The sequence below is a fragment of the Rhizobium sp. TAL182 genome, assembly GCF_002117725.1.
Classification (GTDB): domain Bacteria; phylum Pseudomonadota; class Alphaproteobacteria; order Rhizobiales; family Rhizobiaceae; genus Rhizobium; species Rhizobium esperanzae.
This window is the reverse complement of the sequence record NZ_CP021026.1, coordinates 1-113,892: the sequence shown is the minus strand read 5'-3', so window position 1 is coordinate 113,892 and position 113,892 is coordinate 1. Positions and strand designations below refer to the sequence as shown.

Genomic DNA, 113,892 nt, shown 5'->3' with positions numbered 1-113,892 from the left:
CAGCCGCGATAGATAAGGCGACGAGCCAGTACCGCGCCAATGCCGGCGATCTCGGCCATCGAACGGCAGTCGAACACGAGGACGTGGCCCTCCGGTATCGTGTCGATCGCCTTGCGCTGCTGGTTGGACGGATCGGAACTGTAGGTCGAACCGTCGATATCCTCGCGGGCCGGAATATAACGGACGGTGACGGCCGGACCGATCATCGGTTTTTCGGCCGCCGCGAGCGGCCGCACGCCACGAACAGCGGTGTTCCTAAGCCCCCGCTTCAGCAGCAAACTGCTGAGACTCGCCGAATTCGTCTGCAAAAGTTTGGCATAAACCGATGGGTCCAAAGCGGTCATAAGATCCCTCCCCTTGTCGGCGACAAGATCTACCATATCAAAGTAATTGTTCAATAGTGAATTTAGAGTTTCTTATTTGGACAACGGATGGAGCCCATTGATGGTTTTCGTCAGCGTAGCAGCCGCCTCCAGAACCTCGCGCCGGATCGACCGAGCCCGATCCGGTGTTGCCTCTCCAATGAACGGCACGCTGACGGTGGCGATCAGACGACCTTGATCATCGAATACCGGCGCGGCGAAGGCGCGCAAGCCGAGGTTGGATTCCTGATTGTCTTCAGCGTATCCGTTGCGGCGAATTTCCACCAGCGCCTCTTTCAGCGCCTCCGGATCGGTGATCGTATAGGGCGTCTTGGCCTCCAGCCCGCCGGCGCAGTAGGCTTCGGTTTCACTATAGTCCGAATAGGCCAGAGCAAGCTTGCCTGCGGCTCCGACGTGCTTGCGCGAGCGCGCGCCGACCTTGATAAACAAAGCATAATCGCCGGGACTCGAAGCGGCAAATATCGTCATCATCTCACGTCCCTCGGGCACGGCCAGCTTGAAGGATTCCATTACCCGCTCCGCTGCCGCCGCCAGAATTGGCCTTGCCGCCTCAATCAGCGTCACCCGATCGGCACCGGGCGAGATCCGCCGGGCAAGCTCGACGAATTTCGGCCCGAGCTCGTAGGAGGCTCCGCCATTGACCCGCGCGACCAGACCGTGCGCGGTGAGCGAGTTGAGAATGCGATAGACCGTCGAACGGGGCACGCGCAATTGATCGACCAAAGCGCCAAGCGAGATGCCCGTTTTCGCATCGGCCACCGCCTCAAGAAGATGGGCCGTCTTTTCCACCACCGGAGAACCATGTTTCGGTTCAATCATGAAATTCATATTCCATTAGAGAATTAATCTTCTTGACTTGCCCGGCGTCGACAACCATCTTGTCTACCGCAAGTGTCGTATTTGACACTACGTGCTTGCGGGAGGAAGTAAAGTCGATAGAGCGCCAAATAGCTCCTGCGCAGCCGACGGCTGCCACGAAGCGCATGCCGGCGTGGAACGGGAGGAGGATTTCATGACGACAAGGAATATTCACGCATTACGCATCGGGCTTGCGATCTCCCTGGCGGCGGGTATCGGAATGCCCACCTACGCCGCAGGGGACAAGCTGACGGTTGTGGTGACGGACGAGCCGAAGTCGCTGGATCCCTGCGACACCGATCTTTCGGGAAACTCCCGTATCCTGCACAACAATATCACCGAAGCGCTGGTCAACCTCAGCCCGCAGGACGGCTCGGTCGTTCCAAGCCTGGCCACCAGCTGGCGACAGGTCGATGGCCTGACCTGGGAATTCAAGCTGCGCGAGGGCGTAACGTTCCATGACGGCAAACCGTTCGATGCCAACGCGGTCGTCGCAGCCGTTAAACGGGCGCAAGACCCCGCCCTGGTCTGTGAAGTCGGGCTGGCCACCTTGAAGGGCGTCAAACTCAACGCACAGGCCGCCGATCCGACGACCGTCCTCATCAAAACCGACGTCGTCGAACCGATCCTGCCGAACAAGATGTCTGCCGTCGACATTGGTTCACCGGCGACCCCGGATGACGGCAAGACGCGCAGCCCGGCCGGAACGGGGCCTTACAAGCTGGAAGCATGGACGCCCGGGCAGTCCGTCACGCTGGCGGCCTATGACGGTTATTGGGGCGATAAGCCGGCCGTCAAAAATGCGACGATTATCTGGCGTACCGAATCCGCCGTTCGTGCGGCAATGGTGGAGACCGGCGAAGCGCAGATCGCCTACGAGATCGCGCCGCAGGATGGCACGACCGAACAGGACCAGGCCTTTCCGAACGCTGAAACTTCGCTGTTGCGGATCGATGCCCAAGTCCCGCCGCTCAACGACAAGCGCGTGCGCGAAGCGCTCAATCTCGCCATTGACCGGGACGGCCTTGTCGGAACCATTTTCCATGGGGACGCCCAGAAGGCGATGCAGGTCGTGCCGCCTTCGGTGTTCGGCTTCAATCCCGACATTCCCGTCTGGACCTATGATCCGGAAAAGGCGAAGTCGCTGCTTGCTGCTGCAAAGGCCGATGGCGTGCCAGTCGATAAGGAGATCGTCGTCTATGGCCGCATCGGCATCTATCCCAACTCCTCCGAAAGCCTGGAGGCCATTCAGGCGATGCTGGCGGATGCCGGTTTCAATGCGCGGCTTGAAATGCTCGAGACCAGCCCGTGGCTGAAACGGCTCCTGAAGCCGTGGGACAAGGATCGCCAGCCGTCGATCCTGCAGACGCAGATCGACAATGCCGAGGGAGATGCCGTCTTCACCCTGCCGAACCGCTTCACCACCGACGGCAATCAGGCGACAATCGCAGACCCCAAGCTCGACAAGCTGATCGCCGATGGTTCGAAGGCAACCGGCGACGAGCGCAAGAAGCTGTTCCAGGAAGCATTCCGATACATCGCCGTCGATGCGATCAATATCGCGCCGCTCTTCCATATGGTCTCGATTGCCCGGGTCGCAAAGGACGTGAACTACACCCCCGATGTGCAGGCTGGCAACGAGATCAAGCTGAAGTCGATCAGCTATCGCTGATCGATGAGCCTTAACCATTGTCGCCTGAGGAGAGCGGATGTCCCTCACCTATTTCCTGAGACGCGCCGCCTTCGCAGCGCTCGCGCTTGCGGCGCTGATGACGGCAGCCTTTTTTCTCGTGCGGCTGACGGGTGATCCCGTCAATCTCTATCTGCCTGTGGACGCCTCGGATGCGGCGCGCGAAGCCATGCGCGTCCGCCTTGGGCTCGATCGTTCCCTTCTCGCCCAGTTCTTCGATTGGGCCTGGGATATGCTCAGCCTCGATTTCGGCATGTCTCTCTGGCACCATCGCCCCGCGATGAACGTCGTGCTGGAAGCGCTGCCGAACACCTTGGCGCTCGGCGCCATTGCCTTGGCGCTCGCCTTCGCCGCCGCGATCGTCGTCGGCTCGATTGCGGCGGTCAATGCCGGTGGCTGGGTCGACCGGGGCATCAATCTCCTGTCGCAGGCGGCCGCCAGCGTACCCGATTTCTGGCTCGGCCTGATGGGTGTCCTTCTGTTTGCGGTCACGTTCCGAATTCTGCCGACCTCAGGCTTTGGTGGTCCCGTCTACTGGGTATTGCCGGTCGCCTGCCTGTTTGCCCGACCTTTCGGAACTCTGGTGCAGATCGTCCGTGGCTCGATGATCGAAGCTCTGAACGCGACATTCGTCCGCACGGCCCGCGCCAAGGGTGCCCGCGGCGGACGCGTCACCTTCGTGCATGCGCTCCGCAACGCTCTCCTTCCGGCAGTCACGGTGACGGGCGATCTCGCCGCGCAATTTGCCGGCGGCGGTGGTGTGGTCGAAGTGGTTTTCGGCTTTCCAGGCATCGGCAAACTGCTGATCGACGGCATCCTGAAACGCGACTTCGCGATCGTTCAGGCATCGATCTTTGCCGTCGCCGTCGTCATTTTCTTCATCAATATCCTGGTCGACATGCTCTACGCCTCGATCGATCCGCGCGTGAGGGTCGAATGACCGACACATCCGCTGAGCTCCTCCCCGCCCGCCCGCGCCGCGACCGGCGCATCCTCTGGCTCATGCGAGCGCTTTCGGGTGACCCGATGGCAGTGGCGGCAACGATCTGGCTGATGATTGTCATCCTTGCCATTGCCGCTGACAGCCTTTCGCTCCTCGGCGAGAACCGCATCTCGCTCAAGGCGCGCAACCTGCCGCCGTTCAGCTTCGGGCAGTCCTGGACCTTGTGGCTGGGCGCCGATGCGCTCGGACGCCCTCTCCTCGTCCGTCTTATCGAGGCGGCATCGACGACGATCGGCATCGCTCTCGTCACGGTATTGACGAGCCTGGCCGGCGGGACGCTGCTCGGCGTCGTCGCCGGCTATTTCGGCGGCTTCGTCGGCAGCCTTATCATGCGGATCTGCGACATTATCCTCGGCTTCCCGACGCTGCTGGTGGCCTTGTTCGGCCTCTATCTATTCGGCCCGAGCATCAGCAACCTCGTGATCGTGCTCGCGGTGACCCGCATGCCGGCCTATATCCGCGTTGCAAGAGCCGAAACGCTGGAGGTCCGCGAAAGGCTTTTCGTCGATGCGGCGCGCGTCTTCGGCGGTGGACCAGCCTGGATCCTGCGCACGCACATTCTCCCGAGCGTCGCGCCGACAATGCTGACGCTCGCCTCCGTCAATCTTGCCATGGTCATGCTGTTCGAATCCGGGCTCAGCTATCTCGGACTTGGCATCCAGCCGCCTTCGGTCAGCTGGGGCCTGATGGTCGCACAGGGCCAGGGCTACCTGTCCTCCGCCTGGTGGCTCAGCTTCTTCCCTGGCCTCGCCGTCATGTTCACCACCATGTCCTTCAACCTTCTCGCCAACTGGTTCCGGATCGTCAATGACCCGTCGCAGCACTGGCGGCTTGTAAGCCGGAGGCGCTGATGGCCCTTCTCGACGTCAAGGATCTTCAGGTCAGCTTCGACACGGCTGCCGGCCGCATCCTCGCCCTCAACGGCGTTTCCTTCTCACTCGAGCGCGGCGAGGTCCTGGCGCTTCTGGGAGAAAGCGGCTCTGGAAAGTCGGTGACCGCCTCGGCCATCATGGACCTCGTTCCCGATCCGCCCGGCGCGATCGACCACGGATCGATCCGCTTCGAGGGAACCGAGTTGCTGCAACTTCCGCGCAACGAACGGCGTGATCTCTGCGGCGACCGGATCGCTCTGATCTTCCAGGACGCGCTGGCCTCGCTCAACCCGGTCTATCCCGTCGGCTGGCAGATTGCCGAGATGTTCCGCATCCACCGCCGCAACCCGGAAGGTGGTGTGGAAAATGCGGTAATCGACCTCCTGACGGCAATCGGCATTCCCGACCCTGAACGTCGCGCCCGGCACTATCCGCACGAATTTTCCGGCGGCATGCGCCAGCGCATCATGATCGCGATGGCGGTGGCGCTCGAACCTGATATCATCATCGCCGACGAGCCGACGACGGCGCTCGACGTGACGATCCAGGCACAGGTGGTCGATCTGCTCCGCACCATCCGCGAACGCAGCAATGCCGGCATGATCTTCATCACCCACGATCTTGGCGTGGTGGCCGAGCTCGCAGACCGTGTCGCGGTCATGTATGCCGGCCGCATCGTCGAAACCGCGAGCGTCTTCGAACTCTTCGACGATGCCCGGCATCCTTACAGCGTCGGACTGCTTGCCTCGCAGCCGCGCATCGACACCGACGAGGACGAACTGGTCCCGATCCCCGGCTCTGCCCCCAATCCTGTCGCCCTGCCGTCCGGCTGTGCGTTCCGAACGCGCTGTCCGCGCGCCGCGGCTGTCTGCGCCGAGCTCGCGCCTCACCTTGAAACCGTTGGTCCAGGCCGCCAGGCCGCCTGCCACTTCCCGGTACTGCCAGCATGACCGAACCTCTTCTCAAAGTGCAAAACCTCTCCCGGCACTTCGGCAGTGGCGCAACAGCAGTTCGCGCCGTCGACGACGTCAGCTTCGAGATCGCCAGGGGCGAAACGGTCGGCCTCGTCGGCGAAAGCGGATGCGGCAAGACTTCGCTGGTGCGTACGCTCCTGAAGCTCGGGCCGGCAACGAGCGGAAGCGTCCGGCTCGACGGCGTCGAGATCACTGAGGCAGGCGGCCGCCAATTGCATGATTTGCGCCGAAAGATGCAGGTCGTCTTCCAGGACCCCTACCAGTCGCTCAATCCGCGCCTGCGGGTCGACCGACTGATCGCCGAACCCTGGGCGCTGCATCCCGGTGTGCTGCCGAAGTCCCGGTGGCGGGAGGAGACGATTAGGCTGCTCGAATCCGTCGGATTGCGCGCCGAACATGCGGAACGCTATCCATCGGAATTTTCAGGCGGCCAACGTCAGCGGCTCGGCATTGCGCGCGCTCTGACGCTTGATCCGACACTCCTCGTCTGCGACGAGCCGGTCTCGGCCCTCGATGTGTCGGTCCAGGCGCAGGTCGTCAACCTGCTCGCCAGGCTGGGGCGCGAGCGCAATCTGGCGATGCTCTTCGTCGCCCATGATCTGGCCGTCGTGCGGCATGTCTCGGACCGGGTGATGGTCATGTATCTCGGCAAGATCATTGAAACAGGACCGAAACACTCGATCTTCAGCGCGCCGGCCCATCCCTACACCCAAGCCCTGATGTCGGCCGTGCCGACACCGGATCCGCGGCTTCGCGGACACCGCAGGCGCATCATCCTGAAAGGCGATCTGCCAAGCCCGGTCGATCCGCCGAGCGGATGCCGTTTTCGAACACGCTGCTGGAAGGCGACATCGATCTGCGCCGAACAGGAACCGGCCTTGAAGAACAGGACGGCAGCTGCCGGACTGCTGACCGCCTGCCACCACGCCGATCCGAATCTTTCCACGGCCGCCGCCTGAGCCTTGTCGGAGCGGCGAATACCTCGCCGCTGCTATCCGAGGAGACGCGGTTCCTCCTGCGGTCGGTCGGCCTTCTCCGTAACGCTGGTTTTCCGCGCACACAGGTATTCGCCAACACGTTCGCGGCCCATAGGTTTGGCGAACAAATACCCCTGCAGCGTGTTGCAGCCCATTTCCAGCAAACACATCGCCTGCCGATGGCTCTCTACGCCTTCCGCCGTGACTTTCATATCAAGCTTCCGCGCCAGATTGAGCACTAGTTCAACGATTGCGAGGCTCGATTCATCCACGAGCATCGTGTCGATAAAGCTCTTGTCGATCTTGATGATATCGACCGGCAGACTTCGCAGGTGCGTCAGCGATGCATAGCCTGTCCCGAAGTCATCGAGCGCCACTGTCAGGCCTTTTTTGCGCAAACGTTGCAGGGTTGTCGCAACGGTATCTTCCAGGCCCTGCAGGAACACCGTTTCCGTCACCTCCAGCACAAGCTTGTCCAGCGGAATGCCTCTGGACGCAAAGGCGGCAACGATCCGGGTTTCCAAGTCGCCCCTCATGAAATCGGAGGCGCTTATATTGAGACCGACCCGCCCGAATTCCAGCCCTCGGTCGATCCACCTTCGAATGTCGACCGCGACCTGTTCAAGCATGCGGGTCGTAATGTGGTGGGTAACGCTTGGATCTGTGAACGCCTCGTGAAGTTGCGCCGCCGACACGATTGAACCATCCGGACGCTGCATTCGCACAAGCGCTTCAAACGCCCAGACCTGACCGTCGGCACTACCAACGATCGGCTGATAGTGGGGCACCATCCGATGTTCGGTAAGAGCCGCTTCCACCTCCCGGACGATCTGAATGCGTCGCGCGATCCTCGAACGCAGGCTCGGCTCGTAGTGTACATAGCTGCCGCGCCGCGTTTCTTTGGCATGATAGAGGGCGAAATCCGCGTTTTGGGAAAGCGTTGCGGCATCCATCATGCCCTCCGAAATTGCCCCACCCACAGTTATCGTCGGATTTATCGTCGATCCCGCAACCTGCAGCGGGCGACCGATATATTCGATCAGGTGGCGCGCGAGCGAACCCATGCGGCGTACGCTTGCGGGCGCGTCCAGGACAACGGAGAACTCATCGCCGCCAAGGCGAAAGACCTTTCCTCGCTTTCCCAAACGTTCATCCAGACGTGAGGCCACGCCTTTCAGCAGCAGGTCACCTGTCGCATGGCCAAGGATATCGTTCACTTGCTTCAGGCGGTCGACGTCGATCAGCAGCAAGCCGATGGAAGGAGCGTCGGCCGCTGTGAGCCGCTCCATATGAGCATTGTAGGCTGCCCGGTTGGCAAGTCCGGTCAGAGAATCGACATTAGCCGCCTGGAGCAGACGCTGCTCGTAGCGCACTTTTTCGGAAACATCCTGAACGATGCCGAACAAACGACTGGGCTCGCCGTTCAAGCGTTCGATATCGCTGACCACGCGAATCCAGCGTTCCTCGCCTTCCGGCGTCACGATGCGATATTCCCTGTCGATTCCGGCCCCGGAGCCATTGAGGACATCGCCAATCCTGCGTCTGACGCTTTCACGCTCTTCGGGAGCATAGCAGCCGATCACCTCCTCCGAGGTCATGCGTTTGCCGACCGGCAATCCGACGGTGCGGTAAATCTGGTCCGACCAGATGATCGTGCCGGTGCTGAGATCCATCTCGAAGCCGCCGACCTTGGCAGAGCGTTCAGTCTGCTCGAAGCGAGCCTGCTTCAGTTCCAATTCGCGTTGCTGCTCTCTCAACAGGCTTTGCTGACGATGTTCTCGGATCAGGCCGACGACCACGCGTGCCAAACTGCGAAGTTGTTCGATATCCCGATCGCCGAAGCGGCGGTTCTTCGTGTCGAGGACGCAAAAGCTGCCGTAGCAGGTCTCCCCTTCCGAAAGCGGCACTCCCGCATAGAACCGGACTGAACGCTCTCTAACAAAGGTGTTTCCGGAAAAGCGAGAATCCTTGTCGGCGTTTTCGACAACGAGCGGTGACTTCGTTTGTACGATATGGCTGCAGAAGGAATGCTCGCGAGGCGTCTCTTTCAAAAAGAGACCGTGCTCGGCCTTGAACCACTGCCGATCCCCGTCGACGAACGAAACCAACGCCATCGGCATGTCGAACACACTGCAAGCCAGCCGCACGATAGCATCGAACTCTTCCGTCGGCGGCGTATCGAGAATGCTGGCCTGGTGGAGGAGATTCAATCTCTCATCTTCTGAAAGTGACATGCGACCTTGGGCTCCTCGCAGCGCTTGATGACGCGGAGTGAAACCCTTCATGGGTCGTAGAAGCGGAAGAACTAGCCGCTGACGCTCTATAGAATTGCATAATCTGGTTGCCAAATATTGAAGCTGTTGACATATGGTTTGGTCGTAAGGCGTCCTGCCGAACGAGATATTCTCGTCTGGCGATAAGATCCTGAAGTATCTGATTGGCCGCCAGCGACCTTCAAAAAACATAGGCCACGCGGCTCGCATCCGTGCAATGCGCTTAGCCAACCTCGCCTTACGAGCGCATAAGACGGCTTGAACATGAGCCTTTGATGCCTCCGCCTTTTTCTTTGTAATTTCCGACATACATTAAATACTATGTACGTTCCGCCGATTGGCACGCGGGGATTGAGGTGTTGGCGATGGCAACCGCCAATCTTCACTTTGTTGTTTTTGCTGCTTTCAGCTTGGGGCTTAGGCATACCGTCGGCGTCTGACCGCGCGTCTGTCGTCCTCAAGGTGAATGGCGCCATTGGGCCTGCTATAGCTGACTACGTGGTACGAGGCATTCAGCGTGCTGGCGAACGTGAAGCGGTCTTGATCGTCCTGCAAATGGATACACCAGGCGGTCTTGACACCTCCATGCGGGAAATCATCCGCGCGATCCTTGCCTCGCCGGTGCCTGTCGCGAGTTTCGTCGCGCCAAGCGGGGCACGGGCTGCCAGCGCCGGCACCTATATTCTCTACGCAAGCCACATTGCGGTAATGGCCCCTGGGACCAATTTGGGTGCAGCGACACCAATCGCGCTCAGCGTGAAGCCTTTCGGCGGTGATGAGGAACCCGAAAAGAAGCCGAGCGAACCTAGCGGCAAGCAACCGGAAGCTCCAGGCAATGCCCACGAAGCAAAAGCCGTTAACGACGCAGTCGCTTACATCCGTGGGCTTGCGGAATTGCGCAATCGCAACGCCGACTGGGCAGAGCGTGCTGTCCGCGAAGCTGCTAGCCTTTCATCCACAGCGGCAGTGCGCGAACATGCCATCGATTTCACGGCAGCTGATGTCAACGATCTCCTTGCAAAGGCGCAGGGCCGCATGGTGCGGGTCGGTCAAACGGAGGTCCGGCTCGATACCGCCGGTTTGGCCGTGCAGGAATTCGAGCCGGACTGGCGCACGCGCCTGCTTTCCGTCATTACCGATCCGAACATCGCAATCATCCTGATGATGGTTGGTATCTATGGCCTGATCTTCGAATTTCTCGCACCCGGGACAATGCTTCCTGGCACGATCGGCGGCATCTGCCTCCTCCTCGGTCTCTATGCCCTGGCATTGCTGCCGGTGAGTTTTGCCGGCCTTGGGCTTATTTTGCTCGGCGTAGGATTGACTGTGGCTGAGGCGCATTCGCCAAGTTTCGGCGCATTTGGCATTGGCGGCGGGGTAGCCGTGATCCTGGGAGCAACCATCTTGTTTGATACCGATATACCCGGCTTGGAGGTGTCGCGCCCCCTACTGGGCGCAATTGCAGTTGCGACTCTTGCCTTCAGCCTTGTCGTTGCTCGCCTGGCATTCACCTCGCGCTTTCGCCAAGTTGCCACCGGTGCAGAGGAGATGATTGGCATTTCCGGTAAAGTTGAGAGTTGGACGGGGCTCACGGGGTACGTCATCGCGCATGGCGAACGCTGGAAGGCCGTTTCCGCCGAACCCCTTGTCGCTGGTGACCCTGTCAGGGTAACCGGCCGCAACGGGCTGGCGCTCGAGGTCACCAGCCGTCCTAAGGACACCTAGCGGCACTCAAGAACGCAGGAGGAGAAGCCATGGATATGTTTGCAGATCTTGCCTTCTATTTGGTGGCCATTGTCATTGCGGTCGCCATCCTCGCATCCGCGGTTAAGATCCTGAGGGAATATGAACGCGGCGTCGTGTTCACACTTGGCCGCTTTACCGGAGTCAAGGGACCCGGCTTGATTCTGCTCATTCCCTATGTCCAGCAGATGATCCGGGTCGACTTGCGCACGCGCGTACTCGATGTCCCCAGCCAGGACGTCATCTCACATGACAATGTCTCGGTTCGTGTCAGCGCGGTGATCTACTTCAGGGTCATTGACCCCGAGAAATCGACAATACAGGTCGAGGATTTCATGATGGCAACAAGCCAGCTTGCTCAGACGACGTTGCGCTCCGTGCTCGGCAAGCACGACCTCGATGAAATGCTGGCAGAACGCGACAGGCTCAACTCCGATATTCAGGAAATCCTCGACGCTCAAACGGACGCTTGGGGAATTAAAGTAGCCACTGTCGAGATCAAACATGTCGATATCAACGAGTCGATGATACGCGCGATTGCCCGCCAAGCGGAAGCCGAACGCGAACGCCGCGCGAAGGTCATCAATGCCGAGGGCGAACAGCAAGCCGCAGCGAAGCTACTGGAAGCGGCGGAAATTCTGGCCAAACAGCCGGAGGCGATGCAACTTCGTTACTTGAGCACTTTGAACGTCATCGCCAGCGAGAAGACTTCGACGATTTTATTCCCCTTCCCGATGGAGCTGGGCAATCTAATGGCCATTAAGCCGAAGTGATCGAACGGCACTGGCGTTGATGATTGATCCAGCTCGATGTCAACCTCGGAGCAAAATGAGGCCACGCCCCAGAGAACCGGCGCAACTCCGCCACCCCGTGATCTTTGCAGCCCGGCTCAGATGTGCAAAGCGTTTCCCAAAGCTTTCAGCGCCGCTTCCATGAGCGCTTCGCTGCGGGTCGGATGGACGTGAATGGTGCCGGCGATGTCTTCCAGGCGCGCTCCCATCTCGATCGCCAGCGCAAAAGCCGCCGAGGCGATGTCACGTTGTTTCATCAGTGATCGAAGAGGCTGTGGATCTGCGAAATCGGGCAGGTGCGCCGGTCACGGCCCTCCACTGCGCCATGGCGCGGATTCGATGGATGTGGGTGGCAAGAGCTGAACATTTTTGAGGTGGTGCGACGAAGAGATTTCTGACTGCCGAAAAGATCGATACGAAGCGCTGCACGCCGCCGGCCGATCGAAATCCCTGCATCATTCGTTCTCGTTTTCGCAGCGGTAGGTGAGAGTTCTCCGCCCGGTTGTTGAGACCCTTGTGAGCTCGATGTTCGACATCTGGCATGACTTCCCGCTTTGCCGCGCCGTACGAGCGCAGTTTGTCGGTGACGATGCGCTTCGGCCTGAGATCTTGCTTCCTTAGCAGCCTGATCAGCAATCGCTTGGCGGCCTTGGTATCGCGGCGGGTCTGGACGATCTCATCGAGAACATAGCCGTCCTGATCGACGGCGCGCCACAGCCAGTGCTTTCGTCCGGCGATGCAAATCACCACTTCGTCCAGATGCCAGATGTCTGCTCGCGAAGGCTTCTTGCGGCGCAGTTGCTTTGCATAGGTCGGACCGAATTTGCGGCCCCATCGCCGGATCGTTTCATAAGACACAACAACCCCGCGCTCCAACAGCATCTCCTCAACCAGCCGCAGGCTCAAAGGGAACCGGAAATACAGCCAGACCGCGCGGGCGATGATCTGCGGCGGAAAGCGGTGGTTCTTGTAGCTGATGGTACGTTCGCTCATCCCCGCCCAGTTATCCGCGAACCGTTAGGCCACAGACAACGTCACATCGCCGTCGAAGACGGGGACGCCCACATTATCCTGGTTCAACAGCATCCCTACTTCGGTGCAACCAAGGATAAGACAGTCGCAGCCCTTATCGATCAGGCGCTGCGCAATGGGTTCGCAGTTCAAGCGGCTATCCTGGCGAACAACGTCGCGACACAGCTCGTTATAGATAATCCGATGCGCTTCCGCAGCGAGTTTGTGCTTGCATAATCAGCAAGCGTCTCTATATTTGCTAGCATGAACAGCAAGCAGAGAAAGACTCTCGCGGCGGTCTTCAAGGACCCGGTCTCGGGAACCATTGAATGGGCCGCTATAGAGAATCTGCTTGTGGCTGCCGGAGCCGACCTCATTGAGGGGAACGGTTCCCGCGTTAAGTTTGAAAAAGACGGGATCATTGCGAGCTTCCATAGACCACATCCGGCCAAGGAAGCAAAGCGTTATCAGGTGCGCGATGCTCGCGAGTTCCTGATCCAGATTGGAGTAACGCCATGAACATCATGACCTACAACGGATATCACGCTCGCATCGAATTCGACGCTGAGGACGATGTGTTTTTCGGCAGGATTGCAGGTATCTCCGATGTAATCGGCTTTCACGGTGACAGTGTCGCTGAACTCAAGAAAGCTTTCCGTGAGGCAGTCGATGACTACCTGGAGACCTGCAGGAAAATCGGCAAAGAGCCTCAGCGACCCTATTCTGGGAAGATGATGTTTCGTGTCGCTCCCGAAGTCCATCGCCGAGCAGCTCTTGCTGCTGAGCTTTCGGGAAAGAGTCTGAACCAGTGGGCAGAAGAGGTGCTGGAAGAGGCCGCCGACCACTATGCCGACGCGCGCCTGCCGGCGTAGTTCCGTCGAGGCCACCGTAGTCCCTTCACCGCACCGCCAATCGGCGTGTCTGATGAATTGGCGTTCCCTTCGATCCATTATGCGATCTTTTTGGCCTAGAGCGTTTCCGTTTTTTATTGAATCCCGTGGGATTCCCAAGGCTTCGGATTTGTGATTCAAGATGCTGGCTGGAAAAGGAGGCCAGCATCGGATGACAGCACCTCTTTCGAATGATCTGCGCGAGCGCGTTGTGATGGCAATTGTCGCCGGTGAGAGCTGCCGATCCGTCGCTGCGCGGTTCGGGATTGCCGTGTCTTCGGCTGTGAAATGGTCGCAACGCTATCGGTCGAGCGGCTCGGTTGCGCCCTCAAAGATGGGCGGTCATCGCAAGTTCGTTCTTGCGCCACATCGCGCTTTCATCCTCGAGCGGCTCCACCAGACCCCGAATCTGTCGCTGCATGGACTGAAGGCGGAGTTGGCATCGAAGGGTGTAAAGGTCTCCCACGACACGATCTGGAAGTATCTACGCCGCGAAGGACTGCGCTTCAAAAAAAACGCTGTTTGCCCTTGAGCAGGCCCGCGCTGACATCGCTCGCCGCAGGCAACGCTGGCGCGGCTTGCAAGATCGTCTCGATCCCAAACGATTGGTCTTCATCGATGAAACCTGGATCAAGACCAATATGGCACCACTCTATGGCTGGGGAGAGAAAGGAAAGCGCTTGCGTGGCTTTGCCCCTCACGGCCATTGGCGCACTCTAACCTTCCTCGGGGCTCTCAGGTACGATCGTTTGACCGCCCCTTGCGTCTTCGACGGGCCGATCAACGGGCAATGCTTCCGCGCCTATGTCGAACAACTGCTTGTGCCGGTCCTCAAGCCTGGCGATATCGTCATCATGGACAACCTTGGCTCCCACAAGTCCGACGCTATCCGACAGATGATCCGAGCCGCCGGTGCGCGCCTCTGGTATCTGCCGCCATATTCTCCGGACCTCAATCCGATCGAGCAGGCCTTCTCAAAGGTAAAGCACTGGATGCGCCACGCCCAAAAGCGAACAATCGAGGACACCTGGAGGCACATCGGATTCCTCACCAGAGCCATTGCACCAGACGAATGCTCAAACTACTTCCGAAACGCAGGCTATGCTTCCGTTAAAAGCTGAAATGCTCTAGAACGTGAACTCCATAGGAACAAGCCGGACTCTGGCCTGCACAGCTCTCGCCGTGCCAGAACCGTTGATCGCGCTCTTCCAGTGTGTGGCGGGGAAGTTGGAATGTCCGCCGTTGTGCAAAGTAGAAATGTCCGCGAGGTTGCTACGCGGCACACCGATCAGCGCCGAGGAAGCCGGATGGCGGCCGCCCTTTGGCTAATTGCGCTCCCCCCGCAATTACATAGCCGGCAGCAGCATAACTTTATTTCGCTCAAGATCGACCTGAACAATAAATTCTGGTGGGTCGATTAAGGTATTTGGATCGGATGCTCCCTCAACAGCGAACGTCACAAGATACCGGCCCCAGCAAGATGATTAGCGGAGACGGGTTCCTCAAATCGAAGTTCTCTTTCGATCGCGAAGGCCTCTGCCGCGGAGATTGCATGATTCTCGGACATGATGTTCAATTTACTGTTGCCCCCTCAATCTGTTCACATAATCGAGAATTGGCGCTCTGCATCCGTATATGTCTTCCAAGATCTGTTAGTTTGGCGCCGTTCTGGCACTGAATCCTCGCGCCGATCCCATAGAACCCACCAATTCCAACTATGTAGTCGAGACTGACCTCGCACAGCGGATTTGCTGGTTAGCCAGTGCGTCTGGGCATCTATGATGTTCGGTAATTTTGAAGTAATTTTTCTTGCCACGCATGTGTTAAGCGATCAAAAGGGAAAGTCCCGGATCGAATTTTTAACTCTATCGGCTGAGCTGAAAATCGCTGCAACTGATCACGATCGTTGGCGATAAGGTTCTGGTCGAGGCCAATAACGGCAATTTCGTTGTGCCGCTCGCAATAGACGCACCAGGCGTCGGAGTTGGAGATGATTGCATAAGTTCCCATATCGTAGAACCAGCCACATTCCGGCCCGCCCGCTTGCAGCATTGCTACATGAAACATGTGCGTCCATACCGCTTCGAGGCAATCTACCGGGGATTTTCAAGCTTAGACGATCAAACGCGACGGATCGCGTGTCATCAAGCGATCGGTCGCGAGATACATTGCGGCTATAGAAGATCAAACCACACGACAGGATTGATCCTTTACACCGAGGGCTGCCAAATTGGGAAAGGCCGCTCCATTCCTGCCGGTGGAAGTCGAGTGTCGCCGCGTTGTGGCGAATGTCACGACATGCTCGTCAGCTAACGGATAACCCTTGCTGCCGCATCAACTCATTTCTGATTCGATCAGCTCTCTCTGGATAGACCGCCATTATTCGACGGCTTATCCAAAAGAACTTTGAGTTTTTCTTCGACAATGCGCTGCAACTCGCGGGCATACGCCTCGTATTCGCTTTTGTCTGCTCCCATATCTATACATCCATCCCTCCACCACAACATCAAGATTGGAAGGTCCCAAATCAACAGAGCCACTTCCAATTTTTCGCGATCACTGTACGCACCTGCATCAAGATGGCGTATCTTCTCAATGGCTCTCACGGCTTCGATCTTTATGAAAGTCATCTTCCGGATGTTATAGAAGAAGCCCTCGCGACTGAATTCCTGTCGAATTTCCTCAGCAAATTTCATCGTTTGCCTCGCATTGTCCAGCCATTGGCACCTCTCATAATCCCGACAATCGCCGCTGCAGGCACGTATCTCTCGATCAGGACTTCCTGATCTGCGATAGCAAGGCTGTCAGCTTTTAGATTCCCAGTACCACCTTGGGAATAATCAAAGTGTTTGCTCGGAACCCGGTTGAGGTCAATAGCAACAACAGTATCTGATGGCGCTCTTCCGCTGGTCGCATATTCTTGCGCTACGGCGAGGGATTTAGAGGTCGAGATATACTGACTGCGCTCCTGGCCGTCATCAGCAATATGATAGCTCGGGTCGAGTTGGGCAAGGGGATCTTTCGCCATCAAACCTGTTGGGAGATAAGGGACTTCATCTTGTCGAAGCCCTCGATAGACAAGGCGCTTGTTAGCCTCTTCTTGTTCCTTGGTGGCGGTCGAAGTTGTAGTTGCGAGAAGCGCCGCCGTGGTAGTTGCTGCGACAGCCATTGCTGGTGAGCCCGATGGTCCCGCCGCTGTAAAGGTCCTAGCGCCTGCGGCTGACCGAGCTGCAGATTGACCTGTCGCTCCACCAAAAAAACTCTCCAGTGCACGTAAAGCATTTCCAAATGTTTCGGCAAGCGTTTTCATCCCAGCGTTCCCGACCGTGCCTCCGATGTGCCCGTTCGGATCACTCTTATTGACCGGATCATTTTCGGAGTAGCTGTAACGGTTTGTGCCGACGCCTTCTTTGGTCGTATCCCAGTCATCCGGTGAGATAAACCGCCCGAATGCCGGATCGTAGTACCGGGCATTGAGATACATCAGCCCGGTTTCGGGATCGAAGCGTTCGCCGATATAGCTCTTCTTCGTCTGGAAGCTGGTGTTGGTGGCCTCGCCATAGGCGGCATAGCCGGTCTGCTCGACAGGGATGCCGCTTTCGTCGGTCACCTGCCGCACCGAGGCCAGATGATCGCGATGCAGGAAGAACTTGTCCTGTACCGTGCTGCCATCGGTGACGACGATCTTGGCGTCGGGATGCGGATAAAGCGTGTAGATATCCGTGCCCGGCGTCGTCCGGTCGATCTCGACATTGGCGTCGGGATAGAGAATGGTGCCGAAGGCCCAGCTCTTCTTCACCCGCGCGCCATCCGGTCCGTAAGACAGCGTCACCGTGGCGCCGTTCTGGGTCACCGTCGACAGCCGGTTGGCGCCGTCCCAGGCAAGCGTGCGGGTTCCGTCCGAGATCATGTTGCCGTTGGCGTCATAGTCGATCGCCTTGGCGCCGATCTGCGTTGCCGCATGCGGACGGATCGCCGTTGGCGCCGGATAGGTATAGGCGCCGATCCGGCTGCGCGACAGAAGGTTGTGATTGGTGTCGTAGCTGTAGGTCTCGTCGAGGCTGTTGTCGCCGCCGTTGTCGGCGCCGGTCAGACGAGAGAGATCGTCATAGCTGTAGGTCCAGTTGTCGTTGGCCGTCAGCCCGGTGATCGTCTTGATGCGGCCTAGTTTGTCGCGGCCGTACTGATTGTCCATCAGCACCGTCGTGCTCTTCGCTGTTGTCACCCGGTCCAGCCAGCGCCGCATCGGCGAATAGCTGAAGCTGGTCGTCACGCCATTGATGTAGGTGATCGATGTCGTCTGGCCGTCGGCCTCGTAGCTGGTCGCATCGATCAGCCCGGGAATGCTCGAAAGCAGATCGGCCTCGTTATAGAGCCAGGGCGTGGTCGCCTCACCGACGGCGACGGTCGTCGGCAAATAGCTCATCGCCGTCGTCTTGCCGCTCGGTCCATGCTCGACCGTGGTCGTGTTCGTCACCCCGTCGATCGTCGTGCTGGTGATGCTCTTGTCGCCGGCGCCGTTATAGAAGCGGCTGTAGGTCACCGTCGCATTGGCATTCTCGGCCTTGGTCAGCATGCCGGCGTTGTGGGACTGGCCGCTGGCGGCGGGCTCGTCATAGCTGTTCTCAGCCAGCAGTGTCGGCACCGTCGCACCCGGCTCGGTCACCTCCTTGCGGAGGACCCGGCCCATCTGGTCGTAGGCCATCGTCGTTACCGCGCCGCGGGCATCCGTCTGGCGGATCAGCCGGCCGGCATCGTCATATTCATAGGTCCAGTTGCCGAGATCCGGATCGCTTGCCGTCAACCGGTTGCCAAGCAGATCGTAGCTGTAGCTCCATTGCGCCCCCTTGGGATCGCGGACCCCCAGCAGACGGCCGAGCGGGTCGTAGCTGCGGTTTTCCGTCACCCATGCCGTGCCGAGCTGCGACTGCAGGGCAATGACATTGCCGTAGGCATCAGCATAGCTGCGGTGCGGATGGTTCTCCTCGTCGGTCATGACCGTCAGCGACACCGGCAGCCTGGTGACGTCGGCAACAAGTGCCGACTGCGCCGCATATTGGTAGAGCCTCTGGCTGCTGTCCGGATTGACCGTCTTGATCACCCGGTCCTGCCAGTCATAGCTGTTGACCGTCCATTGCGGCGTCTCGGTGGCGGCATTGAACCGCACAAGCGAGGTCTGCCTCACGTTTCCGCGTGCGTCATAGACCGTGTCGGTGATCCGGGTCGGGCCGGTGGCGGAGGCGCCGGGTGTCTCCACCCGCCAGGGCCGGCCGAGACCGTCATAATAGGTGCGGCTGAACACCTCGCCGGTGCCGTTGGTGCGTGGCGACGAGGTTACCACCGCCTGCGTCGTCGGGCTGCCTTCATTCTCGTAGCGGGTGTTGACGTAATTGCCCGTTCCGGCATTCACATAACCATAAGGCCGGCAATAGGCATCATAGGTGAAGGTCTCGACAATGCCGTTCCAGTCGGTCTTCGTCGCCGGCAGGCCGCAGACCAGATCGTAGGTCGTCGCGCTGACGAAGTGGCTGTCGCCAGGCAACGTGCCGTTGGCGAAGTAGCGCGGGCTGCGTTCCGCCACCGGATAGAGATGGTAGCTGGCGTCGTAGTCCCATTCACTGCGGTTGCCGAGCGCATCGGTCTCGGAGACCCGGTTGCCGTATGTATCGTAGCCATAGCTGGTCGGCGACACCCGCGGCGTGCTGCTGACGCTCATAGAGGCGAGCTTCTGCGTCAGGTTGCCCTTGACCGGCGGCGTCGCGACCGCCGTCGCGTCGTCATAGAGGTATTCTTCTTTACTGCCGACCGGTGACGCCGCGTCCAGGCCGAAGCGGAGCGTCTTCGAAGTCGGCAGCGAGACGATGTAGGCAGTGGTGTTCGGCGCAAAGGTGAAGGTCGTCGTCTTCTCGTCGCCGGTAGTGTTCACATTCTCGGTGCCGGCAGCGTCCACCGTGCGGCCGCGATCCTTGATCTCGGTCACATTGCCATAGGCGTCGAAACTGCGCTCCGTCCGGAGATAAGCCGTCGTGCCGCCTTCCGTCAGCTTCGTGGTCGTCGCGATGTTGCGGGCCTTATACGGCTTCGAGGCTATGCTGGCGTCGTAGGTTTCGGTGATCGTCTTAGATGCCGTGTTCGCCGAGTTGCGCAAAACCGTTGTTTCCGGCAGTCCGTAACTTGCCAAATCCTGACGGTACGTCGTCACAACGAGGGGAGAGGCGGTGTCTCCGGCTAGGATTGGTTTAGTGGCTGTAATAGTGCGATAACCAAGGAACTTGCGGGCTGCGGGATTGTATAGCCCTCCGGAATAGGAATAGCTGGTAGCGGCAGAGGTTCCGCGTCCGTCATTGACCGTCACTCTCGTCACGGGGTGCATGACAATCGGCATGAAGCTGTTGGTAAAGCTTGTCGAAGGGGCGTAGTTGACCGAAATCGTCCCACCCGTTTCCAAGGTGACGGTCCGCAATAGATTGGGATTGCCCGAACCGGCATTGGAGATCACCGTATCCGTCTGAGAGGCGACGAAGTCGGGAAGGCCATCGCCGTTGAAATCGCCCGACAGACCGGAACCGCGTTGCAGGAAAGGCGAAACGACCAGTCTGTTGCCGGAGCTTGCGAACCAGAGGCCATAGGCTCTGAGGTCCTTGAAGGGATCGGTATCCCTGCGATCCTTTGCGGCGACGACATCAACCTTGCCGTCATTGTCCATGTCGCGCAGGATCGGCGTGCCCTCAAGGGCCAGGCCGCTTGCGACCTGGATGAAACTGCTGCCGGTCCCAAGCCAGACCGTTGCCACGTAAGTCCCCGACCCGGACGGCGTTGCCTTGACGACATCCGTCGTGCCATCGCCATTCATATCGGCAAGGGCACAGTAATACGCGGCGGAACTGCAATCGATGCCCATCGCCTGCGAGGGCCACGAACCGCCGGCATATTTTAACGAGAAGAGGTCTTTGCCCCTGACCACGCCTTGACGGCCACCGCCGAGAAAATCCGCGACACCGCGAATGTAGTCGCCGACGTTGAAGAGCTGATCGTACCCATCGCCTTCCGGATCCGCCGCAACGTTCTTGACAGTATTGGCGCTGTCGTAATTCGTGGGAATTGCACCACAGACAGTGGTATTGGCGTCCGGGCAAAGCGAAGCCGATACATTCAGCGATAAGTCTGTCGTAATAATGCCACTGGTGCGCGTCTTGGTGACATTATCATTACTACCGGTAAAGGTAGTATTGTAAGTGAACGCGAAATCCTTGGTGGCCTTGCCCCCTGTGAAACGGCCGGCGAAGTAATTGGGAACCGGCAAGTTGTCATATGTTAGATTTGCCCTCGGCACCATTACTGAGGCGGTCCGAGAGACCGCGCCACTTCCCGTGCTGAAGTTCGTGACCGTAAATTTGAGCGGGTCAGGCCTGTATGTGCGCAGGGTCGAATCGTAGTGATAGGCGAGAAAAGTCCCATAAAACTCATCCCTGCCATCGAAGTTGAGATCGCCGACCTGCCGGGAGAGGAAATAGGAAAGCTGCTTTGCAGGATCTCCAGATGTCGGTGCCGGGAATTGGTTGCTCAGCTTCGTATAGCTGTAGTTGATATTGTCATAGACCATCGACCGCAGGGTCTTGTGGGTCCCGCCGGTGATGTTGTCATTGGCGTCAACCACCGCATCGCGACCATACCGATCGACCCGCACCAGGCGGGATGCGTTGGAAAACGGCGCCTGGTCGTAGGACAGGACGTAGCCGCCGCTGATACCGGCCTCGGCAGCCACGCTGTAAGAGACCGATTTGAGCCGGAAGCGGTTCCATGTAATGCCGGAGCCGTTCGCCATCGGCTGATAGTCGGGCCGCTATTCGTAGCCGAAAGCCACATAGGAGTGGCTGTCGTAGTCGATCCGCTTGGGATGACACACCGGGAGATCGGGGCAGGTATAAAGGAAGGTCACCCGATTGCCGTTCGGATCCACCACCGAGGTCGGCAGATAGCGCAAGATCCGATTTGGATAAGCGGCAGGCGTGCCGGCAATTTCCGCCACAGATTGGAACGTGGTCACGACCCCTTTACTGTCGGTGACCGTCCACCGATTTGTGGTCGAGTCCAAAATGATCCGCTGCGACGACTCATGTTCGGTCGTGTGCGTCGACCCGGGCTGACAGCTGGATGCAGCCGAACAGGCAACCAGAGCTTCGCCGTTCAGCACATAGACGTCAACGGAGTTACTCAATGCCGGCACGCCACCGCCAGCACTTTCCCGTTCGATGACGTCAAGGCCGTCGAGACCCCAGCCATATCCCAGCCAGCCTTGATACAGGCCGCCGAGACGGGACTTGCGGGCGGAATCATAATGAAGCGCCAGCTTGGGGGCGATGTCGCGATATTCCGGCGTGCCCAGTTCGATGAGGTGTGTCAGCGAGCCATTGCTGGAGATCTGCGGCACCGATGCTTTCTCCGGCGCATTGACCGCAGCCGCATCCGGCACGACGGCCGTGGCCGCCGCTGCAAGCGTGGCGGCACTCTTCGTCGTCGTTGCAGGGTCCTTGTCGGCAGACGTTGTTGTACCTTCCTCGACGCCATCGACTGGCGCACTGCTCTCGCCCGTGTCGCCGGCGAGCCCGCCGGCCGGCGCCTTGCCGCCGTTGGCAGGCGTGGTTCGATCAACCGTTTTATCGGGACTGGAAGAATTGACCGCCGGCTCGGATGACGAACCGGAAGTGGACAGTTCGGACGAAGAGCCGCCCCCAAGTCCGGAGCTTCCTTTGCCGAAACCGCTGCCGGCAGCAGTGCCGCTCTCTGCCGCCCAGGCGATGCCAGCAAACGGGCGCGCCCACTCCGCGACAGTAAAAAGGCCGAGCGATACCACCGCGGTCAAAACCGCGCCACGAATAGTCAAATTGCGCATGAACCCCTCAAGCGAATTAAGACGTGATAAAAATTTCCGCAGTCTTAAGCTGCTTATAATGCTAGATGCAAGTGCAGTTTTACGTTGAAAATTGATTTCAGAAAAATTTAGGCCTTCGCCCGGTGTCCTGCCGGCAAGAACTCTATCGGGAAAACATCCCGCCCACAGACCCAGCCAATCTGTCTAGTTTCCCAACCGCCGCCAATTGGTAGAGAAACTCTGTGGACAGTGTTTTGCGCAGCCGCCTGACGCTGCCGGATACATCAGGAGGCATTATGATAGCAGTACGATTCGCTGACCCGAAGTGAAAATAGACGATGATTACTGCGAGCCTTCGCGATTTTTGGGACTGGTGGTCTGCCGAGATCCAGCGCCTGCTGCCCCGTCGGCCGTTGTTAAACGATCAACCCTGCGTCGAAATAACTCGCGCCGAAGCTGCTATTTCTTGGCCGAATGGCTCACGCACTGAATCTCTCGCAATTGATGACTTGGCGAATGCACTTTCGCAGTCCCCCGTCTGCACCTTGCTGATTGCGGAGGGACGCTACATCCTTCGTCGGATGGCAGATTCCGCGCTACCGTACAGCAGGGCTAAAGACATCAGCGCAGTCGACCTTATAGCCCAAACCCCGTTTCGGCCGGATGAGGTATATTTTATGCCGATCACATGTTTTGACGGCTCGCCAAGCTCGTATGCCGTCATCAAAAGAACGGTTCTAGACCCCTATGTGTCGGCACTGGCAACAGCCGGGATCAGAATCAAAAGGATTTCCCTTGCACGCTCCGGCGATGTCGTCGCGCGTATACCTCGGCGAGCCCTGAGGGAAATCGTGCCGAGATCCGCTCGCGTTTTCCACAGATCACATATAGCCGCGACGGCTTTGTGTGCGTCGGTTCTCGCGATCGCCCTCACTTTCGGGCATGCATTTCTCCGTTACGACAGCGCTTTGTCGGCGCTCGATAGCGACATTGCCGTCAAAAGACAGCAAGCTGTTTCGGTGCGCGCAGCTCTCAATCAGCGCGCGAAGACAGCATCAGCTCTGGAGATCGCGCATCGTCGAAAAGTGGAGGAGATACCGGTCACAGCCGTCTGGGAGGAGATAAGCCGTCGCTTCCCCGACGGCTCTTGGCTGACCGATCTCTCGATTGACCGTGGAATATTGACAATATCGGGTTTCGCCCAATCGGCCGCCGGCCTGATCGGACCTCTGGAAGAATCGGCGCTATTTAGCGAACCCAGTTTTACCTCGCCGATTGCCCGGGTGCCCGGCCAGAGTGGCGAGCATTTCGAGATGCGTCTGAAGGTCGTGCGGGAATGACCGATTTGCTGATCGGCCTCATGAACGCACCGCGCCGCGTCCAGCGGTTGACGGCGCTGGCTATGCTTGGCCTCGGGTTCTTTTTTGCAATCTGGTTGGTGATGCTGGCGATCTTTCATCTTCGCGAACAGGCAAATGAGATCGACGAAAGACGCTTTGAGCTTGGCCGATTGAACGCGCTGCTGGAGCGGAAACCGGCGGATGTAGGCGCAGTATCGGCAGGCCTTCCACCCCCGACAGATCTTTACCTCGACGGAGAGACGATGCCGGTGACAAAGGCGCGGCTTCAGCAGCGTATCAACGAACTCTCCGCGCAGACCGGAGCAGTTGTTGCGTCAATCAACAATGTTCCGGATGCCACGCCGGACGCCGTTCCACTGATTGGCGTCGTGGCGGATATCCAGGGAAGCCTGAAGGCCATTCATGACATGATCCGCCAGATCGAGACGTCGACGCCGCCTCTCGTGATTCGGAAGGCCCTGTTCAGAATGACCACCCCTGTTCAAGAAGGGCAACTGCGAGCGCCGCTTCAGCTGGCGGTAACGATGGAAATTTACGGTTCAGCCGACCCGGCCTTGATCGCTCCAGCAAAAGCGACGCAGCCGCGATGAAATTTCTGCACATCAATTCTGCCCCGGTTGGCTATGTAAGCGTCCTTGCCCTTGTCATTGGGTTCGTTCTTTTCAACCTCGCCCTGAGCCGAATCCCGGTCGACATATCGCCAACGGAAATTGCCAGAGAACTGCCGAAGCCCTCCTCCGCGGAAAAGCTAGCCAGTACCCGGCGTACCGACATTGATTTCGATGTGCAGGATACACTCTCACGCCCTGTTTTCAGTCCAACGCGCCGCGAATTCGAACAGGTCGCCGCACCTATTGCGCCTCAACCGGAAAGCATTGCGCCAGCACCGCCCGTAGCAGTTTCGATCCCAGCATTTCGGCTTCAAGGAATTCGGAAGATCGGTGCCGATCTATCGGCCTTGCTGTCAATCAGCGAGGGAGAACAACCGCGCTGGTTGGCGGTCGGCGATGCGCTCGAGGGATGGACCCTGGAGCACATCGATATCCATGACGTTGCGCTCCGCTCCGGAGATCAGTTTGCCGTTGTCGACCTCTACCCGGCGGAAAACCAAGATGTTCCACAGAACTAGGATTGGGGATGTCAACTATTCTGCGGAGGGAGGTTTTGCCCTCCTGGCCGTTCTTGCCTTCCTATTGCTCTTTGCGGCATTGCTCCTGCCGTTTTCATCCGCCGCGCGGCTCGGCGCGCTGACATCAAGCCATAATTTTGAGCGCAGCCGGCTTTCCTATGCCGCAGAATCCGTGAATGCCTATGCGGCAGTAAAGCTGACATCGGATCTCTTTTGGGCAAACTCCATGACACGCGATGATGGAAAATCGTGCCGAATAAAGGATCTCACCTTGACGCTCCGTATCGTCAATCATGCTGGCCTGATCGATCTCAATGTCGCCGGCGTGACCACCATTGCTGCGGGATTGAAGGCATTAGCGATGAGCGATGAGCAAGCAGCCGCCGTTGCCGGCTCTATCGTTGCGTTCCGTTCGCTGCAGGCTGGGTCGGCGCCCGCGAGCGGACCGCAACCGGATTTCGGATTCAAGCATGCGCCATTCGAAGATGTGGTCGAACTGCTTGATTTTGCCGAAATGAGACGTTTCACGCCCGAGCAGCTCAGTGAGATATTCACCGTCGACAGCCACAGCGCCTTTATTGCTCGCGACTTTGCGCCAAAGCCGCTGCAGCCAATTCTGGCAAAGCTGGATGGCTCCGCGCGGGAGGGTTCAAACGCGTTTCCCGCCTATACCCTGGTGACGAAAATCAGCCGACGTGGCGAATCCGCGATCGATGCCAGGATCGTCACCACTGGCGACATGCGAGGGAGTGGCCGACGCACGCCGTCGTTGCCGCTTTCACCGAGCGCGAATGCCGCATTTCCCGAATGCGGAAGCCTGCTTGGCGCGGATATGACCGCCTGGCTTGCGGAGGCTTTTTCATGATCGATGCAACGGAGCTAGCTGATCGCTTTCTTTCTCACCTTGCCGCTAACGGAACGACAACCTCCGAGGCGGTTCAAAGAATAAGATCCGCTCGCCGACAGACCGGTCAGCCGCTGGACATGGTGATCCGGGAATTGGGAGTGCTTCCGGAGTTGACGATTGCAAGTGAAATGGCGAGATTCCTCGATCTGGATGTCATTCAAGACTGCGGCGTCAGCGATGGAATCGAATGGCTGGAAAAACTTGGCTGGGACTATGCCGCCGAGAAGGCGATCTTCCCGATGGGATCAAAGGATTCCAATCTTCACCTTGCGATCGCTGATCCGTTTGATCACGAAACAATCGAGGCGGTCTCCTACTTCTTCGATCTGCCAATCCAAATCGGCCTTTCACCCAGGAGCGTTATCGAAGAGCAGATCACCCGTTTTCGGCGGGCGTCGGCTTCGCCAGTCGATGAGGCTATCCTGGAAGAGAGCGCTTCCGATGTCGATTTGGAGCGCCTTCTTGATGTCGCGCGCGATGCACCTGTCGTGAAGTTCGTATCAAAGATCGTTCAGCGGGCGATCGACGACAAGGCGACCGACATTCACCTGGAACCGCAGGCCGACATCATGCGTGTCCGGCTTCGCCGCGACGGTCTGCTTCTCGAAACAGAAACAGCGCCCAGATCACTTCATACCGGCGTGATCAGCCGCTTGAAAATTCTCGCGCGCCTCAACATCGCCGAGCGGCGGCTGCCTCAGGATGGAAGATTGCGGCTGCCCGTCAGAGGCCAGGAAGTGGATTTTCGTCTTTCGGTCGTACCCTCGGTCCACGGGGAAACCGCAGCGCTCCGCATTCTCGATCGCGAGAGCATCAGACTGGACCTTCAGTCACTGGGTTATGATGCGGCGTCCGCCAGAAGGATCGATACTCTGACGCGGCGCCCCAATGGTCTTATTCTCGTGACCGGCCCGACGGGGTCCGGAAAGACGACAACACTTTATTCGATACTTGCCGGTCTCAATCGGCCGAGTGTCAAGATCTTCACAGTGGAAGATCCCGTCGAATACCGTATTGCCGGGATCACCCAATTGCAGATCGATCCGGCGATCGGGCTGTCATTTGCCACTGCACTCCGGTCCGTCCTGCGCCAGGATCCCGATATTGTCCTTGTCGGCGAAATCCGCGATCGGGAGACCGCGGAGATTGCGATCCAGGCGGCCCTTACAGGGCGCCTTGTCCTTTCGACGCTGCATACGAATAGCGCAATCGGCGCGTTCAACCGGCTCAGAGACATGGGAGTTGAGCCGTTTCTGCTGGCGGCAACCATCAGAGGCGTGATCGGGCAGCGCCTGCTACGGCAATGTTGTGGAGCTTGCCGGGACCTGCCGACGAAGGTCGGCTGCACGGTTTGTGAAGGAACCGAGTTCAAGGGACGCACGGCAACCTACGAGATTCTGGAGGTTTCCGAACGCTTCCGTGAGGCAATGCGATCAAGCAACACCGAGGAGGATCTCGAAGCGGTAGCGATCGCACACGGCCTGCTGCCGTTGCGCGAGCACGGGCGAACTCTCGTGGCCAAGGGCGTGACCACTATGGATGAGGTCTTGCGTGTCATCGATGCGGACTAGTCGCAATGGCTAAATTCGAATACTCCCTCTATAAGGCAGATGGTCGAAAGCGCACGGGTATCGTTGAAGCCTCGGACCTTGACGATGCACGACGGAAGCTCCGAGGCCCGGGTGTCACGGTATCCGACGTTCGATCTTTCACAGATGCAGGCCGCCTCCGATCGCGATGGACGCTCAAAATCGAGACGCGTTTCGACCACGTCAGGTTCATCGGCAGCCTCGCAGTTCTCGTTGCGGCAGGTCTCACCTTGGACCAGTCACTGCGCGCGCTCCGTGCTTCCGCCACCAGTCAAATCGAGCGTGACCGTCTTGATGCAATGCTCGAGCGATTATCCGCGGGCGCCACCGCCTCGTCAGCATTCGCGCTGCTCGACGAATTGCCGGGCGATGCTCTCGCTTTGATAGCGAGCGGCGAAAAAACTGCGCGGCTCGCCGATGTCCTTTCGGTCATCGCTGCCGATCTGGAGCGCCGGAAGGCCCATCGCAAGCAACTTATGGACGCGCTGCTCTATCCGGCTTTTCTCCTGCTTATGATGTTGCTTGCTCTCGGCGTCGTCACATTCGTGCTGGTTCCGGCTCTCGAACCCATCTTTCAGAGTTCTGACCGCGAAACTCCTGTGCTTATCGCATTCTTGTCGATGGCCGGGCAGCTTCTCTCAGACCCGGTTTTCGCGCTTTTCGGGCTGGCACTCTTGGCGACCGCGGCGATGGTCTATGCTTGGAGAGCGGAAGCACTCTCGCTTTGGGCGACGGCAGCCATTGTCAAGATGCCTGTCCTCGGGCCGCTGATCATCAAGATGGCTTTGTCGCGTTACCTGCAGACGCTTTCGCTGCTGCTCGAAAACGCCGTGGCGATGCCGGAGGCTCTGGCGCTTGCTGCCGAGGCATGCACAGTTTCGGCCTACCGCTCCAGACTATCCGCGATGCGCGAAACCGTCATTTCGGGAAAACGCCTTGCTGAAGCCTTTTCGGAAAGCCGCCTGTTCCCGGCAAGTATCGTCTCGTTGACCGCAGTCGGCGACGAAGCCAACAAGCTCGCGGCCGTGCTGATCAATGGTTCGAACATCATGAGGCTCGAAGCTCAGAGAACGCTCGACCGGCTTCTGTCCCTTCTCACCCCGACCATCACGATCCTGCTTGGACTGCTCGTTGGGAGCTTGGTTATCTCCGTGATGACCGCGCTTCTCAGCGTGAACGAATTGGGCGCACAATGACCGAGAGAATTTCCGGTCGCCACATCACGAATGCCGGTTTCAGCCTGCTCGAAATGCTGGTCGTGCTTGTTTTGTTGGGGGCCCTGTTCGCGGTCGCCTTGCCGCAGTTCCACCGCTCCACTTCGGGGATGGCGCGGAGCCTCGCATACAGGATTGTCGAGGAGGCGCGTTTTGCGCGATTGGTCGCCATAAAAAGGGGATCGGAGACCGCTCTGGCAATCGATACGACGGCTCGGGTCGTGCGCTCTGACATCGGGCGTGAGGTTATCACTGTTCCTGCTTCGGTTTCGCTGAATGCGACCGTCGGCAAGAACGCCGATACGACGATTTCCAGAGGCGACATCCGCTTCTTCGCCGACGGGAGTTCAACGGGCGGCGAAATCAGGCTCCATCGCGATGCCGAAAAGGATATCGCTATCCGAATCAATTGGCTGACAGGCGCTGCCAGGATAATTTCCGATGATTGACCATCAACACGCGAAGGATGCCGGCTTCACGCTTCTGGAAATGATCATCGCCTTTCTCATCCTGTCGATCTCGATGGCGATAGCCTCTCAGACATTGGCGATCGCTGTGCGAAGCTACCGGCTTGCAAGCGAGCGGGAGGAACTGCTCAACCTCATGCAGACCTTACAGGCAGAGGCTCTGCCCAAATTAGCGATGTCCGATGCGATGCAGCAGGAAGGAGAGCTGGGAGTATTTCATTGGCGCATTCGCATGCTTGCACCGAGCCTGATGCAAGCGGGACCAAGCCGGGCCTCCTTTGCAATTATTTCGGCCGGCAAGAAGAATGAGACATTCCGCCAGAATTTTCTCGTGACATTGCCTTCCGGATTCGAACGAAAATGACATCGATACGCCAACTTCCGAAGCAAAACGAGGACGGTTTTACCCTTGTCGAGATGCTGGTTACACTCGCGTTGCTTGCCGCGCTGAGTGCAATTTTTCTCGGCGCCGTAGCGCAATTTCGGCCGCTGCGAAATCTGGCGCAAGGTGCGGATGGTCAGATGGAGTTGGCCACGGCAGCAACCTTTCTGGAAACAGCAATTACCGATGCCCGAAGCCTTTATCTCGTCAACGCTGCCCCGCAGAAAAGGCTCGTCTTCGAGGGAACGGAACATTCGCTGCATTTCCCGGCGGTGTTGAGAGTGGGAAGCAACCAGATCGCTCTACGCGATATCTCGATCGAGCGGGCTGAGGTCAATGGATTTGTTTCCATCGTTCTGCGGAACACCCCTCGCCGCCTCACGACGGCGCCGGCCACTGAAGTATTTACCGTCCTAGAGGATATTGTTGACGTCAACTTCCAGTTCCTCGACGGAACGGACATAGCGGGCTCCGAAGCCCCGCAATGGTTATCCCAATGGAACCATCCCGAGCGATTGCCCTACGCGGTCAAGATAACCGTCAAGGCGAAGCGCGGCCTTGCAAACCTTACTGCCAGCAGAATAGCGTTCCTGCAGCCCAAATAGCTAGTCTAGTCGCTCTGAAGGTCGGCATCCTGCCCATCTCCCCCAACCTTGCGGTCTCGTCCGAGGGAAATTACCTGATACGGCTTTTCCTCTGCCGGGCTTTTATATTGGTAAGCGGTGCCCCAGGCATCAAGGAAAGCCCCTGACTTCTTGAGATATGGTCCGTTCCAGGGACTTCCATCCGCCGGCGCTCGAGCAAGGGCTTCAAGTCCCTGTTCGGTCGATGGATAATGCCCGACGTCGATGTAATATAGTTCAAGCGCATTTTCGATATTCTTGATCTGGGCCTTGGTCGTGTCGACCTTTGCAGATCCCAGATATTTCAACACCTGCGGGGCGACCAGCGCGGCGATCAGACCGATAATGGCGAGCACGACCAAGAGTTCGACGAGGGTAAACCCTTCGGTCGCCTGAATACGCGCATACGCGCGATCTCCATTGCGCAACATATGTTTCTTCATCTATCCAATTGCCTGACTGTAAAAGGTGTTGAAATTCCACGTTGCGAACAATGCGGTTGCCAAGAATGGGCCGAAGGGAACTCGAAGGGACGCGATGCCGTTGAAGCGTCTGGCGACGGCGCAGAAATAGAGCAAGGCGAGAGCTGAGGCGATGAACAGGAAGGCGGGAAAGATCAAGGGGTCCAACCAGATCGCGGCTGCGCCTGCGAATTTCACATCACCCAGTCCGAGGCCGACGATACCTCTCAGGCGCCAATGAACATATCTGAGCCCCCAGAACAACAACAGAACAAGGACACCGAACAGCAATGCCGCCACTGCTGTCGGATATCCAAGCTGCAATTTGAAGATGATCCCGGCAACGGCAACGCTCGCATTTAACCCATCGGGGATCACCAGCCGTTTGAAATCAATGTAGCCGATTGCGAGCGTGCATATGGCGAGGATAAGAGCGAACGAAACTAGCATTGGTCAATAGGCCAGCCGCTTGAGATTCTGTTGAACCGCATTTTTCCCGCCGCGCCTTTTCTGAATGTCCGACCGGAAATCCAATTGTTTGCGGAACTCGTCTGTTACATCTCGGGCTTCACTCACGTCACGGACAATCCGGGGCTTGATGAAAATCAGCAGTTCTGTTTTCTTGATGGAGTCCGTCTTGTTCTTGAACGCATTGCCGAATAGCGGAATGTCGCCCAGAAGCGGCACTTGGCTGCGGCTCACGCTGTTTTTCTGCTGGATCAAGCCACCGAGGGCCAGGCTCTCATTGTCGTTCACGACGACGCGTGTCGAAACCTTGCGCTGTTGAATGGTAGGCGAGTCAATGCCTGACGAGGTCGTTTTGACGACGTCGCTGACCTCCTGCTGAATATCGAGCATGACCCGCCCCGAACTGTTCACCCGCGGTATGACCGACAGAATGATACCGGTGTCCTTCAACTCGATGGAATTGATGACAGGTGAATCCCCGTTCACGCTAGCCGCTTGCTGCGTCACGATTGGAACCTGGTCGCCGACTTGCAATGTGGCCTTTTGATTGTTCAACGCCATGAGCGTCGGCGCCGAAACGACGTTGACATCGGTAATGCTCGAAAGCGCATTCAGTGTTACGCGGATGTCGTTGGTCGCATAGCTCCAGCCAAAGCCGGGAAACGCCATGCCGGTGCCCCCGCTTGCAAGATCCGAAAGTGAAACGCCGAAATTGCCATTTTCGAAAAACCAGCGCAGGCCGAATTTCAACTCATTATTCAGCGTGACTTCAGCGATGACGGCTTCGAGTAGAACCTGCGTCGGGACGACATCCAATTGGCGTAGAAGCTGCTGTATATGCTCATATTCCCGCGCTGTCGTGGAAATCAGCAGCGCGTTGTTTTCAACATCGGCCACAATCGATGTTTTGACCTTTGCCGGCTCTGCGCTGTAGCCTGCGAGCTCGGCCGACGCCTCTGATTCAGGAACTTCAGCCGTCTGCGACTGATCGTCAGCGGTCGAAAGGTTCGCTTGCTCAAGATTGGGGGCCACCGCGTTTTTGGGCGACTGACTAACTGCGTCGGAGGACGACTGTCCGTTGACGACGGCCTGTAGCACCTTAGCCAGTTCCTTTGCCGGCCGATTCTGGATGTCGTAGACAAAGAGCTGTTCTTCATTCGTGCTTGCAAGCCTGTCGAGCTTCTGAATCCAACCCGCTGCGCGCTGCAAGTAAGCCGGGCGCGATGTGATCACCAGTACGGAATTCAGGCGCTCGTTCGGGATGAAGCGGATGATTTTGCCGCCGCCGCTGTCGTTTGCGAAAATCGTATCGAGCTCTTTGGCCACGGCAGATGGCTGAGACGCCTTCAACGGGTGAAGAGCCACGGACATGCCCTCCATCCAATCGACGTCAAAAACACCGATCGCCTCGCGCATGGCGGAGAGGTCACTATTGGTCCCGGCAAGCATGAGCAGATTGCGTGTCGCATCCACTCGGAGGATCGAGCCCTGCCTGCTGATCGGCTCGAGGATTCCCTTCATCTCCTCAGCCGAGACATATTTCAGTTCGACCACCTGAACTTTGATGCCAGGCCCCTTCGGCGACATCGAAGGCACGCTGACCTGCGGCGTCGAGGAAAATGCCTCGGAAGAGGGAACGACTTGGTAGCTATCGTTCCGCTTCACGACGACCGCACCATTGACCGATAGCGCCGCCTCAAAAATATCAAGGAGAGCCTCGCGTGAAACCGGGCTCGTCGTCTGCAGTGTTACGGTGCCGGAGACGCGCGGATCGACGACATAGTTCAGGCCGAGCGTATCTCCAAGCACGCTCTTTGCAGCAGCGGCAATGGAAGCCCCGACTAAATTGAGACTGTAGCCATCCCCGCCTTTGGACAGTTGCCCGACGGACACCGGAGGAGCACCATAAGAGACGAACTGGCCGCTTCCCGGATGCATGGCACCATTGAAGTTCTGATCCGACTGCGCTCCGCCAATTGCACGTGAAGAAAAACGAGTCGTCGGGAGAGGTTTGCCGGTGGAATCAAGCTCGTTTAACTTTACCGCCAGTACGTCTTCTACTGAATCCGTGGAGCTACAGGCGGCAAGCAACAGCAAGCCGAGCATACAAACAGGCACCACAGATTTCATGAAAGGACTCGCGCGCTTCTAATGAAACGACAATAAGCACGAGATGATCGGCCTGCATCCGACAATGCAAAAAGCGGTATTAATTTCCACAATTTTTAGATGATATTTGCGGAAACCGAAAAGCGAGCGGCTCCTGATGGGCTTCAAATGCGTCCGCCCTTCAGTAGGCCGAATTCTAACAATCTTCAAAAAACTATCCGCGGCAGGTCGCAGGATACACAAGTCTCTGGTGGTGCAAATTTAGAGTAATAAGACTTCAGGCATGGCCAATGCCACGCTGGACCGGCACCAAATGAGGACGGCGGCGTCCTGAGCGGTATTCTCGAGATAGGCGTTGCGGTCGATGCCAGCGCCGTCCTGCGTCGGCCGCCAGCCATAACGCGACACAAGCGGACCGGGCGCCGGATCACAATAGCTGGCATCGAAATACATGAGGCTGATCTCGGCGTCCAGGCGTTCGCCGATATAGCTCTGCCTCGTCTTGAAGCTACTGTTGGGTGTGCCACAGGCCGCATAGCCGTCCCACACGGCGGTCCCCTCGATTATCAAGCTCATCGAGGGGACCGCCGTGGGCGGCTTGGTAAGGCCCCTCGCGGTGGTCGTGCTGGCATCGGCTGCCAGCGCAGTCCCGACAAAGGCGTGGTCCAAGTTCGGCGCAACAAGCAGGAAAAATGAGACCGCTGCAGCAAAATCTGCAACGCTGGATAGAACTTTACGCATGAATCCCTGCTGAATTCCGTATTTTAAAGTCGAGAATGATATTAATTGCAAGTAATACTGTCTTAAAGAAACCAAATTTGGGGTACGATGCTGGAGCGGAACAGCCGATAGCGTCGCCTGGGACTGTGAGACGGCTAGGTCGCGAGCCACAAGATTAACTATTCTGTTGAGCGCCGCCACCGGTGGTCTTGGCCAGATCGGCTCAGATGTGCAAAGCGCTTCCCAAAGCCTTCAGCGCCGCTTCCATGAGCGCTTCGCTGCGGGTCGGATGGGCGTGGATCGTGCCGGCGATGTCTTCCAGGCGCGCGCCCATCTCGATCGCCAGTGCAAAAGCCGCGGAGAGTTCGGAGACCCCTGCCCCCACGGCCTGTAGGCCGAGAATCAGATTGGTGTCGGCACGGGCGACGACGCGCACGAAGCCCTCATCAGACAGCATCGTCATCGCCCGCCCATTGGCGCTGAACGGAAACTGGGCGGTGCGGATCTCATATCCTTGCGCGCGCGCCTCCGCCGGCGACAGGCCGGCGCTGACGATCTCAGGATCGGTAAAGCAGATGGCGGGAATGCATCTTTTGTCCCAACCCCGCTTCCTGCCCGCAACGATCTCCGCCACCATCTCCCCTTGCGCCATCGCCCGATGCGCCAGCATCGGCTCGCCGGTCACATCGCCGATCGCATAGATGCCGCGCATCGAGGTGCGGCATTGATCGTCGATCCTCAGATACGGACCGGCGCGGTCGAGATCGAGCTCCTCGAGACCGGACCCTGCCGTTCGGGGGCGGCGGCCGACAGTGACAAGCATGCGATCCGCCGACAGTGTCTCACGCCGGCCATCCGACGTTTCAACGATCAATGCCTCGCCATTATCGGCAAGACCCATCGCCTTCGCACCCGTCAGCACCCGGATGCCGCTCTCGGTCAGCTTGCGCATGACGGGACGCATCAATTCCGCATCATAGAGCGGCAGCACCTGCGGCGTCGCCTCGACGACGCTCACCTCCGAGCCCATCTTCGAAAAGGCCATCCCGAGTTCCAGGCCGATATAACCGCCGCCGACCACGACGAGCTTTTTCGGCAGTTCCCTCAGCGACAGCGCCTCGGTCGAGGAAATGACGCGGCCGCCGAAAGGCAGATCGGCAAGCTCCACCGGATCGGAACCGGTCGCGATTACCACGGTCTCGGCGCGGATGACCTGCTGGCCGGTTTCGGTCTCCACCTCCACCGTCTTGCCGTCACGGAAGTGGGCCCGGCCATGGACGATCTTTACCCGCGCCTTCTGCAACAGACCCGAGACGCCGCCGGTGAGCCGGCCGACAATGCCGTCCTTCCAGGCGATTGTCTTTGCGAGATCGATCGAGGCGCCTTCGACGCGGATGCCCATCGGGTTCTTGCCGGCCAGCATTTTTTGCGTGGCGTCGAATTCCTCGGCCGCGTGGATCAACGCCTTGGAGGGAATGCAGCCGACCGTCAGGCAGGTGCCGCCCGGCTTGCCGGCTTCGACGATGACGGTATCGATGCCGAGCTGTCCGGCGCGGATGGCGCAGATATAACCGCCCGGGCCGGCGCCGATGACGAGGAGCTTGCAGACAATTTCTTTCATGGCTCAGCCTTCGATGAAAATGAGCGCCGGCGTTTCGAGGAGCGTGCGGATGCGCTGGACGAAGGTCGCCGCATCCCAGCCGTCGATGATGCGATGATCGAAACTCGAGGAGAGGTTCATCATCTTGCGCGGCACGAACTGGGTCCCGTCCCAGACGGGCCGTGTGGCAATCTTGTTGACGCCGATGATCGCCACCTCGGGATGGTTGATGACGGGTGTCGAGACGATGCCGCCGAGCGCGCCGAGCGAGCTGATGGTGATGGTGGAGCCGGAAAGCTCATCGCGCGTCGCAGTGCCCGACCGCGCCGCCTCCGCCAGCCGGGCCATCTCGGCGGCGCAGTCCCGGATGCCGCGCGCTTCCGCATGCCGCACCACCGGCACGGTCAGGCCGGCCGGCGTCTGCGTGGCGATGCCGATATGCACGGCGCTATGGCGTGTGATGATGCCGGCATCGTCGTCGAAAGTTGCGTTGACCTCAGGCTGCACGGCAATGGCCTTGACCAGCGCCCGCATCAGGAAGGGCAAGACCGTCAGCTTCGGGTGCCCTTCCCTGCGGTCGCCGTTCATGGTGGCGCGCAACTCCTCGAGCGCGGTCATGTCGACTTCCTCCACATAAGTGATGTGGGGAATGCGCGAGGTGGACAGCACCATCTTCTCGGCGATGCGGCGGCGCAGGCCGGTCAGCTTGATCTCCTCGGTCGCGGTCTTTCTGGCGAGACCATTCTTTACCGTTGCTGGCGCTGCTCCCTGAGACAGAAACTGCTCGACATCCTCGCGCAGGATGCGTCCGGCAGGTCCAGTGCCCTGCACTTGCCGGAGATCGACGCCGCTTTCCCTGGCGAAAAGCCGCACATAGGGGGCTGCCAGCGGCTTTTCGGCCGGAGGCGACGCGAGAGCCGGCGGGGCCGCAGCAGCCGGAGCCGGCCGTGCAGCTTCGACCTTGACCGTTTCCGCAACCGGCGCCTGCGAGATCTGTACAGGCGAAGCCTCGCCGGCATCGCCTGCCGTTTCGATCCGCACCAGCGGCGCCTTGACGGCGATACGATCTCCGATCTCGCCGGCGAGCCAGATGACGGTGCCATTGACGGGTGATGGAATTTCGACCGTCGCCTTGTCGGTCATGACGGCGGCGATCACCATGTCCTCGCGGACCGGATCTCCTGCCTTGACGTGCCATTCCACCAGCTCGGCCTCGGCCACTCCTTCCCCGACATCGGGCATCTTGATGATGAATTCGCCCATGGCTCAGGCCTCCATGACTTCGGCAAGCGCCCGCCCGACCCGGCCGGGGCCGGGGAAATAGTCCCATTCCTGCGCATGCGGATAGGGCGTGTCCCAGCCCGCGACGCGCACGACCGGCGCTTCCAGATGATAGAAGCAATGTTCCTGTACCAGCGACACGACCTCGGCGCCGAAGCCCGACGTCAAGGTCGCCTCGTGCACGACGACGCAGCGCCCGGTTTTGGTGACCGATTTGACGATCGTATCGAGATCGAGCGGCAGCAGGCTTCTCAAATCGATCACCTCGGCATCGATGCCGGCATCCTCGGCCGCGGCGAGCGCCACATGCACCATCGTGCCGTAGGCAACGACTGTTACCGCCGACCCCACGCGCCGCACCTCGGCCTTGCCGATCGGGATGGTGTAATGGCCGTCGGGAACCTCGCCGAGATCGTGTTTCGACCAGGGCGTCACCGGCCGCTCATGATGACCGTCGAAGGGACCGTTATAGAGCCGCTTCGGCTCGAGGAACATGACCGGATCGGGATCCTCGATCGCCGCGATCAGCAGGCCCTTGGCATCATAGGGATTGGACGGCACGATCACCTTCAGCCCGCAGACATGGGTGAAGAGCGCTTCCGGGCTCTGGCTGTGGGTCTGGCCGCCGAAGATGCCGCCGCCAGTCGGCATACGCACGACGATCGGGCAGGTGAAATCGCCGTTCGATCGATAGCGGATTCGCGCCGCCTCCTGCGTCAGCTGGTCATAGGCGGGATACACATAGTCCGCAAATTGGATCTCGACGCATGGCTTCAGCCCATAGGCCGCCATACCGATCGCCGTGCCGACGATGCCGGATTCACTGATCGGCGTATCGAAGCAGCGCGTCCTGCCATATTTTGCCTGCAGGCCTTGGGTGCAGCGGAAGACGCCGCCGAAATAGCCGACATCCTCACCGAAGACCACGACATTGTCGTCCTTCGCCATCGAGACGTCCATGGCGCTGCGCACGGCCTCGATCATCGTCATCCTGGCCATGTCAGTACCCTGCCTTCTGCCGCTGGCGACGGATATGCGCCGGCATCTCGGCATAGACGCCCTCGAAAATATCGCGCACCGAAGGCCTGCCGCCGGCATGCAGCGTGCCATGCGCCTCGGCCTGGCGCTGCGCCTCGATCACTTCATCCATGATTTCGGCTTCCGCCTGCACATGCCGTTCCTCCGACCATGCGCCCTTGACGATCAGATGTTTCTTCAGCCGCAGCACGGGATCGCCGAGCGGCCAGGCTTCCGATTCCGTCTTCGGCCGATAGGCGCTCGGATCGTCGGAGGTCGAATGCGCGCCGACCCGATAGGTGACATGTTCGATCAGCGTCGGCCCGAGATTGCGCCGGGCGCGTTCGGCAGCCCAGCGGGCGACCGCATGGACGGCGAGATAATCGTTGCCGTCGACCCGCAGCGCCGGAATGCCGAAGCCGAGGCCGCGGGCGGCAAAGGTGCCGGAGCCGCCGCGGGCAATGCCCTGGAAGGTGGAGATCGCCCACTGATTGTTGACGATGTTGAGGATGACGGGCGCCTTGTAGGTCGAGGCGAAGACGAGCGCCGAATGGAAGTCGGATTCCGCCGTCGATCCGTCGCCGATCCAGGCCGCGGCAATGCGGCTGTCGTTCTTGATCGCCGAAGCCATCGCCCAGCCGACGGCCTGCACATATTGTGTGGCGAGATTGCCCGAGATGGTGAAGAAGCCGTGTTCCTTGGAGGAATACATGATCGGCAGCTGCCGGCCGTGCAGCGGGTCGCTCTCGTTCGAATAGATCTGGTTCATCATCTCGACCATCGGGTAGTCGTCGGCGATCAAGAGGCCCGCCTGACGATAGGTCGGGAAATTCATATCGCCCTTAGCAAGCGCCTTGCGGAAGGCGCAGCTGACGGCCTCTTCGCCGAGATGCTGCATGTAGAAGGAGGTCTTGCCCTGGCGCTGCGCCATCAGCATGCGGGCATCGAAGGCGCGCAGCTTCATCATGTTGCGAAGGCCGGTCAGCAGCTCCTCGTCGGAGAGCGATCCGGCCCAGGGACCGACCGCCTCGCCGTCACGGTTCAAGACGCGGATGATCGAATAGGCGAGATCGCGGATATCCTCGGATGCGACATCGACCTCCGGCCGCGGCACGGAGCCGGCCTTGGCGATCTTGACATTGGAAAAATCAGGCTGGCCGCCCGGGCGGACGGCGGGTTCGGGGACGTGCAGGCTCAAACGAGCGGAATCCACCATGGTTTTTTCTTTCCTCCCTTTGCCGGCCCTGCCCTTCTCCCCGGAAGCGGGACCGGATGTCATTCCTATAGATTGCGGGCAATCACCATGCGCTGGACGTCGCTCGTTCCCTCGTAGATCTGGCAGATGCGCACATCGCGGTAGATGCGCTCGACAGGATAATCGGCCATGTAGCCATAGCCGCCATGGATCTGGATCGCGTCGGAGCAGACGCGCTCGGCCATCTCCGAGGCAAAGAGCTTCGCCATCGAGGCTTCAGACAGGCACGGAAGCTCCGCTTCCCTGAGGGAAGCGGCGTGAAAGACGAGCTGCCGCGCCGCCTCGATCCGCACCGCCATGTCGGCAAGGCGGAAGGCAACGGCCTGATGTTCAAAGATCGGCTTGCCGAAGGCGGTACGCTCCTTCGCGTAGTCGCGCGCCGCCTCGAAGGCTGCGCGCGCCATGCCGACGGCCTGCGCGGCAATGCCGATCCGCCCGCCCTCGAGATTGGCGAGCGCGATGCGATAACCTTCGCCTTCCGCACCCAACCTGAAATCCGCAGGAATGCGCATGGCGTTGAAGGCGATCTGGCAGGTATCGGTGGAATGCAGCCCAAGCTTTTCTTCGACCCGGATCACCTCGTAGCCAGGTGTGTCCGTCGGCACGATGAAGGCGGTGATGCCCTTCTTGCCGGCGTCGGGATCGGTGACCGCAAAGACGATGATGACATTGCCGTTCTTTCCCGAGGTGATGAACTGCTTGGCGCCGTCGATCACATAGTGATCGCCGTCGCGCCGGGCTCGGGTCTTCAGGTTCGAGGCATCGGAACCGGCCTGCGGCTCGGTGAGCGCAAAGCCGCCGATCCATTCGCCGCTCGCAAGCTTCGGCAGGAAACGCTGCCGCTGCTCTTCGGTGCCGAATTTGAGGATCGGCACGCAGCCGACGGAGCTGTGCACGCTCATGATCGTCGAGCACGGCCCATCGCCGGCGGCAATCTCCTCGAGTGCGGCGGCATAGGCGATGACACCCGTATCCGAGCCGCCATAGGCCTCCGGCACCAGCATGCCGAGCAGACCGAGTTCGCCCATCTCCTTCAGTTCCTCGCGCGGGAAAAGATGCTCCCGGTCGCGTTTGGCGGCTCCCGGCGCCAGCCGGTCGCGGGCAAAATCACGAGCGAGATCGGAAATCTGCTGTTGGAGGTCGGAAAGGATCATGTGGCTCGCCTCCCCGCTAGTGCCGCTCGATGGCGACGGCCGTCGCTTCGCCGCCACCGATGCAGAGCGCCGCCATACCGCGCTTCAGATCGTAGCGCTCCAGCGCCGCAAGCAGCGTCACCAGGATGCGGGCACCTGATGCGCCGATCGGATGGCCGAGTGCGCAGGCGCCGCCATGCACGTTCACCTTTTCATGCGGCAAGTCGAGATCGCGCATCGCCGCCATGGCGACGACGGCGAAGGCCTCGTTGATCTCGAAGAGATCAACGTCCGAAAGCGCCAGGCCGGTACGATCGGAGAGTTTCTGCAGGGCGCCGATCGGGGCGGTGGCGAACAGATTGGGCGCCTGTGAATGGGTGGCGTGGCCGAGGATTGTGGCGAGCGGCGTCAGACCGCGACGCTCGGCGTCGGAGCGACGCATCAGCACAAGTGCTGCCGCGCCATCGGAGATCGAGCTGGAATTGGCCGCAGTCACCGTGCCGCCGTCGCGGAAGGCGGGCTTCAGCGTCGGGATCTTGTCGAGCTTGGCCTTGCCGGGCTGTTCATCGCGGCTTGCCACCTGCTCGGCTTTACCCGATTTGACGGTGACCGGCACGATCTCGCTTTCGAAACTGCCCTCCGCAATCGCCTTCTGCGCCCGCGTCAGGGACGCGATCGCGTAGTTGTCCTGCGCCTCACGCGTGAACTGATAGGCCTCGGCGCAATCCTCCGCGAAGCTGCCCATCAAGCGCCCCTTGTCATAAGCATCCTCCAGCCCGTCGAGGAACATGTGATCCACGACACGCCCATGGCCGAGCCTGTAGCCGCCGCGGGCCTTGTCAAGGAGATAGGGCGCGTTGGTCATGCTTTCCATGCCGCCGGCGACCGCCACCGAGGCGCTGCCGGCGGCGATCACGTCATGCGCCATCATGACCGCCTTCATGCCCGAGCCGCACATCTTGTTGACGGTGCTGGCTCCCGTCGTGAAGGGTAGACCGGCGCCGATCGCCGCCTGACGCGCCGGCGCCTGGCCAAGGCCCGCCGGCAACACGCAGCCGAAGACGACCTCCTCGACCGCCTCGGCCGAGACCCGGCTGCGCTCCAGTGCAGCGCGGATCGCCGTTGCTCCGAGCTCCGGCGCCGTCACCTCCTTCAGCTCTCCCTGGAAACTGCCGATCGGCGTGCGCGCCGCGCCGACGATGACGATGGGATCCTGCAATGCCATCTTTCCTCCTCGGGCGACGCTCATCGCGCCCCCATCCGCAATGCGCCGTCGAGGCGAATAACCTCGCCGTTCAGCATGGTGTTTTCAAAAATATGGCGCACCAGCCCGGCAAATTCCGCCGGCCGGCCGAGCCGCGGCGGAAAGGGCACGCTCTGGCCGAGTGCCGCCTGAACTTCGGCCGGCATGCCGGCCATCATCGGCGTCTCGAAAATGCCGGGCGCAATCGACACGACACGGATGCCGTGACGGGCAAGCTCGCGGGCGATCGGCAAGGTCATCGCCGCCACCCCGCCTTTGGAAGCGGCATAGGCCGCCTGGCCGATCTGGCCATCGAAGGCGGCGACCGAGGCCGTGTTGACGATCACGCCGCGTTCGCCTTCACCATCCGGCGCCGCAGTCTGGATCGCGGCAGCCGCAAGCCGGATCATGTTGAACGTGCCGATCAGATTGATGCCGATCGTGCGCGCGAAACTCTCCAGGCGGTGCGGCCCGTCACGGCCGATCACCTTTTCGGCCGGCGCCACCCCGGCGCAATTGATCAGACCGCGCAGGCTGCCGAAGGCTTCAACAGCCGCCGCGACCACAGCTGCTCCCGCCTCGCCATCGGTCACATCGGCCTTGACGAAGCGAGCATCGCTGCCGAATTCCCGCGCGAGCGCCTCGCCCGCGTCAACATTGAGATCGGCGATCGTCACATGCCCGCCGGCCTCGAGCAGCATGCGCGCCGTCGCCGCTCCGAGCCCGGAGCCGCCGCCGGTGACGATGAAACTTGCCCCATGGATCAGCATGGATCTCTTCTCCTCGCCGCCGGCCATCTCCTCCAGATGTTCCCGGCAGGCACGATTCTATTCGCTCCAGCTATTGCAAGCGATGACAGAACTGCTCCATTATTTCGGCCATTATTGCCATAGCGAGGTTGGGATGGCCGAGATCGAGCGACGCATGATTGCACCGGGTTTCGTCGAGGAGGCGCTCGACAGCCTGCGGCGGCTCGGCAAGCCAACGGCGCCGATCCTTGCCCGGGTCGGGCTGCCATCGGCCGTCGATCAGCCGGTGTCTGCCGAGACCTATGGCGCGCTCTGGCTGGCAATCGCCGCCGAGCTCGATGACGAATTCTTCGGCATGGGCGGCCGGCCAATGCGCAGCGGCAGCTTCACCCTGCTCTGCCATTGTGTTCTGCATGCGCCGACGCTCGGCCAAGCGCTCCGCCGGGCCCTGCGCTTCCTCGATGTCGTGCTCGACGATCCCCGAGGGCAGCTCGTCATCCGCGACGGCCTCGCCGAGGTCGAACTCAGGGATGCGGGCAGCCCGCGATCGGCCTTCGCCTACCGTACCTACTGGATCATTCTGCACGGCATCACCTGTTGGCTGGTCGGCCGCCGCATCCCCATCCGGCTCGTCGACTTCCGCTGTGCCGAACCGAAACAAGGCGCCGACTACCGGCTGTTCTTCGGCGCGCCGGTGCGCTTCTCGCAACCGATCAGCCGTCTCGGCTTCGACAGCACTCTGCTCGACCTGCCGATTTCACGCAGCGAGCAGGCGTTGAAACAGTTCCTGCGCGGCGCGCCCGCCAATATTCTGGTGCGCTACCGCTACGATGCCGGCATCGCCGCCGCCGTCCGCCGGCGCTTGAACCAGGCAACGCCGGCCACGTGGCGAAGCTTTGCCGAACTCGCCGCCGATATGCGCATGCCGCCCTCGACGCTGCGCCATCGCTTGCACGACGAAGGACAAAGCTATGCCGCCATCAAGGACGAGATCCGCCGCGATCTCGCCGTCGAACTGCTGCCGAATACATCCAAAACGATCGGTGAGATCGCCGTGCAGCTCGGCTATTCCGAACCCAGCGCCTTCTTCCGGGCCTTCCGGAAATGGATGGGCAAGAGCCCGGAGACGTTCCGGCGTGAGGAAGCGGAGAATTCGACGTAAGTCAGTCGAACCGCTTAACCCGACCCGACTGACTTCGCGCTTTCGAGAACATGGCGGCAATCTTCATCACAAAGGATTTGCTGAAGCGACCGAGGACCTCTTGATGAGGCTCAATGTACCAGGAGCGCTCGACGATGTCGTAATTGTATTCGTCTACGACGATCCAGCTCTGCTTGAGATTTCCAAGACCGGCCCGTCGCCGCTCGATATCGGGAATTTCCAGGGCGATCCTGCCCGCCTTCGGCGGTTGGTGGTAATCGCCAGCAGAACGAGGTGTGTATTTCCATCACTGGCACTGCGGATTGCAAGCACGACACAGACGGGCCGCTGTTTTCGTCCCTCGGTCTTGCTACGTTGCTGCTGCCATGCCCAGAGATAAGGGATAGGTTATCAACTCACCAGGACGAAACTCATGGCTCGTCGTCGTAGCCTTCGCCCTGTGCCAATCGCTCAATCGCCGCGCCAAACAATTCGGCATGCTCGTCCGGCATCTGCGAGGTACTATGCGCGCGGCGCGGATCTGTGCCACTGCGCATGCGTTCAAAATGCTCATAGCTCATCAGGACGAAACGGGGCTTGTTGTGGCGAGTGAGAACGACCGGCTCGCGGCTCGCAGCATCGGTGACGTCCCCGACCTGTTTGTTGAGATCACCTGTCGTAAACTGTCGCATCGAATAGCGTCTCCTGTTTGATTTCCATATATTCCATGTTTTCCATATTTTCAAGAAATTGGCGTTCTTATCCGCATCATTCGCAGACACTTTGAACCTGCCGCAACCCGCGCTACATATTTCAGCGGGAGGAGTGCCATGTTTGATTTTTCGCTCGGCGAAACCGCGGATGCGATCCGCGAAGTGACGGCGCGATTTGCCGCCGATCACATTGCTCCGCTCGCCGCGGAGATCGACGAAAGCAACACGTTTCCGCGCCAGCTCTGGCCTCAGATGGGCGCGCTCGGCTTGCATGGCATCACCGTCGAGGAAGAATTCGGTGGCGCCGGTCTCGGTTATCTCGAGCACGTCGTTGCCATGGAGGAGGTCTCGCGCGCCTCGGCTTCCGTTGGCCTCAGCTACGGCGCCCATTCCAATCTCTGCGTCAATCAAATCCGCCGCTGGGCCTCGGCGGAGCAGAAACGCCGCCATCTGCCGAAGCTGATCTCCGGCGAACATGTCGGCTCGCTTGCCATGTCGGAGGTCGGCTCGGGCTCCGATGTCGTCTCGATGCGGTTGCGGGCCGAGAAAAAAGGCGACCGCTATGTCCTCAACGGTACCAAATTCTGGATCACCAATGCACCGCATGCCGACGTGCTCGTCGTCTATGCCAAGACCGATCCGGCCGCCGGCCCGAAGGGCATTTCCGCCTTCATCATCGAAAAAGCCCTGCCCGGCTTCAGCGTCTCCAAGAAGCTCTCCAAGCTCGGCATGCGCGGCAGCGATACGGCCGAACTGGTCTTCCAGGATTGCGAGGTGCCGGCCGAGGCGTTGATGGGCCGGGAGGGAGAAGGCGTGAAGATCCTGATGTCCGGCCTCGATTACGAGCGCGCCGTGCTCGCCGGCGGCCCGCTCGGCATCATGCAGGCCTGTCTCGATGTCGTGCTGCCCTATGTCCGCGATCGCAAGCAGTTCGGCAGGCCGATCGGCGATTTCCAGCTGATGCAGGGTAAGATCGCCGACATGTATGTCGCGCTGAATTCGGCCCGCGCCTATGTCTATTCCGTCGCCCGCGCCTGCGATGCCGGCCGCGCGACGCGCACCGACGCGGCCGCCGCGATCCTCTTTGCCAGCGAGAACGCGGTGAAGGTCTCGCTGGAGGCGATCCAGGCGCTTGGTGGCGCCGGCTATACCAAGGAATGGCCGGTCGAGCGGTTCCTGCGCGACGCCAAGCTCTACGATATCGGCGCCGGCACCAATGAGATTCGCCGGTATCTGATCGGGCGGGAGCTCATCGCATCATGACGGTGATTTCGACTGCGATCGATCGACACAGCGAAAGCTTCAAAGCCAATACCGCCAAGAATCGAGCGCTTATCGACGAACTCTGCGAGCGTTCGGCGAAAGCGCGCGAGGGCGGATCGCAGGCGGCGCGCGCGCGCCATACCGGCAAAGGCAAGCTCCTGCCGCGCGACCGCATTCAGCTCCTGCTCGATGCTGGCAGTCCCTTCCTGGAGATCGGCACGCTGGCTGCCAACGGCATGTATGGCGACGAGGCGCCTGGCGCCGGCATCATATCCGGCGTCGGCCGCGTTTGCGGCCGCGAGGTAATGATCGTCGCCAATGACGCGACGGTGAAGGGCGGCGCCTATTTTCCGATGACGGTGAAGAAACATCTCAGGGCGCAGGAGATCGCCCTGCAGAACCGGCTGCCCTGCCTCTATCTGGTTGATAGCGGCGGCGCCAATCTTCCGCATCAGGCCGAGGTCTTCCCCGACCGCGACCATTTCGGTGCGATCTTCTACAACCAGGCGCAGATGTCGGCCGAAGGCATTCCGCAGATCGCCTGCGTCTTGGGAAGCTGCACCGCCGGCGGCGCCTATGTGCCGGCCATGTCCGACGAAACGGTAATCGTGCGCAATCAGGGCACGATTTTCCTCGCCGGCCCGCCGCTGGTCAAAGCCGCGACCGGCGAAATCATTTCGGCCGAAGAGCTCGGCGGCGCCGAGACCCATGGCCGCCGCTCGGGCGTCGTCGACCATGTCGCCGAAAACGACGAACATGCCCTGCTTCTGGTGCGCGATATCGTCGCCAGCCTCAACAGCGTCAAATCGGTCGATATCGACATTCAGCCTCCACGGCCGCCGAAGCTCGACGTCGAGGACCTTCACGGCATCATTCCTGAGGACGTGCGCTCACCCTATGACGTGCGCGAAGTCATCGGCCGGATTGTCGACGGTTCGGAACTGCACGAGTTCAAACCGCTCTACGGCACCACCCTCGTCTGCGGCTTCGCCCGCATCTGGGGCATGCCTGTCGCCGTCATCGCCAATAACGGCGTGCTCTTTTCCGAAAGCGCGCTGAAGGGCGCGCATTTCATCGAGCTCGCCTGTCAGCGCCGGGTGCCGCTGCTCTTCCTGCAGAATATTTCAGGTTTCATGGTCGGCGGCCGATACGAGGCCGGCGGCATCGCCAAGGACGGGGCAAAGCTGGTGACGGCGGTCGCCACGGCGACCGTGCCCAAGGTCACCGTCATCATCGGCGGCAGTTTCGGCGCCGGCAATTACGGCATGTGCGGCCGCGCCTATCGCCCGCGTTTCCTCTTCACCTGGCCGAACAGCCGCATCAGCGTCATGGGCGGCGAACAGGCGGCTTCCGTGCTCGCCACCATCCGCCGCGACGCGATCGAGGCGCGCGGAGAGAATTGGTCTGCTGACGACGAGGAGGCTTTCAAGGCGCCGATCCGTGCCGACTACGAGGCGGAGGGCAATCCCTATTACGCCACCGCCCGCCTTTGGGACGACGGCATCATCGACCCCAGCCAGACGCGCGACGTCCTGGGTCTTGCGTTCTCCGCCTGCCTAAATGCGCCGATCCCGAAAGGGCCGCGCTTCGGCCTGTTCCGGATGTGAGGCGGCGATGATGGAAAGCCTTCTCATTGCCAATAGGGGCGAGATCGCCCGCCGCATCATCCGGACGGCAAAGATCGCCGGCGTCCGTACGATCGCCGTCTACTCCGAGGCCGATGCCGGCCTGCCCTTCGTGAGAGAAGCCGACGAGGCGATCGCCATCGGCCCGCCGCCCGCCCGCGAAAGCTATCTGTCCGAGGCACGCATCCTCGAAGCAGCCCGCAAAACTCGTGCTGCCGCGATCCATCCGGGCTACGGCTTCCTGTCGGAAAATGCCGAATTTGCCGAAGCGGTCGAGAAGGCCGGCTTCATCTGGGTCGGGGCGCCCCCGGCCGCAATCCGGGCGATGGGACTGAAGGACGCCGCCAAGGAACTGATGCAGGCGGCCGGCGTGCCGGTCACACCAGGTTATCTCGGGCCGGACCAGAGCGAAGCAAGGCTTGCAGCTGAGGCCGATGCCATCGGCTACCCTGTTCTCATCAAGGCTGTCGCCGGCGGCGGCGGCAAGGGCATGCGCCGTGTCGACCGGCGTGAGGATTTCAGCGAGCTCCTCGCCTCCTGCCGCCGTGAGGCCGCCGCCTCCTTCGGCGACGACCGCGTTCTGATCGAACGCTATATCGCCAATCCGCGCCATATCGAGGTGCAGGTCTTCGCCGACAGCTTCGGGAACTGCGTCCATCTCTTCGAACGCGACTGTTCGCTGCAGCGCCGCCACCAGAAGGTCATCGAGGAAGCCCCCGCCCCCGGCCTCGATGCTGCCACCCGCACGGCGATCTGCGATGCGGCGGTGAAGGCCGCAAGAGCGGTGAACTATGTCGGCGCCGGCACGATCGAATTCATCGCCGATGCCTCGCAAGGCCTGCGTCCCGACCGTATCTGGTTCATGGAGATGAACACGCGCCTGCAGGTGGAGCATCCGGTCACTGAAGCAATCACCGGCGAGGATCTGGTGCTCTGGCAGCTGAAGGTGGCAAACGGCGAGCCGCTGCCGAAAAACCAGGACGAGATCGCCATGAACGGCTGGGCCTTCGAAGCCCGGCTCTATGCCGAAAATCCCGCCGCCGGCTATCTGCCCTCGACCGGCCGGCTCGACCATCTGAAACTTCCAGAGGCGGTCCGCGTCGACAGCGGCGTCGAACAGGGGGATGAGATCACCGCCTTCTACGACCCGATGATCGCCAAGATCATTGCGCATGGGCCGAACCGCGAGGGCGCACTGTCGAAGCTCGCAGCCGCCTGTGCCAGCATCGAGGTCTGGCCGGTCAGATCCAATGCCGGTCTTCTTGCCCGCATCGCCGTCGACCCGGATTTTCGCGCCGCCCGAATCGATACCGGCTTTCTCGACCGCCATGGTGAAAGCCTGGTGGCGAAGGAGCCGGATGAGACGACAATCGACAAGGCGGCCACAGCACTTTCGAAGGCCGCGAATGAGGATCCCTGGTCGGCGCTGACCGGTTTTCGCATCGCCGGGCCAGGCGACGGCCGCGTCCGCGTGCGCATCGACGGTCACCTCCGCTGGGGGCGCGTACGACCCGACCTTGAGGCGAATGCCGTTTGGGCCGACGAGAAGACCGTGCTTTTCGAGGCCGGCAATGCCTGGCCGATCGGCCTGCCTCATGCAGGTGAGGTCGAGGCAAGCCAGGGTGCAAGCGACGGCGCCATCCTTTCGCCCATGCCCGGTCTCGTCATATCGGTCGATGTCGCCGAAGGCGACGCTGTTGCAAAGGGGGATCGTCTGCTGACGGTCGAAGCGATGAAGATGGAACATGCTCTACGCGCGCCCTTCGACGGCATCGTTGGGAAATTGCAGGTTTCCACGGGCGTCCGGGTTTCGGAAAACCAGCTGGTCGTCAGCGTCATCAAGGAGGAGGCGTGATGGCCGGCCGCTATTTCGACGAATGGACGGTCGGCGACCGCATCGCCCACGAGATCCGGCGCACCGTCACCGAGACCGACAATCTGCTGTTCACGACGCTGTCCCACAATCCGCAGCCGCTGCATCTCGATGCCGATTATGCCGCCGGCACCGAGTTCGGCCGGATCGTCGTCAACGGCACTTTCACCTTTGCGCTCACCATCGGCCTTTCGGTCGGCGACACCACGCTCGGCACGCTCGTCGCTAATCTCGGCTATGACAAGGTGACGATGCCGAAACCGGTCTTCATCGGAGACACGCTGCGGGTGGAAACCGAAGTGACGGAGCTGCGGCGCTCGAACTCCCGCCCCGATGCCGGCATCGTCACCTTCCGACACTTGACCCTGAACCAGCGTGATGAAATCGTCTGCCAGTGCCTGCGCACGGCGATGCTGAAGGTAAAACCGTCATGAGGCTGCGCTCGCTGCTCTTCGTGCCCGGCGACCGGCCGGAGCGTTTCGACAAAGCGCTCGCCTCCGGCGCCGATGCCGTCATTCTCGATCTGGAAGATTCAGTTGCGCCCGCGAACAAGCCAAAAGCACGGGAGGCCGTGCACGAATTCGTCCTCGGCCATACCGGCGAGACCGCTCTCCTGATCCGCGTCAATCCACTCACCTCCCCTGAATTCGAAGCCGACCTTGCCGCTCTGAACGGTCTTCATCCCTTTGCCATCATGTTGCCGAAGGCCGAGGGGGCCGTTTCCGTGGGCAAACTCGCAGCCTCGTTGACGCCGGCCGTTCCCATTTTGCCGATCGCGACGGAAACGCCGTCCGCGATCTTCGAGATCGGCAGCTACCGCGAGGTCTCGACGAAGCTTTGCGGCCTGACCTGGGGCGCCGAGGATCTGCCCGCCGCAATAGGGGCTGCGACCGCGCGGAGGACGGATGGCCGTTATACGCCGCCTTACGAGCTTGCCCGCTCGCTCACTTTATTCGCAGCCCATGCCGCCGCCGTTCCGGCAATCGATACCGTCTATCCCGATTTTCGCGATCTCAACGGTCTCAGGTCCTATGTCGGCCGTGCCCGGCGCGACGGCTTTTCCGGCATGATGGCCGTTCATCCGAACCAGGTCGAAGCGATCAATCACGCCTTCACACCTGACGCCTCCGAGGTCGCGTGGGCCGAGAAAGTCGCCGCCGCCTTTGCCGCCAGGCCCGACGCCGGCGTCATCCAGCTTGACGGACGCATGCTTGACTTGCCGCATCTCAAACTTGCGCTGCGCATTCTGGAAAGCGCCGGACGATAGGCCCAACCTCCCATCCAATCAGCCCGACTTAGCAGTTTGCTTGGAGGCGGCCTGTTCCGGCTCGAGATAACCGGCGCCGATGGCCACATAGAGGTCGACATAATCCTTCGCGACCTGCTGCACGGCGGCAGCAAGGCTCTCCTGAGCATCTGAGACCGAGCGCTGCGCATCCAGGACGTCGAGCAGCGACGAGGCGCCATCCTTGTAGCTCGTGGTCGAAAGCGCCAGCGATTCCTGCGCCGTCTGCACCTGCCTGCGCAACGGTCCCAGCGCCTGCGTGTCGTGGCGAACGGCCGCAAGCGCGTTCTCGACATCTTCGACCCCGTTCAGCACCGCCGCCTTCCACGCCAGATATTGGGTTCTGGCATCGGATTTCTCGATGTCGACATTGGCCCGCAACTTGCCGCCATCGAAAATCGGCAGGTTGAGCGTCGGGCCGAACGACCAACTGGTCAGGCTTGCGCCGCTGGCGCCCGATGATTTGACCCAGCTCGGCGAAATCGAGCCGGAGAGCGAGATCGACGGGTAAAGCTGGGCTTCGGCTGCACCGATATCGGCCACAGCCGCCGCCAGCTCACGTTCGGCCTTTCTTATATCGGGACGGTTGCGGATAAGATCGGCCGGAATGCCGGCGCGGATGTCGCCGCGGAACACCGGCTGGCCTGTATTCTTGCGCAGCTCGTCCGTCAGCGAAGCCGCCGGCATTCCGAGCAGAGTGGCAATGTGATGGGCCGACTCGGTGAAGCTCTGTTCGAGGCCGGGAATGTCCGACTTTGTCGACTGTACCAAGCCCTCGGCCTGAACGACGTCGAGGCGGGAGGCCGCACCGGCTTTCAGCTGCAGCTGCGTAAGTTCGTAAGTCTGCTGGCGGGATTTCAAATTCGCCTGTGAGAGTGCAATCCGTTCCTGATAGTAGCGGGCGTCGACATAACTCTCGACGAGGTCTTTCAGAAACGTGAGCCTCGCATTGTCGGCCGTCGCATAAGCGGCTCCAAGCGAGGCGATGGCGCTCTCTTTCGAGCGACGGTATTGGCCGAAGACGTCGAGCAGCCAGGACAGGCTGGCATCGCCCCCCGTCGTGTTCGTGGTGCCGACCGTCGTGCGCAGCCGCCCCTTCTCGCCGGATATCGTGTGCGATGCGTCCACGCTCAAGCTCGGCAGAGCGCCTGCCCCAGCAATCGTGACGTTGGCGGAAGCGGAGTTGATGTTCTCGAGCGCCTGCAGCACATCGAGGTTCTCTCTGAGGCCGTGAGTGACCAGCCCGTCGAGCTTCTTGTCGCGATAGGCCGTCCACCATTCAGTCGCCACGACATCGCCGTTGCTCTTGCTGCTCCCCGCTTCGAATTTGGCGGGAAGCGGCATCTCAGGGGGAACGTGATCCGGACCGCTGACGCAGCCGGTCAGCAGCAGTGTGAATGCGGATGCGGCGTAGCGGAGGGATGAGAGTCTTGTGCGAAGCGAGGTACTCACTGGCGAGCCTTCTGAACCGGGATTGGGCGTTCAGGCTTAGCGGTGCCAGCGTTAACAGCAGTTAAGAAACTGTAAAGTTAGGTAAAATCCGGCGCGCCTCAGCGGGCGATCCGGATCAGTTTTCATCGTCGGTTGCACCATAGGACGTTGGCCTCCTGGGAAGCTCCAGCGTGATCGCCAGGCCGCCGGCATCCGGTAGCGACGCATGCACGCGCCCGCCGTGACGCTCGATGGCCTGCCTGGTGATGGCGAGGCCAAGACCGTATCCTCCTTTCGGCACCGCCTCTTTTCCGCGTGAGAACGGCTGAAAGATCCGTTCAAGCTCATCCCGCCCGACGCCTGGCCCCTGATCCGTGACGCAGACCCTGAGGCGCTCGGCAGTCCACTCGCAGGAAACGCTTATGTGCGAATGCTCGGCGGTGTATTTGACGGCATTGCGCACGACGTTTTCGAAGGCACGGTAGATCAGTTCGCCCTCGACCTCGGCCCGAAAGGTGCCGTCGATGCTCGTCGTGATCGAGACCTTCCGCGCCTGGGCTTCGAAGGCCGCATCGCCAAGAATTTCGTTCAGCAGTTCGATGACGTCAAGGGTCTGCGTCTTCAGCGGCCGGCCGGATCCGGCCGTCAGCCTGGCAAGGGTCAATACCTCCCCTACCAGCATGTCTAGGCGTTCGACCTCCCGGTCCATTCGATCCAGCATGGCGGCGAGTTTGGCTGGGCTCTGCCTGAGTACGCCGACGGCGGCCTGCAGGCGGGACAAAGGCGAACGCAGTTCATGAGAGACGTCGTGAAACAGCCTCTGCTGCGCATCCTGAAGTTCCTGAAGCCGTGCGGCGGTCGAATCGAAGTCGTAGGCGAGCGCCGTCACCTCGTCCTTCCGGCCGGCCATCTTGTCGCCAATGCGAAAATCAAAGCGGCCATGCGCAAGCGCGCTCAAGCCATCGCGCAAATGCACGACGGGGCGGATCAAATACCGGGCGAGCGCGCCCGCCGCAATCGTGCTCGCAACCAGGATGGTGAGCCACGGTATGATAGGACCAAGCCTATCGAACGTGAAGCTGGGGGGCGCTGAGAGAGAAAGCCGATAGCAAATCCCATCCCTCAGCACGTCCCGGGTGGTGACCGTGCTCTTCGTGGTACAGGCGCCGGCTTCAGCAGGCTTCGAAAGCGTAAGGCCGAGGGGCTGAGTTCTCTCGCTTGTCCGAACGAAACGCGCGGCGGCGTCTTCGCCGTCGTGGAGCAGGATGTTCTCCGTCAGATTCATGACAATCGCCCGTCGCTCCTGGTCCAGCTGCCGCGCAAACGGAACCGCTTGAAGGAATTTGACGAGCAGGATCACGACTGCGAGGCTTATCGCCAGCGTCAGCCAAATGATCCTGAAGAACTTCCAGAAAAGACGTGGCATTTTCAGTCCATGAGAAGCTGGTAACCCTGGCCACGAACGGACTGGATCCAGGATTGCCCGTCCTCCCTCAGCCCGAGCTTCTGACGGACGCTGCTGATATGGACGTCGATACGCCGGTCGAACGGCGTAAGCGGCTTGCCGAAGGCGCGTTTTGAAATGTCCTGCTTCGACACGAGCTGACCGCCATTGCGGGCAAGAACCTCAAGCAGGCTGAATTCCGTGCCGGTCAGATCAAGGGGTTCTCCGCGCCACTCGGCAATCCTGCTGCCCGGATGGATCACGAGCTGCCCGGCCCTCACCGTGTCGATCGAGACTCCGGCGACCGGCTGACCCGCTCGACGCAGGATAGCGCGAACCCTCGCCGCAAGTTCGCCGGGCGAGCACGGCTTCGGCACATAATCGTCGGCGCCGAGATTGAGACCGGATATCCGATCGACATCATCTCCTCGGGCGGTCAGCATCAGAACGGGGACTTGGCTGAGCTTCCTGATTCTCTGAAGCACTTCGATCCCGTTCATTCGCGGCATCATGATGTCGAGCACAATAATGTCGGCCGTGTTGCCGGCGGCTGCGGCAATCGCCGCACGGCCATCCGTGTCAGTGGCGACGTCATATCCTTCTTCCGTCAGATATTCCTGCAGAAGCGTCGTCAGCTCGACGTCGTCGTCGATGAGGAGAACCTTGTTCATTCGCGTCGTCCGTCATTCATGTCAGCGGTCATACAGCACAAATGGGAACACTCCATCAATTTTACTCAGCTTAACACTAACTTGACCGCACTTTACGTTCGTCCCGCTACTGATCGATATGACGGCATCGATCGGCTCTGACACGACCTGCCGGCGCTTAAAACGGCAAGGAGTGGCATCGTGAGAAAGTCGCTTGGGACAGTTGCCGCCGCATGCATCGCGGCAGCGCTTCTCTTTCTCTTGCGCAATGTCATGCTGGAGCAGGTGGCTGCGCCAGCGCTGACCGTCTCACTTTCGGCGCAGCGGGACGGATCTGAGACCATTCCCGCAGGCGGATGGCTGAAACCGTGGCAGGAAGCGATTGTCGCCTCCGAGGCGAGCGGCCTGCGCATAACCGATGTTCTCGTCGATGTCGGTTCCGTCGTCACCAAGGGACAGACGCTCGTCCGACTGTCGCAGAAAAGCGTGCTGGCCGATATGCGCAAGCAGGAGGCGGCCGTCGCAGCCACCAAGGCAAATCTGTCCAAGGCCAAGCTCAACGCCGACCGGGCACGGCAGTTCTCCCCAGCGGGAGATCTTACCGCCGAAAAGATCGCCGAATATCTGGCCGACGAACGGGCGGCAGAAGCGAGCCTTGCATCTGAAGACGCGGCGCTCGACAGTGAAAAGATCAAGCTTGCGCAGACGACCATCACCGCCGTCGACGACGGCCTCATCATCTCGCGCTCCGCCGAACTGGGAGCTGTCGTCTCGGCCGGTGCGGAGCTGTTTCGCCTTGCGCGCCAACAGCGCGTCGAGTGGCAGGCCGAAGTTCAGGCGCACTACCTCCCGCGCATCGCAGAAGGTCTGAGCGTCGAAATCAACGGACCGGATGATCGGCCAATTCAAGGCAAAGTCAGGCTTGTTGCACCTTCGGTCAGCACCGATACCAGCCGCGCGATCGTCTATGTGGCGCTTCCCGCGGACTTGCGTCCGCGCACCGGCCTTTACGTGACCGGCAATATCGAACTGAAGACCGCTCCAGCCCTGCCACTTCCCGCGAGCCGATCATGTTCGGGGACCGGATAAACTGCGCCGCGACTGCGGCCCAAGGAATCGAGATGGATAATTACGAGATGATCAGCCATGGATAGAACCAAGCCACAGCGTGTTGTCGTCATGACCGGAGTCACCGCGGGGCTTGGCGCACACGCTCTACGGCACATCGCCGCCCAGCCCGACACGCGCGTCATCGTCGGTGCCCGTGGAAATGGACGGAAAATCCCGCGTGGCGTCGAGGTGATACCGCTCGATCTCGCCTCGCTTGCCAGTGTCCGCCAATTCATCAACACGGTAAGGGATCAACTCGGTGATGCCGGCATCGACGTCCTCGTCCTCAACGCTGGCATGCAGTCCTCCACGAGCGAAGGGCGGAGTTCGGACGATTATGAGCTGACATTCGCGGTCAATCACCTCGCACATTATCTGCTGGCAAGACTGCTGCTGCCTGATATGGCCGACCACGGCCGCCTGATCATCACCACCAGCGAAACCCATGATCCCGCCGTTACTCCGATCGCTCCCAAGACTCTTGAGCCGCAGGTGCTGGCGCGCCCGAGCAAGAGTGGCTTCGGCTCGGGAATACGCGCCTATGCCGCCTCCAAGCTGTGCAATCTTTTGACCGCACAATCCTTCGCTGCTCTCGATGACGTCAAGGCACGCGGGATCACCGTCGTCGCCTTCAGCCCCGGCCTCACCGGCGGCACCTCGCTCGGCCGCGACAGTCCGCGCGTCGCACGGGCGCTTGTCATGTTCCTGATGCATACTGTCTTCCGCCTGGTCGGCCTCTTCCGTCCCGAATACGTGGTCGGAACACCTGAGCGCGCCGGCGAAGCACTGGCCGAGGTCTCTCTTGGCGCCGTCACCCTGCCGGCGGGCCGAATTTATCTCTCCCTCGTCAAGGGCAAACCAACATTCCCCGATCCCTCGGCGCTGGCGCAAAGCCCGGACGCCCGGGAACGGTTGTGGCGCGAAAGTGCCGTCATGGTCGGCCTCGGTCAAATGGCAGGCGATATCGGCGAACCGGACGCAGGTGAACACTACCGTGACCGCGGCAATGGGGCCGCTGTCCCTTGATAGCAACGGAAAACAGATGCCGCGACATGCGCAATCTGACGCTCGCTTTCCTGATATCAGAGAAAGAAAGGATACCAGCATGAAACGTCTAACGCTCGCGATGGCGGCCGTCGCGGTTGTTGCCGCAGCACCCGCTTTTGCCGCAGAGGGAAAAGCCTATCTGCCGCCGCAGACAGCGGCCGCTATTATCGCCAATGGAATGCCGTGGTCGGCGGAAGCGCCAAATGGCAGGAACTTCAAACTCACTCTGAACAAGGATGGCACGGGAAACATCAAGGGGCCTCTGCTGTTTCAGCTGACCTTAAACTGGGCCGTCAAAGGTGATGCGATGTGCATCTGCGGCACAATGATGTCGAAGTGCCTCCGGTTCCGCGAGATTCCCGACGGTCTCCAGGCTTGGGATGGGGAGAAGCCTGACCTGAAGCTCACCCACTAGAGCTTTCCGGGTTAGATTGAAGCATTCTGTTGGCTCAAACGGAGTCGGATGGTCGACCGGCCGGCGCGCGTCGTAGCCCAGCTCTACGGCCAAGCCGGCCGGTCGATCAGCCGGCCCGTTTCAGCCAACCCGAAGGGCCGGGCATGTTTCCGCCAGGATCAGAGGCGATCGGCTCGGACGTACCTGGAGGTATGCCCATCGCCAATCGCCTCTGCCCTGACGAAAACCTGCTCCGGCAGAATGCTTCAATCTAACCCGGAAAAGCTCTAGCTTCGCAGGATTTTGGGCCGTCTCGGCCCAAAATCTGTACTTGCGCCCGATTTCCGAGCAGGCACGATCCCGTCCACCGCCCGCCCGTCGGCCATGATATCCCGCGGCTTGACAGCTCCATGGTCGGGCACTCCGCCCAACTTTACCCAGCTTAACACTAACTTGACCGCACTTAACGTTCGTCCCGCTACTGGTAGCAGGGGCGGCATCGGTCGTGCGGCAGGATTTGCCCGCGCCTGTGCCGGAACTGCAAGGATTTGATCGTTGAAAAAGCCGACTATGACATTTGCCGCCTTATGCGTTGCGGCCGCACTTCTGTTTTCCCTTCGCGGCGCCGCGGCCGAGCAAGCCGCCGCACCCGCGCTCACCGTCTCGCTGACGGCGCCGGAGCAACGGGATTGGCCTGAGACAGTGCCTGCCAGCGGATGGCTGAAGCCCTGGCAGGAAGCAGTCATCGCGTCCGAGACGAGCGGTCTGCGGATAACCGATGTTCTCGTCGATGTCGGCTCCGTCGTAACGAAGGGGCAGACGCTCGTCCGGTTGTCACAGGAGAGCGTGCTGGCCGACCTTCGTAAGCAGGAGGCGGCCGTCGAGACCGCCAAGGCAAGCCTTGCGAAGGCCAAGGCCAATGCCGACCGGGCACGACAGCTCCAACCCTCAGGTGCGCTCTCCGACGAGAAAATTGTCGAATATCTCGCGGACGAGCAGACGGCTGAGGCGACTCTTAAGTCCGAAGAAGCGGCGCTCGACAGCGAAAAGATCAAGCTTGCACAGACGACCGTCGCTGCCGTCGACGACGGCCTCATCACGTCGCGCTCCGCCGACCTCGGCGCTGTCGTCTCCGCCGGCACTGAACTCTTCCGCATGGTTCGCCAGCAGCGGATCGAATGGCAGGCCGAGGTTTCAGCACGTTACCTTCCGCGCATTTCAGAAGGTTTGCGCGTCAAGATCAACGGGCCGGACAACGAAGTCATCGAAGGCAAGGTGAGGCTGGTCGGCCCATCGGTCAGCACCGATACCAGCCGGACGATCGTCTATGTCGCGCTTCCCGCAGACGCACGTCCCCGCACCGGACTCTATGTGACCGGCAATATCGAGCTGCAGACCTCCCCGGCGCTGACCGTTCCCGAAACGGCAATCGTGTTCCGGGACGGGATCAGCTACGTCTTTACCGCCGCCGCGGATCAACGGGTGCAAAGGGTCCGGGTCGAAACCGGTCGCCGCAACAATGGCGAAGTGGAAATCGTCTCGGGCATAGAGCGCTCGACCAAAGTGGTGACTTCGGGCGGCGCATTCCTGTCGAATAATGACCTTGTGAAGATTGCGGAGAAAAACTGATGAACTTCTCAGCGTGGTCCATCCGCAACCCCGTACCGGCGATATTGCTGTTTGTGATGCTCACCGTTGGTGGGCTCCTGGCCTTCAAGCAGCTGCCGATCCAAAACTTTCCCGATATGGACCTTCCGACGATCACCGTCAGCGCCACGCTCGAAGGAGCGGCGCCGACGCAGCTTGAAACCGAGGTCGCCCGCCCCATCGAGGATAGTCTCGCCGCGCTCAGCTATCTCGACCATGTCACCACGACGATCACTGATGGCAGCGTCTCGATCAAGGTTTCCTTCAAGCTGGAAAAGGATAGCGAAACAGCGTTGAACGAAGTCCGCAATGCCGTCGACAGCGTCAAGGCCGATCTGCCGGCGCAGATGGAGACGCCGAGCGTCACCAAGGTCACGGTACAGAGCACCGCACTGGTTACCTATGCCGTACGGTCGACCGCTCTCAACGAGACCGAGCTCTCCTGGTTTGTCGATAACGATCTGACGAAAGCGCTGCTGTCCGTCTCCGGCGTCGGGCAGGTCAACCGCATCGGCGGGATCGACCGCGAGGTTCATGTTGATCTCGATCCTTCGACGATGGCCTCGCTCGGAGTTACCGCCGCAACCGTGTCGTCACAGTTGAAGGCCGTGCAGGCGGATACGTCAGGTGGCCTCGGCGAAATCGGCGGCACCCGTCAGACGTTGCGCACACTCGGCGCCCTACCATCGGTCGAAGCGCTGAAGGCGCTCAGAATTCCGCTGGCCAACGGCCAGCAGGTTCGCCTCGATGATGTCGCATCCGTCACGGACAGCTTTGCCGAGCGCTCCTCGCTCGCCTATCTCGACGGCAAACCGGTGATCGCGGTCGAAATCAAGCGTTCGAACGGCTTTTCCGACAGCGGTGTCGCTGCCGACGTCGACAGGACGATCAAACAATTCGCAGCCGCGCATTCCAACGTGCAGATTGATGAGGCCTACAGCACGATCGGGCGGATCCTCGACAATTACGACGGCTCAATGGAAATGCTGTACGAAGGCGCGATCCTCGCGATCGTCGTCGTCTGGCTGTTTCTTCGCGACTGGCGGGCAACGATCCTGTCGGCCGTGGCGCTGCCCTTGTCGCTCATCCCGACCTTCCTCGTCATGTACCTCGCCGATTTCAGCCTGAATATCGTCACGCTGCTTGCGCTGTCGCTGGTGGTCGGCATCCTCGTCGACGATGCCATCGTCGAGATCGAAAACATCGCCCGCCACCTGCAGATGGGCAAGCGGCCTTTCGATGCAGCTCTCGAAGCCGCCAACGAGATCGGGCTTGCCGTCATCGCAACCACCTTCACGCTGGTCGCGGTTTTCCTGCCGACGGCCTTCATGAGCGGCATACCGGGCCTCGTATTCCGTCAGTTCGGCATCACCGCGGCCGTCGCCGTTCTTGCCTCGCTCGTCGTCGCCCGCCTGCTGACGCCAATGATGGCGGCCTATTTCATGAAGGCGCATCCGGCCGAGGCAAGGGATGGACGGGTCATGACCGCCTATATGGCAGTCGTGAAAGCGGCCATGCGCCACCGCAAAACCACGGTGGCCCTGACCGCGGTCGTCGTTGCGCTGTCTCTTTCCACCATCCCCTTGCTCAAATCAGGTTTTCTGCCTGCTTCCGACGATGCGCGAACCCGCATCACGCTCACCATGCAGCCGGGCGCCACCATTGAGCAGACCGATGCCGCCACCAGGAAGGCCGCCGACATCGTCGGCAAGCTCAAGGACGTCACGCGTGTCTTTTCCTCGGTGGGTGTCGCCTCTTCGAACGGCGGCGGGCCTAACGTCACCACCTCGAGCGATCTAGGCTCTGCCACGATCGTCGTCGTGCTCAAACCCATCGATGAGCGCAATCGCAAGCAGTCGGAAATTGAAAACGACATCCGCCAGGCCCTCTCGGCCCTCCCTGGCATGCGGGTGGAGGTCGGCAACGGCTCTAACGGGACGAAGCTCGAGATCACGCTCGCCAGCGACGATGCAAACGCACTCGATACGGCGGGCGCGGCGCTTGAGGAACAGCTCCGCACCATAAAGGGCATTGGAGCCGTGACGTCGACGGCATCCCGTCAGGCTCCGGAAATTCAGATCACCCCCGATTTCACGCGTGCTGCGGCACTTGGGGTAACATCGACTGCCATTGCCAGCGCAGTGCGCGTCGCAACTAACGGCGAATATTCCTCAGATCTGCCCAAGCTCAATCTGCCTCAGCGGCAAGTTCCCATCGTCGTTCGCTTCAGCCCCGAGTCCCGCACGAAACTCGACGACATCAGGAACATGCGGGTGGCGGGCACGAACGGCAATGTCGACCTCGGATCGATTGCCGATATCCGCATCGGCGGCAGCCCCTCCGAAATCGATCGAATCGACCGCATGCGCAATGTGACGGTGTCCGTCGAACTCAACGGCCGCATCCTCGGCGATGTCAACCGCGAGGCACAGGCGCTGTCGGCACTTCGGCATCTGCCGCCGGGCGTCACGCTTGTTGAACAAGGCGAGCTTCAGCGCAGTTCGGAACTCTTCCAAAGCTTCGCGCTCGCAATGGCAATTGGCGTGTTCTGCATCTATGCGGTTCTCGTCGTGCTCTTCCACGATTTCCTGCAGCCGCTCACCCTGCTGATGGCTCTGCCGCTCTCGCTTGGCGGGGCACTGGTACCGCTCGTCGTGACTGGAACCAGCTTCTCCATGCCGGCCGTCATCGGCCTGCTCATGCTGATGGGCGTGGTAACGAAGAATTCTATCCTTCTCATCGAATATGCGATCATGTCGCGCCACCAAGGCATGTCGCGGTTTGACGCCCTGGTGGATGCCTGCCACAAACGCGCTCGGCCGATCGTCATGACCACCATTGCGATGGCCTGCGGCATGCTTCCGGCGGCTCTCAGCCTGATGGGCGGCGATTCCAGCTTCCGACAGCCGATGGCCATCGTGGTGATTGGCGGGGTCATCATGTCGACGCTGCTCAGCCTTATCGTCATCCCCGTCATTTTCACCTTCGTCGACGACCTACATGAGGCATTGAAGCGTCTCGTGCGCCGGTCCGGGCCGCACGATGAAGCCGCGGAAAGGGAGCCGCAGGCCTCCAACGATCGCACCGCGATCGCTTTACTCCCCGAACAATCCAGGCGCGGACAAGGTCAGCGATGACGTGCGGTCCGCAAATGTATCCTCACACGGTTCCACGCCGCCTGACGCTCGGCACTTGTGGCAAACCTCTTCGGTCGCGTTCCTACCCCCAGAGGAACAAGACCGCGGGACGTGTCCCCCCGCAGGCGGTATCATGCCGCCTGCGCGTCCTGCCATCGGATCGGCAAGCATGCAGTCAAGCTCATCGACATGAAGAGAACATAACGTCCTTAGCTGGTCAGCGGCCGTGTTTGGCGCGCCAGGCGGCGAATTCCTCGAGATTGCGCGGCTGCGTCGCCGGATAGAGACCGATGATCGATTGGCCGGTAATGACGTCCGCGCAGGCAAACGGCTCGGTCGGCCCCGCCGCCGGATTAGTGAACCAGCGCGGGCCGTCTGCGGTCATGTAGATATGATCCTCCAGCCGGATCCCGAATGTTTCGGGAAAGACGTCATCGGTTCATTGGAAAAACACATGCCGGCGGCAAGCGGCGTGTCGTTGCCGCGAACAATTAGGGCTCTTCATGGATTTCCAGCCCGAGCCCGTGGCCGGCGCGATGCGGCACCGTTCATCTTCAGTGATGCGGGGTACCGGGTGCGGCCACAACATGTCGCTCTCCTGTTCTTAGCGTTTCTGCTGTCCTCGCGCGACCGGTGCTTCAGGACAGGCCGATCGCCACCGGCCGGTCCAGGTTACGGGCAAGATAGTCCTGGATCTGGCGAACGATCTGGGCGGCGTGGGCAATCGCCAGCCGGTCGGCGCGATCGGCGTCACCGGCCTCGATCGCGGCGATGATTTCCTCGTGTTCATCGACATATTGGCGCGGCAGCCGGTCGTCGAAGGTCGAATAATACAAGCGAAGGATGCGCCGGCCTTCGTCGAGCAGCCTGGCGAAGAAGGCGGTGTAATAGGCGTTGCCGGCAAGCTCGGCGATCGCCACATGGAATTCGCGGTTCGCCTCGATCATCGCATAGGCGTCGCGCGCGGCAACGGCGCCGGCGAAATCCTTCTGGTGCCGGCGGATGGTCTCCATGATCGCGTCATTTCGCCGCCCGGCGGCTCCGCGCGTCGTCACCCGGTACATCAGCGTCAGCGCTTCGAAATAGGTGGGCAGGCTGGCAAAGTCGATCGGCGCGACGATCGTGTTCCGGTTTGGCAGGGTCGTGACCAGCCCATCGGCGGCAAGCCGTAACAGCGCCTCGCGGATGGGTGTCCTTGACATGCCGAAACGCTCCGACAGCCGCACCTCGTCGAGCGGGCTGGCGGGCTCCAGCGCCATCGACAGGATCTCCCGGCGCAGCGCGGCATAGATGCTCTGCGTGCCGGAACCGCGCACCCGCACATTTTCTGCGTCGTTCTGCATGCGTCCCTCCCCTTGATGAGAGCCTTGTAGTGCGTTTTGGCCGATTTCGGCAACGCCCCACGAATTTACAAATCATGGCGATTGAGTCTTGTCGACAGTTTGTATATAACGAACCGACTTTAACGGAGTTTCGATCGATGACAACAGGATGGAAGGGCGTATTTCCCGCCGTAACGACGCAATTCAACGAAGATCTGTCCGTGGATCTCTCCGCGACCCAGCGCGTCCAGGACGCGCTCGTCAACGACGGCGTCAACGGGCTGATCGTCATGGGCACATGTGGTGAGAACAATTCGCTCGATCCCGATGAGAAGCGCACGATCCTGCAAGCCGCCGTCGAGGTCGTCAACGGCCGCGTTCCCGTCGTGACGGGCGTCTCCGAATTCGACACGCGCCGTGCCGTCGCCTATGCCCGCGACGCCGAAAAGCTCGGCGCCGACGGACTGATGCTGCTGCCGGCCATGGTCTACGTGCCGAAGCCGGAAGAGCTGATCGCGCATTTCCGCACCGTGGCCGAGGCGACCTCGCTGCCGATCATGCTCTACAACAATCCGCCCGCCTACCGCGTCAATATCGGCGCCGATGTGCTGAAGGTGCTCGCCGACGTGCCGAACATCAAGGCGGTCAAGGAAAGCGCCCCGGATCCGCGCCGCTTCACCGATCTCATCAACGAATTCGGCGACCGTTTCGATATCTTCGCCGGCCTCGACGACGTCGCGCTCGAAGGCCTGATGCTCGGCGCCAAGGGCTGGGTCTCGGGCCTCACCAGCGCCTTTCCTGAGGAATCCGTGCAGCTCGTTGCTGCTGCCGAACGCGGCGACTGGGAGGAGGCTCGCAGGATCTACCGCTGGTTCATGCCGCTTCTGCATCTCGATGCCGAGCATGACCTCGTGCAATCGATCAAGCTCGCCGAGCAGATCATGGGCCGCGGCTCCGAACGCGTGCGCATGCCGCGCCTGCCGCTTTCAGGGGCACGGCGCACCGAAGTCACCGCCATGGTCGAGAAGGCTGCCGCGACGCGTCCCTCGAAACTCGGCAAGGCCGCCTGAGATTACGAGGCCGGCAGCGCACATGAGCTGCCGGCCCTTCCATCCCTCGCTCTAAGTGACCGGAGCCTTGCCGGATCGGGTCAGGCTGTTGCGGCTGACCAGAGACGGCATCTGGAAAATATGCTCGGCGCCGGTGCGACCCTCTATTCTCGAAATCAACGTCCGGGTGGCGACCTGGCCGAGCTCCCTGCCCGACTGATCGATGCTTGCGAGATTGACGAGGCCGAGCGCTGCGGTCGACGAATTGTCATATCCGACGACGGCAAGATCTTCGGGCACACGCACACCCATTTCCATCGCCAGGCTCAGAAGGGTGATGGCGTCGAGGTCGCTCCAGCAGAACACGGCGCGCGGCCTGTTCTTCCTCGACAGAAACTTTCGCATCGTTTCCTCCCGCTTTGGCGGGGCGATCGGAATTTTAGTGATCGGCGCAGACGATCCCAATCCGGCGCGCTGGATCGCCCGGCGGAAGCCGATCTCGCGCTGGCGAACGACGGAGACCTGGTGCCCCTCACGCTCGCCGAGGCTCAGCATTTCGATGTCGCGATAGCCGCAGGCAAGCAACGCTTCCACCGCAATCTCGGCGCCACGCTGGTCGTCGGCATTGACCGTATCGAAGGCCGTGGCGCCGGCATCGTGATAACCGACCGCGACGATCGGTATCTGAGCCGCGAATTTTGCGATGATGTCGGAAGGCAGGCGCGGCGCAACCAGGATCAGACCATCCATCTTGTAGTCGATCATCGACTCGATCAGCGACGTCTCCAGCTGCACGCGCGCATCGCTGACACCGATCATCGCCTGGTAATGCGAAGGCGCCAGCACGCCGTTCACGCCGGCGATCACCTCCGGAAGGAAGGGATTGCGGATGTCGATCAAAAGCACGCCGATGGTGAAACTGCGGCCCCGCAACCCGCGCGCCGCGCGTGAGGGACGGTATCCAAGCACTTCAATAGCGTCGGTCACCCTCGCCCGCAGCGCTTCACTGACGCCGTAGGCGTTTCGCATTACCTTCGAGACCGCGGCGACCGAGACGCCTGCATGCGTTGCCACTGTCCGGATCGTCACGCGATCATTTCGTTGCAGTCTTTTTTTCTCTTCGATCGACATGAAATCTCTGGGTTACGCTGCGGGCCGTCACAATCGCTCGCAGAACCACCATGGCAGACTGGCGACGAAATTTCTATTGCGCTTCCGAAAAAAATGTAGAACGTTATATGGAGAACGTTCTACAACTCGTCGGGAGGACTTGATGAACTTTCAGCCGGCAGCCATCGACGGCAATCTCGTTTCGCGCGCCTGGTCCGGAGAGATGATCGCACCGCTGTCGGACCGCGGCCAGGGAACGGCCGCAAGCTTCGTCTCCAAGACCTTCGATCATGACGACACCGGCCTTCCGATCGAACTCTTCATCTCGGCGCTCGGCCTCTATCGCTGCTTCATCAACGGCACCCGCGTCGGCAACGATCTGCTGACTCCCGGCTGGACAAATTACGACGACCGCATTGCCTATCAGCGATACGACATCTCGAGATTGCTGAAGTCAGGCTTTAACCGGATAGAAATCTGGCTCGCCGACGGATGGTACCGCTCGCCGATCATGTGGGGCGCCCAGGCTATTCCCAACTGCTGGGGCGACAGGATCGGGGCCATTGCGGATCTGGTCGGCCCCAGCGGCACCATTCTTTCCACCGATACGACCTGGCAAAGCGGGCCTCTGCCGATCCAGAAGTCGGGGATCTATTTCGGCGAGATTTACGACGCACGCCTGGAAAACATCGCCGAAACCCACGGGACCGAGCGATTGCCGTTCGACACGGGGCTGCTCGTCGCGCATGAGACCGCAGCGGTGCGGGAGCTGCGGCCGGTCGCCCCCATCGAAAGCTGGACCGATCATGAAGGCAGGACGATCTATGATTTCGGCCAGAATGTCGGCGGCTACGTCAGATACACGGTCCGTGGCGTCGGCGGCACCGAAGTGCGGGTCGAGCACTCGGAAGTCCTTGGGCCGGAACGCTACTTCGACAATCGCAACTATCGCGCGGCTACCGCGCACACCTTCTATACGCTCAGCGGAGATGGCGACGAGACCTATGCGCCGCATTTCACCTTCCACGGCTTCCGTTATGCCAGGGTGACGATCAAAGGCGATGCGGAGATTGTTGATATCGCCTCGATCCCGATCTCGTCGGTGCCGGAACCGGCCGGCGGCTTCACCTCGGGCAGCCCTCTCGTCAATCGTCTGGTTGAGAATACCATCTGGTCGCAGCGCGCCAATTTCATCGAAGTGCCTACAGATTGCCCGCAACGCGACGAACGGCTTGGCTGGACGGGTGATGCCCAAGTCTTTGCCGCGACGGCCTGCTGGCTGAGCGACAGCCGGTCCTTCCTCAGGAAATATCTGCGCGATGTGATGGCCGATCAGCGCGAGGACGGCGCCGTTTCGCATTTCTCGCCCGACCCGACGCGTCTGCACCCCGGCAATTTCCCGGGCTATGCCGGCTCGACCGGCTGGGGTGACGCGATTGTCGTGATCCCCTGGGTCCTCTATACCCATTACGGCGACCAATCCGTTCTTTCGGAGTGCCTGGGCTCGATGGTGCGCTGGGTCGATTTCGTCTGGTCCATCTCGGATGGCCCGATCGTCCATCCGCCCTCGCATTGGGGCGCCCGCGGCTTCACCTTCGGCGACTGGCTGCAGCCGGTCGGCGATAACAGAAAGCCGCGCCCGACGATTGCCGACGATTGTGCAGCCACCCTTTACCACTTCATCTCGACGGATCTTCTCGCGAAGATCGCAGGCGTACTCGGCGAGCAAGCGCTTGAAGAACAGATGAAGGGCCGCGCTGACAAGATCAGGTTGGCTTTCGCCAACGAGTTCATCACGCCGGCCGGGCGGCTCGCCCATAACGATCAGACATCCTATGCGCTGGCCTTCCTGTATGACCTGATACCGGGTGAGCATCATGAGGCAGCCCGGCGACATTTCAGGCAGGTGGTCGTCGATGCCGACTACAAGATCGGCACCGGCTTCATTGGCACGCCGGCCCTTTTGCCGGCCCTGACGAAACTCGGCATGGACGACCTCGCCGAAAAAGTCTTCCTGCAGGAGGATGTGCCGGGCTGGCTCTACCAGGTCTCGAAGGGAGCAACGACGATCTGGGAGCGTTGGGATTCGATGGCGCCCGACGGCACCATCTACGAACCCGACATGAACAGCTATAACCACTATGCCTATGGCGCGGTCTGCCAATGGCTGTTCGAATGTGTCGCCGGCATTTCGCCGAGCCCGGCCGCACCCGGCTTTGCCGAAGTGATCGTCGATCCGGCACCGATCCCGTCGCTTTCGTCGGTTTCGGCCTATCACGATATCAGCCAAGGGCGCATCGAGGCCGGCTGGCACTGCACCGGCAGCGAGGTCACCTATGTGCTGACGCTTCCGGAGGGGTGCGTCGGCCGCTTCCGGCCCGGCCGGCGGCACCGGAATGCGTCACTCAATGGGGAGCCTGTCATCGAGGAGGCGGCTCTTCCCCCCGGCACGCACCGGCTGGTCTTTTCCCTACCCGATTACTGAGGAGCATACAGTCACACCGTTCAGAGGAGGAACGTCATGACACATCGGATAAAGCTCATTCTTGCCGGCGCATCAGCGCTTCTGGCCTTGGCCGCGGCCAGCCCGTCGCATGCAGAAACCACGCTGTCTTTCCTGATCGACAACAACCCCGACACGGTTGCGGCAGCCGAAGCACTGGTTGCGGCCTACCAGACCAAGGCGCCCGACGTGACGATCGAAATCGAGCCGCGGGCAGGCGGCGGCGAGGGTGACAACATCATCAAGACGCGCCTGGCAACGGGCGAGATGTCCGATGTGTTCCTCTATAATTCCGGCTCTCTCTTACAGGCGCTGAAGCCGGCGCAGACACTTGTCGATCTGAGCGGTCTCGCCTCGCAGGCGAAGGTGGATGAACGCTTCAAATCTGTGGTCAGCGCCGATGGCAAACTCTACGGCGTTCCTTTCGGCACGGCCATGGCGGGCGGGATCCTCTACAACAGGAAGATCTATCAGGATCTCGGCCTCGCCGTTCCGAAGACATGGGCGGATTTCATGGCCAACAATGCCAAGGTCAAGGCTTCGGGCAAGATCGCCGTGGCGCAGACCTATCGCGATACCTGGACATCGCAGCTGTTCGTTCTGGCCGACTATTACAATCTGCACGCCGCAGTGCCGAACTTCGCCGCCGACTATACCGCCAACAAGGCGAAATATGCGGAGACGCCCGCCGCCACACAAGGTTTCGAACGGCTGAAGGATGTTCACGACGCCGGCCTGACGAACGAGGATTTCGGCGCGGCAAGTTATGACGACGGCCTCAGAATGGTGGCGACCGGCGAAGCGGCGCATTATCCGATGCTGAGCTTCGCCATTGGCGCGATCAAGCAGAATTATCCCGAGAATCTTGCAGATGTCGGTTTCTTCGCGCAACCGAGCGACGATGCGGCAACGAACGGACTGACGGTCTGGATGCCGCCCGCCCTCTATATTCCCCTGACCAGCCAGCACGCAGAAGAAGCGAAGAAATTCGTGGATTTCGCCGGCAGCGTCGAAGGCTGCAAGATCATGGTGGAAACCAACACCGTGCAGGGGCCTCCGCTGATCGACGGCTGCGATCTGCCTGCCGACGTACCGCCCGCCGTAAAGGACATGCTCCCCTATTTCGATGCCAAGGGAAAGACGACCCCGGCATTGGAATTCGTATCGCCGGTGAAGGGCCCGGCTCTCGAGCAGATCACCGTCGAAGTCGGTTCCGGCATTCGCCAGCCCGCCGAGGCAGCGAAGCTCTATGACGAGGATGTGCGCAAACAGGCCAAGCAGCTCGGCTTGCCCAACTGGTAGCGGTCGTTCGGGCCAGCTAACCTCGCTCCTGACGGGGCGAGGTTTCCCCGATCGAAGAGGTAGTCATGACCGAGACACGCCCGCACCCGCGCAAATCGCCCTACCCGCTGTGGTTTTTCATTCCCGCCGCCATCATTTACGGCGTGCTGTTCCTTTTTCCGACCATATCGTCTCTCTGGTACAGCCTGACGCGTTGGGATCTCTCGACGGCGCAATTTATCGGGCTTGAAAATTTCCAGCAGTTCTTTTCCGAACCGTTCTTGGTCAAGGGGCTGGTCAACACCCTGATCTATGCCGTGACGACATCCGGCTTAAAGACGGTCTGCGGCCTGCTGCTCGCCGTGCTGCTGACCAGCAATATCTTCGCCCGCGGCTTCCTGCGCACGCTGGTCTTCTTTCCCGTGCTGGTCTCGACCATCGGCATCGGCATCACCTTCACGGTGATGATGCATCCGACCAAGGGCATCATCAATGTTACGCTCGAGACGCTTGGAATGCCTGGGCCGGGATGGCTGACCAATCCGGCGCTCGCGCTTTTTTCGGTGGCCCTGGTCGATGTCTGGAAGGGTGTCGGCCTCGCCACCCTGATTTTCATTGCCGGTCTCGCTGCGATCAGCCCCGATTATTATGAGGCGGCGAGGATCGACGGCGCCACGCGCCTCCAGCAATTTTTCCGCATCACCCTGCCGCTCGTGCGTCCCGCCACGGTCATCGTGGTGACCTTGTCGCTGATCGGTGGACTCCGTTCCTTCGACCTGATCTGGGCTATGACCCGGGGCGGACCCGGTTTCTCCTCCGATGTGATCGCCTCGGTCATCTACAAGCAGTACCAGGCTGGTTTTTATGGGCTGTCGACGGCCGGAAACGTCATTCTGTTCGCGCTGATTGCCGTGATCATCCTGCCCTTCACCCTGTGGTTCAACCGGCGCGAGGTCGAGGAATGAGAAGCGTCCGCCCCTATGTGACAGGCGCGATAGCCCTTGCCGTCGCGGCCGTCATCTTCGTCATGCCTTTCGTTTTCGTCGCCCTGCAGGCGGTGAAATCCAAATCGGAGGCTTCCCGGCTCGATTTCGAACTTCCTGCGCATTGGCTGTTCTGGGACAATCTCGTCGCCGTCTTCAAGGCGCGCGACTATCAGCTCGTGCTTGCCTATTTCAATTCGACGCTGATCACGGTCGTCTCCGTCGCGATCCTGATCCTGCTGTCGGCGATGGTCGGATATGTGATGCAGCGCCGTAAGACGGCGTGGAACCGCGTGGCTTTCGCAGCGCTGTTCATGGGCCTGATGATGCCGCCGGCCGTTGTTCCCACCATCGGTCTTTTGCAGGATATCGGCCTCTTCAAGACCATGACGGGAATGATTCTGATCCAGGTTGCCTATAATCTCTCCTTTTCGGTCCTGCTCTATCGGTCGTTCATCTCGACCATCCCGCGCGATCTCGACGAGGCGGCGCTGATCGACGGCGCCAAGCCCCGGCAGATCTTCTTCCGGGTGGTCCTGCCGCTACTGAAGCCGGTGACCGTGACCAATATTGTCGTCCAGTCGATCGCGATCTTCAACGATTTCACCAATCCGCTCTACTACCTGCCGGGCAAGGAGAATGTGACGGTGCAGCTGACGCTCTATAATTTCCAGAGCATGTATTCGAGCCAGTATAATCTGCTCTTCATGAACATCCTCCTCGTGACGATCCCGCCGCTGATCGTCTTCATTTTCTTCAACCGCCAGATCGTCGCAGGCATGACGTCAGGCGGAGTCAAAGGGTAGCAGAATGGCTGAGCTCACTCTCAAACAGGTTCGCAAGAGCTTTGGCGCTCTCGAGGTCATCAAGGGCGTCGATCTGGAGGTTGCCTCCGGCGAGTTCGTCGTCTTCGTCGGCCCGTCGGGCTGCGGGAAGTCGACGCTGCTGCGCATCATCGCCGGCCTGGAAGAGACGACCTCGGGTAGGCTGACCATCGGCGGCAAGGACGTGACCTATGCGGAACCTTCCGAGCGAGGCATCGCCATGGTGTTCCAGAGCTATGCGCTCTACCCGCATATGACGGTTGCCGAGAATATCGGCTTCGGACTTTCGCTCGCCCGCCGCCCGAAGGCTGAGATCGCCGAGAAGGTCGCGGCGGCAGCCGAAACGCTGCAGCTCACTCATTTGCTGCAGAGAAAGCCGAAAGCGCTTTCCGGCGGCCAGAGGCAGCGCGTCGCCATTGGCCGAGCGATCGTGCGCGATCCCAGGGTCTTCCTGTTCGACGAGCCGCTCTCCAATCTCGATGCCTCACTGCGGGCACAGATGCGCCTGGAGATTTCGGAACTCCACGCCCGTCTGAACTCGACGATGATCTATGTCACCCACGACCAGGTCGAGGCGATGACAATGGCCGACAAGATCGTCGTTTTGAACGGCGGCGCCGTCGAGCAGATCGGCAGCCCGATGGAGCTCTACCGCAATCCCGCCACACCCTTCGTCGCCGGCTTCATCGGCAGCCCGAAAATGAACCTCTATGGCGGCGAGACGGCACGGCGTATGAACTGCACCACCTACGGCGTCCGCCCGGAACATGTCAGACTTTCGGGAGGCACCGGCCAGTGGCAAGGCAGAATCCGCCATGTGGAACGGCTCGGCGCCGACGCGATCCTCTATCTCGATGTCCCCGAACTCGGCGAAATGATCGTGCGCGCCGAAGGCGAAACGCCTTTCGGGCCTGGCATGACGGTCTGGGCAAACCCGCTGGAGGGAGCGGAACACCGGTTCTGAGTCCGGGTTAAAGCCCACATCGAGGAGCAATCCCACCGACCGAAGATCCCGCCCTCACGGCTGTTTGTTTGAGAGAGCCGCCAGATCCTCTTTGAGCCGGACCGGCAGATTCATCCGTTCGTGAAGAATGCTCATGACACCAAGATCGCCGTTCTTAAGCTCGCGAAAGAACACGTAATGATGTTCATAACGACCGAAATAGGCTAACCGCTTGATGTCTGCCGGAACTGCCAGACGTTGCGGAAGCTGTCGCCAGATCGACCGATCCTCGCGCAAACGCTGCAAATAGGCGTGCAGCCCGAGAATGTAGGCATCCGCCTGCTTCTCTCCCCACGCCTCAATCGTGTCGCGCCAAATCTTGTCCTGCGCGTCGTCAGCGCGCGGATAAAATCGATAGGCTGCCATCAGGCTTATTGACGCTTGTTGCGGCGGATGACGTCTTCGGCCGAAACCGCGACGAATTCGCTGTCTTCAGCCCGCATCGCCGGCGCAAGCTCTCTTTGCAGCATGTCCCAAGCCTCGTTACGGGTCTGCAAGTCGCGGCGAATGAGCGCACGAATATACTCGCTGGCGTTTTCATAAAGGCCGTCATCGCCGACCTGCTGCTGGATATGATCCTGCAATTGCCCACTGACCTTCACATGAATGCTACCCGATGCCATCGGCATATCCCTTCGTTTCGTCTATGATGGGTAGCGTAGCACATATTGTCAATATTCATCACGCAGGCCTCCGTAGCTTAATAACTGGTCGGGTTCAGCAGCGCTAAGGCGAGCAGCAACCCTCACGTCGGGGCCGGATGCTTGACGGAAGACCGTTAGTTGCAAAGCCGTGACACTCATTAACAACCATCCGGAGGGATGCCGGGCAACTTGCCTTTGTATCATTTAGTCTTTAAGGACGCCCCAATTTCCAAGGCGTAGGGGTTGAACCAGCATGTCACATGACCAGACCATATCTTCGGACCTTGGCGTGACGGCCGGCGATCTCGATCGCTATTTTACATTTCTCCGCTATGTTCTCGTGAATGCAGCCGCGTCGCGGCCGGGTGACGAAAGCCTCGATTATGCAACTGCGATGAGTGAGGCCATGCGGCTGGCCCGCGCTACCCATGATGCCGGCCGGAAGATCATCTTCATCGGTAACGGCGGCAGCGCCGCAATTGCCAGCCATATGGCGACGGACTACTCCAAAAATGGCGGACTCCGCGCCATGGCGATGAACGACGGGGCGACACTGACCTGCCTCTCGAACGACCTCGGCTATGAGAACGTCTTCGCAAAGCAGATCGAAATGCATGCGAATGAAGGGGATCTGCTGATCGCCATCAGCAGTTCAGGCAGATCGGAAAGCATTACCAAAGCCGTCGGCACCGCCCGCGAAAAAGGTGGCGCCGTTATCACCTTGAGCGGCTTTGCTCCAGGCAATCCGTTGCGCGCGCTCGGCGATCTGAACTTCTACGTTGCTTCCGACCAATATGGCTACGTGGAGATCGCCCATCTGGCGATCTGCCATGCCATATTAGATTTTTCCTGCGGCCTCGTCCCGCCCGTCCTTTCCTAAGAGTCTGATTACGCGCATGAATTTTCCCCACATCCACGATCCGGAATTGATGCTTCTTACGCCCGACGACGACGTTACCGACCCTGAGGTAACCATCCTCGTCCCCTCGCTGAACGAGGAATTGACGATCGGAACCTTCGTCGACTGGTGCCGTCAAGGCATCGCGGCAAGTGGTGCGGCGGTCGAAATCCTCATTGTCGACAGTTCGACCGATCGCACGCCGGAAATCGCCCGTGAACGGGGCGCGCGCGTGTTGCGGACGCCGAAGCGCGGCTTGGGCAGAGCTTACATCGATGCGATTCCTTTCGTCCGCGGCAAGTTCATCATTATGGGCGATGCGGACTGCACCTATGATTTTCGCCAGATCGCACCCTTCATCGAGGCCTTCCGGAAGGGATCTGAGTTCGTCATGGGCTCGCGGTTCAAGGGCACGATCGAAGACAATGCGATGCCGCCGCTGCATCGCTATTTCGGAACGCCGCTGACGACGTGGATTCTCAATCGGATGTTCGGCAGCCGCTTTTCCGACATCCATTGCGGCATGCGGGGCATCAGCGTCGATGCGCTGCTTCGCATGGATCTCCGCTCGCAAGGGTGGGAATACGCCTCGGAAATGGTGCTGAAATCCGTGCATATGGAGCTTGCGACGACCGAGGTGCCGATTCACTTCCTGAAGGATCCGGAAGGACGGCTGAGCCACATGAAGCGCCGAGGCTGGATGGAGCCCTGGCGCGCCGGCTGGCGCAATCTGCAGGCGATGTTTATCTACGGTTTCGACTTCTTTTTGATCTGGCCGGGCTTCCTGCTGCTGGCCCTCGGCTTGATCATAATGTTGCCGCTGCTCACCGGACCTATGTCGATAGCAGGCGTGCGGTTCTCCTCGAATGCCATGCTGTTTGCGATGGCTCTGGCCGTCCTTGGTCAATCAATGCTGATTTCGGCAGCGATCGGTCGGGTGATTTTTGACTATTCGGGACATGTGCAGCCTCGCCTCGAGCGGCTTCTTCCGTACAATGCAACAATATGGGGATCGGTTATCGCCGTTCTGGCAGGCGTTTTGCTGGCGGTTCCGCTCTTCGATTCCTATGTCGGGAACGGCTACGTACTGCCCGAGATCGGCATCGAGACCAACTGGGCCGTCTTCGGGCTGTGGCTTATCATCACGGCGTTCCAGATCTTTATATCAGGGCTCATGATACGAGCACTCGGGGTTATGCTGCCAGTCAAGAAGCCTGCGCCGCCTATCGCGGGATAAAACCACGAAAGGGCTATCATGATCGTAGGCTGGTGTACGGTTCTTTCCATAATATTATGGGGCCTCGTGATCGACAGAGGCATTGTTGCCCGGCTCAACCGACGTTGCGATCAGCCCTTTCGAGACGGCATCGATTTTCTGTTCAGCGGTCTTCTGCCGGCTCTGGCGATCGCCGGTGGCGCGGCCACTATTCTTGGCGCGTTTCATGGATTGAGATGGGAAATCGTTCTTCCCATAGTGGCAGCCTCGATGATCTGGCGGCGGCGCGATCTCGTCGCCGTTCTCTGCGACCTGGCTTCGCTGCTTCGTAAAATCACCGCTGGAACGAAAAGCGGAAATCCGTTGCCGGCGCTTGCCGCCTTCGCATGCATCATACTCGGCTATGTCTCGAGCGTTCTGGCCCAATTTCCGTCCGGTATCGCCGACGTGTGGGTTTTCCACATTCCTCTCGCAAACAGCATCATCGAGCATGCGGGTTTTGTGTCGCCGCAGATCGACCATCCCTTCTACGGCAATATTCCGCTCTTCTTCAATCTGCTGTTTGCGCTCGTCATGATGGTCAGTGGTCACTGGACTGGCGCGTCCGTCATGAACATCGCGATTTTCTTCGGGTTTCTGTTTCTGCTTTCAAGCTGCGCCAGCCGTTGGCGGGCATGCGGCTTTTTCCTAGTGGCCGCTCTGATCCTCAGCATCCCCTTCTTCAGGGGGAGTGTCGGCGAACCGATGACGGATCTGGCCCGGTCGTGTTTCTCGGTTGCCGCCGTGCTTTTCCTGTGGCGTTATCTGGAAACCCGGCGCCCGGCGGAGCTTTTCCATGGTGCGCTCGTGCTTGGGGGTGCGGTCGGAGGAAAATATACGGAACTGCAAATGGTCGGCCTGATAGGGCTGGCATTGCTGCCGACGCTTCTCAGGGGACGGGTGTCGCTGCCGCTCTTTCTGTCATGCCTCTGCGCATTCCTTGCAGTCGCGGGCTACTGGTATGCGAGAAACCTGATCGTCCTCGGCAATCCGATCTACCCCTTCATGTTCGGTCATCCAGGCCTCACCGATGCCTGGATGGCGGATTACATGCTCGAATTGGGCCGGGCTTTCGATCCCGCCAACCGACATTTCGTGACGAACCTCGCAACTCTGCAAGGCTGGCGCGACTTTCTGCATATTCTTTACGAGTGGTTTCTCGAGAGCAAGCCGAATGCTTTCGTCGCGCTCGCTTTGATATTGGCCGGCCTGGCAGTGGCTTTCCGGCGCATCGCATTTCTCGCAGCGATTACCGCTGCCATGTTTGTGATTTGGTACACCGTCATGTTCAATCACATCAGGTGGGCGACGCCAGCCTATCTGCTTTTCTTTTCGACCGGGTTCATCGGCGCTTCGCTGGTTCGCGAACGGCTGGATCAATGGTTCGACCGACGGGTGCTGCCGCAGATAGTCCCCCTGGCAAAAATTGCCTCTTCGCCGGCAAGCTTGATCGCCAGCCCGGTGATGATAGGCCTGCTGGCCGGGGGCATCTGGATTTCTCACTGGCATCGAATGGGCGGCAGCGACATCGATCCCGTCAAGGCGAAAGAGCTCGACGTCGTGTTTGGGCTGATCAGCGTCGACAAATATATGGAGAGTCATCGCGAAGCCTATTTCATGTACCGCTACATCGCAGATCACGACCTGCGAGCCGTATTTCAGCCTTTCGATACCGCAAATACATTACTGTCCACCGCTTATAACGACGGTCGCGACGGCGGCTGGCAGTTGCCCCGCCACGTGCTGCCCGCACCGGGGTCGGATATCGATGCCTTCATCAGGGACAATCGCATCGGCTATTTCATCGTTCCCCCGGATGCCGACGGCGCGTTCCTCGCCGAGCGCATTGGAGCGGACAAAATCGTGATGGCCAATAGCGTCATAGCGCACATGATGCCTCGCTCATCGCTGATCTTGACGGATCGGTTCGGCTGGAAGCTCTACCGTTTTGACGCGGATCGCGCATCGTGACGACACCATCCTCCCGCGCATTGCTTCGCATCGGAATTCCTGTTCTGAAGGTGGCCGTCGCGCTTGGCCTCGTCCTATGGATCGCGCTTAGGGTCGATTTTGCAAAGGGCTGGGCGGCGATTCAGACCCTGTCGGCGACCACCATCTGCATCAGCGTCTTCCTTCTTCTCTTGCAGGCCCTGCTTTCGGCATGGCGGTGGTGTCTTCTATCGGAGATGATCGGGCAGAGGCTGAAAGTATCAGGCGCCATGAAACTCTTCATGCAAAGCCTCTTTTACAATCAGGCTCTTCCAAGTCCCATTCCAGGCGATGCCGCACGCATTTTCGGCGCCCTCAAATATGGCTTGACGATCCAGGAAGCCACGCTCGGCGTCGTCATGGACCGTATCCTCACGCTGTTCGGACTGGCGGTCGTTGCGCTGATCGGCCTGATAATCATGCGGGCGTTTTACGGGCACGACTTCCCAATCCCCTATCTCACCGAACTCACGGCCCTCGGCGTCGCGGGAACCATCGCATCGGCCGTGGTGTTCAGCTGGCGTCGCCATCTCTTCGTTCGGCTTCTTCCGGAAAAACTGCACGCGTTGAACGAGGCGCTGGGGGCTTTTCTCACCCACCGGAGAATGCTCGGAATATTTCTATTGACCCTCGCCATTCACGGCTTGGGTGTCGTCTCGCTTGAGATCCTCGTTCTCGGCCTTGGTCTCCCGCTCGACTGGGGTCAGGCCGCCGCCGCTTTCCCGCCGGTCCTGTTGATCGCCATGGTCCCGATTTCCGTCGGAGGATGGGGCCTGCGCGAAGGCGGCATGATCATTTCACTTGCGGTGTTCGGCATCGGCACGACGGACGCCGCGACGCTGTCGGTGGTTTTCGGCCTGTTGCAGCTTGTGGTCGGCTTGGCCGGTGGTGTATTCGTCCTTTCGCGTCCTCATACGGGAAAGATCAAAGCGCTCTGAAGAGCCTTAACAGATCATATGGAGCTGCCGACATGCATGCCTTGGTAACAGGAGGGGCCGGATTTATCGGCAGCCATCTCTGCGATCGCCTCTTGGACTCGGGTTATCGGGTAACGGCAATCGACAATTTTCATCTTGGTCGGATGCGCAATATAGATCATCTCCAGGGCCGGGCGGATTTTCGCTTCCAGAAGCTGGATATGCTCGATCGGGAGGGCATGGATCAACTCTTTGCGGCGGATCGTCCTGATGCCGTTTTCCATCTCGCCGCCAATTCCGATATTGCCGCGGGCAATACCAATACGGAACTGGACCTGCAGTTGAACCAGCTGACGACGACGACACTGCTTGCCATCATGCGCAAGCATGGTGTCGGCAGGCTCTTCTTTGCCAGCACTTCTGCGGTGTTCGGCGAAGCCGAAGGCAATATTCACGAGGTTCACGGCCCCTTGCAGCCGATCTCGTTCTATGGCGCCAGTAAGCTTGCAGCGGAGGCCTATCTGTCCGTCTATGCTCTGTCATTCGGCATCAAGACGCTGGTGCTGCGCTTTCCCAATGTGGTTGGGGAGCGTTCAACACACGGGGCAATCTACGACTTCATCGACAGGTTGAAAGCGGATCCGACGAAGCTTCAGGTCCTCGGCAACGGAAGGCAGACGAAGCCCTATCTCTATGTCGGCGACCTGGTGGACGCGATTCTCCTGGCCTGGGACAAGGCGCCCGGCGCCTATGAAGTGTTTCATGCCAGCGGCATCGGCGAAACCTCCGTCCGCGATATTGCCGAGATCGTGGTCTCGAAGGTCGCAGCCGGAGCCGCTATCGAATATGGAAGCGAGGATCGCGGCTGGCTGGGCGACGTTCCGCGCTTCAGCTACGACATCAGCAAACTGATAGCGCTGGGCTGGTCGCCGAAGCGAAAGTCGACGGAAGCGGTTGACCTCGCCGTGGAGCGGATTCTGGCGAATGGGTTCTGACACCGCTATCCGCGAGGCAATCATTGTTGCCGGAGGCCTTGGAACGCGCGCGCGCAGCATGACGGGCGATGCCATTCCAAAAGCCCTTCTGCCTATTGACGGCGTGCCGATCATTCTCAGGCAGATCCGCGTCCTCGCCCGCGAAGGCGTTCGGCATGTGCGCGTGCTCGGCGGCCACCTCGGCAGCCAGCTCGAGCCTGCTCTCGGCCCGGAAGCTGAAAAGCTCGGCATTACGATCGAGGTCTTCGTGGAGACGTCGCCGCACGGCACGGCCGGCTGCCTGACGACTTTGGACACGGTCGCCGACGATGTCCTGATCGTCTATGGTGACATGCTCTTCGATCTCGATCTGGCAGCGCTGTCGCGACATCGCCAGCAATTTCCCGCCGCCCTGACGATCATCGCCCATCCCAACGATCATCCGCGCACATCCGATATCGTCGTTCAGAAGAACGGTTATCTCACGCGCCTCCTGGCTCGCAAGGCGCCACGCGATGCGGATTGGCGCAATCTCGTGCCGGCCGGCCTATACGTGGCTTCCGGTCAGTTCTTCGAGACGCTCCTGCCGGGCCAGCAGGCCGACATGATCCACGATGTCATTCCCGATCTTCTCGAGCGCTCGATCCCGGTCGCAATCTACGACACGCCCGAATACATGAAGGATACCGGATCTCCGAGCCGGCATGCCGCCGCGGCCGAGGATCTTCGGCAGGACCGGGTCCACGCGATCCACTTGTCGGTCCGAAGACCCGCGGTGTTCTTCGATTGCGACGGCGTGCTCAACGAAGACGTCGGCGGCCATGGCGTCATTCATCCCGACCAGGTGACCTTGGTTGGCCGCGCCGGCCAGGCGGTGCGGCTCGCCCGCGAGGCAGGCTTTCTCGCGGTCGCGGTAACGAACAGGCCGCAGGTCGCCAAAGGCCTGCTCAACGAAGCCGGCCTGGATCATGTTCTTGGTCGTCTGGAGGCCGAGCTGGCCGAAGACGGCGGCGTCCTGGATCGCATCTATTTTTGTCCGCATCATCCGGACAAAGGGTTCCCCAACGAGGTGCCCGAACTCAAGATCGATTGCGCTTGCCGCAAGCCCGGAGACCTGATGATCCGTCAAGCGATGGCGGAACTGCCGATCGAAAAGGCGAGATCCGTCATCATTGGCGATAGCCTGCGCGATATCGGTGCGGGCCGCAAAGCCGGAATCTGGGCCTACGGCGTCCGGACCGGTTACGGCCTGCGGGACGATAGGAGCTATCCTGCCGCAGAAACAGGAATCCCTCACGCCGATCTGGTCTTCGACACGGTCTATGATGCTGTTCGCTTTCAATGCAGCTACCACGACATTGGGCAAGCTCTCTTCAAAGCGATTGATGAGCGGCTTTCCAATGCGGCAGGCCCGCTGCTCGTAGGCATATGCGGTCGTTCCCGCTCAGGGAAAAGCACATCCGCGCATGCCGTACAACGCCTTCTCTCGGAAGCCGGGCGCAGCGTGCTGCGGCTGGAGCTCGACCGCTGGATATTGCCGCTCGAGCATCGCCGGCCCGATATGACCGCGGAAGAACGCAACAGGGTGGAGCATTATCCCGAGATCGTCAGAATTCTGCGTCAATCCGGACGGGTCGAGGCACCGGGTTACGATGCGGCAAGCCGTGGCCAGCACGCATCTCCGAGCCTCTACGACGCGCGTGATGCCGAGGTGATCCTTCTCGACGGCATCTTTGCCGGTCACGTGTCGATCCGCGAGGATGTCGATATGACCGTCTTCGTCGAAGCCTCACAGCAGGCGTTAGTGGATCGCTTTCACAAGTTTTACGCCTGGAAAGGCCTAACGCCAGCGGCGGCCGAGGAGCTCTGGACGTCGCGAATTCAGGAAGAGTGGCCGAGGATCGATCTGCAGCGCGCATCGGCCGACATCGTCATCAATCTCGAGGAGGCACTCCTTTGATCGTTTCATCCGCACCTTTTCGCGTCAGCTTCGCCGGCGGCGGCTCGGACATAGCGTCCTATTACCGTCGTCAGGCGGGCGCGGTATTGTCCTGCGCGATCGCCAAATACAGCTTCGTGATCGTGCACAGCTATTTCAATGAAAACAAATATCATCTGAAATATACGCGCACCGAGCTTGCCGACACGCTGGAGGACATTGCCCATCCGCTGCTGCGCGAGGCCTTGCGCATGCACCGGGTCGAGCCCGGCATCGAAGTCGCCTCCGTCGCCGACATTCCCTCCGGCACCGGTCTCGGATCATCCAGTTCCTTTTCCGTGGCGCTGATCAACGCGCTTTATGCCCACAGGTCGCGCTTTGCCTCCAAGGATCAGCTGGCGGAAGAAGCCTGCAAGCTCGAAATCGACATCCTGAAGGAGCCGATCGGCAAACAGGATCAGTACGCAGCCGCCCATGGCGGTCTGAACTTCATCGAGTTCAATTCCAATGGCGGCGTCAACGTGCAGCCCGTCGTCCTCAGCTCCGAGAAGATGGCTGAGCTCGAGAGCAATATCCTGCTGTTTTTTACCGGAAGCCAGCGCGATACGCGCTCTGTGCTGTCGACCCAGGTACAGGCGATGGAGACGGACGAAGGCAAGTTCCGGACCGTCGAGCGCATGGTGCAACTGGCCTACGAAATGCGCGACATCCTGATGAGCGGCGATCTCGGCGCCTTCGGCGAAGCGCTGCATCGTGGATGGATGATGAAGCGATCGCTGACATCGCAGATCACCAACAGCGCGATCGATGAGTTTTACGATGCGGCCCGGGCGGCCGGCGCGGTCGGCGGCAAGCTTGCGGGTGCCGGCGGCGGGGGCTTCCTCGTCCTCTATTGCCCGAAAGACCGCCAGGCAAAAGTCCGGCAAGCGCTCTCGCAGCTCAAGGAGATCGAGTTTCGTTTCGACTGGAGCGGCGCGCGCATCGCCTTTGCACAGTAGAGGGTGTTGATGGCACCGCGTCTCATCATCACGGGATCGACCGGCTACATCGGCGCAAGACTCGCGGCGACGGCGCGTGAGCGCGGCTTCGACGTGGTTGAATTCGGTCGGCGATCCGGAGCGAAATGGCGCATTGGGGATGAGCCTGCTGTATCGGATCTGGAGGGGGCGGCCGCAGTCATCCATCTCGCGCATTCTTGGGCGACCGAGCCGCAGGCGGCTGAAGAAAACAACATCAATATATCGGGCACCGTTAAACTGGCCGAAGCGGCAAGAGCGGCCGGCGTGCCGCACTTCGTCTTTTCCTCCTCCACCTCGTCTCGGCAGGAAGCGCTCAACGTTTACGGACGCACCAAGTTCAGGATCGAACAACACCTGACCGCCAGCTCTGCAGCACCGATCGTTCGCATCGCGCGGATCGGGCTTGTCTATGGCGGCCCGCGGGTTGCGATGTACGGCTTGATGGCGAAGCTGGCAGGCTTGAGTCCGCTCCTGCCGATGATAGGGCTCAGCCGAAAGGTCCAGCCAATTCATCTCGACGAAGTTGCTGCAGGCCTTTTGGCGCTGGCGACCCGGGAGGACCTGCAGCCGCAAACATTCGTGCTCGCACATGAAAAACCGATCAGCTTCGCCGCCTGGCTCGGAATTCTTCGCCGCAGCCAGGGCAAGGGCAAGCTTCATTTCATACCGATCCCCCTGGGCTTCGCTCTTTTTGCCTGCCGGATGACCAAGCTTGTGCCGTTGATCCCGACTGTTGATCCGGAGCGCGTCCTGGGACTCGCGGGCGCAGCGCCGATGGAGGGCGCGGAAAGCCTCAGGCTGCTGGGCTTGAATCCGGCCGATCCGACAATGGTGCTGACGCGGGAGTTCGCTCAAACAGACCAGGAAGAGTCGCACGGTGAGGCGAAGGCGCTGCTGCAATATCTCGGCATCACGCCGACGTCGGTACAGTTGCAGCGGCTCGACGAAGGGCTTCGCCGTGAAGGTCTGTCGCCGCTCGGCCTCTCCCCAAGGTTGATCCGGAATCCGCGCCTGCTCGCCTTCTTCGAGCCGCCGGCCAATCACACGCAGCATCGGCTTGCGCGCGCCCTTTATCTCGCAGATCTCGCGAGCGAGCCGGAAAGATATTCCGCCAAAAAGAGCGGACTTTTCGGCGCCGTGCTGGCCATCGCCGGCGATGTCCTGCTCTTCCCGCTTCGCGCACTTTTGGCGGGACGATACCGATGAGGACGCCCGACGCCGACTTCATCATCGTCGGCAGCGGTCCGGCAGGCGTCTCCGCTGCGTTTCCGCTGATAGCGGCCGGCCGTCGCGTCCTGATGCTGGATGCCGGCAATGATGCAGGATGGGAGGACGAAAGCCGCAGCGCCCGTGTCTTGGGAAGCAATCTGGAATCGCTCCGCGCCGACGATGGCAGTTCACCGAAACTGCAGACCCCGGTGGCCCGCGGAATTCTTGAGCGGTTCCGGCGCGAGTCAGGGATCATAGGCGACGGATTCACGCCGGTCGCCAGCCTCGTCCGTGGCGGTCTCTCCAATATATGGGGAGCGCAAATCAGCTACCTCGATGCCGAGGACATCGCGGGCTGGCCTATCGATATCGAGCTGCTGCAGCGATCCTACGAACGTGTGTCGCAACGCATCGGGATCAGCACGAACGCCGATTTGACCGCAGGCGCCAACAGCGCATCCGTCCTGCCGCTTGGCGCCACAGCCGCCCATGTCCTCCATCGGCACGAGATCGCAAAGCCGGCCGATGGGTCGTTTCGGCTTTTTCCCGCCGTCAACGCCATCCTTTCGGAGGCGAGGCCCGGGCGGGCCGCGTGCGATCTGCGCGGCGACTGTCTCTACGGCTGCCCGAGCGGCGCGATCTATAACAGCCGGCAGGATCTGCTTGCGCTGCAGAAGTCGCCGCATTTTCGGTTGCTCGATAACATGCGCGCCATATCTCTGACGTCCAACGCGGGCTGGACGATCGGAACGGCCGACGGATCATCATTCTCTGCGCCGAGGATCATTCTCGCCGCAGGCGTGCTCGGAACCGCCGCCTTGCTGGCGGACCTCCTGCCGATCGGCGGTAAAGGACTGCGCCTTTTGAACAGTCCGACGCTTGCCATTCCTCTGCTCTCTCCGGCAAGATTGCTGCGCTCGGCCACGGCGACCCATAGCCTGGCGCAACTCGGATTGTCGTTGCGTTACGGCGAGCGCGCATCCGAATATGTGACTGGCGCGATCTATGAAGTCGGCTCGCTGCCGGCGCAGAGCTTCGTCAACAGGATGCCGCTCGGCAGAAAGGCCGGGCGCGCCGCGTTCGAGACGATCGCCGGCAGCTTGCTGGTTGCAACGATCTACTATCCCGGCGACCAATGCCGGAGCTACATCCATCGCGAAGCGGCAGGAAAAGGCATGACCGTCCGGGGCGGCTTTGCAGACGGTTTCGATACCCGCGCCAAGGATTTGAAGAGACGGCTTCGCCGCGAGTGGAAACGGTTAGGGCTCGTTCCACTTCCGGGCGCGTCGCTGGCGGAACCCGGGATCGATGCGCATTTTGCCGGCACCCTGCCGATGGGCGCAGCGGGGCCGTTCGGTACCTCTGCGGATGGCGAATTGAACCTCCATCCGGGTCTTCACGTCGTCGACGGCTCGGTTCTCCCCGATCTTTCCTCGAAATACATCACAATGACGATTATGGCGAATGCCGATCGTATTGCCCACCGCCTCGCTGAAACCGAAGCAAACCCGGCGCTCTGACGTCCGTCTGCCTGTTTCAGGCCCTTAATGGCGGCAAAGCATCGCCGGCCAATGATAGCAGCGGCTCGTAATCCGCTTCGGAGAGCAGCGCGATATCAGCGAGTCCCATCGTGGCGCGCACAGCCGCTAATGACGGCTCTCTGATGGCGGCATGCAACGCACCTCGGAGGAGGAGGATTGTTTGGCTCGATGCGTCGCCTGATGTGATGAACGGCAGACCGGGCGCCTTAGGCGTTTCGGCGATGATCCGGATGCCCTCGACCTGGGCGGGATCGAAGCGCCGGATATTCTCAAGCGTGATGCAATCGATGGCCGCGCTTTCCGCCCTGCCCTCGATAACGGCGGCAAGGCTGCCGCCGTGGCTGCCAGTCTCGATAATCCGCCCAAAGAAGCGGCCGTTGTGCGCAAGCGGAGCAACGGCGGCGCGAAAGAGATTGCTGCCGGAATTGCTGTCAGGGCTGTTGATCGCAGCTGTCGTGCCGCGCAGATCCTCCAGCACGCGAAGGGAGGAATTCTCCCGAACGATGATGAAGCTGCGCATCAGCGGCCCATCGCAGCCGGGATGGCTATAGACGGGCGTGGCCACCAGCCGCACCCGGCCGCGCAGGCTCCTGGCAAAAGGATAGCCACATGTCTGCGACAGAAGCAGATCCGGCCTCAGCCAGGCTTCATCATAGGCAACCGTCTGGTCGAGCGTTTCAGGCACCCCCGTGAGGCCGGAATGCAGGAGGTAGTGCCGGAGAAACGACCAGAGTTCGGCCGTCGCCTCCGCGAGCGGCCGGGATGTCAGGTACATGGCAATGCTGACGAGATGCATGCCGATCTTTCATTGCCCCTGCATGAGCGCTACAGCGTCCCGCGTGAAAGACGGGCGGCGCCGGAACGCAAAGGTTGAGGATCAGGCAATGCCGCCCAGGCATACATATTTGAGCTCGGTATATTCGTCCAATCCGTGCCGGGAGCCTTCGCGGCCGAGACCCGACATCTTGACGCCGCCGAACGGCGCCTCGGCGGTGGAGACAAGACCGGTATTAACCCCGACCATTCCATATTCGAGTGCTTCGGCCACGCGGAAGACCCGCGACAGATCGCGCGCGTAAAAATAGGAGGCAAGGCCGAACTCGGTGTCATTGGCCTGCTCGATGACGTCCTGCTCATCGCGGAACCGGAAAAGCGGGGCAAGAGGTCCAAAGGTTTCTTCACGCGCCACCTGCATGCCGGCAGCAACGTCACGCAGAATGGTGGGCTCGAAGAAATGGCCGCCAAGCGCGTGGCGTTTGCCTCCCGTTACGATCCCGGCACCCTTTGCGACGGCATCCTGAATATGGCTTTCGACCTTGGCAACGGCGTTGTCATCGATGAGCGGACCCAGTACGACGTCACGCTCCAGGCCATTGCCGACCTTCAACTTCGAAACCGCCGCGGCGAGCTTAGCGGCAAATGCCTCGTAGACGCCGTCCTGGACATAAAGCCGATTGGCGCAGACGCAGGTCTGACCGTTGTTGCGGAACTTGGCGATGATGGCGCCTTCGACCGCCGCGTCGAGATCGGCGTCGTCGAACACGATGAAGGGTGCATTGCCGCCGAGCTCGAGACCGAGCTTCTTGATCGTCGGCGCGCATTGCCGGTACAGCAGCTCGCCCGTCCGGGTGGAGCCGGTGAAGGTCAGGACCCGAACGTCGCGGCTGGCGGTCAGCGCTCCGCCAATTGCAGCTGCATCACCCGTGACAATGTTAAGGAGCCCCGCCGGCAGGCCGGCGCGCTCTGCGAGGACGGCGATCGCGATTGCGGAGAACGGCGTCTGCAGCGCCGGCTTGAGAACGACGGCACAGCCGGCGGCAAGCGCCGGGCCGATCTTGCGCGTAATCATCGCGTTCGGAAAATTCCAGGGCGTGATCGCCGCCACCACGCCGGCCGGTTGGCGCAGCACGAGGATCCGTTTGTCCGGTTGGTGTCCCGGGACGATCTCGCCGTTGATGCGTCGCGCCTCCTCGGCGAACCATTCGATGAAGCTCGCACCATAGGTGATTTCTCCCTTGGCCTCAGCAAGCGGTTTTCCCTGTTCCAGCGTCAGGATCATCGCCAGATCGTCGCGATTTTCGATCATCAGGCGGTGCCATGTCTTGAGCACGGTTGCGCGCTCACCGGCGGTCTTCTTCGCCCAAAGCTTCTGGGCGAAGACGGCGGCGGCGATGGCTTCTTCCGTTTCGGTTGCACCGAAATCAGGGACCGCGCCCAGCACCTCCCCTGTCGCCGGATTGCGGACCATGGCCGACGCGCGACCTTCCGCTTCGATCCAGCGATCGGCGATGGGGCATGCCTGACGGAAGAGCGAGGGATCATTGAGCTTCATGGGACAACTTTCAACAGAATACGTGAGCGGCGCCGGGATCGAAATCGAGATGGACTATATCTCCACGATTGAGCCCGGCAATAGCCTCATGGCCGAACGGCAAGCGAACCGAAAGCGCCTCGCCTGTCGCAGTCTCCGTGGAGACGTGGATATTGTTGCCGAGAAAGGTAATGTCGCTGACCGTTGCGGCAAGACCTGCGCCGGCGGCTCTTGCGCGCGACAGCCGAATGCGCTCCGGCCTCAGCATCAGCGCCGCCCTTGCGCCGGAGGTCCCTTTTCCATGCACCGGAATCTGGTTGAAGATGGCCCCGCCTCCCAGCGCGATCGTGGCCTGTCCGCCGGAAGACGACACCAGGTCACAGGAAATGAAGTCGCTGTCGCCGATGAATTCGGCGACGAAACGGGTCTTGGGATTGGCGTAGAGCTCCGGGCCGGTCCCGATCTGGTCGATGACGCCCTTGGAGAAGACGGCGATGCGGTCGGAGAGCCGCAGCGCCTCTTCCTGGTCGTGTGTGACGTAGAGGATTGTCACTTCGGTCTGCTGGTGGATGCGGCGGATCTCATGCTGGATTTCCTCGCGCAGCTTCTTGTCGAGCGCCGACAGTGGCTCGTCCATCAGGAGCACCGGCGGATCATAGGCAAGGGCCCTGGCAAGGGCGACACGCTGCTGCTGACCGCCTGACATTTGCGCCGGCTTGCGATCCTCGAAGCCTTCGAGCCGGACGAGGCGCAGCATCTCCTTGACCTTGGTGTCGATCTCGGCCTTCGACTTGCGCCGGACCTTCAGCGGAAAGGCGATGTTCTCGCCCACCGTCAGATGCGGAAACAGCGTATAGCGCTGGAACACCATGCCGATATTGCGCTTGTGCGACGGCGTGGCGAGCAGGGTCTTGCCCTCGAGCGTAATATCGCCCTTGGTTGGGTTTTCGAAGCCCGCCAGGATGTAGAGCGTCGTGCTCTTGCCGGAGCCGGAGGGGCCGAGGAAAGTCAGGAATTCACCGCGCCGGACATCGAGATTGACGTCGTGGACGGCGACGACAGGGCCGTATTCCTTACGAATTCCGCGGATCTGAAGGAATGATTCGTTCATTGTTTCAGTACCTTACGCACGACGGCCACCAGCGCCATCAAGATGATCGTCAAGAGGATGAGAAGGGTCGAGGCTGCTGCGACAACGGGTGTCAGGTCCTGCCGCAGCGTCGCCCATACCTTCACCGGCAGTGTCTGCAGGGTCGGGCTGGACATGAAGATCGCCACCACCACCTCGTCCCAGGATGTCAGAAAAGAGAAGACAGCGGCCGAAAACAGCCCATGGCTGATCGCGGGAAGCGTGACCCTGATCTTTGCCTCCAGGGGCGAAGCGCCGCAGAGCACCGCCGCGTCCTCGATCGACTTGTCGAAACCCTCGAGCGCACTCGATATGGACAGGATCGAGAAGGGCAGCGCCAGCACGAGGTGGGAAATAACAAAACCCGCCAGAGTCCCGCCCAGGCCGATCCGCAAGAAAAAGGCGTAAAGCGCCACTGCAAGAACGACGACCGGAAGGATCATCGGCGTGAGGAACAGCGCCTTCAGCGCATCGCGGAACATGAACGAACCGCGCACCAGCCCGAAGGACGTCACCAGCCCGAGCAGTACCGACAGAACCGTCACGATGACAGCTATTTTGAAGCTAATCAGAGCCGATTCCAGCCAGCGCGGATCGGCGAAGAGTTCATTGTACCACTGGAAGGTCCAGCCCGGCGGCGGAAAGATCAGCCATTGCGATGAGCCGAAAGACAGAGCCGCGATGAAGACGATCGGCAGCAGCAGAAAGGCTGCGGTCAGAAGCGTGATCGCGAGCAGGACGTATTTCCACCAGCCGAGACGGTCGAAATTGAGCAACATATCAACGTCCTCCCGGGTTCTGGTTGCCGAAGAAGCGCAGCTGCACCGCATAAAGCGAGAGAGTCACGACCAGGAGAACCAGCGCTGCGGCGCCACCCATTCCCCAATTGACCAGCGACTGCACGAACTGCGCGATCAGTTCCGCCAGCATCATGTTAGCGGTACCGCCGAGAAGCGACGGCGTAACGAAATAGCCGAGCGACATGACGAAGACCATGAGGGCGCCGGCCGCCATGCCAGGCATCGCCAAGGGCAGCAGAACGCGGGTCAGGCACTGCCAGCGGTTGGCGCCGCAAAGGGCTGCCGCCTGCAGGGTCGACGGGTCGATTTTCTTGATCACACCGTAGAGCGGCAGGATGATGAAGGGCAGCATGATATAGGTCATCCCGATCGTGACGCCTGTGAGATTGTTGACGAGCGCGAGCGGCTGGTCGATCAGGCCCATTCCCATCAGCATCTTGTTGATCAGCCCGGTCCGCTGCAGCAGCACCATCCAAGCATAGGTGCGGGCCAGCAGATTGGTCCACATCGACAAGAGCAGGATCGCAAAGATCACCGACGTCAGCCGACCGGGCATGATCGCCAGCGCCCAGGCGACGGGAAACCCGATGAGCAGCGAAATCACCGTAACGAAACCCGAGACGATGAAGGTATTGGCGAAAATCTTGAGATAGGTGGCCGATCCGATCAGTTGCGCATAATTGCCAAGACCCGGGACGGGTTCCAATACGCTGCGCAGCAGCAGGACCACCACCGGAACGACGAAAAAGATGGCCACAAAGGCAAGAGCCGGAACGACCCCGCCAAAACCTGTTGCCCTGCGTATCTTTGGCAGAGGCTCAATTGCGCCGGAGGCGTCGCTATACGTCGACATGACAGTCCTTCCCACCCGTCAATTTCCGCGAGCGGCGAGGTCCGATGAACGGGTACCGCCGCTGCAGGAGGCACGGCGAATTTTCGCCGTGCCTGTTCATCTCCAGTTTCAGCCTATTTCGCCTGCCAGGCGTACCACTTCTCGCCGATGGCATCGCGATTATCAGCCCAGTAGTTCATGTCGGCATTGACCTGGCTTGCGGTCTGCTGATCCGGCAGGGTCTTGGCGGTTTCCGGGTCCATCAGCTTGGCCGAGTCAAGATTGATCGGCGCGTACCCCGTAGCCTTTGCAAGGGCAGCCTGCGGTTCGGCCGAGGTTGCCAGCGCGATGAACTTCATCGCCGCCTCGGCATTCGGCGCGCCCTTCGGCACGACGAGCGCATCCGCAGCGGTGATGTTCTGCTCCCAGGAGGTTTCAACCTTGATGCCAGTCGCAGCAAGCGCCGTCATGCGCCCGTTCCAGACACTGCCGAACGGCGCTTCGGCGGAAGCCAGCAGCTGCTGCGACTGGGCGCCACCCGACCACCAGATGATATCGGACTTGATCGTATCGAGCTTCTTGAAGGCGCGGTCGAGATCGAGCGGATAAAGCTTGTCTGCAGGCACGCCGTCGGCAAGCAGCGCCGCTTCGATCACGCCGGGAGCCGACCATTTGTAGAAGGTGCGCTTGCCGGGGAACTTGGCCGTGTCGAACAGGTCGGCCCATGTCTTCGGGCAGGCTTTGACGGCATCGGCATTGCAGCCGATGACGAAGGAATAATAGAAGCTGCCGACCGAATAGTCGGTGACGAAGCGCGGATCGAGCTTCGACTTGTCGATGACGGAGAAGTCGAGCTTCTCGAGCTGGCCGTTCTTGCCGGCCTGGGCGGCATAGTCGCCTTCGACATCGACGACATCCCAGTTGACTTCGCCGGCCTCGACCATGGCCTTGAGTTTGCCGTAGTCGGTCGGGCCGTCCTGCACGACGGTGATGCCGGTCTTTTCGGTGAACGGGCTTGCCCATGCCGCCTTCTGCGCATCCTGGGTCGTTCCGCCCCAGCTCGAGAAGACCATGCTGTCAGCGTGCGCCGGCGCGGAGACCGCCACGAATGCGGCAACCGCCGCGAAAGCAAATGTCGTTTTCATGTTCCCTTATCCTGTTCTGGTTTGTCCTGCGGGTATGCCTTATGCCGTCAGCGCGCCTCGCTCCGGGGAGAGAAGTTTGCCGGCTTCATAATCTTGTTTTCCGCCACCTCGATCAGGTCGCGGATCTTGGGCAGGAAGGCCTGCCAGCGGGGATCGGCCAGAAGCCGCTGGCGTCTCGCCTCGCGGTCGTCCAGGCTCGTAAAGGCCCAGATGTGAACGATCTCGTTGATCGTCCCGATCTCCGAGAAGAAGTAGCCGACGAGCGTGCCGAGATGGCTCTTCTGGATTTCGATGCCCTCTTCCTCGACGACCTTGAGATATTGCGGGATCGTCCCGTTCTTCAGCCGATAGGTGCGGATCTCGTAAAACATCGCGTCACCTCATCACGAAAGGATCGGGGATCGGATCGTCGGAGGTCCTCAGCCAGATCGTCTTGGTGCGGGTATAATCGAGCGCCGCGGCCATGCCGCCTTCCCTGCCGTGTCCCGACAGGCCGAAGCCGCCGAAGGGCGCGATCGGCGAGACGGCACGGTAGGTATTGACCCAGACGATCCCGGCGCGGATGCCCTTCATCAGCCGGTGCGCCCGGGTGAGGTTCTGGGTGAAGATGCCGGAGGCCAGGCCGTAGCGGGTGTCGTTGGCAAGCTTCAGCGCCTCGGCCTCGGTCTCGAAGGAGACGACGGAGAGGACCGGCCCGAAGAACTCCTCGATCAGTGAGGGCGAAGCGACATCATCACAATCGAGGATCGTCGGCGGGAAATAATAGCCTTCGCCGTCGATCTTGCGTCCGCCGGTGACGAGGCGGGCGCCGCTTTCGATCGACTTCTCGACGAGAGCGCCGATATTGTCCTGCTGGCGCTTGGTCGCAAGCGGGCCGACTTCGGTCGCCATGTCGAGCGGCGCGCCGATGCGGATCGCCTGCGCCTTCTCGCGCAGCAACGCGACGAACCGGTCCTTGACGCTGCGCTCGACGATCAGGCGCGAGCCGGCAACGCAGCTCTGCCCCGTCGCCGCGAAAATGCCCGCGACCTGGGCGTTGGCGGCGCTTTCGAGGTCGGCGTCGGCAAAGACGATGAAGGGCGACTTCCCGCCGAGTTCAAGCGAGGTAGAGGCGAGATTTTCGGCCGAATTGCGCACGACGTGCCGGGCGGTTTCGGGACCGCCGGTAAAGGCGACATGCGCGACCTTCGGGTGACGGCCGAGGGCCGCACCGCAGGAGGCGCCGAAACCGGTGATGATGTTGACGACGCCGGCGGGAAAGCCTGCCTCATGCACCAGGCGCGCGAATTCAAGCAGCGGCGCCGGCCCGTCTTCCGAGGCTTTGACCACCATGGTGCAGCCGGCCGCGAGCGCCGGGCCGATCTTCACCGCCGACAGGAAGAGCTGGCTGTTCCAGGGCACGACCATGGCGACGACGCCGATCGGCTCGCGGCGAAGCCAGACGTCCATATCGGGCTTGTCGATCGGCAGGTAGGAGCCTTCGATCTTGTCCGATATGCCGGCATAATAACGGTAATATTCGGCGACATAGGCGATCTGCGCTGAGGTTTCGCGGATGATCTTGCCGGTGTCGCGCGTCTCCAATTCAGCGAGGACCTGGGCGTTGGCGGCAACCAGATCGGCGAGCTTGTAAAGCAGCTTGCCGCGTTGGGTGGCCGTCATCTTCGCCCAGGGGCCTTCGTAGAGCGCCTTTTCGGCAGCGTTCACAGCTCGATCGACATCATTCTCGCGCGCCTCGGGCATTTCCGCCCAGACCGTGCCGGAAGCCGGATCGATACTCGGATAGGAAGCTTCGCCATTCGAGAATTCGCCGTCGATATAATGCTGGAAACGCCGCATGGTCCTACTCCTGAAATGCCGGCATGACTTCGGCGATGAAGCGCTCGAGCGACGCCTTCTTGCGCTCGAAACTCATGCCGGTGTCGATCCAGAAGGAATATTCATCGTAGCCGAGCGCTTCATAGGCCTTGAGCCGGTCGATGACGGTCCGGGCGTCTCCAACAACATTGTTGGTGCGCATGACCTGATCCGACAGCATGGCGTTCGCTCGGATCTGTTCGTCCGGAATCCGTTCGATCAGGCCTTGGGTAACCGGCTTCTCATTCTTGAACCAGGCGAAGAAGTAGTTGTAGTAGACGCTGAGTTCATGGGCGGCCTGGGCGACGTCGTCTTCCGACGAGCCGACATAAGTGTGGCGCAGCAGCATGATCTTCGGCCGCTCGATATCGGGGTTCTTGGCGCAGGCATCGTTGAAGCGGTCCATCAGCGACTGGACCTCGTCATCACCCTGCCAGAGCGGCGTGACCTGAACGTTGCAGCCGTTGGCGACGGCAAATTCGTGCGAGTTCGGATCGCGCGCGGCGACCCAGATCGGCGGGTTCGGCTGCTGCAGCGGCTTCGGCGCCGAAGTGGTGGCAGGAAATTTGAAGAACTCCCCGTCATGGGCATAGTCGCCGTTCCAGATGCCCTTGACCGCCGGGATGAGTTCTCGCATGCGCTGGCCGGCGCCCCAGGCGTCGAGGCCGGGCAACAGACGCTCGTATTCGAAGGAATAGGCGCCGCGGGCGATGCCGATGTCGAGCCTTCCGGCGCAGATGATGTCGGTCATCGCCGCTTCGCCGGCAAGCTTGATCGGATGCCAGAAGGGGGCGATCACCGTCCCCGTCCCGAGCCTTGCCCGCGATGTGCGGCGCGCGAGATCGGCAATGGTCACGAAGGGATTGGGGGCAATGGTGAAATCCATGCCGTGATGTTCGCCCGTCCAGATCGCATGCATGCCGCCCTTGTCGGCGATCTCGCAGAGCGCGACGAATTCCTCATAGAGGCTCTTGTGGCTCTGGCTGGCGTCGAGCCGTTCCATATGGACGAAGAGGGAGAACTTCATGCTTTTGCGCCCTTGGCTGGAATAGGATGAATTGTGCCGCCGGTCTCGTCACCGAAATAGACGCCGAAATTGCCGATCGAGCTTTCCATCGCGAAGCGGTTGACGATATCGGCGGTCGAGCTGGTCTTGAATTTTGCCGCAGCTAGGGCGTCAGGTTTTACGAACCTGCCGCCGGCGGGCTCACCGTCTCCGGCAACGGCGTGATAGACGATGTGCTGCTTCCCATCGCTCTTGCCCTCATAGACCGAATAGAGAAAGCCGATGCTGACCTTCAGCCCGGTGAGCTTCTCCAGATATTCCTGCAGCGCCTCGGTCGGGTTGCCGTCATGAGCGTCGACGCTCGGCAGGGAGAGCACATCGTCGCCGAGCAGAAGAACTTCTCCGCGGCGCTCGACGACGGCTGCGAGTTCGATATTGCCTTCGCTTGCCGCGGAAACCGCCTTGCTTGCGAGCGTCGGCGTGAAATAGCCGCCGCGCGCATAGCCGAGACCGTTGCGGCCGCTATTGTCGAAGGATTCGATACGCCCCATCAGGATGACATGGTCGCCGGCCTCGACGACCTGTTCCATGGCGCATTCGAACCAGGCGGCCACATTCGAGAAGATCGGGCAGCCCGCCGATCCCTTGGCCCATTCGACTGCCGCAAATCTGTCTTCGACCGGCCGCGCAAACGTGTTCGACACGTCCTTCTGCGTTTCCGACAGCACGTTGATCGCGAAATGCGGCGTACCGGTCATGGTGGCGAAATTGCGCGACGTCTTGGCAAGGCAGACGAGGAGCAAGGGCGGATTGAGCGAGACCGATGTGAAGGAGTTCGCGGTGAAGCCGATCGGATTTCCTTCCCCATCGCAGGCGGTGACGACGGTCACGCCTGTGGGAAAAGCGCCGAATGCATCTCGCAATGCCCTTGGGTCGACAGTCTGGATTGTCATCGTTCATCCTCCCCGAACGACAGCCACTCGGCGAGCAGCGAATTGACGATATCAGGCGCGGTCAGGTTCACCATATGACGATGGCCTTCGACGATGCGGGCCCAGCCCTTCGGCGCAAGCGCCGCCATCTGTTGCGCCATCAGAGGTGTCGAATTCGGATCATCGGACCCCGTCAGGAACAGGGCCGGCCCAGCCACGTCTTTCCAGCGATCGGCATAGGTCTCGTCTCCGCCGGCAAAAGCGGCATAAGCAACCGCATAGCCGTCCGGATCGACGCGACTGAGCCATTCTCGCGTCAGTTCCCGCGCAACGACGCTGTCTGCATCATCGCCGAACCAGCGCGCCAGCGGGCCTTCCTTGTCGACGCCCGTCAGCGGAATGGCCGCGGCCCGCGCGAGCACAGCGGCCTTTGCTTGCGGATCGCGCCTGTAAACGCCGTTAAGATACGCGACACGGCTGATCCGTTCGCCGAACGTCGCCGCCGCTCCTCCGGATACCAGCGCCCCCATCGAGTGGCCGGCAACATTCACCCCATCGATCGCCATCTCGTCGAGAAAGCGCCCGAACCAGGCGACGAACTCCTCCAGGCGGCTGCCCGCCGGCAGTTTTGCGCTCTCGCCATGCCCCGGCATGTCGACGGCAATGACGCGGTGGTCGGCCGACAGAAAGGTGATCTGCGGCGCCCAGGCTTCGAGCCGCATGCCGACGCCATGAATGAGAACCAGCGGCTCGCCGCTGCCGGCCTCGTGATAGGCCGTTCCGCCTGGCGTCTTCTTTCGGGGCAAGTCACCGGCACCTTTTGCTGCAGCGGCGCCCGAGATCGATCCGGCTGTCAGCATCTCAGCGCCCACCCTTTCAAACGCCCGCCGGGTTGGCGACGTCCTGCCCAAGATCCTTCAGATCCTGGTAGCGGTCACCGATGCGGTGATGAGGACGCCCGCCCACCGACGCGCCAAGAGCCACGACAATCTCATCGGCGGCCGGCGCATCGGGGATCGAAGTCTGGATGGTGAGATAGTGCGAGCGGCGGCCTTCATCGTTCTTGTCCATCAGCGGGATCATGATCGGCGCATTGGCAGGACCGCGCGTATTGCAGAAGGCGAGATAGGATTTGGCGCCGACGGCATGGCGATAAAAATTGCCGAAGCGCAGCGTGTGGATGAGCGCGGAGGCATGTTCGATTTCACCATCCAGGCCGACGACGGCGGCCTTGCCATAGGCTTCGACCGCATCGCCGGAACCGACCGCATCGATGATCATCTTGGTCAGCAACTCACCGAGAACCGGAGCGCCCGCATGGATTTCGGGCTTGAGATCTTCGACAAAGCCGCGGCCCGCCCAGGGGTTCTTCACGACCGCGAAAGCGGAAAACAGTTTTAGCGGCACCGCCGCGGCCTTGCCGCCTTCGATCAGCGTCGTTTCGATCTGCAATCCCGTCTTGCGAATTTGAATGGCCATGGAACACCTCATCTCTCTACTTTATATTATGGTATACCATAATATACCGATGTCAAGTTGATGTTTGCGATGACGCGGATTGAGGTTCGATCCTTGAAAATCTGCGGTTTTCCGCCCGTCAGCAGCGACGCGGCAGGCAGAACAATCCCAGTGCTTACGATGTCACATTATATATTATTGATTATGGCATACCATCACATCGAGCAAAGACAGGTGTCAAGCTCGAAGTGTAGAGCTCCGGGGAACGTGAATCGCGATGCGCAAAGGCATCGACAAATGTCGATGCGACAGCACCTCGTCGGAGATCTGCAGTGGCCCCTAATGCAATGAGACGGGTTTTAAAAAGTTATTCAGCAGGCTTCTGGGCGGATAGCACCGCTTCTGCAATGGCACTTGCCGCCGCGACATGATCCATCGCCGCCCGCTGGGCGCCCTCGCCGTCGCCGCGACGGATGGCATCGACGATCTTCGACATCTGCAGCGGCCCTTCGATGCCGCGTCGTTCCGTCTTGATCGTCATCGAGCGCAGATGGTTGATGCGCACGGTCAGCAGGTTGACGACGCCCCAGGCGACATGCCTGTCGACCATGGTGAACAGCGTCTGATAAAAGGACGAGGTATTGGTCAGCACGCCCGCCATATCGCTGTCGCGATAGCTGTTGCGGATTGCGGTCAGGGATTCCTCGAGCGCGGCGACGATCTCGGGGCTGCCGCGCTCCGCGCAGAGCCGCGCCGCCATGCCTTCAAGCGCACCGCGGATCTCATAGATCTGCTTGGCTTCCTCGATATCCAGCTGGGCGACGATCGGTCCCTTGTTCGGCAGATTGGCGACGAGCCCTTCCGATTCCAGATGCCGCAGAACCTCGCGCACCACCGTGCGGCTGACGCCGAGCTGAGCGCAGAGGTCGCGCTCGACAAGCCGGTCCCCGGGACGGAAGTATCCGTTGACGATGGCCTCGCGGACCTTGTCGAGCGCCAGTTCCCGCAAGGTCTTCGTAGGACGCTCGACCCTGATTGCTGCGTCCTTCAGAGCACCGCTCATGCTGTACCTCGGGGTTGGATTGACTTCGCAGGCTCAAGCTTTGCTGCAGCAGTCGAACTCGGGAATCGTATTATGGCCTACCAAATACTGTAGCTGTCGGCGGCCAGCAATTCAACAGCACCGTGCCGATCCGAGATTATCAGCCTATGCCTCGGACTTCAGCCTCGCCCTGACGATCTCTTCGGCCACGGCCTTCGCCTGCAGCCGAATGTCGGGGACGGCGGTGATCTCCCAGAATTGCCCCGCCGTCAAGGCGCCGACGGCAAACAGCCGCGCGGGCGAGATCCGGGACGGAGCCGTCACTTCGGAAGCCGCATCCACCTGGATGCCGAGGCCAAGCGGATCAGGGACGACCAGCTGAAATCGGCTCATCTCCTTCAGAAGCGGCGAATGGCTGATCCCGGCGCGCTCCATGCCCGTGCAGTTGACCAACCAGTCCGCCTTGATCTCGGCGATCTCGCGCTTGGCTCTGACCCTGTATCCGGCGACCAGCCTGTCATCTTCGGCCTCGAGCGATTTCAGGAAGCCGGCGTGAAAGCGAACGGTTCCATTCGAGACCAGCGTCTCGAAGCCGGCGAATACGTCGGGCGCGACCCGGTGACGGTGGATATTCCACCAGGGAAGCGCATGCCGCAGGAACCGTGCTCGCTCATCGTGCGAAAGCCGCTGCCAGAGAGCCTGCGTGGCCGGCCTCAGGCCGTCCATCACGCTCCGCCAGTCGGCGACCTCCCTGCTCTTTTCCCGCAAGATCTTCAACAGGCCGCTGATCGTAGCCGGAAGCGTGTGCACGTCGATCGGCAGCGGCGCGGGCGGCGTCCTTGCATGGCCGAGCGGTGCCAGGCCGCGCCGCGAAAGCACCTCGATTCTGCCCCTATGACCATGGGCGCGAAGTGCCAGAACCTGATCGATCATCGTCAGGCCAGAGCCGAGAATACAGACCGCATCGGACGGTGCGACACGCCTCAGCCATGAAAGCCGCCATGGGTTCTCGACGATCCGCGATCGCAAAAATGGCGGGACGCCGGCCGGATCGACCGGAAGATTCGCATTTCCGACGCCAAGACAGAGCACCACATTCTTTCCAGCAATCTCGTCGCCATTGCCGAGATGGAAGGCGAGCGTGCTGGTGTAGCGCTCCACGCATCCGGCCGCCTTGGCCTTGATGAAGTCGACCCGGCAACGGCCATCCCGCTTGCGCAGCAACCGCGCAAGCGTATCCCTGACATAAAGGCCGTAATCGCTGCGCGAGGCGAAATCGCCGACCTGCATAGGGCGTCCATGGCTTTTCAGCCAATCGACGAAATCGTCCGGATGATGGGGCAGCAGGCTCATACGGCCGGCGGGAACGTTCAGGCGATGGAGATAGAGCTCCGTCCGGTAAGCCGTCCCGCGCCCGAAACCGGGATCGTCGCCGACGACGGCGATCGTCGCCGCAGTGGGGAGCTGCTCGATGAGATTGCAGGTCACGGCAATCGCTGAAAAACCGGAACCGACGACGATCACATCATATATCAATGCATTCTCCCCGAAGCTGCGGAACGCCGGCTCTTGTCGGACCCCGACCCGGGGATCACTCAAGCGTCAGAATCACGAAAACAATTATCTCTATAGTCTATAAATATAGTTTGTTATTTCTCCCGCCAGCCCCTTCTCGGCGATTACCCTTTGAAGGTGAGATCAAGGGGCCGGGTGGCCCTCGAACAAAGGGGCTCAAGATGAATTTCAGAAATTTGCTTGCCGCAATCGCCGTCGGCGTCGGCACTCTCGCAACGGCGATCGCCGCCGAGGCGGCGGACAAGAAGGTCGTCGTCGGCTATCAAACCGACGCCCTGCCGTCTTCCGTGGCAATCGCCAACGGCGAATTCGCCAAGGACACGGGATATGACATCGACTTCCGCAGGTTCAATTCCGGCGCCGAGATTTTCGCGGCCATTGCGTCGGGCGACGTCCAGGTCGGCTATGTCGGCTCCAGCCCGTTTGCAGCTGCGGTGTCGCGCGGGCTCGAGGTCAAGGCCTTCTACCTTGCCTCCATCTCCGGCGTCGATGAGGCTCTGGTCGTCCGCAACGGCTCGGGCATCGAAAGCCTGAACGATCTGAAGGGCAAGAAGCTTGCCGCCGCGCCTGTCTCCACCGACCACTATCAGCTCCTGGCGCTGATCAAATCGCTTGGCCTGACCGAAAAGGACGTCCAGGTTTTCGCAATTCCGCAGCCGGAGATCGTCGCGAGTTATAATCGCGGCGATATCGACGGCGGTTTCGTCTGGGATCCGGCGCTCACCGAACTCAAAAAGAACGGCAAGGTGCTGGTGACCTCCAAGGATGTGGCGGACAAGGGAGCGCCGACATTCTCCGCCTGGGTCGCCACTTCGAAGTTCGCGACCGATAACCCGGAATTCCTGAAGGGCTTCGCCTCGGTCATCAACAAATACTACGCCTCCTTCGCATTGGATAAGGCCGCCTGGGGGCCTGACAGCGACAATGCCAAGTCGCTCGCCAAGCTTCTCGGCGGCACCGCCGAGCAGCAGGCCTCGGCCCTCAAGAACCTGACGCTGCTGACCCCGGAAGTGCAGGCATCGGAGGCCTGGCTCGGCGGCGGCGAGAAGGCCGGCGCCGGCAAGATCCTCAAGGACACGGCATCGTTCCTGAAAGAGCAAGGCAAGGTCTCCGACGTGCTGGCAAATTACGGCGCCTTCGTCACCGCCGACGCACTTACCAGCGTCAGCAACTGATCCTCCCCGATGCCGGCGCGACCATCGTCGCGCCGGCATCGAACTTGCGAGTCGCACCATGCTTAAAGTCGATCACGCCAGCGTTTTCTTCGCAGCCCGGGACGGGCGGACCGTCCACGCGCTCGATCGCGTTTCCTTCGATATCCCCGAACGGGGTTTCGTCGTCGCGCTCGGCGCCTCGGGATGCGGCAAATCAACCCTTCTCAACGCGATCGCCGGTTTCCTTCCGTTGTCAGATGGCCGGATCACGCTCGATGGCCGCGCCATCGAACGGCCGGGCGCCGATCGCGGCGTCGTCTTTCAGAAAGATGCGCTGCTGCCCTGGAAATCGCTGGCCGACAATGTCGCCCTTGGCCTGAAATTTGCCGGTGTCAGCCGCAAGGAGCGGCAAACGCGCGCGCTCGAACTGCTCCGGCTGGTCGGTCTCGACGAATTTGCCAATGCCTTTCCCTACGAGCTGTCGGGCGGCATGCGCCAGCGGGTCGGCATCGCCCGGGCGCTTGCGACCAATCCCGATATCCTGCTGATGGACGAGCCTTTCGGCGCGCTCGACAGTCTGACCCGCGAGCAGATGCAGGAACTGCTGGTTTCCGTCTGGGACAAGACGGCGAAGAAGATTTTCTTCATCACCCATTCGATCGAAGAGGCGCTGTTTCTCGGCACGCAGGTGCTCGTCATGTCGCCTCGGCCTGGGCGCGTCGTCGCCCGCTTTGATCTCGATTTCATCAGCCGCTTCGCCGAAACCGGCGACGCACGAGCGATCAAGGCCTCGCCGCAATTTGCCGAGCTGCGCGAAGAGATCCGCGCCATTCTCCACAGCAGCGAAGATTTGAGGAGCGCCGCATGAGCGATGTAATACAGGCCTCGCCGGCTGCGGCCCACGTCCAGGATCATCAGGTCAAGCTGGTGAAAATGGGCGGCTTCGGCGCCGGCGAGAGATCAACGGTCGCCATCAGTGTTGCCACCGCGCTGGCAATCCTGCTGCTGTGGTGGCTCGTCGCTGCCCTTGGCATCGTCCCGCACCTTTTCCTGCCGCGTCCCGATGAGGTGCTGACGCAGATCGGCGTCATCTATCGCGATGGTTACGCCGGTGCATCGCTTTCTGAACACGTCGCTGCAAGTCTGTTCCGCATCGTTGTCGCGGCTCTCATCGCCATCTCCGCCGGCATTCCGCTAGGATTGCTCATGGGCCTGAACCGCTGGGCCAAAGGTGTGCTCGATGCGCCGATCGAGTTCTACTGGCCGCTTCCGCCGCTCTCTTACCTGCCGCTGATGATCATCTGGCTCGGCATTGGCGAGACGTCGAAGATCACGCTGCTGGTGCTGGCGATGTTTGCGCCGATCTGCCTTTCAGCCCAGGCCGGCGTTCGTTCGCTGCCGATCGAGCGCGTCAATGCCGCCCGTTCGCTGGGTGCCAACCGGCTGCAGCTCTTCATCGACATCGTCCTGCCGTCGGCCCTGCCCGAAATCCTCACCGGCATCCGCATTGCGCTCGGCGTCGGCTGGAGCACGCTGGTCGCGGCCGAATTGATCGCCTCGACGCGCGGGATCGGTTTCATGATCATGTCGGCGTCGCAATTCCTGGCAACCGACGTCGTCTTTGTCGGCATCGCCATCATCGCGGCCTGCGCCTTCACCTTCTCGGCCGCCATCCGTTTCCTGGAGACCTACCTTGTGCCTTGGAAAGGCAAGCTCTGAGGGAATGCAGGTAATTCAAAACGTCAAAGCGCCGCGGGTCTGAAAAGACGCGCGGCGCTTAACGCCTCTGCGCAACCTCGTTCAGACCATGGATCGATTGAAGTTCGGCGGCGACGAGCTCCTGGAGGCGCCATAAATTGCGATCTCGAATGCCGCGTTCTTCCAGATGCTTCACCGTCAGATAGAGGTATTCGGCGCAGGAGCCCACATGTCCGCAGGCCCTGGCAAGCACGCGCGCCACCGTCTCCAAAGGCAATCTGCGGGAAACGCGCTCGCCTTTCGGGCCGGCCCAAAAGACCAGCGCGCGCACGAAGCCATGTGCGGTCTCGACAGGAATCCAGCGAACCGTCGCCGCATCTTCGATCGTGCCGACCTCACGGCGGATCAAGCGTCGAATCTGGCCGAGGCGATCGTCATCGGCAAGCCTGAAGAGGATGCCATTGCAGCGTCCGCCGCGATCAAGCGCCATCATGAGGCCAGGCTGCGCCCGGCTTCCCCGCCAACGTGTCATCTTCAGGCAGAAGGACCGATGCCAACCCCTGGCTGCGCCGCGCTGCCACTCGACGGCATCGAAGTCCGGCTTCCATATCAATGATCCATAGGCGAAGACCCAGAGCGGCGCGCCGGCGGATTCCTGGAGCAGCCGCCTGGCGAACATCTCCACCTCCATCTCGGTCAGCGGTGTGCGGTGCGGCTCGGGACCGGGATCGAGCTCGGGGCGAAGGCTGAGCGACACGAGCTCGTCCGTAAGAGCCATGCTGGTTGCACTGAGCATCCGAACCTCGCTTCGCCGGATTATCACCTGCCTATGCTCGGCGATATCGGTCACGTTTCAATGCACCGTAAATCTGGCCGCATCGGCCTGGCGCCGCTGCAGGCTGCGGATCCGCATCGCGGCCTCCCTGACGATCGCCGCAAATGTCGTATCGTCGGCCTCGGCGATCCTGCCCGTCATGTCGCGGATGATCGTCGTCAAATGCATGATCGAATGGCGATGTTGCGCCTCGTCAGGCCCGATTTCGGCGTCGGCCATGGCAAGCAGCGTCTTCACCAGGCGCTCCATGGTTTGCCGGCGCCGGCTCCTGGGGTCGGCATTCGGATCTTCGCTGAGGCGCAGGAGATCGTCGATGATATCGGACATTCCGCTTCCATTCACATCGCAAAAGCCGGTCGTGTGAAAACGCTGCGCCTTCGATCGCCGGTGCGCATCTTCAAGGCATCCAGCAGCCGGTAGCCGGTTCGCCAGCGGCCAAAACCACTTGCGATATTGATGTGGCCGGCGAGGCCGATATTCCTGGTCTCCGCCTTCCACAGTCGGCCAAAAAAGGTCAGCCGATCGACCGTCATGTAGGCGTCGTTCATGCTGCCGATGACGATGCTCGGAAATGGCAGAGGCGCCGTCGGCATGCCGCCGAACGCGATATGCCCGGGATGGAGTATTTCCGTGGCCGGCAGATCGCAGGGAGCAACGAGCAATGCTCCCTTCACGCGCCGGGCAGCGCTTCGCCCGGCCAGCCGAGCGGCGAGCAGGCATCCGAGACTATGGGCGACCAGATAGGCTTCGCCAGCCTCTTCAAGCGCTTCTTCCAGTCGCGGCAACCAGCTGTCGAGGCTGGGATGATCCCAATCGTCCTGAGCGACAAAACGGCTACCCGGCTGATCCTGCAGCCAGTGCTGTTGCCAATGCCCCTCTCCCGAGCCGAATAATCCTGGGAGAATGAGGACTTCGCTCATCTGATCAGTCCGATCACCAAGGCGAAGAGGAAGGTGAAGGAACCGGCGACCGTGCAGATCCCGGCCGCATGCCTGAACTGCGACATGAGGCTTCCCGTTGCTCTTCTGGTGTCGTGCCGACGGTCGCCGGTCTCAACAGCAATCGCCATCCCGCCGCCCTCCTCAATACCAAAGTCCCGGCATCGCGCCCCAATAGTGAAGTTCGTATTCGCGCGCCGACCGTTCCTGCTCCTCGTCGCGGGTGACCGCTGCGTTTGCAGGCTTTCGCAGCTGGCGCCGAAAGCGGGCGATCGCAAACTTCAGCCAGAAATTGAAATCAAGCTTCATGCGAACCTCCTGTCAGGAACTGGTCGGTTGGGAAATCAACGAATGACGTTGCGCATTTGCTAGAAGATCGCGCAGCGATGCAGTCGGCCCGTACAGCATCAGCAGGCGGTTTTCCTCGCGCTTGGCCAGCCGATATCGGCGAGCAAATTCAAAGACGCTCCAGATTTGCTCGCTTGATCCCGGCGGGCCTGCATCATCCATCGCTGCCTCCTGAGAACGAAGTTCGTTGAGCGCCTTATTCGGCCGCCGCTACTGCCGGTCTTGCCTCTGGAAAGAAGGCTGACAATTCGCCGACCACTTCACCGATGCGGTTCGAAAGCGCATGGGAAGAGACCGCGTAATCCGCAAAATCACGGTCGGACGCATAGACGGCCGTCGGCAGCGTATGGGCCATGAAGAAACCGAACAGCGGCCGAAGCTGATGCTCGACCATCAAGGCATGCCGGTCGCCGCCGCCGGTTGCCGTAATGATGATCGGCTTCGCGCGAAGCTCCTGTGGATCGATCAGATCGATGAGGTGCTTGAAAAGGCCGGGGTAGGAGCCCTTGTAAGTCGGCGAACCGATAATCAGCACATCGGCCCTTACGATCTCGTCGACGACACGCCTGGCCTGCTCGTCGAGGTCCTTGCGCCACAAGGCGCGACCCAGCGACGGACCTAGATCGTGCAGATCATAGGTTTTGCTCGAAAAGCCGTATCTGATGCTGGCGCGTTCGGCGACATGCCGGACAAGAGCCAGTGTCTTCGATGGGCGGTTGAAGCTGCCGGCAATGCCGACGAGTTTGAAACCTGACATGGTTTTTCCTCTCTGTGGTTGCTTCAAATATTGTCTATAAAATTACTGGATTAAAGGAATGTGCGTCTCTCCTTTGCGGCTCCATTGAAAAAACATTCGTCTTGAAGTTTACGGTTTGTCGCCGCGGAGGTGGCGTTCGAGGAAGGGCAGATTGTCCTGGCCCCAATAGAGCTCGCCATCATAGACATAGCTGGGAAAACCGAAGACGCCGCTGTCGCGCGCGTGCACGCGGTCTGCCGACCATTTGTTCTGGACGTCGTCATCGGCTTGCCGCCGGAGAAGTGCTGCGCCATCGAAACCGGCTGCTGTCACGATCGCCTCGCGCACATCAGCCTTGCCGATATCCCTCGCCTCGCTCCAGAAAGCATGCTGCAGGGCCCTGCTAACGCCAATCCAATCCTGCCCGTCGAGATAGGCGGCGATCACGAAGAGGGATGCCGGGGTCGGATCGCTGAGCTCCGGCCGATGCTCTAGCCGCAATTCCTTGCCACGCACGCGCGCCCAGCGTTTGAGGTCGCGCGTCCAATAAGCGCGGCGGATCTCCGGGCGGTTGCGCGAGAAGACGCCGCCATTCTCCTCGACCACCGTCGTCAGATAGGGCGTGACGACGACGTCGTTCTTCGCCGCCAGTTCGGTAAAGGCGTCGAAGCCGATGTGGGACCAGGGCGAGCCGATCGAAAAGAAATATTCCACCGATTTGGTCACTGACGAATGCTCCTGCTGAGATGATTGTTTGATGGCGAATGGGACGTTGTCTGCCGACGGCCAATCAGGAAGCGGCCCGAATTCCCGGCTGCGCTTTCCATCCGAGCTCCGGGGCGATTCTGGTGGCGAAGTCGTGGAGGATCTGGCGATATTCCTCGTGCTCGAACTCGTAAGGGAGCTCCAGCCGCAACTCGCTGACCTCGGGCAGGATCGGATCGGCGAAAAGCCGCTCCAATATTTCCTCCGATGTGCCGACGATATCGCGGGCGAACAAGGTGCGCCGCTCGCCCTGCGGCGAAAGCGTCCGCTGATGCCGGCCGTCGGCATAATCGCGGTAGCGCCGGCGCGTTGCCGCATCGGCGCTGTCGAACGGCACGATGACGCGACCGAGCGCGACACGGCGCTGCGTTCCAGAGTCGCGATAGGTTTTAATGAGCGTGGATTGGGCGACGAAGAAATCGTCGGTCCCCTCCCCCGTTATCACATTCCCGGTCAACAGGTTGAAGCCGTTGCGGTCGGCCCAGCCGGCCGAGCGCTGCGATCCGCCGCCATACCAGATCCGGTCGATCAGACCTTTGGCATAGGGCTGCAGGCGCGGCCGCTGCGGGCCGAATGGCGTCTTGATGAAGGTCGCGTCGTCGCCGAGATAGGCACCGCGCAGATTGTCGGCAAAGCGCAGCACGCGATCATGCGAGAAATCGTAACGCGTCCAGTCGCCGTCGAAGGCGAGCGGGCCGATCAGCTCGGCATGCAGCGGCCGGCCGGCGCTGACGCCGATATTCAGCCGCCCGCGCGAGAGTACATCGACCATCGCAAGGTCTTCGGCCAGCCGATACGGGCTTTCATACCCGATCGGAATGACCGCCGTTCCGAGCTCGATCCGGCTGGTGCGCTGGGTGGCCGCCGCCAGAAAGGCGCTGGCGGACGAGATCCCCGGCTCCAGGTGACGCTGGCGGACCCAGGCGCTGTCGAAGCCAAGCGCCTCGCCATAGTGCAGTTGCTGGAGCGTCTGCTCCAATCCCGACAAGGGATCATCATCGGAATAGTTGCCGGCCGTGAGGAAGCCGATATGGCTGATGGATATATTGCCGCCGCTCATGACCTGCTTCCCGCAATCAATATTTCGGCAGGCCGGGCGGATTGGTCTCGGATGCCGGGAGAGCTTCCTCGGAAAGATGCCAGTGAGCGAGAATCCTCGCATAGGTGCCATCCTTGATCAGGCCATTGGTGGCGATAGTCAGCGCATCGGCGAGCCCGCTTCCCTTGCGGGTGGCGATGGCGACGTCCGATCGATCCGGCCAGCCGGCGCTCAGCGTGCCCACCCGCTTGATGTTCTTGTCACGCGCCGCGATGAAGACGAGCTGCGCGTGCGGCTGGACGATGACATCGGCCCGACCGGAACGCAGCGCGAGAAGGCTTGCCGCCTCGTCGTCGTAATATTGCAGCTCGATCGGCTTCAGGCCCGCGGCAACATCCTCTTCGCTCCACTTGACCAGGATGCGCTCCTGGTTGGTGCCGGCGCCGACGATGATTCTGAGGCCCGCCGCATCCTTCGGCTCCTTGATCGAGGTGATCGGGCTATCAGCTTTCACGAAAATACCGTGCAGACCCTGGCGATAGGTGGAGAAATCGAACTTCTCCTTGCGCTGCTCGGTCACGCCGACATTGGAGATGACGGCATCATATTTGCCCGATGTGAGCCCGAGCGGCCAGTCGATCCAGGCGACCGGCACGATCTCCAGCGTCAGGCCGAGGCTGTCGGCGATCGCATAGGCATAGTCGGGATCGGCGCCGACCACGGTCTTTGCATCGGTGGCGAAAGTGGAAAGCGGCGGGCCGCCGGGGCTGACGCCGATGGTGAACTTGCCCGGTGTGACGAACTTGAATTCCTTGGGGATTGCGGCGATCGCCGCATGGTTCCTGGCTGCATAAAGCCTGCCCGGCTGCTGCGGGCTCAGGTCGAAATCATCGGCCGCATGAGCTGCACTGAGGCTAGTCAAGGCTGCCGTCAGCGCCGCGAAGAAAAAGCTGCGGATATCAAGAAAACTCCCCACGTTCGATATGTCTCCGTTTGCAGTGAAAGGCAGGGACGGGCCGGCTCAAACGGCCGTCCGTCCCGTAAACATTACGAACCGCTCTTCGGCAAGCCGGGCGGGTTGGTCTGGGCCTTGTCGATCGCCTCGGGACCGAGATTCCAGGCGTCGAGGATCTTCTTGTAGGCGCCGCTGGCAATCAGGTCGTTGACGACATTGGTGACGGGCGCCGCCAGACCACTGCCCTTGCGGGTGGTGACGGCGATCTCGGCCGTGATCGGCCAGCCGCCGCTGACGGTGCCGACGAGTTTGGTCTTGCCGTTGATGCCCGCCGCATAGGCCTGGGTGGCGTTGACGCTGAAGACCGCATCGGCCCTGCCGGACTGCACGGCGAGGTCCTTCACCGCATCGTCGTCGTAATACTGCACCTCGATCGGCTTGAGGCCGGCCGCAACATTCCGCCGGTCCCATTCCAGCAGGATCTTCTCCTGATTGGTGCCGGCATCGGTGATGACCTTCAGGCCGGCAATATCCTTTGGCTCCTTGATCGACCTGATCGGGTTGTCGGCCCTGACGTAGAAACCGAGCTCATCCTTGCGGTAGGTCGAGAAATCGAACTTTTCCTTGCGCTCTTCCGTGACAGTCACGTTCGAGATCACCGCATCGAACTTGCCGGAGGTGAGCCCCAGCGGCCAGTCGGCCCAGGCAACGGAAACGAGGTTGAGCTTCAGGCCCAGACTGTCGGCGATCGCCTGCGCCAGATCGACGTCATAACCGATGACCGTCTTGGAATCGGAGGCATAGTCGTGCAGCGGCAGATTGCCGCTGGAACTGATGCCGACGGTGAAAACACCGTTCTCGACGAACTTGAAGTCCTTGATTTGAGCGATGCACGTCTCGTTCTTTTCCACCCGCAGCCGGTTCGGCTGTTCGGGGCTGAGATCGAACTTCTGCTGCGCCTGAGCGGAACCGAAACCGATTGCACTAATGGCGACGGCTCCCGCTATCAGAAGCCTTACTCTATCTGTAAATGCCATGCCCATTCTCCATTTCATCTTAAAGTTGTGGTTATTGTCATTTGACCGGAGCAGCCCGTCGCGGCCCGGCATTTCGCCAGCGCTGTCAGGCGCTAGAGAACCTTGGCGAGGAATTCGCGTGTTCGCGGGTGCTCTGCTTGCGTGAAAATCCGTGCCGGCGGACCGGCCTCGAGAATGCGGCCGCTTTCCATGAAGACGACGGTGTCGGCGACTTCGCGGGCAAAACCGATTTCATGGGTGACGATCACGAGCGTCGTTCCCGTGCGGGCGAGCTCCTTGATGACGTCGAGCACCTCGCCGACGAGTTCCGGATCGAGTGCGGAGGTCGGCTCATCGAAGAGCAGCACCTTGGGGCGGAGCGCCAGCGCCCGGGCGATCGCGACACGCTGCTGCTGGCCGCCGGAGAGCTGACGCGGATAGGCATTGATCTTGTCGCTGAGACCGACGCGTGCCAGCAGTTCCTGCGCCAGCTGCACGGCTTCCTGGCGGCCGACGCCGCGAACCTCGATCGGCGCCTCGATCAAGTTTTCGAGCACGGTCAGATGCGGAAAGAGATTGAAGCTCTGGAAGACCATACCGATATCGGCGCGGCGTTTGAGGATCTCGTTTTCCTTAAGCTCGTAGAGTGTATTGCCCTTCCTGCTGTAGCCAACAAACTCGCCGTCGACGGAGATGAAGCCGTCGTCGACACGCTCCAGGTGATTGATTGACCGCAGCAGCGTCGACTTCCCCGAACCGGAGGGGCCAAGAATGGCGGTCACGCTGCCGGCCGGCAGGTTGAGCTCGACATCATCGAGCACCTTCAGCGAGCCGAAGCTTTTCGAGATGCCGTGGAGGCGCACCGCACCGCCTGCCCGCAGAGACGTCGCATCATGGAAACCCTGCTTGCGCACTTTGTCGGTCGCGCCATCGAGAACCGGCAGTGGCCGGCGGAAGCGTCCGAAAAATGCTTGAAAAGGCAGCGGTGTCGGATTGCGCACGGCGCCCTTGGAGAAGTAGCGCTCGATATAGTGCTGGGCGACCGACAGCACGGTCATAATGATCAGATACCAGACGGTCGCGACCATCAGCAGCGGAATGACTTCGAGATTACGGCGGTAGATCACTTGGACGGTGTAGAATAGTTCCGGCAGCGCCAGCACATAGACGACAGACGTGCTTTTCGCCAATCCGATGAGCTCGTTGAAACCGGTCGGCAGGATCGAGCGCATCGCCTGCGGCAGCACGATACGGAAGGCCTGGCGACGGCGCGGCAGACCGAGCGCGGCGGCCGCCTCCAGCTGTCCATGATCGACGGAAAGAATGCCGCCGCGGACGATCTCGGCGAAGAAGGCCGATTGGTTGAGCGTGAGGCCGAGATAGGCAGCGGCGAAGGGCGTCAGCAACTGCACGGTGGGATAATCGAACAAGACCGTGTCGGTGAACGGGACGCCGATCCTGATCGTTTCGTAGAGATAGCCGAGATTGTTCAATATCAACAGCAGCACGATCATGGGGATCGAGCGCAGCAGCCAGATATAGCCCCAGGAAAGGCCCGATAGCAGCGGCGACCTGGAGACGCGGGCGAGCGCCAGGGCTGTTCCGAGGATGGAACCCGATATGGCGGCAAGCGCGGTCAGCAGCAGTGTCCGGCCGAGGCCGACGAGCACCGGCTCGGCGAAGAACCATTCGGCAAAAACACCCCAACCCCAGCGCGGATTGGTGAAGGTAGAATAGAGCACGGCGACGATGACGACGGCCGCGAATATCGTGCCTGCCAGCCGCTCGGGATGGCGCGCCGGCACGATGCGGTAGCGGGAATAGTCCTGCTTCGGTTCTGCCGTCCTGCTGCCGGGCTCAATGCCCGCGAAATCCGTCGTCAGTGCCATTCTTGCTTCCCTTTTATGATTATCGTCGTGTCGCTTTCAGAGATTTGCGCCGGCCACGCGCAAGCGCGGTCCGGCCGGCTCGGTTCCGAAGACCGGCGGAACGAGATGGGTGATGTCCTTGTCGAAGGGCAGGCTCTTGTAAATCTCGGGATCGGCTGACGTGTCGAAAAGAGCGGTGTAGCCGTAGTTCAGATACAGGCCGACGGCCTCGGGCTGCCGGAAACCGGTCGTCAGATAGATCCTCGTATAACCTTGGCGGGCCGCCTGAGCTTCAAGCTCCACCAGCACCTTGCGGGCAAGGCCCTGGCGGCGCAGGTCCGAGCGTGTCCAGATGCGTTTGAACTCGGCCGTGCGATCGTCGTAATGCTTGAAAGCGCCGCCGCCGATGGTTTCGCCATTGCGGATCAGCAGCAGAAAATTGCCGTGAGGCGGCGCGAAGGCTTCGGGGGGATAGCGGTTCAATTCGGCTGCAGCGCCTTCGGCATTGAAATAGGTGCCGTAGCGGCTGTCATATTCGTGAATCAGCTCGTCAATCAACGGCTTGGCGCGGGGATCGAGAGGGGTCGTATAGAGAAACGTGTCGCTCATGTCGTTCGTCACCCGTTGTCGTCAGTGAGGAAGGTTTCGGCGAGCCGGACCCAGTAGCGGGCGGCGGGCGCGATGATCGCGTCGTTGAAATCGTAATGGGCGCTGTGGAGAGGCGCGCTGTCGCCGTTTCCGACGAAGAGGTAGCTGCCGGGATTGGCCTGCAGCATGAAGGCGAAATCCTCGCTTGCGGTTCGTGGACGGAAGTCCTTCTCGATCGCCGCGAGACCGAGCGCGTCGTAAGCGACATCGCGGGCAAAGGCCGTTTCCTTGGCGTGGTTGACCAGCGCCGGAAAACCGAGCCGGTAGTTCACGTCCGCCTCGGCGCCGAAGCTTTCGGCCTGGGCGCGGGCAAGGGCTGGAATGCGCTCCTGCAGCAGCCGGCGAACTTCTTCGCTGAAGGCCCGCATGGTCAGTTTCATCTCCACGCTCTCGGGGATGACATTCGAGGCGGAGCCGGCATGGATCGAGCCGACGGTGGCGACCGCCATATCCTGCGGATCGACGTTGCGGGAGACGACGCTCTGCAATGCAGTGATGAAGGAAGCCGAAGCCAGCACCGGATCGACGACGCGGTGCGGCTCGGCGCCGTGGCCGCCTTTTCCGATGATCCTGACGATCGCCTGGTCGACCGAAGCCATGGCCGGACCGGTGACGAAGCCGAACTGGCCCGCCGGCACCCCCGGCCAGTTGTGCAGTCCGAAGACCGCATCGACTGGGAAACGTTCGAACAGTCCTTCCGAGATCATCTTGCGCGCGCCGGCGCCGATTTCCTCGGCGGGCTGGAAGATCAGCCTGAGCGTGCCGCTGAAATTGCCGCTTTCGGCGAGATAGCGGGCGGCGGCAAGCAGGATCGCGGTATGCCCGTCATGGCCGCAGGCATGCATGACGCCGGGATTGCTGCTGGCATAGGCAAGGTCGCTCGCCTCCTCGATCGGCAGCGCGTCTATGTCGGCGCGGATACCGATCCGTTTCCGGCCTTCGCCGCGTCTGAGGGTGGCGACGATGCCGGTGCCGGCAATGCCGGTCGCCACCTCATAGCCCCAGGAGGAAAGGCGGGCCACCACAAGCTTGCTGGTTCTGAGCTCCTGGAAGGCCAGCTCCGGATATTGGTGCAGATCGTGGCGAAGCGTGATCATCTCGTCCAGATAGGTAGCGATGCCCTTCTCGATCGGATCGTTGCTGCGGGTGTTCTGAGCGATAGTGTCCATGGCGGTTCGCTCGGCGCCTCAGGCGCCGACAGCCCTCCCCTGATCGACCTGATCAGCGCCGGCCGCATAGCGGCTTTCCCGGAAGGGCAGGCCCAGATGATCGCGCAGCGTCTCGCCCTTGAGAATCGGATCGAAATAGCCGCGCGCGGTGAGGATCGGCAGAACGTGTTCGGCGAAGTCGGCGAAGCCTTCGGCGATGACGGGGAAGCCGAGAATGAAGCCATCGGCGGCGCCATTATCCACCCAGCGGATGATCTCGTCGGCAATATGCTCCGCCGTCCCGATGAAGGCGGTGCGCGGCGTCGCGGAATCGAGCGCCACCTGGCGGAGCGTCAGTCCCTTCTCGCGCGCCGTCCTCTTGATGCGGTCGGTGGTGGCGCGAAAATTGTTCCTGCCGATATCACCGAGCTCGGGGAACGGCTCATCGAGCGGGTAGACGCTGAAATCGTGATGATCGAAGAAGCGGCCGAGATAGAGCAACGCCTCCTCGATCGTGACGAGATTGCGGATCGCCTGGTACTTGGCTTCCGCTTCCTCGGCTGTCTTGCCGACGATCGGACCGATGCCGGGATAGATGCCGACTTCCGCTGCGGCGCGTCCCTGAGCGATGACGCTATCCTTGAGCTGACGGTAGAAGCCTCGAGCCTCTTCGAGCGGTCCGCCATTGGTGAAGACGGCATCGGCATGCTTGCCGGCAAGCCTGATTCCAGAGTCCGAAGCCCCCGCCTGGAAGACGACGGGCTGACCCTGCTTCGATCGGCCGATATTGAGCGGTCCCTCGATACGGAAGAAGCGGCCTTTATGGTTGAGGCGATGCATCTTCGCTTTGTCGACAAAAACGCCGGTCTCGCGATTGCGCACGAAAGCGTCATCGTCCCAGGAATCCCAGAGACCCTTGATTGCGTCGATATAATCCTCGGCGATCTCGTAGCGCAGCTCGTGCTCGGGATGTTCACGGCTGTAATTTCGCCCCGAACCCTCGAGCGGCGAGGTCACCGCATTCCACCCTGCCCTGCCGCCGCTGATGAGATCGATCGTGGCAAACTGGCGGGCAATGGTGAAAGGATCGCTGTAGGAAGTCGAGACCGTGCCGACGAGGCCGATCTTCGAGGTTGAAGCCGCCAGCGCCGAGAGAATGGCGATCGGCTCGAACCGGTTGAGGAAATGCGGGATCGACTGCTCGTTGATATAAAGCCCGTCCGCGACAAAGGCGAAAGCGATGCCGGCCGCCTCCGCCTTGCGCGCCGTCGTCACGAAGAAATCGAAATTGACGCTGGCATCGGCCGGTCCGCTCGGATGTTTCCAGGCATTCATATGGCCGCCGGGACCTTGCAGCATGATGCCGAATGTGACGTGTTTCTGAGCCATGGGATCGATCCTCCTTGGAAAGGTCAGGCGACGAGGGAAAGGCGCTCGGCGGCGAGCAGCTCGATGGAGGCAAGGCGGTCGGCGGTTGAAAGCGCCGGCGTGTCGAGCACGAATTCCTTGACGCCGTGGCGGCGGTGGAGCTCGTCCAATTCCTTGCGGATCTGCTTTGCAGTGCCGTGCAGCACGCTCGGCACCTTCTCCTCGATGCGGTAATCGGTGACGCCGGCCTGCCGGGCAAATTCGGCTGCCTGCTCTTCGCTGCCGACGTTGACGGTCTGACCGTTCGGCAGGAACACCTTGACGATCCTAAGCTTACCGACACGCTCACGGGCATACTCCTCGCTTTCGGCGGCGAAGGCCGCGAGTGCCAGGCTGGGACGCTTGCCGCCCGAGGCCCGTTCATAGGCTTCGAAGGTCTTGCTCAGATTGTCGGGATCGCCATTCAGATGGCCGGCGAAGACGAGCTCCCACCCCTTCTCGGCCGCCAGTTCGGCGCTCTCGACGCTGGCGCCGAGCAAGAAACGCTCCGGAGCCGTCGGCGGGAAAGGAGTCGCCTGGGCACCGTCGTAATTAGGATCGGCCGCGAGATAGGTGTTGAGATCGGAAAGCTGGCTCGCAAAATCCGGCTTCCTCACCGGATCGACGGCAAGTTGCAAGGCGCGCGTCGACAGCGGAAAGCCGCCCGGCGCCTTGCCGACGCCGAGGTCGACGCGGCCCGGCGCAAGCGATGCCAGGAGATTGAAGGTCTCGGCAACCTTGTAGGCGCTGTAGTGCTGCAGCATGACGCCGCCGGAGCCGACCCGGATCCTCGATGTCTTGGCGAGAAGATAGGCTATCAGCGCCTCCGGCGCGGAACTCGCCAGGTTGGACATGTTATGATGTTCGGCGACCCAGAAACGGTGATAACCGAGTTCCTCGGCCCGGGCGGCAATCTTTACCGTCGCCCGCAACGCGTCGGCGGCGGAGAGGCCCTGTTCGATCGGGCTTTTGTCGAGAAGGCTGAGGAGGTAGGTCATGGCGCCACGATCCGCTCAGTGGTTGCAATATTTAATCTATAAAATCAGTAGACAAATATCATGATAAGAAATGACATTCTCTTTCGCGGACAATGAGAGGAAAAAAGCAGCCGCAGCTGCGACGGAAATTCAGATGCCGGGAATGCGGGCGCGCATGCGCATGGATCTTTCAATCGACCATTTAATGATCTATATTCTGGTCAACATGGAGTAGCCGCATGAAGCTGTCAGAACAGGTCAAGCCGATCAGCTATCTCAAGGCACACGCGCCCGAGATCATCCGGACGCTGAAGGACAATCCGCAGCCCGTCGTCATTACCCTTCACGGCGAGGCAAAGGCGATCCTTCAGGATGTCGGCCAATATGAAGAAACGCAGGAAACGCTGGCGCTGCTGAAGGTGCTGGCGCTCACCAATCGACAGGTCGAGGAAGGCAAGCTGCGTCCTGCATCGGAATCCTTCGCGCGCATCCGCAAACGTCTGGCCGACGACCAGTCCTGATGCGCTATCGTGTTCTTCTTGCCGAGGACGCGGAACGCGACGTCGAGGATCTCTATCGTTTCATTGCCGCCCGCGACGGCGCCGAGACGGCAGAGCGCATCCTGACGGAAATCGAAAGCGCCTGCGCCGATCTCGAAGAATTCCCGGCCCGCGGAAACGTTCCAAAAGAACTGGCCAGCATCGGTATCTCCGAATACCGCGAACTGCACCATAAGCCCTGGCGCATGATCTACCGTATCATCGGCACCGACGTCGTCGTCTACTGCGTGGCGGACGGCCGTCGCGACATGCAGGCCTTCCTGGAACGAAGGCTGATCCGCTAAAGCGCGTCGCGATCTTTCAGATTCGCTCCCTACGCTTTAGCTCTTTGTTTTTACGCATGTCGTTGCCGCAAAACCGCTGCACACTTTTGCGCGACATGCTGTAACATTCGGCATCGTCGCCGGCGATCATCCGAGCATGGATGACCCGGACGAGCGCCGAAAAC

Annotated in this window: 106 protein-coding genes and 5 pseudogenes (1 of these 111 only partly in view); 50 read left to right on the top strand and 61 right to left on the bottom strand. The window is 60.8% G+C overall.

All coding sequences use genetic code 11. The features are described from left to right. Nucleotides 1–344 carry the 5' end (the start) of a hypothetical protein gene (locus Tal182_RS23535; RefSeq protein WP_064807177.1) on the bottom strand. It extends 379 nt beyond the left edge of the window, so 344 of the gene's 723 nt are visible here — the first part of the coding sequence; the start codon lies at nt 342–344; the stop codon falls past the left edge of the window. A 72-nt stretch (nt 345–416) separates the two neighbouring features. Further along, nucleotides 417–1,202, bottom strand: coding sequence for an IclR family transcriptional regulator (locus Tal182_RS23530; RefSeq protein WP_085861337.1), 786 nt, complete (start codon nt 1,200–1,202; stop codon nt 417–419). 193 nt (nt 1,203–1,395) lie between these two features. On the opposite strand from Tal182_RS23530, the gene Tal182_RS23525 reads away from it, so the two are divergent. The 5 genes from Tal182_RS23525 to Tal182_RS23505 are packed head-to-tail and all read left to right on the top strand — an operon-like array spanning nt 1,396 to nt 6,739. Continuing rightward, on the top strand, nt 1,396–2,913 hold the full coding sequence (locus tag Tal182_RS23525; RefSeq protein WP_085861215.1) for an ABC transporter substrate-binding protein: 1,518 nt from the start codon (nt 1,396–1,398) through the stop codon (nt 2,911–2,913). Between the two features lie 37 nt (nt 2,914–2,950). Next, entirely contained in the window at nt 2,951–3,871 is a 921-nt protein-coding gene (locus tag Tal182_RS23520; protein WP_085861214.1) for an ABC transporter permease, read from the top strand. Next, the gene (locus Tal182_RS23515; RefSeq protein WP_085861213.1) at nt 3,868–4,785 is read left to right on the top strand and encodes an ABC transporter permease; all 918 of its coding nucleotides are present in this window, start codon (nt 3,868–3,870) and stop codon (nt 4,783–4,785) included. Before Tal182_RS23520 ends, Tal182_RS23515 begins: the two co-directional genes overlap by 4 nt. Further along, nucleotides 4,785–5,756 (top strand): ABC transporter ATP-binding protein, encoded by a 972-nt coding sequence (locus tag Tal182_RS23510; protein ID WP_085861212.1) that lies wholly within the window; start codon nt 4,785–4,787, stop codon nt 5,754–5,756. The genes Tal182_RS23515 and Tal182_RS23510 overlap by 1 nt, the downstream gene beginning before the upstream one ends. Then, entirely contained in the window at nt 5,753–6,739 is a 987-nt protein-coding gene (locus tag Tal182_RS23505) for an oligopeptide/dipeptide ABC transporter ATP-binding protein (protein ID WP_085861211.1), read from the top strand. Before Tal182_RS23510 ends, Tal182_RS23505 begins: the two co-directional genes overlap by 4 nt. A gap of 32 nt (nt 6,740–6,771) precedes the next feature. On the opposite strand, the gene Tal182_RS23500 is transcribed toward Tal182_RS23505, so the two are convergent. After that, nucleotides 6,772–8,991, bottom strand: a complete 2,220-nt coding sequence (locus Tal182_RS23500; RefSeq protein WP_085861210.1) for an EAL domain-containing protein — start codon at nt 8,989–8,991, stop codon at nt 6,772–6,774. A 360-nt stretch (nt 8,992–9,351) separates the two neighbouring features. On the opposite strand from Tal182_RS23500, the gene Tal182_RS23495 reads away from it, so the two are divergent. Together Tal182_RS23495 and Tal182_RS23490 are read left to right on the top strand one after the other, a co-directional pair. After that, nucleotides 9,352–10,755, top strand: a complete 1,404-nt coding sequence (locus tag Tal182_RS23495; protein WP_085861209.1) for a nodulation protein NfeD — start codon at nt 9,352–9,354, stop codon at nt 10,753–10,755. A gap of 29 nt (nt 10,756–10,784) precedes the next feature. Beyond that, nucleotides 10,785–11,546, top strand: a complete 762-nt coding sequence (locus Tal182_RS23490; protein ID WP_064811845.1) for a slipin family protein — start codon at nt 10,785–10,787, stop codon at nt 11,544–11,546. Between the two features lie 116 nt (nt 11,547–11,662). Here Tal182_RS23490 and Tal182_RS31865 read toward each other — a convergent pair whose 3' ends face one another. The 3 genes and pseudogenes from Tal182_RS31865 to Tal182_RS33215 form a co-directional block, all read right to left on the bottom strand. Continuing rightward, the gene (locus tag Tal182_RS31865) at nt 11,663–11,821 is read right to left on the bottom strand and encodes a hypothetical protein (protein ID WP_245344879.1); all 159 of its coding nucleotides are present in this window, start codon (nt 11,819–11,821) and stop codon (nt 11,663–11,665) included. Further along, nucleotides 11,808–12,592: pseudogene (locus Tal182_RS23485) on the bottom strand (IS6 family transposase). The gene Tal182_RS31865 and the pseudogene Tal182_RS23485 overlap by 14 nt, the downstream one beginning before the upstream one ends. Beyond that, a pseudogene (locus Tal182_RS33215) lies at nt 12,582–12,791 on the bottom strand (aspartate/glutamate racemase family protein); the annotation flags it as partial. The pseudogenes Tal182_RS33215 and Tal182_RS23485, both read right to left, overlap by 11 nt. A 48-nt stretch (nt 12,792–12,839) precedes the next feature. On the opposite strand from Tal182_RS33215, the gene Tal182_RS23475 reads away from it, so the two are divergent. From Tal182_RS23475 to Tal182_RS23465, 3 genes are all read left to right on the top strand, one after another. Continuing rightward, nucleotides 12,840–13,094 (top strand): type II toxin-antitoxin system HicA family toxin, encoded by a 255-nt coding sequence (locus Tal182_RS23475; RefSeq protein ID WP_085861208.1) that lies wholly within the window; start codon nt 12,840–12,842, stop codon nt 13,092–13,094. Then, nucleotides 13,091–13,447 carry a type II toxin-antitoxin system HicB family antitoxin gene (locus tag Tal182_RS23470; protein WP_085861207.1) on the top strand — a complete coding sequence of 119 codons (357 nt, stop codon included), beginning with the start codon at nt 13,091–13,093 and terminating at the stop codon, nt 13,445–13,447. The genes Tal182_RS23475 and Tal182_RS23470 overlap by 4 nt, the downstream gene beginning before the upstream one ends. Nucleotides 13,448–13,637: 190 nt before the next feature. Next, a protein-coding gene (locus Tal182_RS23465; RefSeq protein WP_094299087.1) for an IS630 family transposase occupies nt 13,638–14,586 on the top strand; the annotation gives its coding sequence in 2 pieces (ribosomal slippage) (nt 13,638–13,973 and nt 13,975–14,586; 948 coding nt in all). 655 nt (nt 14,587–15,241) lie between these two features. Here the strand turns inward: Tal182_RS23465 and Tal182_RS31860 are convergent. The 4 genes from Tal182_RS31860 to Tal182_RS23450 form a co-directional block, all read right to left on the bottom strand. Further along, a complete protein-coding gene (locus tag Tal182_RS31860) occupies nt 15,242–15,532 on the bottom strand; it encodes a hypothetical protein (RefSeq protein WP_125461499.1) in 291 nt (96 codons plus the stop codon). Nucleotides 15,533–15,819: 287 nt separating this feature from the next. Beyond that, complete coding sequence (locus Tal182_RS23460; protein WP_085861206.1) at nt 15,820–16,161, bottom strand: hypothetical protein; 342 nt, start codon at nt 16,159–16,161, stop codon at nt 15,820–15,822. Then, on the bottom strand, nt 16,158–21,290 hold the full coding sequence (locus Tal182_RS23455; RefSeq protein WP_085861205.1) for an RHS repeat-associated core domain-containing protein: 5,133 nt from the start codon (nt 21,288–21,290) through the stop codon (nt 16,158–16,160). The genes Tal182_RS23460 and Tal182_RS23455 overlap by 4 nt, the downstream gene beginning before the upstream one ends. 18 nt (nt 21,291–21,308) lie before the next feature. Continuing rightward, entirely contained in the window at nt 21,309–22,358 is a 1,050-nt protein-coding gene (locus Tal182_RS23450) for a hypothetical protein (RefSeq protein ID WP_085861204.1), read from the bottom strand. Between the two features lie 317 nt (nt 22,359–22,675). On the opposite strand from Tal182_RS23450, the gene Tal182_RS23445 reads away from it, so the two are divergent. The 9 genes from Tal182_RS23445 to Tal182_RS23405 are packed head-to-tail and all read left to right on the top strand — an operon-like array spanning nt 22,676 to nt 29,991. Beyond that, entirely contained in the window at nt 22,676–23,677 is a 1,002-nt protein-coding gene (locus Tal182_RS23445) for a PilN domain-containing protein (RefSeq protein ID WP_085861203.1), read from the top strand. Further along, entirely contained in the window at nt 23,674–24,288 is a 615-nt protein-coding gene (gene gspM, locus Tal182_RS23440; RefSeq protein WP_085861202.1) for a type II secretion system protein GspM, read from the top strand. The genes Tal182_RS23445 and gspM overlap by 4 nt, the downstream gene beginning before the upstream one ends. Further along, nucleotides 24,285–24,827, top strand: coding sequence for a hypothetical protein (locus Tal182_RS23435; RefSeq protein ID WP_085861201.1), 543 nt, complete (start codon nt 24,285–24,287; stop codon nt 24,825–24,827). The genes gspM and Tal182_RS23435 overlap by 4 nt, the downstream gene beginning before the upstream one ends. Beyond that, nucleotides 24,811–25,692, top strand: a complete 882-nt coding sequence (locus tag Tal182_RS23430; RefSeq protein ID WP_085861200.1) for a hypothetical protein — start codon at nt 24,811–24,813, stop codon at nt 25,690–25,692. Before Tal182_RS23435 ends, Tal182_RS23430 begins: the two co-directional genes overlap by 17 nt. After that, nucleotides 25,635–27,305, top strand: a complete 1,671-nt coding sequence (locus tag Tal182_RS23425; RefSeq protein ID WP_348629000.1) for a GspE/PulE family protein — start codon at nt 25,635–25,637, stop codon at nt 27,303–27,305. Before Tal182_RS23430 ends, Tal182_RS23425 begins: the two co-directional genes overlap by 58 nt. 5 nt (nt 27,306–27,310) lie before the next feature. Next, a complete protein-coding gene (locus Tal182_RS23420) occupies nt 27,311–28,519 on the top strand; it encodes a type II secretion system F family protein (protein ID WP_085861198.1) in 1,209 nt (402 codons plus the stop codon). After that, nucleotides 28,516–28,986, top strand: a complete 471-nt coding sequence (locus Tal182_RS23415; RefSeq protein WP_085861197.1) for a GspH/FimT family pseudopilin — start codon at nt 28,516–28,518, stop codon at nt 28,984–28,986. Before Tal182_RS23420 ends, Tal182_RS23415 begins: the two co-directional genes overlap by 4 nt. Continuing rightward, complete coding sequence (locus Tal182_RS23410; RefSeq protein WP_085861196.1) at nt 28,979–29,368, top strand: type II secretion system protein; 390 nt, start codon at nt 28,979–28,981, stop codon at nt 29,366–29,368. The genes Tal182_RS23415 and Tal182_RS23410 overlap by 8 nt, the downstream gene beginning before the upstream one ends. Next, on the top strand, nt 29,365–29,991 hold the full coding sequence (locus tag Tal182_RS23405) for a prepilin-type N-terminal cleavage/methylation domain-containing protein (protein ID WP_085861195.1): 627 nt from the start codon (nt 29,365–29,367) through the stop codon (nt 29,989–29,991). Before Tal182_RS23410 ends, Tal182_RS23405 begins: the two co-directional genes overlap by 4 nt. A 5-nt stretch (nt 29,992–29,996) precedes the next feature. Here the strand turns inward: Tal182_RS23405 and gspG are convergent, their stop codons facing one another. The 11 genes from gspG to Tal182_RS23350 form a co-directional block, all read right to left on the bottom strand. Continuing rightward, complete coding sequence (gene gspG, locus Tal182_RS23400) at nt 29,997–30,452, bottom strand: type II secretion system major pseudopilin GspG (RefSeq protein ID WP_170965872.1); 456 nt, start codon at nt 30,450–30,452, stop codon at nt 29,997–29,999. Then, entirely contained in the window at nt 30,453–30,920 is a 468-nt protein-coding gene (locus Tal182_RS23395) for an A24 family peptidase (protein ID WP_085861194.1), read from the bottom strand. Nucleotides 30,921–30,923: 3 nt separating this feature from the next. Next, nucleotides 30,924–33,068 (bottom strand): type II secretion system secretin GspD, encoded by a 2,145-nt coding sequence (gspD, locus tag Tal182_RS23390; protein WP_085861193.1) that lies wholly within the window; start codon nt 33,066–33,068, stop codon nt 30,924–30,926. Between the two features lie 240 nt (nt 33,069–33,308). Beyond that, the gene (locus Tal182_RS23385; protein ID WP_085861192.1) at nt 33,309–33,788 is read right to left on the bottom strand and encodes a hypothetical protein; all 480 of its coding nucleotides are present in this window, start codon (nt 33,786–33,788) and stop codon (nt 33,309–33,311) included. 202 nt (nt 33,789–33,990) lie between these two features. Further along, complete coding sequence (gene lpdA / locus Tal182_RS23380; RefSeq protein WP_085861191.1) at nt 33,991–35,388, bottom strand: dihydrolipoyl dehydrogenase; 1,398 nt, start codon at nt 35,386–35,388, stop codon at nt 33,991–33,993. Between the two features lie 3 nt (nt 35,389–35,391). Beyond that, nucleotides 35,392–36,630, bottom strand: a complete 1,239-nt coding sequence (locus Tal182_RS23375) for a dihydrolipoamide acetyltransferase family protein (RefSeq protein ID WP_085861190.1) — start codon at nt 36,628–36,630, stop codon at nt 35,392–35,394. Nucleotides 36,631–36,633: 3 nt separating this feature from the next. Beyond that, nucleotides 36,634–37,647: an alpha-ketoacid dehydrogenase subunit beta gene (locus Tal182_RS23370; protein ID WP_064806799.1), complete on the bottom strand. Its 1,014-nt coding sequence runs from the start codon at nt 37,645–37,647 to the stop codon at nt 36,634–36,636. A 1-nt stretch (nt 37,648) separates the two neighbouring features. Next, nucleotides 37,649–38,881, bottom strand: a complete 1,233-nt coding sequence (locus Tal182_RS23365; RefSeq protein ID WP_085861189.1) for a 3-methyl-2-oxobutanoate dehydrogenase (2-methylpropanoyl-transferring) subunit alpha — start codon at nt 38,879–38,881, stop codon at nt 37,649–37,651. 65 nt (nt 38,882–38,946) lie between these two features. Then, entirely contained in the window at nt 38,947–40,074 is a 1,128-nt protein-coding gene (locus tag Tal182_RS23360) for an acyl-CoA dehydrogenase family protein (RefSeq protein WP_085861188.1), read from the bottom strand. Nucleotides 40,075–40,090: 16 nt separating this feature from the next. Continuing rightward, on the bottom strand, nt 40,091–41,278 hold the full coding sequence (locus Tal182_RS23355) for an acetyl-CoA C-acyltransferase (protein WP_085861187.1): 1,188 nt from the start codon (nt 41,276–41,278) through the stop codon (nt 40,091–40,093). Nucleotides 41,279–41,298: 20 nt separating this feature from the next. Beyond that, the gene (locus Tal182_RS23350; RefSeq protein ID WP_085861186.1) at nt 41,299–42,066 is read right to left on the bottom strand and encodes an SDR family NAD(P)-dependent oxidoreductase; all 768 of its coding nucleotides are present in this window, start codon (nt 42,064–42,066) and stop codon (nt 41,299–41,301) included. An 82-nt stretch (nt 42,067–42,148) separates the two neighbouring features. On the opposite strand from Tal182_RS23350, the gene Tal182_RS23345 reads away from it, so the two are divergent. Then, the gene (locus Tal182_RS23345) at nt 42,149–43,207 is read left to right on the top strand and encodes an AraC family transcriptional regulator (RefSeq protein WP_085861335.1); all 1,059 of its coding nucleotides are present in this window, start codon (nt 42,149–42,151) and stop codon (nt 43,205–43,207) included. Between the two features lies 1 nt (nt 43,208). Here Tal182_RS23345 and Tal182_RS32825 read toward each other — a convergent pair. Beyond that, nucleotides 43,209–43,685: pseudogene (locus tag Tal182_RS32825) on the bottom strand (hypothetical protein). Next, entirely contained in the window at nt 43,618–43,878 is a 261-nt protein-coding gene (locus Tal182_RS23335) for a type II toxin-antitoxin system Phd/YefM family antitoxin (protein ID WP_085861185.1), read from the bottom strand. Before Tal182_RS23335 ends, Tal182_RS32825 begins: the two are co-directional and overlap by 68 nt. Nucleotides 43,879–44,016: 138 nt before the next feature. Between Tal182_RS23335 and Tal182_RS23330 the strand changes: the two genes are divergently transcribed. From Tal182_RS23330 to Tal182_RS23310, 5 genes are read left to right on the top strand one after another with little or no spacing between them, the layout of a single operon-like run. Further along, nucleotides 44,017–45,162 (top strand): isovaleryl-CoA dehydrogenase, encoded by a 1,146-nt coding sequence (locus Tal182_RS23330; RefSeq protein WP_085861184.1) that lies wholly within the window; start codon nt 44,017–44,019, stop codon nt 45,160–45,162. Next, nucleotides 45,159–46,769 carry a carboxyl transferase domain-containing protein gene (locus tag Tal182_RS23325; RefSeq protein WP_085861183.1) on the top strand — a complete coding sequence of 537 codons (1,611 nt, stop codon included), beginning with the start codon at nt 45,159–45,161 and terminating at the stop codon, nt 46,767–46,769. Before Tal182_RS23330 ends, Tal182_RS23325 begins: the two co-directional genes overlap by 4 nt. 7 nt (nt 46,770–46,776) lie before the next feature. Next, nucleotides 46,777–48,642, top strand: a complete 1,866-nt coding sequence (locus Tal182_RS23320) for an acetyl/propionyl/methylcrotonyl-CoA carboxylase subunit alpha (protein WP_085861182.1) — start codon at nt 46,777–46,779, stop codon at nt 48,640–48,642. Continuing rightward, entirely contained in the window at nt 48,642–49,094 is a 453-nt protein-coding gene (locus tag Tal182_RS23315; protein WP_064806785.1) for a MaoC family dehydratase, read from the top strand. The genes Tal182_RS23320 and Tal182_RS23315 overlap by 1 nt, the downstream gene beginning before the upstream one ends. Further along, complete coding sequence (locus Tal182_RS23310) at nt 49,091–49,927, top strand: CoA ester lyase (protein WP_064806784.1); 837 nt, start codon at nt 49,091–49,093, stop codon at nt 49,925–49,927. Before Tal182_RS23315 ends, Tal182_RS23310 begins: the two co-directional genes overlap by 4 nt. A gap of 18 nt (nt 49,928–49,945) precedes the next feature. On the opposite strand, the gene Tal182_RS23305 is transcribed toward Tal182_RS23310, so the two are convergent. From Tal182_RS23305 to Tal182_RS23295, 3 genes are all read right to left on the bottom strand, one after another. After that, nucleotides 49,946–51,397: an efflux transporter outer membrane subunit gene (locus Tal182_RS23305; RefSeq protein ID WP_085861181.1), complete on the bottom strand. Its 1,452-nt coding sequence runs from the start codon at nt 51,395–51,397 to the stop codon at nt 49,946–49,948. Nucleotides 51,398–51,512: 115 nt separating this feature from the next. After that, nucleotides 51,513–52,802 carry an ATP-binding protein gene (locus tag Tal182_RS23300; RefSeq protein ID WP_085861180.1) on the bottom strand — a complete coding sequence of 430 codons (1,290 nt, stop codon included), beginning with the start codon at nt 52,800–52,802 and terminating at the stop codon, nt 51,513–51,515. Between the two features lie 2 nt (nt 52,803–52,804). Beyond that, nucleotides 52,805–53,491 carry a response regulator gene (locus Tal182_RS23295; RefSeq protein WP_064806778.1) on the bottom strand — a complete coding sequence of 229 codons (687 nt, stop codon included), beginning with the start codon at nt 53,489–53,491 and terminating at the stop codon, nt 52,805–52,807. Nucleotides 53,492–53,638: 147 nt separating this feature from the next. Between Tal182_RS23295 and Tal182_RS23290 the strand changes: the two are divergent. The 5 genes and pseudogenes from Tal182_RS23290 to Tal182_RS23265 all read left to right on the top strand — a co-directional run. Next, nucleotides 53,639–54,535: pseudogene (locus tag Tal182_RS23290) on the top strand (efflux RND transporter periplasmic adaptor subunit); the annotation flags it as partial. An 81-nt stretch (nt 54,536–54,616) separates the two neighbouring features. After that, nucleotides 54,617–55,606, top strand: coding sequence for an SDR family NAD(P)-dependent oxidoreductase (locus tag Tal182_RS23285; RefSeq protein ID WP_210422008.1), 990 nt, complete (start codon nt 54,617–54,619; stop codon nt 55,604–55,606). Further along, nucleotides 55,575–56,042, top strand: coding sequence for a hypothetical protein (locus Tal182_RS23280; protein ID WP_245344875.1), 468 nt, complete (start codon nt 55,575–55,577; stop codon nt 56,040–56,042). The genes Tal182_RS23285 and Tal182_RS23280 overlap by 32 nt, the downstream gene beginning before the upstream one ends. Before the next feature lie 534 nt (nt 56,043–56,576). Next, nucleotides 56,577–57,650: an efflux RND transporter periplasmic adaptor subunit gene (locus tag Tal182_RS23270; protein WP_085861178.1), complete on the top strand. Its 1,074-nt coding sequence runs from the start codon at nt 56,577–56,579 to the stop codon at nt 57,648–57,650. Beyond that, nucleotides 57,650–60,805, top strand: coding sequence for an efflux RND transporter permease subunit (locus Tal182_RS23265; protein ID WP_085861177.1), 3,156 nt, complete (start codon nt 57,650–57,652; stop codon nt 60,803–60,805). Before Tal182_RS23270 ends, Tal182_RS23265 begins: the two co-directional genes overlap by 1 nt. Nucleotides 60,806–61,127: 322 nt before the next feature. Here Tal182_RS23265 and Tal182_RS23260 read toward each other — a convergent pair. Both Tal182_RS23260 and Tal182_RS23255 read right to left on the bottom strand, forming a co-directional pair. Then, nucleotides 61,128–61,350, bottom strand: a pseudogene (locus Tal182_RS23260) (M24 family metallopeptidase); the annotation flags it as partial. Nucleotides 61,351–61,443: 93 nt separating this feature from the next. Continuing rightward, on the bottom strand, nt 61,444–62,148 hold the full coding sequence (locus tag Tal182_RS23255) for a GntR family transcriptional regulator (RefSeq protein ID WP_064806748.1): 705 nt from the start codon (nt 62,146–62,148) through the stop codon (nt 61,444–61,446). A 137-nt stretch (nt 62,149–62,285) separates the two neighbouring features. On the opposite strand from Tal182_RS23255, the gene Tal182_RS23250 reads away from it, so the two are divergent. After that, a complete protein-coding gene (locus tag Tal182_RS23250) occupies nt 62,286–63,197 on the top strand; it encodes a dihydrodipicolinate synthase family protein (RefSeq protein ID WP_085861176.1) in 912 nt (303 codons plus the stop codon). 51 nt (nt 63,198–63,248) lie between these two features. Here the strand turns inward: Tal182_RS23250 and Tal182_RS23245 are convergent, their stop codons facing one another. Then, nucleotides 63,249–64,307: a LacI family DNA-binding transcriptional regulator gene (locus Tal182_RS23245; protein WP_064806745.1), complete on the bottom strand. Its 1,059-nt coding sequence runs from the start codon at nt 64,305–64,307 to the stop codon at nt 63,249–63,251. Nucleotides 64,308–64,449: 142 nt separating this feature from the next. On the opposite strand from Tal182_RS23245, the gene Tal182_RS23240 reads away from it, so the two are divergent. The 5 genes from Tal182_RS23240 (at nt 64,450) to ugpC (ending at nt 70,841) form a co-directional block, all read left to right on the top strand. Then, the gene (locus tag Tal182_RS23240; protein ID WP_085861175.1) at nt 64,450–66,771 is read left to right on the top strand and encodes an alpha-L-rhamnosidase; all 2,322 of its coding nucleotides are present in this window, start codon (nt 64,450–64,452) and stop codon (nt 66,769–66,771) included. 36 nt (nt 66,772–66,807) lie between these two features. Continuing rightward, nucleotides 66,808–68,091: an extracellular solute-binding protein gene (locus Tal182_RS23235; protein WP_085861174.1), complete on the top strand. Its 1,284-nt coding sequence runs from the start codon at nt 66,808–66,810 to the stop codon at nt 68,089–68,091. 65 nt (nt 68,092–68,156) lie between these two features. After that, complete coding sequence (locus tag Tal182_RS23230) at nt 68,157–69,035, top strand: sugar ABC transporter permease (RefSeq protein ID WP_011427665.1); 879 nt, start codon at nt 68,157–68,159, stop codon at nt 69,033–69,035. Then, nucleotides 69,032–69,859 (top strand): carbohydrate ABC transporter permease, encoded by an 828-nt coding sequence (locus Tal182_RS23225; RefSeq protein ID WP_085861173.1) that lies wholly within the window; start codon nt 69,032–69,034, stop codon nt 69,857–69,859. The genes Tal182_RS23230 and Tal182_RS23225 overlap by 4 nt, the downstream gene beginning before the upstream one ends. A 4-nt stretch (nt 69,860–69,863) precedes the next feature. Beyond that, on the top strand, nt 69,864–70,841 hold the full coding sequence (gene ugpC, locus Tal182_RS23220) for a sn-glycerol-3-phosphate ABC transporter ATP-binding protein UgpC (RefSeq protein WP_085861172.1): 978 nt from the start codon (nt 69,864–69,866) through the stop codon (nt 70,839–70,841). A 54-nt stretch (nt 70,842–70,895) separates the two neighbouring features. On the opposite strand, the gene Tal182_RS23215 is transcribed toward ugpC, so the two are convergent. Continuing rightward, nucleotides 70,896–71,246 carry a type II toxin-antitoxin system RelE/ParE family toxin gene (locus tag Tal182_RS23215; RefSeq protein WP_085861171.1) on the bottom strand — a complete coding sequence of 117 codons (351 nt, stop codon included), beginning with the start codon at nt 71,244–71,246 and terminating at the stop codon, nt 70,896–70,898. A gap of 5 nt (nt 71,247–71,251) precedes the next feature. Beyond that, a complete protein-coding gene (locus Tal182_RS23210; protein WP_085861332.1) occupies nt 71,252–71,503 on the bottom strand; it encodes a transcriptional regulator in 252 nt (83 codons plus the stop codon). A gap of 274 nt (nt 71,504–71,777) precedes the next feature. Between Tal182_RS23210 and Tal182_RS23205 the strand changes: the two genes are divergently transcribed. The 9 genes from Tal182_RS23205 to Tal182_RS23165 are packed head-to-tail and all read left to right on the top strand — an operon-like array spanning nt 71,778 to nt 83,244. Beyond that, nucleotides 71,778–72,404, top strand: coding sequence for an SIS domain-containing protein (locus Tal182_RS23205; protein ID WP_085861170.1), 627 nt, complete (start codon nt 71,778–71,780; stop codon nt 72,402–72,404). Nucleotides 72,405–72,420: 16 nt separating this feature from the next. Beyond that, nucleotides 72,421–73,659 (top strand): glycosyltransferase family 2 protein, encoded by a 1,239-nt coding sequence (locus Tal182_RS23200; RefSeq protein ID WP_085861169.1) that lies wholly within the window; start codon nt 72,421–72,423, stop codon nt 73,657–73,659. Between the two features lie 18 nt (nt 73,660–73,677). After that, nucleotides 73,678–75,648, top strand: a complete 1,971-nt coding sequence (locus Tal182_RS23195; protein ID WP_085861168.1) for a hypothetical protein — start codon at nt 73,678–73,680, stop codon at nt 75,646–75,648. After that, nucleotides 75,645–76,604: a lysylphosphatidylglycerol synthase transmembrane domain-containing protein gene (locus Tal182_RS23190; protein ID WP_085861167.1), complete on the top strand. Its 960-nt coding sequence runs from the start codon at nt 75,645–75,647 to the stop codon at nt 76,602–76,604. Before Tal182_RS23195 ends, Tal182_RS23190 begins: the two co-directional genes overlap by 4 nt. A gap of 32 nt (nt 76,605–76,636) precedes the next feature. Then, nucleotides 76,637–77,578: an NAD-dependent epimerase/dehydratase family protein gene (locus Tal182_RS23185; protein ID WP_085861166.1), complete on the top strand. Its 942-nt coding sequence runs from the start codon at nt 76,637–76,639 to the stop codon at nt 77,576–77,578. After that, complete coding sequence (locus Tal182_RS23180; protein WP_085861165.1) at nt 77,568–79,517, top strand: HAD-IIIA family hydrolase; 1,950 nt, start codon at nt 77,568–77,570, stop codon at nt 79,515–79,517. Before Tal182_RS23185 ends, Tal182_RS23180 begins: the two co-directional genes overlap by 11 nt. Beyond that, a complete protein-coding gene (locus Tal182_RS23175; RefSeq protein ID WP_085861164.1) occupies nt 79,514–80,494 on the top strand; it encodes a GHMP kinase in 981 nt (326 codons plus the stop codon). The genes Tal182_RS23180 and Tal182_RS23175 overlap by 4 nt, the downstream gene beginning before the upstream one ends. A 9-nt stretch (nt 80,495–80,503) precedes the next feature. Further along, nucleotides 80,504–81,721, top strand: a complete 1,218-nt coding sequence (locus Tal182_RS23170) for an NAD(P)-dependent oxidoreductase (protein ID WP_085861163.1) — start codon at nt 80,504–80,506, stop codon at nt 81,719–81,721. Continuing rightward, a complete protein-coding gene (locus Tal182_RS23165) occupies nt 81,718–83,244 on the top strand; it encodes an FAD-dependent oxidoreductase (RefSeq protein WP_085861162.1) in 1,527 nt (508 codons plus the stop codon). Before Tal182_RS23170 ends, Tal182_RS23165 begins: the two co-directional genes overlap by 4 nt. 16 nt (nt 83,245–83,260) lie before the next feature. Here Tal182_RS23165 and Tal182_RS23160 read toward each other — a convergent pair whose 3' ends face one another. The 14 genes from Tal182_RS23160 to Tal182_RS23095 all read right to left on the bottom strand — a co-directional run bounded on the left by Tal182_RS23160 (nt 83,261) and on the right by Tal182_RS23095 (nt 97,313). Continuing rightward, nucleotides 83,261–84,061 carry a PhnD/SsuA/transferrin family substrate-binding protein gene (locus Tal182_RS23160; protein ID WP_085861161.1) on the bottom strand — a complete coding sequence of 267 codons (801 nt, stop codon included), beginning with the start codon at nt 84,059–84,061 and terminating at the stop codon, nt 83,261–83,263. An 81-nt stretch (nt 84,062–84,142) separates the two neighbouring features. Next, on the bottom strand, nt 84,143–85,597 hold the full coding sequence (locus Tal182_RS23155) for an NAD-dependent succinate-semialdehyde dehydrogenase (RefSeq protein WP_085861160.1): 1,455 nt from the start codon (nt 85,595–85,597) through the stop codon (nt 84,143–84,145). A gap of 10 nt (nt 85,598–85,607) precedes the next feature. Next, on the bottom strand, nt 85,608–86,687 hold the full coding sequence (locus Tal182_RS23150) for an ABC transporter ATP-binding protein (protein ID WP_085861159.1): 1,080 nt from the start codon (nt 86,685–86,687) through the stop codon (nt 85,608–85,610). After that, complete coding sequence (locus tag Tal182_RS23145) at nt 86,684–87,484, bottom strand: ABC transporter permease (RefSeq protein ID WP_085861158.1); 801 nt, start codon at nt 87,482–87,484, stop codon at nt 86,684–86,686. Before Tal182_RS23145 ends, Tal182_RS23150 begins: the two co-directional genes overlap by 4 nt. A gap of 1 nt (nt 87,485) precedes the next feature. Next, entirely contained in the window at nt 87,486–88,358 is an 873-nt protein-coding gene (locus Tal182_RS23140) for an ABC transporter permease (RefSeq protein WP_085861157.1), read from the bottom strand. A gap of 113 nt (nt 88,359–88,471) precedes the next feature. Continuing rightward, complete coding sequence (locus tag Tal182_RS23135) at nt 88,472–89,482, bottom strand: ABC transporter substrate-binding protein (RefSeq protein WP_064806706.1); 1,011 nt, start codon at nt 89,480–89,482, stop codon at nt 88,472–88,474. 47 nt (nt 89,483–89,529) lie between these two features. Further along, nucleotides 89,530–89,853: an NIPSNAP family protein gene (locus tag Tal182_RS23130; RefSeq protein ID WP_085861156.1), complete on the bottom strand. Its 324-nt coding sequence runs from the start codon at nt 89,851–89,853 to the stop codon at nt 89,530–89,532. A gap of 4 nt (nt 89,854–89,857) precedes the next feature. Next, a complete protein-coding gene (locus Tal182_RS23125; RefSeq protein ID WP_085861155.1) occupies nt 89,858–91,321 on the bottom strand; it encodes an aldehyde dehydrogenase in 1,464 nt (487 codons plus the stop codon). A gap of 4 nt (nt 91,322–91,325) precedes the next feature. Beyond that, nucleotides 91,326–92,366, bottom strand: a complete 1,041-nt coding sequence (locus Tal182_RS23120; RefSeq protein WP_085861154.1) for an LLM class flavin-dependent oxidoreductase — start codon at nt 92,364–92,366, stop codon at nt 91,326–91,328. Then, the gene (locus tag Tal182_RS23115; protein ID WP_085861153.1) at nt 92,363–93,298 is read right to left on the bottom strand and encodes a flavin reductase family protein; all 936 of its coding nucleotides are present in this window, start codon (nt 93,296–93,298) and stop codon (nt 92,363–92,365) included. The genes Tal182_RS23120 and Tal182_RS23115 overlap by 4 nt, the downstream gene beginning before the upstream one ends. Further along, nucleotides 93,295–94,137 carry an alpha/beta hydrolase gene (locus Tal182_RS23110; protein ID WP_085861152.1) on the bottom strand — a complete coding sequence of 281 codons (843 nt, stop codon included), beginning with the start codon at nt 94,135–94,137 and terminating at the stop codon, nt 93,295–93,297. Before Tal182_RS23110 ends, Tal182_RS23115 begins: the two co-directional genes overlap by 4 nt. A 16-nt stretch (nt 94,138–94,153) precedes the next feature. After that, entirely contained in the window at nt 94,154–94,756 is a 603-nt protein-coding gene (locus Tal182_RS23105; RefSeq protein ID WP_004676653.1) for an amino acid synthesis family protein, read from the bottom strand. Nucleotides 94,757–95,102: 346 nt separating this feature from the next. Continuing rightward, nucleotides 95,103–95,798, bottom strand: coding sequence for a GntR family transcriptional regulator (locus tag Tal182_RS23100; RefSeq protein ID WP_085861151.1), 696 nt, complete (start codon nt 95,796–95,798; stop codon nt 95,103–95,105). 144 nt (nt 95,799–95,942) lie between these two features. After that, a complete protein-coding gene (locus tag Tal182_RS23095) occupies nt 95,943–97,313 on the bottom strand; it encodes an FAD/NAD(P)-binding protein (protein ID WP_085861150.1) in 1,371 nt (456 codons plus the stop codon). Nucleotides 97,314–97,513: 200 nt separating this feature from the next. Between Tal182_RS23095 and tauA the strand changes: the two genes are divergently transcribed. Genes tauA through Tal182_RS23080 form a run of 3 tightly spaced genes read left to right on the top strand, consistent with a single transcriptional unit; the run spans nt 97,514 to nt 100,225 of the window. Then, a complete protein-coding gene (gene tauA, locus Tal182_RS23090) occupies nt 97,514–98,527 on the top strand; it encodes a taurine ABC transporter substrate-binding protein (RefSeq protein WP_085861149.1) in 1,014 nt (337 codons plus the stop codon). 58 nt (nt 98,528–98,585) lie between these two features. Further along, the gene (locus Tal182_RS23085) at nt 98,586–99,374 is read left to right on the top strand and encodes an ABC transporter ATP-binding protein (protein WP_085861148.1); all 789 of its coding nucleotides are present in this window, start codon (nt 98,586–98,588) and stop codon (nt 99,372–99,374) included. Next, nucleotides 99,371–100,225: an ABC transporter permease subunit gene (locus tag Tal182_RS23080; protein ID WP_085861147.1), complete on the top strand. Its 855-nt coding sequence runs from the start codon at nt 99,371–99,373 to the stop codon at nt 100,223–100,225. Before Tal182_RS23085 ends, Tal182_RS23080 begins: the two co-directional genes overlap by 4 nt. Before the next feature lie 58 nt (nt 100,226–100,283). On the opposite strand, the gene Tal182_RS23075 is transcribed toward Tal182_RS23080, so the two are convergent. The 16 genes from Tal182_RS23075 to Tal182_RS23010 all read right to left on the bottom strand — a co-directional run bounded on the left by Tal182_RS23075 (nt 100,284) and on the right by Tal182_RS23010 (nt 112,905). Then, nucleotides 100,284–101,054 carry a gamma-glutamylcyclotransferase gene (locus Tal182_RS23075; RefSeq protein ID WP_085861146.1) on the bottom strand — a complete coding sequence of 257 codons (771 nt, stop codon included), beginning with the start codon at nt 101,052–101,054 and terminating at the stop codon, nt 100,284–100,286. A gap of 3 nt (nt 101,055–101,057) precedes the next feature. After that, entirely contained in the window at nt 101,058–101,366 is a 309-nt protein-coding gene (locus tag Tal182_RS23070; protein ID WP_085861145.1) for a hypothetical protein, read from the bottom strand. 11 nt (nt 101,367–101,377) lie between these two features. Then, the gene (locus Tal182_RS23065; RefSeq protein WP_085861144.1) at nt 101,378–101,959 is read right to left on the bottom strand and encodes an alpha/beta fold hydrolase; all 582 of its coding nucleotides are present in this window, start codon (nt 101,957–101,959) and stop codon (nt 101,378–101,380) included. Beyond that, a complete protein-coding gene (locus Tal182_RS32390; RefSeq protein ID WP_016736942.1) occupies nt 101,956–102,108 on the bottom strand; it encodes a hypothetical protein in 153 nt (50 codons plus the stop codon). The genes Tal182_RS23065 and Tal182_RS32390 overlap by 4 nt, the downstream gene beginning before the upstream one ends. Before the next feature lie 13 nt (nt 102,109–102,121). Further along, nucleotides 102,122–102,286 (bottom strand): hypothetical protein, encoded by a 165-nt coding sequence (locus tag Tal182_RS32385; RefSeq protein ID WP_164517818.1) that lies wholly within the window; start codon nt 102,284–102,286, stop codon nt 102,122–102,124. Between the two features lie 12 nt (nt 102,287–102,298). Further along, complete coding sequence (locus Tal182_RS23060) at nt 102,299–102,487, bottom strand: hypothetical protein (RefSeq protein ID WP_085861143.1); 189 nt, start codon at nt 102,485–102,487, stop codon at nt 102,299–102,301. Nucleotides 102,488–102,521: 34 nt separating this feature from the next. After that, the gene (gene msuE, locus Tal182_RS23055; RefSeq protein ID WP_085861142.1) at nt 102,522–103,082 is read right to left on the bottom strand and encodes an FMN reductase; all 561 of its coding nucleotides are present in this window, start codon (nt 103,080–103,082) and stop codon (nt 102,522–102,524) included. Between the two features lie 108 nt (nt 103,083–103,190). After that, on the bottom strand, nt 103,191–103,787 hold the full coding sequence (locus tag Tal182_RS23050) for a DsbA family protein (RefSeq protein ID WP_085861141.1): 597 nt from the start codon (nt 103,785–103,787) through the stop codon (nt 103,191–103,193). Nucleotides 103,788–103,851: 64 nt separating this feature from the next. Continuing rightward, nucleotides 103,852–104,886, bottom strand: coding sequence for an LLM class flavin-dependent oxidoreductase (locus Tal182_RS23045; protein WP_085861140.1), 1,035 nt, complete (start codon nt 104,884–104,886; stop codon nt 103,852–103,854). 16 nt (nt 104,887–104,902) lie between these two features. Next, nucleotides 104,903–105,841, bottom strand: coding sequence for an ABC transporter substrate-binding protein (locus Tal182_RS23040; protein WP_085861139.1), 939 nt, complete (start codon nt 105,839–105,841; stop codon nt 104,903–104,905). A gap of 71 nt (nt 105,842–105,912) precedes the next feature. Beyond that, nucleotides 105,913–106,857, bottom strand: a complete 945-nt coding sequence (locus tag Tal182_RS23035) for an ABC transporter substrate-binding protein (RefSeq protein ID WP_085861331.1) — start codon at nt 106,855–106,857, stop codon at nt 105,913–105,915. 92 nt (nt 106,858–106,949) lie between these two features. Next, nucleotides 106,950–108,725, bottom strand: coding sequence for an amino acid ABC transporter permease/ATP-binding protein (locus Tal182_RS33120; RefSeq protein WP_085861138.1), 1,776 nt, complete (start codon nt 108,723–108,725; stop codon nt 106,950–106,952). A 36-nt stretch (nt 108,726–108,761) separates the two neighbouring features. Further along, nucleotides 108,762–109,325: a GNAT family N-acetyltransferase gene (locus Tal182_RS23025; RefSeq protein WP_085861137.1), complete on the bottom strand. Its 564-nt coding sequence runs from the start codon at nt 109,323–109,325 to the stop codon at nt 108,762–108,764. Then, nucleotides 109,322–110,521: a M20 aminoacylase family protein gene (locus tag Tal182_RS23020; protein ID WP_085861136.1), complete on the bottom strand. Its 1,200-nt coding sequence runs from the start codon at nt 110,519–110,521 to the stop codon at nt 109,322–109,324. The genes Tal182_RS23025 and Tal182_RS23020 overlap by 4 nt, the downstream gene beginning before the upstream one ends. 18 nt (nt 110,522–110,539) lie before the next feature. Further along, nucleotides 110,540–111,889, bottom strand: coding sequence for an LLM class flavin-dependent oxidoreductase (locus tag Tal182_RS23015; protein ID WP_085861135.1), 1,350 nt, complete (start codon nt 111,887–111,889; stop codon nt 110,540–110,542). Nucleotides 111,890–111,912: 23 nt separating this feature from the next. After that, complete coding sequence (locus tag Tal182_RS23010; protein WP_085861134.1) at nt 111,913–112,905, bottom strand: LLM class flavin-dependent oxidoreductase; 993 nt, start codon at nt 112,903–112,905, stop codon at nt 111,913–111,915. 218 nt (nt 112,906–113,123) lie between these two features. Here Tal182_RS23010 and Tal182_RS23005 point away from each other — a divergent pair, with 218 nt between their 5' ends. Further along, nucleotides 113,124–113,405 (top strand): type II toxin-antitoxin system Phd/YefM family antitoxin, encoded by a 282-nt coding sequence (locus Tal182_RS23005; protein ID WP_004676161.1) that lies wholly within the window; start codon nt 113,124–113,126, stop codon nt 113,403–113,405. After that, nucleotides 113,405–113,728 (top strand): type II toxin-antitoxin system RelE/ParE family toxin, encoded by a 324-nt coding sequence (locus Tal182_RS23000; RefSeq protein ID WP_085861133.1) that lies wholly within the window; start codon nt 113,405–113,407, stop codon nt 113,726–113,728. Before Tal182_RS23005 ends, Tal182_RS23000 begins: the two co-directional genes overlap by 1 nt. The last annotated feature ends 164 nt before the right edge of the window (nt 113,729–113,892 follow it).

Excerpts from the sequence above, each read along its gene's own strand:
- Tal182_RS23150 (WP_085861159.1), bottom strand. The coding sequence starts at position 86,687 with ATGAACGAATCATTCCTTCAGATCCGCGGAATTCGTAAGGAATACGGC.
- Tal182_RS23410 (WP_085861196.1), top strand. The coding sequence starts at position 28,979 with ATGATTGACCATCAACACGCGAAGGATGCCGGCTTCACGCTTCTGGAA.
- Tal182_RS23265 (WP_085861177.1), top strand. The coding sequence starts at position 57,650 with ATGAACTTCTCAGCGTGGTCCATCCGCAACCCCGTACCGGCGATATTG.
- Tal182_RS23065 (WP_085861144.1), bottom strand. The coding sequence starts at position 101,959 with ATGAGCGAAGTCCTCATTCTCCCAGGATTATTCGGCTCGGGAGAGGGG.
- Tal182_RS23370 (WP_064806799.1), bottom strand. The coding sequence starts at position 37,647 with ATGGCCAGGATGACGATGATCGAGGCCGTGCGCAGCGCCATGGACGTC.
- Tal182_RS23530 (WP_085861337.1), bottom strand. The coding sequence starts at position 1,202 with ATGATTGAACCGAAACATGGTTCTCCGGTGGTGGAAAAGACGGCCCAT.
- Tal182_RS31865 (WP_245344879.1), bottom strand. The coding sequence starts at position 11,821 with ATGAAACAACGTGACATCGCCTCGGCGGCTTTTGCGCTGGCGATCGAG.
- Tal182_RS23230 (WP_011427665.1), top strand. The coding sequence starts at position 68,157 with ATGACCGAGACACGCCCGCACCCGCGCAAATCGCCCTACCCGCTGTGG.
- Tal182_RS23505 (WP_085861211.1), top strand. The coding sequence starts at position 5,753 with ATGACCGAACCTCTTCTCAAAGTGCAAAACCTCTCCCGGCACTTCGGC.
- Tal182_RS23385 (WP_085861192.1), bottom strand. The coding sequence starts at position 33,788 with ATGCGTAAAGTTCTATCCAGCGTTGCAGATTTTGCTGCAGCGGTCTCA.
- Tal182_RS23105 (WP_004676653.1), bottom strand. The coding sequence starts at position 94,756 with ATGGCCATTCAAATTCGCAAGACGGGATTGCAGATCGAAACGACGCTG.
- Tal182_RS23130 (WP_085861156.1), bottom strand. The coding sequence starts at position 89,853 with ATGTTTTACGAGATCCGCACCTATCGGCTGAAGAACGGGACGATCCCG.
- Tal182_RS23020 (WP_085861136.1), bottom strand. The coding sequence starts at position 110,521 with ATGGACACTATCGCTCAGAACACCCGCAGCAACGATCCGATCGAGAAG.
- Tal182_RS23215 (WP_085861171.1), bottom strand. The coding sequence starts at position 71,246 with ATGGCAGCCTATCGATTTTATCCGCGCGCTGACGACGCGCAGGACAAG.
- Tal182_RS23470 (WP_085861207.1), top strand. The coding sequence starts at position 13,091 with ATGAACATCATGACCTACAACGGATATCACGCTCGCATCGAATTCGAC.
- Tal182_RS23325 (WP_085861183.1), top strand. The coding sequence starts at position 45,159 with ATGACGGTGATTTCGACTGCGATCGATCGACACAGCGAAAGCTTCAAA.
- Tal182_RS23160 (WP_085861161.1), bottom strand. The coding sequence starts at position 84,061 with ATGCATCTCGTCAGCATTGCCATGTACCTGACATCCCGGCCGCTCGCG.
- Tal182_RS23000 (WP_085861133.1), top strand. The coding sequence starts at position 113,405 with ATGCGCTATCGTGTTCTTCTTGCCGAGGACGCGGAACGCGACGTCGAG.
- lpdA (WP_085861191.1), bottom strand. The coding sequence starts at position 35,388 with ATGAAAGAAATTGTCTGCAAGCTCCTCGTCATCGGCGCCGGCCCGGGC.
- Tal182_RS23435 (WP_085861201.1), top strand. The coding sequence starts at position 24,285 with ATGAAATTTCTGCACATCAATTCTGCCCCGGTTGGCTATGTAAGCGTC.
- Tal182_RS23125 (WP_085861155.1), bottom strand. The coding sequence starts at position 91,321 with ATGCGGCGTTTCCAGCATTATATCGACGGCGAATTCTCGAATGGCGAA.
- Tal182_RS23170 (WP_085861163.1), top strand. The coding sequence starts at position 80,504 with ATGGCACCGCGTCTCATCATCACGGGATCGACCGGCTACATCGGCGCA.
- Tal182_RS23405 (WP_085861195.1), top strand. The coding sequence starts at position 29,365 with ATGACATCGATACGCCAACTTCCGAAGCAAAACGAGGACGGTTTTACC.
- Tal182_RS23060 (WP_085861143.1), bottom strand. The coding sequence starts at position 102,487 with ATGGATGATGCAGGCCCGCCGGGATCAAGCGAGCAAATCTGGAGCGTC.
- Tal182_RS23140 (WP_085861157.1), bottom strand. The coding sequence starts at position 88,358 with ATGTCGACGTATAGCGACGCCTCCGGCGCAATTGAGCCTCTGCCAAAG.
- Tal182_RS23375 (WP_085861190.1), bottom strand. The coding sequence starts at position 36,630 with ATGGGCGAATTCATCATCAAGATGCCCGATGTCGGGGAAGGAGTGGCC.
- Tal182_RS32385 (WP_164517818.1), bottom strand. The coding sequence starts at position 102,286 with ATGAAGCTTGATTTCAATTTCTGGCTGAAGTTTGCGATCGCCCGCTTT.
- Tal182_RS23500 (WP_085861210.1), bottom strand. The coding sequence starts at position 8,991 with ATGTCACTTTCAGAAGATGAGAGATTGAATCTCCTCCACCAGGCCAGC.
- Tal182_RS23315 (WP_064806785.1), top strand. The coding sequence starts at position 48,642 with ATGGCCGGCCGCTATTTCGACGAATGGACGGTCGGCGACCGCATCGCC.
- msuE (WP_085861142.1), bottom strand. The coding sequence starts at position 103,082 with ATGTCAGGTTTCAAACTCGTCGGCATTGCCGGCAGCTTCAACCGCCCA.
- Tal182_RS23355 (WP_085861187.1), bottom strand. The coding sequence starts at position 41,278 with ATGGCATTGCAGGATCCCATCGTCATCGTCGGCGCGGCGCGCACGCCG.
- Tal182_RS23070 (WP_085861145.1), bottom strand. The coding sequence starts at position 101,366 with ATGTCCGATATCATCGACGATCTCCTGCGCCTCAGCGAAGATCCGAAT.
- Tal182_RS23035 (WP_085861331.1), bottom strand. The coding sequence starts at position 106,857 with ATGGCATTTACAGATAGAGTAAGGCTTCTGATAGCGGGAGCCGTCGCC.
- Tal182_RS23240 (WP_085861175.1), top strand. The coding sequence starts at position 64,450 with ATGAACTTTCAGCCGGCAGCCATCGACGGCAATCTCGTTTCGCGCGCC.
- Tal182_RS23245 (WP_064806745.1), bottom strand. The coding sequence starts at position 64,307 with ATGTCGATCGAAGAGAAAAAAAGACTGCAACGAAATGATCGCGTGACG.
- Tal182_RS23350 (WP_085861186.1), bottom strand. The coding sequence starts at position 42,066 with ATGCTGATCCATGGGGCAAGTTTCATCGTCACCGGCGGCGGCTCCGGG.
- Tal182_RS23250 (WP_085861176.1), top strand. The coding sequence starts at position 62,286 with ATGACAACAGGATGGAAGGGCGTATTTCCCGCCGTAACGACGCAATTC.
- Tal182_RS23180 (WP_085861165.1), top strand. The coding sequence starts at position 77,568 with ATGGGTTCTGACACCGCTATCCGCGAGGCAATCATTGTTGCCGGAGGC.
- Tal182_RS23495 (WP_085861209.1), top strand. The coding sequence starts at position 9,352 with ATGTACGTTCCGCCGATTGGCACGCGGGGATTGAGGTGTTGGCGATGG.
- Tal182_RS23155 (WP_085861160.1), bottom strand. The coding sequence starts at position 85,597 with ATGAAGCTCAATGATCCCTCGCTCTTCCGTCAGGCATGCCCCATCGCC.
- Tal182_RS23210 (WP_085861332.1), bottom strand. The coding sequence starts at position 71,503 with ATGGCATCGGGTAGCATTCATGTGAAGGTCAGTGGGCAATTGCAGGAT.
- Tal182_RS23510 (WP_085861212.1), top strand. The coding sequence starts at position 4,785 with ATGGCCCTTCTCGACGTCAAGGATCTTCAGGTCAGCTTCGACACGGCT.
- Tal182_RS23235 (WP_085861174.1), top strand. The coding sequence starts at position 66,808 with ATGACACATCGGATAAAGCTCATTCTTGCCGGCGCATCAGCGCTTCTG.
- Tal182_RS23205 (WP_085861170.1), top strand. The coding sequence starts at position 71,778 with ATGTCACATGACCAGACCATATCTTCGGACCTTGGCGTGACGGCCGGC.
- gspD (WP_085861193.1), bottom strand. The coding sequence starts at position 33,068 with ATGAAATCTGTGGTGCCTGTTTGTATGCTCGGCTTGCTGTTGCTTGCC.
- Tal182_RS33120 (WP_085861138.1), bottom strand. The coding sequence starts at position 108,725 with ATGGCACTGACGACGGATTTCGCGGGCATTGAGCCCGGCAGCAGGACG.
- Tal182_RS23285 (WP_210422008.1), top strand. The coding sequence starts at position 54,617 with ATGGATAGAACCAAGCCACAGCGTGTTGTCGTCATGACCGGAGTCACC.
- Tal182_RS23445 (WP_085861203.1), top strand. The coding sequence starts at position 22,676 with ATGATTACTGCGAGCCTTCGCGATTTTTGGGACTGGTGGTCTGCCGAG.
- Tal182_RS32390 (WP_016736942.1), bottom strand. The coding sequence starts at position 102,108 with ATGGCGATTGCTGTTGAGACCGGCGACCGTCGGCACGACACCAGAAGA.
- Tal182_RS23010 (WP_085861134.1), bottom strand. The coding sequence starts at position 112,905 with ATGACCTACCTCCTCAGCCTTCTCGACAAAAGCCCGATCGAACAGGGC.
- Tal182_RS23300 (WP_085861180.1), bottom strand. The coding sequence starts at position 52,802 with ATGCCACGTCTTTTCTGGAAGTTCTTCAGGATCATTTGGCTGACGCTG.
- Tal182_RS23110 (WP_085861152.1), bottom strand. The coding sequence starts at position 94,137 with ATGCTGACAGCCGGATCGATCTCGGGCGCCGCTGCAGCAAAAGGTGCC.
- Tal182_RS23310 (WP_064806784.1), top strand. The coding sequence starts at position 49,091 with ATGAGGCTGCGCTCGCTGCTCTTCGTGCCCGGCGACCGGCCGGAGCGT.
- Tal182_RS23115 (WP_085861153.1), bottom strand. The coding sequence starts at position 93,298 with ATGACAATCCAGACTGTCGACCCAAGGGCATTGCGAGATGCATTCGGC.
- Tal182_RS23185 (WP_085861166.1), top strand. The coding sequence starts at position 76,637 with ATGCATGCCTTGGTAACAGGAGGGGCCGGATTTATCGGCAGCCATCTC.
- Tal182_RS23365 (WP_085861189.1), bottom strand. The coding sequence starts at position 38,881 with ATGGTGGATTCCGCTCGTTTGAGCCTGCACGTCCCCGAACCCGCCGTC.
- gspG (WP_170965872.1), bottom strand. The coding sequence starts at position 30,452 with ATGAAGAAACATATGTTGCGCAATGGAGATCGCGCGTATGCGCGTATT.
- Tal182_RS23455 (WP_085861205.1), bottom strand. The coding sequence starts at position 21,290 with ATGGCGAACGGCTCCGGCATTACATGGAACCGCTTCCGGCTCAAATCG.
- Tal182_RS23490 (WP_064811845.1), top strand. The coding sequence starts at position 10,785 with ATGGATATGTTTGCAGATCTTGCCTTCTATTTGGTGGCCATTGTCATT.
- Tal182_RS23100 (WP_085861151.1), bottom strand. The coding sequence starts at position 95,798 with ATGAGCGGTGCTCTGAAGGACGCAGCAATCAGGGTCGAGCGTCCTACG.
- Tal182_RS23395 (WP_085861194.1), bottom strand. The coding sequence starts at position 30,920 with ATGCTAGTTTCGTTCGCTCTTATCCTCGCCATATGCACGCTCGCAATC.
- Tal182_RS23360 (WP_085861188.1), bottom strand. The coding sequence starts at position 40,074 with ATGATCCTTTCCGACCTCCAACAGCAGATTTCCGATCTCGCTCGTGAT.
- Tal182_RS23525 (WP_085861215.1), top strand. The coding sequence starts at position 1,396 with ATGACGACAAGGAATATTCACGCATTACGCATCGGGCTTGCGATCTCC.
- Tal182_RS23295 (WP_064806778.1), bottom strand. The coding sequence starts at position 53,491 with ATGAACAAGGTTCTCCTCATCGACGACGACGTCGAGCTGACGACGCTT.
- Tal182_RS23080 (WP_085861147.1), top strand. The coding sequence starts at position 99,371 with ATGAGCGATGTAATACAGGCCTCGCCGGCTGCGGCCCACGTCCAGGAT.
- tauA (WP_085861149.1), top strand. The coding sequence starts at position 97,514 with ATGAATTTCAGAAATTTGCTTGCCGCAATCGCCGTCGGCGTCGGCACT.
- Tal182_RS23165 (WP_085861162.1), top strand. The coding sequence starts at position 81,718 with ATGAGGACGCCCGACGCCGACTTCATCATCGTCGGCAGCGGTCCGGCA.
- Tal182_RS23145 (WP_085861158.1), bottom strand. The coding sequence starts at position 87,484 with ATGTTGCTCAATTTCGACCGTCTCGGCTGGTGGAAATACGTCCTGCTC.
- Tal182_RS23425 (WP_348629000.1), top strand. The coding sequence starts at position 25,635 with ATGCGGAAGCCTGCTTGGCGCGGATATGACCGCCTGGCTTGCGGAGGC.
- Tal182_RS23330 (WP_085861184.1), top strand. The coding sequence starts at position 44,017 with ATGTTTGATTTTTCGCTCGGCGAAACCGCGGATGCGATCCGCGAAGTG.
- Tal182_RS23015 (WP_085861135.1), bottom strand. The coding sequence starts at position 111,889 with ATGGCTCAGAAACACGTCACATTCGGCATCATGCTGCAAGGTCCCGGC.
- Tal182_RS23045 (WP_085861140.1), bottom strand. The coding sequence starts at position 104,886 with ATGAGCGGCGGCAATATATCCATCAGCCATATCGGCTTCCTCACGGCC.
- Tal182_RS23120 (WP_085861154.1), bottom strand. The coding sequence starts at position 92,366 with ATGAAGTTCTCCCTCTTCGTCCATATGGAACGGCTCGACGCCAGCCAG.
- Tal182_RS31860 (WP_125461499.1), bottom strand. The coding sequence starts at position 15,532 with ATGTTTCATGTAGCAATGCTGCAAGCGGGCGGGCCGGAATGTGGCTGG.
- Tal182_RS23200 (WP_085861169.1), top strand. The coding sequence starts at position 72,421 with ATGAATTTTCCCCACATCCACGATCCGGAATTGATGCTTCTTACGCCC.
- Tal182_RS23420 (WP_085861198.1), top strand. The coding sequence starts at position 27,311 with ATGGCTAAATTCGAATACTCCCTCTATAAGGCAGATGGTCGAAAGCGC.
- Tal182_RS23195 (WP_085861168.1), top strand. The coding sequence starts at position 73,678 with ATGATCGTAGGCTGGTGTACGGTTCTTTCCATAATATTATGGGGCCTC.
- Tal182_RS23225 (WP_085861173.1), top strand. The coding sequence starts at position 69,032 with ATGAGAAGCGTCCGCCCCTATGTGACAGGCGCGATAGCCCTTGCCGTC.
- Tal182_RS23335 (WP_085861185.1), bottom strand. The coding sequence starts at position 43,878 with ATGCGACAGTTTACGACAGGTGATCTCAACAAACAGGTCGGGGACGTC.
- Tal182_RS23475 (WP_085861208.1), top strand. The coding sequence starts at position 12,840 with ATGAACAGCAAGCAGAGAAAGACTCTCGCGGCGGTCTTCAAGGACCCG.
- gspM (WP_085861202.1), top strand. The coding sequence starts at position 23,674 with ATGACCGATTTGCTGATCGGCCTCATGAACGCACCGCGCCGCGTCCAG.
- Tal182_RS23005 (WP_004676161.1), top strand. The coding sequence starts at position 113,124 with ATGAAGCTGTCAGAACAGGTCAAGCCGATCAGCTATCTCAAGGCACAC.
- Tal182_RS23135 (WP_064806706.1), bottom strand. The coding sequence starts at position 89,482 with ATGAAAACGACATTTGCTTTCGCGGCGGTTGCCGCATTCGTGGCGGTC.
- Tal182_RS23345 (WP_085861335.1), top strand. The coding sequence starts at position 42,149 with ATGACAGAACTGCTCCATTATTTCGGCCATTATTGCCATAGCGAGGTT.
- Tal182_RS23515 (WP_085861213.1), top strand. The coding sequence starts at position 3,868 with ATGACCGACACATCCGCTGAGCTCCTCCCCGCCCGCCCGCGCCGCGAC.
- Tal182_RS23255 (WP_064806748.1), bottom strand. The coding sequence starts at position 62,148 with ATGCAGAACGACGCAGAAAATGTGCGGGTGCGCGGTTCCGGCACGCAG.
- Tal182_RS23460 (WP_085861206.1), bottom strand. The coding sequence starts at position 16,161 with ATGAAATTTGCTGAGGAAATTCGACAGGAATTCAGTCGCGAGGGCTTC.
- Tal182_RS23415 (WP_085861197.1), top strand. The coding sequence starts at position 28,516 with ATGACCGAGAGAATTTCCGGTCGCCACATCACGAATGCCGGTTTCAGC.
- Tal182_RS23320 (WP_085861182.1), top strand. The coding sequence starts at position 46,777 with ATGATGGAAAGCCTTCTCATTGCCAATAGGGGCGAGATCGCCCGCCGC.
- Tal182_RS23520 (WP_085861214.1), top strand. The coding sequence starts at position 2,951 with ATGTCCCTCACCTATTTCCTGAGACGCGCCGCCTTCGCAGCGCTCGCG.
- Tal182_RS23450 (WP_085861204.1), bottom strand. The coding sequence starts at position 22,358 with ATGCGCAATTTGACTATTCGTGGCGCGGTTTTGACCGCGGTGGTATCG.
- ugpC (WP_085861172.1), top strand. The coding sequence starts at position 69,864 with ATGGCTGAGCTCACTCTCAAACAGGTTCGCAAGAGCTTTGGCGCTCTC.
- Tal182_RS23430 (WP_085861200.1), top strand. The coding sequence starts at position 24,811 with ATGTTCCACAGAACTAGGATTGGGGATGTCAACTATTCTGCGGAGGGA.
- Tal182_RS23085 (WP_085861148.1), top strand. The coding sequence starts at position 98,586 with ATGCTTAAAGTCGATCACGCCAGCGTTTTCTTCGCAGCCCGGGACGGG.